Genomic DNA, 92,911 nt, shown 5'->3' with positions numbered 1-92,911 from the left:
TACGGCCAAGAGCAAGAAATCAACATCAGCGCAAAAGCGGGTGACGATATCGAAGAGCTTGCGACTTACATTAACGGTCAAACTGACCTAGTGAAAGCGTCAGTAGACCAAGACGGTAAACTGCAAATCTTCGCTGGCAACAACAAAGTTGAGGGCGAGGTCGAGTTTTCAGGCGGTCTATCTGGTGAACTAGGTTTGGGCGAAGGCAAAAAAGTAACGGTAGATACTATCGACGTAACCTCAGTTGGTGGCGCACAAGAATCTGTTGCTATCATCGATGCGGCACTGAAATACGTAGATAGCCACCGCGCAGAGCTGGGTGCTTTCCAGAACCGTTTCAACCACGCAATCAGCAACTTGGACAACATTAACGAGAACGTGAATGCGTCGAAGAGCCGTATCAAAGATACAGATTTCGCGAAAGAAACGACGGCAATGACCAAATCACAAATTCTATCGCAAGCGTCAAGCTCAATCCTTGCGCAAGCGAAACAAGCGCCTAACTCAGCGCTAAGTCTGCTAGGTTAATCAATTTAACAAAGCAAGAAACCAAAGCCAGGCTCATCCCTGGCTTTTTGCTTATTGGCTATAACGATTCAGATGTGTCCTGACAGTATGTTCGATAAGGCATTCATATCGATTAGATGATCTCTTTAAATTCCAATGTTTCTGCGATGGTGGCGCAGAGACACCTGAGTCAAGCAGCTGCGCAAAATGTTGAGTCACAACGCAACCTAACTTCGGGATTTCGAATCAACTCGGCGAGCGATGATGCGGCAGGTTTACAGATATCGAATACTCTCCATGTACAAACGAGAGGGCTTGATGTCGCCTTAAGAAATGCGCACGACGCTTTTTCTGTTGCTCAAACAGCGGAGGGAGCATTGCACGAAAGCAGTGACATATTGCAACGCTTAGGCTCTCTGGGGCTTCAAGCAGCAAACGGCAGTTATGACTCAAGTGATCGGCAAAGTATTCAATATGAGGTCGTAGCGCTGCAAGATGAGCTTGATCGTGTCGCGATCACGACAACATTTGCGGATAAAAACCTGTTTGATGGATCTTACGGTTCACAAAGTTTCCATATTGGCGCGAACGCTAATTCAATCTCTTTGACGTTACGTAACATGCGTAGCCATATCCCAGAGATGGGAGGGCAGCATTATGTTGGTGATGCGGTCGATAAAGATTGGCGAGTCACTGGAGATAACCAAACTCTCAAAGTCGAATACCAAGACAGTAAAGGGCAAACCCAAACGGAATCCATTGGACTCAAATTGGGTGACCGTATAGAACAGGTCGCCACTTACATCAATGCTCAACAATCGATAGTGAATGCTTCAGTAACGGAAAACAACGAACTGCAATTCTTCGCTTCTACGATGGAGGCGCCAGAGGGTGTGGTTCTCGAAGGGAGTTTAGCGGATGAGCTTGATGTGAGCGCTGGTCAATTAGTCACAATGGATGACATCGATATGTCGACGGCAGGTAAGGCTCAGCTTTCAGTTGGGGTGATTGATGCAGCAATTAAGTACGTTGATTCGCACCGAAGTGAAATTGGCAGCTTTCAGAACCGTGTAAACGGCTCGATGGATAACTTAAATACTGTGAATCGGAGTGTTACAGAATCCAAGAGTCGAATAAGAGATACAGACTTCGCAAGAGAATCTACGGAAATGGTGCGTTCTCAAGTGCTCCAAGATGCGACAACAGCGTTATTGGCTCAGGCAAAGCAAAGGCCGAGTTCGGCACTTGGATTACTTAGCTGAGCGGGTTTCATTGATGTAAGTCGATCAGAAATAAAATTTCAGGTAATAAAAAACGCTGCCAATGGCAGCGTTTTTTCGTGCTCGATTAAGTAAAAATTACTTAGTTACACGTAAAACTGGAGTTTCACCAACAGTTACAGAACCAGAAAGCTTGTTTAGCTCTTTGATTTCGTCCATGTTAGAGATAACAACTGGAGTTAGCGTTGACTTCGCTTTCTCTTCTAGAAGAGCTAGATCGAATTCAATTACAGTGTCGCCAGCTTTGACAGTTTGACCTTCTTCAGCGATACGTGTGAAGCCTTCGCCTTTTAGTTCAACTGTGTCGATACCGAAGTGAACGAAAAGCTCAACACCGTCGTCAGACTCGATAGAGAACGCATGGTTAGTTTCGAAGATCTTACCGATAGTACCGTTTACAGGAGCTACCATTTTGTTGCCTGCTGGCTTGATAGCAATACCGTCACCAACGATTTTCTCAGCGAAAACAACATCTGGCACGTCTTCGATGTTTACAATCTCACCAGAAAGTGGCGCGATGATTTCGATAGCACCAGCGTCAGCGCTGTCATCAGATACAAGCTTCTTAAGTTTGTCAAACAGACCCATTGTGTCATGCTCCTAAGGTTTGGTTTTATTCTGTCGAATTATAGTATACCAATATAGCTCATTAGACGACTTTTTTCGCCGTCTAATGGCCATTAAGTATTGAATTACTTGGTACTACCGATTACTGAGCTTTCTCAGCAATAAACTTTTCTACCACGGCTTCGATTTCTTCTGCTGTCGGTAGAGAAAGGGCTTCTTCAGCCATTGCTTTCACTTCTGCGAAGTTAGAGTTACGAACTACTTTCTTCACTTTAGGGATTGAAATGCCGCTCATTGAGAACTCGTCCAGACCCATACCTAGAAGTAGAAGTGTTGCACGCTCGTCACCTGCAAGTTCACCACACATACCAGTCCATTTACCTTCTGCGTGAGAAGCGTCGATAACTTGCTTGATCACAGTAAGTACAGCTGGTGATAATGGGTTGTATAGGTGAGAAATCATCTCGTTACCACGGTCAACCGCTAGCGTGTACTGAGTTAGGTCGTTTGTACCGATAGAGAAGAAAGACACTTCCTTCGCTAAGTGGTGTGCGATCGCAGCAGCAGCAGGAGTTTCAACCATAACACCGATTTCGATGTTTTCGTCGAACGCGTGGCCTTCAGCGCGTAGCTCTTCTTTGTACTCTTCGATCGCTTTCTTAAGCTCACGGATTTCTTCGACAGAGATGATCATTGGGAACATGATACGCAGTTTGCCGTGTGCAGAAGCACGTAGGATGCCACGTAGCTGATCACGAAGGATTTCACGACGATCTAGACTGATACGTACAGCGCGCCAGCCTAGGAATGGGTTCATCTCTTTTGGAAGATCCATGTATGGGAGATCTTTATCGCCGCCGATATCCATAGTACGGATGATCACAGCTTGACCGTTCATTGCTTCCGCAACTTCTTTGTACGCTTGGTACTGTTCTTCTTCAGTTGGTAGCGCAGTACGGTCCATAAATAGGAATTCAGTACGGTACAGACCAACACCTTCACCGCCGTTACGAAGGATACCGTCACAGTCTTTCACTGTACCGATGTTACCGCAAACTTCTACACGGTGACCGTCAGTCGTTTCTGCGTGTAGGTCTTTCAGTTTCGCTAGCTCTTCTTTTTCAGCTAGGAATGCTGCTTTAACCGCTTTCGCTTCTTCTAGCTCAGCTTCTGATGGGTTAACAACAATCTTGTTGTTCATTGCGTCAAGAATCAGCATGTCGCCATTCTTAACTTTCTTCGTGATGTCGTTAGTACCAACGATAGCTGGAAGCTCAAGTGAGCGAGCCATGATTGAAGTGTGAGATGTACGACCGCCGATATCACAAGCAAAACCAAGCACGTAGTCTAGGTTGATTTGTGCAGTTTCAGATGGCGTTAGGTCGTAAGCAACAAGAATTACTTCTTCGTTGATATCGCTAAGCGAAACAATGTTGATGCCTAGTGCGTTCTTAACAAAACGAGAACCGATATCGCGGATGTCAGTTGCACGCTCTTTTAAGTATTCGTCGTCTAGAGACTCAAGAGCACATGCTTGCTCTTCGATCACTGAGTGGATAGCGTGATCAGCAGTCATCTTGTCGTTTTTGATAAGTGCTAGGATTTCCTCTTCTAGCTCTTCGTCTTCAAGAAGCATGATGTGACCTTCAAAGATCGCTTCTTTTTCTTCGCCAAACGTTTCAAGCGCTTTTTGCTTGATAGTTTCTAGCTGAGCTGCAGATTTGTTACGAGCGTCAAAGAAACGCTGAACTTCAGCTTCTACTTGATCGTCAGAAATAGTGTTTGTGTTTAGGACAATTTCATCTTCTTGAAGTAGTAGTGCTTTACCGATTGCAATACCAGGAGATGCTAGGATGCCTGAAATCATAGCCTTACCTTAAGTTTGGTCAACTTTATAAAACGGGAGAATAATGGGTGCGCTAACGAATAGTTTTAGCTTAGTTTTGAGCCTATTTCCAACGAAGCCATTTTGCTTTCACAAAATGGCTTCTGGAGTAGGAGACCGGATTAGTGTAGTTGGTCCATTAGAGCAACTAGGTGGTCAACTGCTTGCTGAGCTTGTGGGCCTTCAGCAGAAATAGTAACTTGAGTACCTTTTACTAGGCCTAGTGTTTGTAGTTTGAACAGGCTCTTAGCGCTAGCGCTTTTACCGTTAGAAGTCACAGTGATGTCTGCGTCGAATGCTTTCGCTTCTTTAACAAACTGTGCAGCTGGACGAGTGTGAAGGCCGTTTTCTGCTGTGATTTCTACTTGCTTCTCGTACATGTGATATACCCCAATAAATGTATTTTTTTGTTAGTTTGTGACCAGATTTTAGCTTAACTGCTTTACATCTTGTGCGCTAGCACGGGAAGAGTTCAAAGCGCGTCAGTTCTGATACTAGTCAAAAGTTTGGTAACTACGCAACTGTTTGCGTGCGTAATCACTTTGAAACCTTTTTGTGTTCTGCTTCTTTATTTTGAAGCTAGAAATAAAACACCCTGATATTACCAAAGGTAGGGCAGGGATCAACAAAAAAGCCCCTAAACGGGGCTTTTTTAAACTAAAAATTGATTTGAACACATATTATTGTTGGTTCTCTTTTTCGGTAAAGATACCTGCAAAGAGTGCTGTACTTAGGTAACGCTCACCGGAACTTGGCAAGACAGTTACAATTGTTTTTCCTTCAAATTCAGGTAGTTCCGCAAGTCGGTTCGCTGCAACAACCGCTGCGCCTGATGAGATACCAGCTAGGATACCTTCCTCTTCCATTAGGCGACGAGCCATCTCAATCGCTTCTTCTGAGGTAACTTGCTCAACACGGTCAATAATGTCTAAATCGAGGTTACCTGGGATAAAACCAGCACCGATACCTTGGATTTTGTGCGGAGCAGGTTGGATTTCTTCGCCAGCAAGTGCTTGTGCAATAACTGGAGACTCTGCTGGCTCAACTGCGACAGAAGTGATGGCTTTGCCTTTTTCACCTTTGATGTAACGGCTTGTACCTGTGATAGTACCGCCCGTACCGACACCAGCAACGAATACGTCGATTTCACCGTCTGTCGCTTCCCAAATCTCAGGGCCCGTAGTCTTTTCGTGGATCTCTGGGTTCGCAGGGTTGTCAAATTGTTGAAGAAGTAGGTATTTCTCAGGGTTGCTTGCTACGATTTCTTCTGCTTTAGCAATCGCCCCTTTCATGCCTTTCGCCGCTTCAGTCAGCTCAAGGTTGGCGCCCAGTGCTTTAAGTAGCTTACGGCGTTCTAGGCTCATTGATTCAGGCATGGTCAATGTTAGCTTGTAACCGCGAGCGGCCGCTACGAATGCTAGAGCAACACCTGTGTTACCACTGGTAGGTTCTACAAGCTCTACACCTGGCTTAAGAAGCCCCGCTTTCTCTGCTTCCCAAATCATGTTTGCACCGATACGGCACTTAACACTGAAGCTAGGGTTACGCGCTTCAATTTTCGCAAGAACTTTGCCGTTGCTTACTTTGTTTAGACGAACGAGAGGTGTATTACCAATAGTAAGAGAGTTATCTTCGTAGATTTTGCTCATAGTGATGTTCCTTCATTACACGTTGTGTGAATATGGATAGAAGAATATGCGGTATGAAAAAAAGGGAAAAGGATTAAAAAGTTATATCTTATTAGGTTGGCCCAGAACTTGATAAAAGAAAAGGGAAAAGCTGGCGCTGATCCCTTTCCTTAATCTCTAGTCGACTATCGTTGGTGCTTAAACTCCGCGACCCACATAGCGGTTGCACCACATATTGCTACAGGCATGACAATGAGGTTCAAAATTGGGATCGTCGTAAACACAGACACCAATACCCCAAAGCCATAGGCCTTACCTTGCTTTTGTTTCAATTTGTAACGCATGTCGTTAAATGGGATTTTGTGATTATCAAACGGGTAGTCACAATATTGAATCGCGAGCATCCAGGCGGTAAAGATAAACCATAAAAATGGTCCTACTGTTTGTCCAAGGGCAGGGATGAGCAATAACAGGAATAGGCCTATTGCTTTAGGTAAGATGTAAAGGAGCTTTCTCCACTCACGAGCTAAAACGCGAGGAACATCTTTCAGGACGGCAGTGAAACCATCATCATTTACTTTTTGTCCCGTTAAGTACTCTTCCACTTTTTCAGCTAAGAGGCCATTGAATGGCGCGGCGATAAAGTTCGCGAGTGTGCTGAAAAAATAGGAGAAGGTAGCGAGTATTGTCAGAGCGAGTAAAGGCCAAAGAATGTAAGTTAACCAGGATAAAAACTCAGGCAGCTGCCCAATCCAGTCTTCGATCCATATATTAAGGTTTGAAAATAGATAGAAGATGGCACCACCCACAAGCAAGATATTTGCAAGTAGAGGTAAGATGACAAAGCGTCTGATTTTAGGGGCAAGTGCCAATTGTATCCCGTATAGAAAATAACCGAACCCGGTTCTCTGCTGATTGTTTTGCTTCATGTCTATTTTGGCTTCGTGTAAATGAAAACTCATTGTACCTGTGAGGACTTTTCTTTCAATGCCCTGACAAATGACGTCTTGTTAAGTGGAATCGTGGCAAGAATCACAACAAAAAACGGAACTTCTTGCATTAAGTTGTTCTAAATCTACATATAGTTTTGGTAAAGTAAACGTATCATTCAGATTTATTGCACTTGGGTTGCTGCTCAAGGAACTGCGAGTAGTAAAAACAAGTATATTGAGAGTAAATAATGCAGGAATTGCGATTCGTACTCATTGTTGTTGGCGCATTAGCCATCGCGGCATTACTGTTTCATGGTTTATGGAGCAGTAAAAAAGAAGGCAAAGCAAAGTTTGGTAACAAGCCACTTGGTAAGCTGGATGTTGACCAAGAAGACAAAAATGATCTTGTTGAGAAAGAGCGAGACTTCGCTCCCGCTCCTGAAGATGACTTTGAGATCATTCGCAAAGATCGCAAAGAACCAGATTTTGGGATGGCGAGCTCTTTCGACAACAAGTTTGAATCTGACCCGTTATTCGGTGGTCCATCTGAAGTCAAACAGACGCAGCAGGAGCCGGATGACATCCCTTCATTTGTTGCAGAAAAAGATAAAGAAGAGGACGTTGAGCCTGTTGTTCAAGCAACAGTAGCTGAAGAGCCATTCCAGCCTGCTGTGGAAGAAGACGTTATTCCCGCCGCGTTTGATATTACGGAGAAAGAACAGCAAGTCGAAACGGTTAGTGAGCCTGTCGTTGCAGAGCCTAAGGAAGAGCCAGAACCTGAAATGCAAGTGATTGTATTGAATGTGCACTGTGCTGGTGAAGAGCCATTTGTTGGTACTGCTTTATTTGAAAGTATGCAACAAAACGGTCTAATTTATGGCGAGATGGATATTTTCCATCGTCATGTTGACTTGTCCGGTAACGGCAAAGTGCTGTTTAGCGTCGCTAATATGATGCACCCTGGTACGTTTGAGCATGCTGATCCTGCTGAGTTTACAACGAAGGGTATTTCATTCTTCATGACATTGCCTTGTTATGGCGAGGCTGAACAGAACTTCAACTTAATGCTCCGAACTGCGCAGCAAATTGCTGATGACTTAGGTGGTAACGTACTTGATGACCAGCGCAACTTAATGACGCCAGATCGTTTAGCATCTTATCGACGTCAAATAGTTGAGTTTAATGCCGCTAACGCATAATCTTAACAGCAAATAATAATAGGGCTCCGGATGGAGCCCTTTTTCTTGGATTTCCCAACCTCACCGATTGAAAATACACGGGGCTTTACTATGTCTGAATCAGTACTTCAGCGACTAGAAGAACTAAAAGAGTCGTTGCATTACCACGCTGTGCGTTACTACGTGGAAGATAACCCAGAGATCCCTGATGCCGAGTACGACCGTTTAATGCGAGAGTTACTGGATATTGAAGCTGAGAACCCTGACTTAATAACCGTAGACTCGCCAAGCCAACGTGTCGGTGGACAACCTCTCTCTGCGTTTAGCCAAGTGACACATGAAGTACCGATGCTTTCGCTTGATAACGCGTTTGATGATAGTGAACTTGATAGTTTCCACAAGCGCGCACAAGAGCGCGTGGGCAGCCAGAGTGTGAAAGAATACTGTTGTGAGCCTAAATTGGATGGACTCGCCGTAAGTTTGTTATATGAGAATGGCGTATTAGTTCAGGCGGCCACTCGAGGCGATGGTACTACGGGTGAAAACATCACAGAGAATGTGCGTACGATTAAAGCCATTCCTTTAAAACTCAGAGGTAATGACTGGCCAAATCGTCTTGAAGTTCGTGGTGAAGTCTTTATGCCGAAAGCTGGGTTTGAAAAGCTCAATGAATTAGCAAGGAAGAAAGGCGAGAAAATCTTTGTTAATCCACGTAACGCTGCGGCAGGTAGCTTACGACAATTGGATTCACGTATTACGGCTTCTCGTCCGCTTAGCTTCTATGCATACAGTGTAGGCGTGGTGCAAGGCGCAGAATTGGCAGCAAGTCATTACGAACGCTTTTTGCAAATCAAATCTTGGGGACTGCCAATGTGTCCGGAAACTAAGCGAGTTGAAAGCTTGGCGGATGTAAAAGCTTACTACCAAGATATATTGCAGCGTCGTGATGCCCTCCCTTATGAGATCGATGGTGTCGTTATTAAAATTGACGATATTGCCGTGCAAGAGCGTCTGGGGTTTGTTGCTCGCGCTCCACGTTGGGCGATTGCCTACAAGTTCCCAGCACAGGAAGAAATGACGACACTGAATGAAGTGGAGTTCCAAGTCGGTCGCACTGGTGCGATTACACCTGTTGCTAAACTAGAGCCTGTATTTGTTGGCGGGGTAACGGTAAGTAATGCGACGCTTCATAACGCAGATGAGATAGAACGTCTGCAGGTCAAGATTGGTGATCACGTTGTGATCCGCCGTGCTGGCGATGTTATTCCGCAAGTCGTATCTGTCATCAAAGAGCGTCGACCAGAAACAGCTCGAGATATTGTTTTCCCAACTCAGTGTCCTGTTTGTGGTTCGCATGTTGAGCGGATCGAAGGAGAAGCGGTAACACGTTGTATGGGGGGCTTAGTTTGCCAAGCCCAACGCAAACAAGCGCTAAAACACTTTGTTTCTCGTAAAGCGTTAGACGTTGACGGTTTAGGCGATAAAGTGATCGAGCAGCTTGTTGATCGTGAGATGGTGAAAACTCCTGCTGACTTATTTAAGTTATCAGCGGGGATTTTAACCGTACTAGATCGCATGGGGCCAAAGTCTGCGCAGAATATTGTGAATGCGTTAGAAAAATCCAAAGAAACAACTTTACCTCGGTTTTTGTATTCACTGGGGATCCGTGAAGTTGGCGAGGCAACCGCAGCAAACTTAGCAATGCACTTTAAAACGTTGGGAGCGATCCAAAATGCTACCGAAGAGCAGTTGATTGAAGTGCAAGACATCGGTGCTGTGGTTGCTCAACATATTACGACTTTCTTTAGTGAAGAACAGAACCAAGCGGTGGTTAAAGATTTGCTTGAACAAGGAATTCATTGGCCAGAGATTAATACTACTGAGCAGGTGGGGGAATTACCATTAGAAGGTAAAACAGTAGTATTAACGGGAACACTTTCTCAACTGGGGCGTACAGAAGCCAAAGAAGCCCTCCAAGCACTGGGGGCTAAAGTGACGGGTAGTGTTTCTAAGAAAACCGATATTTTGTTTGCTGGTGAAAATGCAGGTTCGAAGCTCGCAAAGGCACAAGAACTGGGTATCGAAATTAAAACAGAACAAGACTTACTCGAACTGATGAATTAAGTCTTCTCAAAAAAGCTAAAAAATAACTAAAAGCCCCGTATGGTAAGCATGCGGGGCTTTTTATTGTTCATAATTAAGTGTTTTTTTATTGAGTAATTGATGCCTTTGTTCTTTTCAGTGATCAAGATCGAACCTTGGGTTATTGGTTTTTTTGGCTTTTTTAGTCTGCGAGTGACTTCAAGTTGATACTTTTAAGTTCAATTTAAGTATTTTTATTGTGTTGTGTTGTGTTGTGTTGTGTTGATGTTGTTAAAAATAAGATCTGGATCAATAAGTTATATGGAACTTTGGAGTGGCTCATATTTTTTTAGAAAAAAAATAAGTTCCATTTGGATGTTTTTAGCTGCGAAGTTAGTCTTAATCACGTGGATACACGGTGTGTATGCAGGAACTAAAAAAAGCCAAATTAGAAATAATGAGGTTTGATCAGGAATTTACTTCTCTCCTTCGGCGGCCAACTAAAGGTGAGATAGAAAAATACAGCTATATCCATTTTTAGGAGTTTTTCCATGGACAAATTTTTTAAGGTTTCAGCGTTAACCGCAGCAATGTTTGGTGTTGTTGCTGTCGCTCCAGCTACAGCGTCTACTGAAAGTGCAGCAGGTGGCGAGTACGTAGAGAAAGTGAACGAATTTATGCAAGACTCAAGTCTGAATGCATTATTCATAGTTGATACTCGTTCACGAACTCGTACAACAGGTAAGCCCGGCGGTGAAAATGGTGACCGTTGGAGTCGTCTAAACTACTCTTCTTACAACGCAATTTTAGACTTCACTTCTGGCTACCACGATGGTTGGGTGGGCGCAGATGTTGCGGCTTACTACTCTGGCGATCTTTACAACGATAGTCTTTACAATTCAAACGAAGGCTACCTATGTAACGAAATCTCAACTTGTAACAACCTAGACTGGGGTGCAGGTGATGGTCAGCAGCTTAAAGTTTACAAAGCAGCGCTGAAATTCAAAGCAAACGAAAACTTTAATGCTCGTTTCGGTATGTTACAGGCTGGTGGTAACGGTACAATCGGTAACGTTTGGAGCTTTGTACCTGGTACTTACCGTGGTTTCGAACTGAACGCTAAACTTGGTGATTTCAACCTAAGCTACTTTGGCGCAGACCAATTTACAGCACCTTGGCTGCTTCACGAAGATGATTACGCACCAGCGCTTTGGTCTGACACGTCATGGAGCTACCTACACTCTCTAGGTCTAAATGGTAACCTAACTGACAGCCTGTTTATGCAACTTGGCCTAGGCCAAGCAACTGGCGTTCAATATGCAAATGGTGTTGACTGGGGTGCAGGTCAAGTGACTAGCTACCACAACGAAACTGACAACACTTCTTACAAGGCTTACTTGAAGTACACTGTTAGTGACCGTACAACTCTAGCATTTGATTTCTACGGTGTTGACGATGATGTGAAATACGATGGTCTAGGTTTCCACACTGGTCTGTCTTTGAATCAATCTTTCGGCAAGCTAGCTTGGATGTCTGAGTTGCGCTACACAGACACAGATAACCGTGCGGACTTCGTTCCTCGTACTATTCATACATATGGTATGAACAATGGTACTTGGTCTCAGTGGTGGGACGCGCTGTCTGACTGGAACAAAGCGGGTGAGCTAGCATGGTACAACCGTCTATCTTACAACCAAGGTAACGGCTGGAACTATTACCTAGGCTTTGGTTACGGTACTGGCGCTGACTCTGCAGCAAGCGGAGCATCAGGTGACTGGGATTACGAAAGCGAATACGCAGTTAACGCAACAGTATCTTACTCACTACAAAGTGGCGCGCTTAAAGGTTCTACCATTCGTTTACACGGTACAATCCTAGAACGTGATGAGTACGCAGGTGCTGGCGATGCGGATGAAACAGACTTACGTCTACAAGTTCTTATCCCTTACAGCTTCCACTAATACTTAATTAGATAATAAAAGGAGCCGCTAGGCTCCTTTTCTATTTCACTTCTCGGCCGTCGTATATTTTGCAATATAACGGTGGCAACATATGTACATTACCGTTTGGCAACTCACACTTTATCTCTGGGCCTAACGTACGACCACCGGATGCACCATTAGCATGAGTGGTTAACGGAATTATGGCAAAAGATATTACTAATAGACCAGATAAAAATCTCATAATAATCACCTTAATATAAACTTTAAATATCTACGTACTTGTATAAACCGTGACTACGCAGAAAGGCAAGGTTGAATAGGGCTCTTATATCAAACTAAGCTCTTACTTCTTTACTATTCCCATTCCCCACCTCTAAATCGACACATTTCACTTGGAATATTCGTAACGTCGCCACTTGGCATCTTACATTCGACTATAGGTCCCAAATTAGTTGTACCGCCGTTTCCGTTGTTGTAGGCAAAGGAAGAAAAAGAAAAAATACCGCACAACATTAAAAAGAGAAGCTTATTCATAGTACATCCTCTTACTTACCAAATAAAAAGCACTCAACTTAAATGCTCATGCGTTAAGTATGTATCCGAGGATAAAAAGATCAAAAAATAATTCAATAAAGTTTTATTTTTTAAAATAAATTTAGATCGATAATTTACCTAGATATATTTCTATCTTATTGATTGTCGTGTGTTGAATAATTAAATAATAGGAAATGGTAGGTAGGGTATTAATAATATTACTAATACTTATTTTTTTCTCGATTTTAATTAAGGTAATGAAATGAAAGCAGTTGTTTAGATTAAAGTAATGGAGCATGATTTGCCCCATTACTTTGGCATAAATTAATTAGAATCAGGCTCAATGATTAAAATAATACCTTCAACATCGGTGATTCTTACGCGGGTACCGGCTGGAAGTGCTTGATCCGATTGTGCGGACCATGTGGTATCGGCTACCTTGATGCGATTGAGCCCGACGGAAAAGTCTTCTTCAAGGATAAGAGTACGCCCAATTAACTGCTTGTACTTTTGGTTCAGATCTCTTTCTTGGTCTTCTTGCTTGTCTTTAGACCATTGTCGTCGCCACCAAAGCCAGGTGGTGATTAAGCTGAAGCTTGCAAAGCAAAGCCATTGTAATTGCCAGCTCATTGGCAAAACGGTCATGATTGCTCCAACGATAAGTGCAGACACCCCGAGCCAGAGAAAATACCCTGCGGTACCAAGTAGCTCAACTGCTAAAAGAGCAAAGCCAAACGCTAGCCAATGCCAGAAAGAGATACCTTCCAGCAAACTAAAAAAATCCATAAATTATTCTTTACCTTGCTGTTTAAACATTTCTGCTATCCCTGCAACCGAGCCCATTAGTCCGGTTGCTTCTAATGGAAGCATAATGATTTTACCATTTTCGGCTTGACCAATGCTCTTGATCGCTTCGGTATAACCCTGTGCAATGAAGTAATTGACGGCTTGCATGTCACCTTTTGCAATGGCTTCGGAAACCATGTAAGTCGCTTTTGCTTCTGCTTGCGCGGCACGCTCACGTGCTTCTGCATGGAGAATAGCAGACTGCTTTTCACCTTCAGCTTTTAATATCTCTGATTGTTTATGACCTTCGGCCTTTAATATCTCAGCTTGGCGAACTCCTTCTGCTTCAAGAATTTCCGCACGCTTATTACGCTCGGCTTTCATTTGCGCATTCATTGCAGCGGTCAGATCGGCTGGTGGCTGGACATCTTTAATCTCAATTCGTGTGACTTTTACGCCCCAAGGGTTTGTTGCTTGGTCAACAATCGCCAACAGCTTAGAGTTGATCATGTCGCGTTGGCTCAGCATTTCGTCCAGTTCCATTGAACCTAAAACGGTACGAATGTTGGTAAGGGTCAAGTTTCTAATAGCGTGTTCTAAGTCGTTGACTTCATAAGCCGCTTTGGCAGCATCGATCACTTGAACAAATCCGACAGCGTCAATAACCACGTTAGCGTTATCTTTTGAAATGACCTCTTGCGCAGGAATATCGAGAACGCGCTCCATCATATTTACTTTTTGACCAACTTTATCAACGAATGGAATGATCAAGTTTAAACCCGGCTTTAATGTGTGGGTGTAGCGTCCGAAGCGTTCAACTGTCCAGTTGTTTCCTTGCGGAACCGTTTTAATGGCTGAAGATAAGATAACGACAGCAAGAACGACGAAAATACCGATGGTGATCAGTGAATCAATTGGCATAAGTTATTCCCTTAAGTGCATAATATTCGATCCATTTTTACCTATTTATAGACAATAGACAATTGAAGTTCTGAGACCTTTGAGAGGTTATTGGTCTTTTATATGACAAAGGCCGGAAATCCCGGCCTTTGTTGTCTTCTTCCTAGAAGAATGCGACGCTTAGTACAAAATTGAGTAAAGCTGGCGACGATATTTGCTTGCTAATGCGTTACCTTGACCTAGCGCACTGAGAATATCCATAAAAGTCTTCTTCACGTCACCGTCTTGGGCGCCCAAGTCTTTTTTAAGAATATTCCACAGCAGTTCCAACGCTTCTTCATCCCGACCAACTTGGTTGTATTGTACCGCCAATTCACAAGCGAGTTCGAAGTTTGCCATGTCTGCTGCGTATGCTTGTTCTAGTCGCTGTAACTCAGGGCTATCTGCAGCCTGCAAATGCAGCTCGAGCTTGGCTATTAGGCTCTTGTAGTAGTTATCTTGATACTCGAGAGGGATAGCGTTCAGTAGTTCTTGGGCAATATCAAATTGTTTGGTTTCTAGCAAACAATCAGCCATCGCGAGTTTCACATCACCACGCTCTTGCAGCTCTGGCGGCAAAGTGTGGATGATACTCAAAGCCTGAGCATGCTCACCTTGCTGAAGAAGTTCACTGACTTGTTTTAATAGTTGTTCATCTGGGCTTGGCAAATGCTTTTGTAGCATGGTAGCAATGGCATCAATTGGCTGGGGGCCTCCCAGACCATCGACGGCTTGACCATTTATAAACAGCGCGATAGTTGGCAATACTTGCACGCCAAATTGAGACGCTAAAGCTGGCTGATCTTCACAATTTAGTAGAGCAAGCGTAAATGCACCGTTGTACTGTTGAGCAAGAGATTGCAACTCAGGGAGTATCTGTGCGCTTTCTGGCTGAGCGTTGGCCCAAAAGTGGATCAAAACGGGCGTGTTCATTGATCCTTCAAGCGTTTCGCGAAAGTTCTGTTCTGTTATCTCAACGATAAATGGGGATTGCATCAGAGTATCCTTGCCTTGTGTCTTGTCGTTGATATTAGATATGGAGTTGATTTAGGTGAAATTCAAGCGACATTCACCATCAATAATGAATCATTCTATTTTGAGAAAACGTGAGGTAATAGAGTGAGGTTATTGCTGCTCAGGTGTTAGATAAAAAGAAAACGCTGCCGAAGCAGCGCAATTCTAATGCTATTTGTTAGTGCGGTATCAAAATAGGATGAACATGGTCAACACTACACCCACACTAAGCCAGTTAAGCTGATTTAATGTCATTGTTGCCTCGCAGTAGTATAAACATTGCTACAAAACGTAATGGGTGGCGATACCAAATCTAAGCAACTCAATCACTTTGGGCGAAAGAATCCCCGCTGAATTGCGTAGAAATTGATTCGTTTAGTTGAGGTTTTTTTAACCTACATGTTCATAATGACATCACATTGTTACGGTGAAATTACATTTCGACAAAACTTTTTTATGCAGCCTGTCGCAAAATTTTATCAAGTACACGGGTTGGTAATAGTCTTTTCAAGACTGCGAATAATTTAGTCGGTGTAGTAATTCGATAACGAATTTTCGGTGAAACGCTAGTTAATGCATGAAGAACTGGTGCGATGCAAGACTCTGCAGGCAAAACAAATCGATTATTAGACTTGTTGTTGTTGAGTCGCTCTCTTTGTCCTTCATAAGCATGACGATGGGGGCTAGATTCAATATCAACCCACTTCTCAAAGGCTCGTAATGCATTGTTTCTAAATTGAGTTTCGATCGGTCCTGGTTCTATCAATGCCACTTTGATATTCGTATCCGCAAGCTCTAGCCTGAGCGTATCTGTCCAGCCTTCTAAGGCAAATTTTGATGCATTATAGGCACCACGGTATTTCATTGCGGCAAAACCAAGAACAGAGCTGTTTTGTATGATGCGTCCTTCGCCTTGCTGGCGCATATGAGGAAGCACCTCTCTGACCAACTGGTGCCAACCAAAAAAGTTGGTCTGAAATTGATCTTGAAGAGCCTCGGTGGGTAAGTCTTCCAGTGCTCCGGGCTGACCGTAGGCACCATTATTGAACACTGCGTAAAGCTTACCTTCTGCTAACTCTAGCGCTTGCTTCACGCCCGAAGAAATGCTTTCTGGGCTATTTAGGTCTAGATTGATGCAGGTTAGCCCTTCATTAATTAGGCGCTGGACATCTTGTTCTTTCCTACAAGATGCAATGACATTAAATCCCTTGTTTTGTAGGGCGTGAGCGCACACGTAACCGATGCCGGTTGAACAACCCGTAATAAGAATCGACTTTTTCATAATTTAATTTAAGACTCAGAAACATTGATTGGAGCCATCATTCATCAGCTCCGGTCATGAAGCAAGTGCTTGAGTGCTGGCTCTATTCTGGAGTAGCTAAATTTAAAGCCCAGTTCGGTGAGTTTTTTGGGTTTGGCTCTCATGCTATCAAACAACAAGCAGGAAGATTCTCCCATTAGGAGTTCCATCGCCCATTTAGGCGTGAACAAGATATGCGGACGTTTTAGCGTTTTAGCTAGTGTGCCGCTAAATATACGATTAGTCACAGGATGGGGGGCGCACATATTGAATGCACCGTGGGCATGTGGTGTTTCAAGCAAGTACATGATAGCGCGGATCATATCTAGGATGTGAATCCAAGGCATGTACTGATTACCGTTCCCAAGTGGGCCGCCTACGCCAAGCTTGTAAGGTAATAGCATCTTTGCCAACGCACCACCATTAAGGCCGAGTACCACGCCAGTTCTCAGTAGACAAACCCGTGTTTGTTCCGACTCTGCGCGCTTAGCTATTTGCTCCCACTTTGCACAAACCTCGTGAGGAAAGCCGTCGCTATTAACATGTAAGCACTCATCAAACGGATGATCTTGTTGGTCACCATAGTAGCCAACTGCCGAGCCACTAATAAAAACAGAGGGAGGTTCGGTACTTGCGTGGATCAGCTCAACAATTTGTTCGGTAATTTTCCAACGACTTTTGCAGACTTTTTCTTTTTGCTCGCTGGTCCACCTTTTATCCGCAATAGGCTCACCTGCAAGATTAATGACGGCATCAACGTGATTGAGATCGGCGAACGACTCGAGCGAGTCAAGGTATTCGATATTACCCAGATCAGCATGCTGTAGGCGTTGTTTTGCTCGCTCTGGAGAGCGTGTAAGTAGCATAACCTGGTGAGTTGATAGCAGCTTGAGCAACTCCGAGCCAATAAACCCAGTGCCACCTGTGAGTAATATCTTCATGTTATCTCTTTGAATGTACACGTATTAGAACATTATAGTCGTTTTGTTCTTAGCTTGATCATCTCAACACCATTATTTCTGGGATAGTGACAAGCTGGCAGAGATACTATTAACTTCACATATTAGAAAATATGTAACTAAATGTTATAGATGGCGCTAGTGCATTCACGGTAGAAGAGTGAAATCTATGCCAGACTAGAAGTTATCGCTCATTGGAACGAGCGTAATCAGTTTGCACAATCAAGGAGGATAGGCATGGAAGCATTTGTTGCGCTTTTTCGAGCGCTCCTCAATAGTGCTCGTGACTTATTACCCATCATCATTGTTATCACTTTTTTCCAATTAGTCGTTTTGCAAGAGCCGCTGCCCAACCTGGTCTCCATTCTTTTTGGCTTGTTGCTTGTCGTTTTAGGATTAACCTTTTTTATCTTTGGCCTAGAACTTGGTCTTTTTCCTATCGGAGAGAGTATGGCTCAAGCCTTTGCAAAAAAAGGCAGCGTGTTTTGGTTATTAGTCTTTGCGTTTTGTTTGGGGTTTGGCACCACGATAGCTGAACCTGCATTGACCGCGGTAGCGGAAGAAGCCTCAGAAGTTGCTGCAGAGGGCGGAATGATCGCTAACTCAGAGCAGTCCATGCAGGATTACGGAGAAGGACTTCGAGTAACAGTAGCTCTCTCTGTGGGGATAGCCATCGTTATCGGCGTTTTGCGTATCTTAAAAGGGTGGCCGATTCATTACATGATCATTGGTGGCTACGTCGGCGTTGTAATACTGACGTGGTTTGCACCTGAAGCCATTATTGGTGTCGCTTACGATTCCGGAGGTGTAACCACGTCCACCATAACAGTACCTCTGGTCACTGCACTGGGCGTCGGTTTAGCGTCTTCTATTAAAGGGCGTAACCCTATGGTGGATGGCTTTGGTTTAATCGCTTTTGCCTCGCTGTTACCGATGATGTTTGTGATGGTTTACGGAATGGTCGTAACATGATTTCAATTGATCATTTCCTAGACACTTTATTATCGACCGTTCGAGACGTCGTTCCCATCGCCAGCATTATTTTTGGTTTTCAGTTAGCGGTGTTAAGGCGTCCTGTTAGCAACCTTAAGAAAGTTTTGCTTGGGTTCGTTTATGTGATTTTCGGGTTAGCTCTTTTTTTACTTGGATTAGAAATGGCGTTGTTTCCACTTGGGGAGACGATGGCTGTGCAATTAACGGCGCCGGAGTTTTTACAAGAGTTCAAAGTATCGGTAGGGAAAGCCTTAATGTGGGTCGACTATTATTGGGTTTACACCTTCGCCTTTTTTATAGGCTTTAGTACCACGATTGCAGAGCCTTCTTTAATCGCTGTAGCGATAAAAGCAAACCAAGTCTCTGGAGGCAGTATCAGTATTAACGGCTTGCGCGTAGCCGTTGCGTTTGGGGTGGCAATTGGTATTGCATTAGGGAGTTACCGGATTGTCGTGGGCGATCCCATTCATTATTACATCATCGCGGGTTACATCGTCGTTGTGATTCAAACGTTTTACGCTCCTAAGCTTATTGTTCCACTCGCCTACGATTCTGGAGGCGTAACAACTTCTACCGTCACTGTCCCACTTGTAACTGCATTAGGGTTAGGGCTTGCTTCGACCGTCCCTGGAAGAAACCCAATGATTGATGGCTTTGGCTTGATCGCGTTTGCCAGTCTATTTCCTATGATCTCTGTGATGGGCTATGCGCAAATAACCCAGTGGCTGAATAAAAACGTCTCGGAGGAAGAAGAAAATGCGCTTTAAATTGATACTTGCGTTTGTTGAAGACAGCAAAACAGACAAGGTGTTGGACGCTGCACGCGATGCTGGTGCGACCGGTGCAACAGTGATTAACAATGCTCGCGGGCAAGGTTTAAATCAAAAGCGAACGTTTTTTGGTTTAACGCTAGAAGTGCAAAAAGATGTGCTGCTGTTTGTGGTCGAGGAACATCTCTCTCGACACATATTAGAAACCATTAATGAGGTTGGTGAATTTGACAGAGAGTCGGGACAGGGGATTGCTATTCAGATCGATATTGAAGATGCAGTCGGTGTCGCGCATCAAGTAGAAACGTTGACCAAAGTGGTTGAGGATGAGTTATGAGCAGTCAAACGATAATTAGAGTTCGAGATGTAATGGCGGCTACTTATGTCATGGTTGATGGGCTAATGACAGTTTATGAAGGCATAACGTTGGCGAAAAAATACCAAGTCAAAGCGCTGGTGGTGAAAAAGCGAGATGATAATGATGAATATGGCATCGTGTTGATGAATGATATCGCCAAAAAGGTGCTGGCGAATAATCGTTCTCCTCAGCGCACAAATATTTATGAAATCATGACCAAGCCCGCTTTGTGTGTCGAACCAGATATGAACGTAAAATATTGTGCCCGTTTGTTTGAGCGATTTGGCATAAGCAGAGCGCCGGTCATTGAAAGTGGCGAGGTCATTGGGATGGTGAGTTATAACAATATTGTCATCAATGGTATGGTGCGAGAAGAAGTGTAATAGGTTGATATAAATGAAAAATCAACGATTTTTTCTCAAGTCAGCGACTGTTACAAAGAACTAAAATATTTAATATATGTTAGGTTGCATATGTGTTGATTCACCATTATTCTTTGCGCCCTAAGCCTAATGTCGAGGAATCTGTATCATGCCTTTAGTCTCTTGCCCCGTGTGTGAGAAACAAATCTCAAAACGCGCTCATGCATGTCCAGGATGCGGAGAGCCCGATCCGCTGCACCATCTAGCCAAATCAAAATTTATGTCGATGGTGTTTTGGATACTGGTGTTGGTTGGAACAGCGTATGCAGCATGGTTCTATGTTTTGCCTATGGTCATTGAATCATTGCGCTATCAGTAGTATTCAAACCGTCGTAGGTTGAGCTGCTAAAAAAATGCCGTAGAATGACCTCATACTTTTTGAGGAGACGATGTCGTGAAACTATTTTTTGCCTCAGACCTGCATGGCTCTTTGCCAGCAACTAAAGAAACCATTGATCTATTTTTGGCTTCTGGTGCGCACCACCTGATTTTGCTAGGAGATACGCTAAACCATGGGCCGCGAAACCCTATTCCGGAAGGCTACAACCCTCCACAGGTAGCAGACTTATTGAACCAATACAGTGATCAAATTATTTCTGTACGTGGCAACTGTGATAGTGAAGTAGACCAAATGCTATTGAAGTTTCCAATGATGATGGATTACTCATGGGTGCTACTTGAATCTGGCAAGAGAATCTTTTTGACTCATGGTCACTTGTACAACTCTGAAAAACGGCCGCCACTGCGCGAAGGTGATATCATCGCCCACGGTCATACACATGTTCCCGTCGCAGAGATGCAAGATGGAGCCATTATATTCAACCCAGGCTCGATGACATTCCCACGTAATGGCTTACCGAGAAGCTTTGGTACTCTAGAAGGCAATAAGCTAACGGTAAAAACGCCAGAAGGCGAAGTATTAGCACAAACCATGATTTAACGGTTTTACTAAGTAAAAAAATAGGGAGCGAATTGCTCCCTATTTTGTGTCTGAATGTCCTAAATCGCGTTCTGGGTCGATAATGTCTCTAACGCGCTGTTTTAGCACCTTGGCTTCAGGAAAGCCGCTGTCTTTTTTCCGTTCCCAAATTTGCTGGCCATTACAGAAAATTTCGAAGCGACCACCTGTGTCCGGGTGTAAGCTGATTGTTTCTATTTCTTCGCTAAAAGTATGCAGTAATTCTTGCGATAGCCAAGTTGAACGCAACATCCAGTTGCACTGGCGGCAGTAATAAATATCAATGATTGCTTTATCCATGAAACTTTCCTTTTAATCTTTTTAAACCAGCAACTTGATGCCCACCGCAAACGTGAGAATTTCGAATGCAACTTTAATCACTCTGTTACTGTATCGAGTCGCGGCCCATGCGCCTAAACTGCCGCCTAGAAAAGAGCTAAACAATAAAACAGGTAACCAAGCCCAGTGAATAGGCGCCCCTGCCTGTACGACGGCAATGCCTCCAATGCCATTCCAAAACAGGCCGACACAAATCATGGTGTAAGCAACGGCTTGTTTGTAGTCGTAACCAAACCAGCGCACCAAAAATAGTGTCACGAGCAAACCAGAACCTGCGGTAAGAGATCCGTTAATGATGCCGATAAACAGTAAGCCAATTCCACCAATAACCCAACCGATAGGATGACGGTTACGTATTACTTCAGCTTGGCCTAGCGATGTCTTAAATCGCGAGTAGATACCTAGCGCTAGGATCATCGTGCCGAGCATCTTTTCCGCGATACCATCAGGGATCTGTACAATTAAGTTAGCCCCTAAAATCACGCCAATACTACCGGACAAGATAAGGTAGAGCGCGACTTTCCATTTAATAGTGCCTGATCTTAAATGCGTGCTTGCTGCGCCTAAGCCTAAAGCAACCGAAGCCACCTTATGTGTGCCTAGCGCAACGGAGAACGGTAAGCCGAGAAAGATGAGTAAAGGGAATTGAAGCAAGCCTGCTCCGCCACCAGAAAGTGAAGCCAGCGTGTTGGCGATTAGTGAACCGAAAAAAAGGGTAAGGGTATCTAGCCAATCCATAAGCAAAACAAAGGGGGCGTCTTGCCCCCTTATCATCCAATCAAAATTAGTTTTTAAACAGTACCGAAGAACCGTGGTTCAAGCTAGTGAGCAATAGTGTTTTTTCGTTCACGACGTCAATACGACGACTTTGCTCCGCATCTAGCTTAAAAATTTGAGTAATCAAACGTAGCTGTGCTTCGGAAAAGTCTTTTGATTGAGAAGATGAAATATCTTTAAACTCCGAAGGCGAGACCAACAAATAGTTGTCACTTACTTCCCAGCGGCCTTTTTCCGAGATATTTATCGTTGATTCTGCGGTTGAACCTTGAGCGAATAGTTTTATATTTGCTACGCGAATATAGTCACCATTAGGGAGATATTTCACGTTTGATTCAACATTAACTCGGCGTAGTGGGCCGACAGTATCGTCAGGCAAGCTGTCTGTAATGACTGTCACCATGGTCGACTGCCATTCGTTTGCTGTGAGGAGCTGTTCCACTTTTAGGTCACTTCCCCAATACAACCAACTACTGAAAAGAACGGATACGGCCAAAACCGCAGATGCTAATTTAATCTTCATATTGGCCTCCTTTATTTGCAGATGTCTGTTGGATCGTTTTGACCTGCGAAAATACGCAGTGTTACGTTCTCGTAAGAGTGGTTACTGTCATGAATGTAGTTCAGAATCAGCTGGTTATTTTGTCCGCCAGTGGCAATCACTTCCACTGGCAACGAGTCTTCTGCATGGTGCTTCACGTAGCGCTCAATGCATTGCTCTATTGAGGGCAACCAGTTGTTGATTTGAGGGTGATTTACAGGTGTCATCACCGGCACATTTTGATACTCACCAATCTGACGGAATTGGGATTCCGCTGGGTTCGTGAATAACAATACGCAAACAGGAAGCAGCAGAGATAAAAAGATAATGACACGCGGTAGCCAGTTAATCGTGTTAGATGCTGGCTTCGGCTGAGTTTTAGTCGGCTCTACTTGAGGCTCAAGATCAGCAGTAGTATCGGTCACTATCTCTGTTGGTGGTGTATCGCTCGCTTCTAACTCCACTGCTGGCGCTTCGTGTTCAGAAGCGCTTTCTTCAACGTCAGTGTTAGAGTCAGTAGAAAATGGGCTCAAGCGTTCCACTGAACAAATGAGTTGGTAGCCACGTTTAGGTACCGTTTTAACAAACTCTGGAGATTTTGTTGAATCCTTCAACATCTTACGCAGAGTAGAAATCGCTTGAGTCAGGCTTGAGTCATCCACCTCAAAACCTTGCTCACGCCAAACAAACTCGTGAAGCTCGTTACGGGTTAAAACTTCGTTTGGTCTCTCTGCCAACATCAGAAGTATACGGCTTTCGTTGCTTCCTAATCGTACAACGTCGTTGCCGTTTTGTTGGTCAGCGAGCGAATTACTATTTGGATCAAAGGTGAACCTTTGAGCAAGTAGAAATTTGGTGCCAATGTTAGTCATTTAGTTCTTCTTAGATGGATGATGTTGTAATTATGGTGATTTATGTCACAAAATTACCGGGGCGCTTGGAGTGCGCACGACATTTTAGATGCTTTTAGACGGGTAGGATAATTAAAATTTTCTAAAAAAACACCGTTTTTAGCAATATTGACCTTGAATTTACATTTGTCAGCCACATGTTAAATGACATCTCGGTAAGGTGATTTCAAGGGGAAAGTCACAAACTTGTCCCTATGAAAAAGCCAATTAGTTTAGATGTTATGGAGCACACATGAGCGAAACCGTATCTCAAAATAAAGAAACTCGTGGTTTTCAATCAGAAGTAAAACAACTACTGCATTTAATGATCCATTCTCTTTATTCAAATAAAGAGATCTTTTTGCGCGAGCTGATCTCTAACGCATCAGATGCATCAGACAAACTGCGCTTTCAGGCGTTATCTAACCCAGATCTATACGAAGGTAATGCAGATCTTTGCGTGAAACTGTCGTTTGATGAAAGCGCAAATACCTTAACCATTTCTGATAACGGTATCGGTATGAGCCGTGATGATGTGATTGAGCACTTAGGAACAATCGCAAAATCTGGAACAGCCGAGTTTTTCTCAAAGCTATCTGAAGAGCAGAGCAAAGACTCTCAGCTTATTGGTCAGTTTGGTGTTGGTTTCTACTCGGCATTTATCGTTGCTGACGCCGTTACCGTGCGCACTCGCGCTGCGGGTCTAGCCGCTGATGAAGCGGTACAATGGCACTCAGCGGGTGAAGGTGAGTACACCATCGAAAACATTACCAAAGAGTCACGTGGTACCGACATCATTCTTCATATGCGTGAAGAGGGTAAAGAGTTTTTGAATGAGTGGCGTCTACGTGACGTTATCAGTAAGTACTCTGATCACATCGGCATTCCTGTTTCAATCCAAACTGTCGTTCGTGATGACGAAGGCAAGGAAACAGATGAGAAAAAGTGGGAGCAAATCAACAAAGCCCAAGCACTGTGGACGCGTAACAAATCTGATATTTCAGAAGAAGAGTATCAAGAGTTCTACAAGCACGTATCACATGACTTTGCCGATCCCTTGGTCTGGAGTCATAACCGTGTAGAAGGTAAAAACGACTACACGAGCTTACTATACATCCCATCGAAAGCACCTTGGGATATGATGAACCGCGACCACAAATCAGGCTTGAAACTGTACGTACAGCGCGTATTCATTATGGACGATGCAGAGCAATTTATGCCGTCATACTTACGCTTCGTACGTGGTTTAATAGACTCAAACGATTTACCGCTAAACGTATCGCGTGAGATCTTACAAGACAATAAAGTGACTCAGTCTCTACGTAATGCTTGTACTAAGCGCGTGCTAACGATGCTCGAGCGTATGGCCAAGAATGACGAAGAGAAATACCAATCATTCTGGAAAGAGTTTGGTCTTGTGATGAAAGAGGGCCCTGCGGAGGACTTTGCAAACAAAGAGAAAGTTGCAGGTTTATTGCGCTTTGCTTCAACTGAAGTGGACTCTTCTGAGCAAACTGTGGGCTTGGCGTCTTACGTTGAGCGCATGAAAGAAGGTCAAGATAAGATCTACTACTTGACGGCAGACAGCTATGCAGCTGCGAAAAACAGCCCTCACTTAGAACAGTTCAAAGCGAAAGGCATTGAAGTTATCTTGATGTACGACCGCATTGATGAGTGGCTGATGAACTACTTAACTGAGTTTGATGGTAAACAGTTCCAGTCAATCACTAAAGCTGGGCTTGATCTAAGTCAGTTTGAAGATGAAGCAGAAAAAGAGAAGCAAAAAGAAACCGAAGAAGAGTTCAAGTCGGTTGTAGAGCGCACGAAGTCTTACCTAGGCGATCGTGTGAAAGAAGTTCGTACGACCTTCAAACTCGTATCTACGCCTGCTGTTGTGGTAACGGACGATTACGAAATGGGCACTCAAATGGCGAAGCTTCTTGCGGCAGCTGGTCAAGCTGTGCCGGAAGTGAAATACATCTTTGAGCTAAACCCTGAGCACAAATTGGTTAAGCGTATGGCTGACGAAGCCGATGAAGAAGCGTTTGGTCGCTGGGTTGAAGTTCTGCTTGGTCAGGCAATGCTAGCGGAGCGAGGCTCTATTGAGGATCCAACAGAGTTCTTAGGAGCCGTTAATCAACTTTTGACTAAGGTGTAATAACCTCTGCAAATCAAAAAGCTCGCATTTCGCGAGCTTTTTGTTTGTTGTCGCAAAATTTTGCATCTCAAGTGCTGAGTTAATAATCAATAGGGCGTGAAAGAGGGTACTGTTAACATTCTTTAGTCTTAATACACTCTTTGCTCAGAGAACCTGTGATAGAATCTGCGACTTGAATGTGAGTAATAAGGCGTGTATTTTTGCTCGCCTATATACGTTATACCGAAACTTATCGTTGCAGGTGCTTCTCAGGTTTGATGTCTAAGAGGTCAGCTATTGTGAGCTTCGGTATAAATCTTAAATATTAAAGAGGATAAATCATGCGCATCATTCTTCTAGGTGCTCCAGGTGCAGGTAAAGGCACACAAGCAAACTTCATCATGGAAAAATACGGTATTCCACAAATCTCTACTGGTGATATGCTTCGTGCTGCTATCAAAGCAGGTACAGAGCTTGGTAAACAAGCTAAAGCTGTTATTGACGCTGGTCAGCTAGTTTCTGATGAAATCATCCTTGGTCTTATCAAAGAGCGTATCGCTCAAGAAGACTGTGCAAACGGTTTCCTACTAGATGGTTTCCCACGTACTATCCCTCAAGCTGACGGCCTAAAAGAAATGGGCGTAGACGTAGACTACGTTATCGAATTTGACGTTGCAGACGATGTGATTGTTGAGCGTATGGCTGGTCGTCGTGCTCACCTTCCTTCTGGTCGTACTTACCACGTGGTTTACAACCCGCCTAAAGTGGAAGGTAAAGATGATGTAACTGGTGAAGATCTTGTTGTTCGTGATGACGACAAAGAAGAAACAGTACGTGCTCGTCTAGGTGTTTACCACGAGCAAACTGCACCGCTAATCAACTACTACGGCAAAGAAGCTGAAGCAGGCAAGACTAAGTACCTTAAGTTTGATGGTACTAAGCAAGTAGCTGAAGTTAGTGCGGATATCGAGAAAGCACTATCTTAATTTGCTGAAGTCAAAAATTTAATATTTTGATATATTGAAAGCGGCCCAAGTGGTCGCTTTTTTAGTTTACTCGTAAACATATATCTAATTAACCTCAGCTCGGCTATTCGTTACTTCGAGGTTACTTAAATATATGAACCAAGCCGTTTACCATGAATAGGATGTTATGAAAGAGAATAATAAACAGGGTGTACTCCTAGTTAACCTGGGAACTCCTGACGCACCAACCGCTCCTGCCGTAAAGCGCTTTTTAAGTCAGTTTCTTCATGATCACCGAGTGGTAGACATGACTCGATGGCTTTGGTGTCCACTATTGCACGGCGTTATCCTTCCTATCCGAGCTCCTAAAGTTGCCAAACTCTATCAATCAGTATGGATGGAAGAGGGCTCGCCGTTGATGGTGTACTCTAAACGCCAAACGGAAAAGTTGGCACAAAAGCTTGATATACCTGTAGAGCTTGGTATGACGTATGGTAACCCAGGTTTACAATCAGGCTTTGAAGCCCTATTGGCGCAAGGCGTTGATGAAGTCATTGTTTTACCTTTGTATCCGCAATACTCGGGCACAACAACGGCAGCGGTTTCTGACGGAATCACTAAAGCATTTAAAAACCTGCCTGTGATGCCAAGCTTTAGCTTTATTCGTGATTATTACAATCACCCGAAATATATTGAAGCGTTAGCGCATTCAGTTCGTGAACATTGGCAAAAGAATGGTCAGGGAGATTACCTGCTGTGTTCTTATCATGGTATTCCAAAACGCTATGCTGACAATGGTGATGTTTACCCACAGCATTGTGAAGAGACGACTCGCTTGCTTGGGGAAGCGTTAGGTTTAAGCGAACAACAAATTGGCATGACGTATCAGTCCCGATTTGGGAGAGAAGAGTGGCTTCAACCTTATACCGATAAGACCCTAGAGGCACTTCCTGCAAAGGGTGTGAAAAATATTAATGTTGTGACCCCCGCATTTTCGTCAGATTGTTTAGAGACGTTGGAAGAGATCTCGGAAGAGTGTAAAGAGATTTTCCTTGAAGCTGGTGGCGAAAACTTTACCTACATCCCTTGTTTGAACGATAGTGAACTTCATATCGAGATGATGGTTGAGTTAGTTCAATCTAAACTTTAGATACAAAAAAGGGTCGCAATAGCGACCCTTTCTACGTTTAGTTGAGCGATCAAGCAACTTGTACTTGCTGCTCTTCTGCTTGCTCTGCCGTGCTGTGCGTATTTTCAGCGCCATGCATCCAGCGAACGAGTGTATTAGAGAATAGGAGCAAAATTACGCCACTTACGGTTGCGCTGACCGCAATACCACTAAAGATAGCCATAGCGCCTAACTCGCCTACGTGAGAGCCCACATAGCCCGCAACATAGTTAGCAATCGCATTACAGCCAAACCATGCACCCATCATAAGTGAAGCTAAGCGAAGCGGTGCTAATTTAGTCACCAATGAAAGACCAATTGGTGATAAACACAGCTCGCCTAATGTGTGGAAGAAGAAAGCGCCGACCAACCATAACATCGATGTTTTTACTGTTGTATCTCCACCTTGTTCTAGCACTGCGCCAACCATACAAAGGAAACCAATCGCCAAGAAAAATAGTGCCATCGCAAATTTCACTGGCGAAGTAGGTTCACGTTTACCCAATTTTACCCAAAGGACAGCCAGAACTGGCGCTAGAGTAATAATGAAAAATGGGTTTAGTGATTGGAACCACGCAGCAGGAACTTCGAAACCACCAATCATGCGATCAGTATATTGTTGAGTGTAGATGTTCATCAGACCACCAGCTTGTTCAAAGCCTGCCCAGAAGACAATAGTGAATAAGCTCATGACCAGAATTACTTTTAGTCGATTCACTTCTTCTTTGGTGAGTGGCTGCTTCGTGGTGGCGTTTTTGTTGTTTAGATCTCGTTTCGCCGCTGGTTCGCGACCAATATCACCAAGCCATGATTGAGCCAGTACCATTTGCATCACTAGGCTAACCAGCATACCCACACCAGCGGCAACAAAGCCAGCTTTCCAACCGTAAGAGGTTGTCACAGAGCCAGAAACGACGCCGGCAAGTAATGCACCTAAGTTGATACCCATATAAAAGATAGTGAATGCGCCGTCACGACGGTTGTCACCTTCTTGATAAAGGTCGCCAACCATGGTTGAGATATTTGGCTTAAAGAGACCGTTACCAGTGATAAGTAGGCCAAGACCTAAATAGAAACTGTGTAGCGAACCAATACCTAAAGCATCAGCAGGAAGTGCAAGAGTAAACTGGCCGATGGCCATTAACGCGCCACCAAGCAAAATTGAGCGACGTTGACCTAAATAGTTATCTGCTAGGTAACCACCGATAAGAGGCGTGATATACACAAGCCCTGTGTATATGCCGTATAGGTCTAATGCGTCTTTGGTTGACCAGCCAAGGCCGCCATTCATTGTTGTATCAGTAAGGTAAAGCACGAGAATGGCACGCATTGCGTAGTAAGAAAAGCGTTCCCACAGTTCTGTACCGAACAATAAGAGCAGGCCACGTGGATGACCAAAATATTGATGTTGGTTTGACATAAGCTCTTCTAATAATAGTTATTACATTTTTTAACGACTTCTACGTATACAATGCAATTCAACGAGTGACAAATAATAAAATTTTGCCATTCAACTATTTTTGTTTGTTAAGTGGCTGTTTTTGATTGGATTTGCAGATTATATGATGGTGTATTGGTTGTGTTACAAACTTAATTTCCATTTTTGCCTATGGACTTCTTTATCGTAAGTTGCTGAAAAATGTCGTTAATGCGAGCGATGTATAATCATACTTTTATAGATAAACTGAATATCAATGACTCAACTTTGGCTTAATGCTAGGATAAAAACAAAATAGAATTGGCTAGTAAAAAGATGAAACGTTGGTATCTACTTTATTGTAAACGTGGGGAGCAGGTTAGGGCGAAACAACACCTTGAAAATCAAGGTGTAGAGTGCTTTTATCCAACTGTAGAAGTTGAGAAGATTTTGCGCGGTAAAAGACAAAAAGTCGAGGAACCGCTGTTTCCTTGTTACGTATTCGCTTACTTTGATTATGAGCAAGGGCCAAACTTCACCTCAGTCCGCTCTACTCGAGGTGTTGTTGACTTTGTGCGTTTTGGTGCTCAACCGAAAGAAGTTCAAGGTGACTTGGTCTTCGAATTGATGCAGCTAGAAAAGTGTTGTAATGACAATACCGTTTCTGAATGTATGCCAAAACCAGGCGATCAAATTAGAGTTAAAAGCGGTCAATTTGCGGGCATAGATGCCATCTTCCAAGAACAAGATGGTGAGAAACGCTCAATTATGCTAGTTCAGATGATCACCAAGCGTGTGCCTGTCAGCATAGACAATAGTGATTTAGATTTAAAATAGTCTAATTCCATCAAACATAAAAAGAGGTGCAAAAGCACCTCTTTTTGATCGTATCTAATTTTCTGTCTGTTTTAAAAGGATTGGACGAACCGACCCTTATCTTTATCGTAGAGAATTAGTATGAGTCGTTGTGAACGGTCTGTACTGCACGACCTGATGGGTCAACACAGTTTTGGAACGATTCATCCCATTCAATCGCCTTCGCTGAAGAACACGCTACTGAAGGGCCTCCTGGTACACACTCTGCTGCTGATGGAAGTGGGAATAACTCTTCAAAGATTTCACGGTACGCGTAGCCTTCTTTTGTCGTTGGCGTGTTGTATGGGAATCGATATTGAGCTGTTTCCATCTGCTGGTCTGTCACTTTCTGTTCTGCTACTTCTTTCAGCGTATCGATCCAACTGTAGCCAACGCCATCAGAGAACTGCTCTTTTTGACGCCATGCGATCGATTCTGGCAGGTAGTGCTCGAAGCACTCACGAAGGATGTGTTTCTCCATTTTACCGTTGCCACACATCTTGTCTGCTGGGTTCAAGCGCATTGCTACATCAATGAACTCTTTATCTAGGAAAGGTACGCGTCCTTCAACTCCCCATGCTGCCAGCGACTTGTTAGCACGAGCACAGTCGAACATGTTCAGAGCAAGCAGTTTACGCACTGTCTCCTCGTGGAACTCTTTCGCGTTTGGCGCTTTGTGGAAGTAAAGGTAGCCACCAAAGATTTCGTCAGCGCCCTCACCAGACAATACCATCTTGATACCCATCGCTTTGATCTTACGACCCATTAAGAACATAGGTGTTGATGCGCGGATAGTCGTCACGTCATACGTTTCAATGTGGTAAATCACGTCACGAATCGCGTCCAAACCTTCTTGAATCGTGTACGTCATTTCGTGGTGAACGGTACCAATTTGGTCGGCAACTTCGCGAGCTGCTTTCAGGTCAGGCGCGCCTTCTAGGCCAACAGCAAAAGAGTGCAGTTGAGGCCACCAAGCTTCAGACTTTTCATCATCTTCAATACGCATCGCTGCAAAGCGTTTTGCTACCGCAGATGTAATAGAAGAATCTAGACCGCCTGAAAGAAGTACACCGTAAGGCACGTCAGTCATTAGTTGGCGTTTAACAGCCGCTTCTAGCGCTTCAGTCAATTCTTCTTTGCTAGTGCTGTTACCTTGTACTGCTGCGTACTCGTTCCAGTCACGAACATAGTAACGTGTTGGCTCAGTATCTTTAGAGCTGTAGTAGCTACCAGGAGGGAATTCACTTACTGTTTTACATACTGGAACAAGAGCCTTCATCTCTGATGCCACATAGTAGTTACCATGCTCATCGTGACCTTGATAAAGAGGGATAATACCAATATGGTCACGGCCGACTAAATACTCATCTTTTTCTTCGTCGTAGAGCACAAAAGCGAAAATACCGTTTAGTTCTTCAAGGAGATCTGCACCCATATCTTGGTAAAGTGCAAGAATGACTTCACAGTCTGAATCGGTTTGAAATTCGTACTTTCCTTCGTAACGAGCACGAATTTCTTTATGGTTGTAGATTTCACCATTGACGGCAAGGATGAGCTTCTTATCAGGGCTGTATAGCGGCTGTGCACCACTATTTAGACCAACAATCGCCAAGCGCTCGTGCGCTAAAATAGCACGCTCTGAAGAGTAAATCCCAGACCAGTCTGGGCCACGGTGACGAAGTTTTTTCGACATCTCTAATGCGATAGGGCGCAATGCGGCTGCATCGCTTTTAATGTCTAAAATGCCAAATACTGAACACATACTACATCCTTACTAAACTAAACAATTTCTAATCGGTATGGTTTAAATTTGCCATTACTAATAAAAAAAGCAACGTTTTGTGATTAAAAAAATGATAAAAGGCCTTGTTGTGTGGAAAATATTTAACTCAACCGTTGTTTTGGTGAATGAGATCAAGGTTTGGTATAAAAAATATACAAAAAAGGCTTTCTATCAATAGAAAGCCTTCCGAAAAATATCAGTGCTGTTGCTTATTTAATTGGTGTGAATTTAGGTTGAAGTTGTTTACAGACGTGTCGAGCAAAACCGCTACCAGCTTCACTATATATATTGAATGCTGCGTCAACGCCATTTTCAAGTAAGCCTTCCAATTGATCTGGGTATTCGGCGATAGCGGCAATTTGCCCCTTATATTTTCTGCGTTTAAGCTGCTCAAGTGCTGTTTGGTTACCTTGATGATGTGGCATTGCAAGCAGAACCAGTTTTACATGACCTGTATCTAAAATTCGCTCCCAGAAATCCGGGTCGGTGGCATCACCAGAAATCACATTTCTTCCTTCTGAACGATGATGATGTGCAGCGTCTTCACGAATTTCTATACCCAATGAAATTTTGCCATAGCGTGAGCGTAGCTCATCATAAGCGCCCGTTCCAATACGCCCCATACCTAAGATCAATACTTGGGCATGACCTGGGTTGATGAGTTGGTCGCGTTGATTGAGCTTTTCTACCGCTGTCTCTTGCAGCCACTTACCTGAATGTTGATAAATTTTATGGCTAAGGCGGTTAAGTGGCGCGGAAATTACAAAGGATACCGACACCGCAACCGCAATCGCAGCAAGCATATCACTTGGCATCCAGCCCATTTTATAGGCCAACCCAGCAACAATAAGACCAAACTCACTGTAGTTAAATAGTGATAAAGAGGCGAGCAAAGAGGTACGTACTCGAAACTTAAAATGATTAATAGTGACGAAGTACAAGAGTCCTTTGATTGGTAGCAGTAAGATAAATAGCAGGGCGAGAACGACGCCATTCACGCTCAATGAGGCGGATAAACCAATGTTTAAAAAGAAGCAGACTAAAAAGAGCTCCTTCATATTGAATAATGACTTGGATAGTTCTGAGGCTTTTGGGTGACCTGCGAGTAGCATGCCTAAAATTAGCGCGCCCAAGTCTGGTTTCATCCCGACCAACTCGAATAGCCCAGCACCGACAACAAGCGCGAAGAAAATACCGAATAGCACCAGCATTTCGCCGTGGCCAACTTTATCGAGCAGCTTATAGAATAGGGGACGAAGGAAAGGCAGTGCGAACAAACCGATGGCATACCATTCTGGGACTTTTCCGGTTGAAGCAGTCAGGAATACTACGGCAAAAATATCTTGCATAACCAAAATACCGATCGCGAGTGTGCCGTAGGTCGCGTTCATTTCGCCTTTTTCTTGCAATGCTTTTACGGCAAAAACGGTACTAGAGAACGATAGTGCAAAAGCTAAAAGCAGGATTTGGCTGCCGTCCATACTGGCTAGCGAAGTCAAGCCCAGTAGTTTTAAGCCGGATAACGCTAGGGCAAAAAAAGCGGTAGAGAGTATGTTGTGGGCGGTTGCCCCTCCCCATATTTCTTTGGACAGCAGGGTTTTTACATCGAGTTTGAGTCCAATAGTAAACAGAAGAAGAGTAACACCAAGATCTGCGAGAGTGACGATAACGTCATTGCTTTGGTAACCAAATGCATGCAAGCCAAATCCAGCTAGTAGAAAACCAACGAGGGGAGGGAGGCTGCATTTAAGCGCAATAAAACCAGCTAAAAAAGCGGCTGTAATTAGAATAATTTCCATACTGTTGAGCTGTATTCCTGATATACAAAAACGGGCTGTGAAAACACAGCCCGAGATTGTAACTCAATTGGTTGTATAAACTTAGTCTTCCAGTAACTTTTGTAACAAAACTCCGTTTAGCATAGCGCGTTTAATCATCGCAAATGCGCCCATCGTTGGCTGCTTATCAATGTGAGAAGCCACGATAGGGAGGTCGTTATGGAAAGTTTTAAGAGATTGATTCTCTACGTTGCGTTGAATTGCAGGGAAAACAATATCTTGTGCTGCAGTAATATCGCCAGCAATTACAATTTTCTGTGGATTAAATAAGTTAACCGTAATCGCAATCGCTTTACCTAGCTGGTTGCCCACTCGCACTAAACTCTGTTTCGCAAGTTCATCACCATTCATTGCGTGCTGACATACCGCTTCAATTGTGATGTTTTCAAGGTCGGTTAAGCTTGATTCGTATCCTTGAGTAATCAGTTGCTTCACTCGTTGAATAATCGCTGGGTTTGCAGCTACGGTTTCTAAACAGCCAAAGTTTCCACATTGGCATTGCTCGCCAAGCGGGTCAATTTGGATATGACCAATTTCACCGACGTTGCGGTTAAAACCAAGAAAAACCTGGCCGTTAACGATAATACCTGCGCCAGTACCGCGGTGGACGCTAACCAAAATAGAATCCTGGCAGTCTTGGCTTGCTCCAAAGTAGTGCTCAGCCAACGCCATGCCACGTACGTCGTTGCCAACAAAGCATGCTGTATTAAACTTCTCTCCAACAATTTCACCGAGAGCAAGATTATCGATATCGGTATTAGGCATGTATTCGACCACGCCAGTTGTTGGGTTAACAAGGCCCGGTAAAGTGATGCCGATAGCGATGAGTTGATCAATTTTGTCTTCGCAACGGCTTACGAAATCTTTTAATAAATCGATAAGTCCTGCGATTAAGTCTGCTTGGTTAGTGTAGTGCAGTTCATGCTGATCTTCTGCCAGCGCGGTACCACCTAAATCGTATAAACTGAACTGTACGTAATCTCGACCTAAGCGAACGGCAATCGAATGAAAAGGTTTGACTTCAGTAGTCAAAGAGATCGCACGACGACCACCAGTTGAAGCTTGTTGGGCGACCTCCTTAATAAGGCCGCGCTCTAAAAGTTGGCGGGTTATTTTGGTAACACTAGCAGGCGCGAGCTGACTCACGTCCGCGACTTGAATACGGGAGATAGGACCTTGCTGATCAATCAGCCTATATACCGCAGCGCTGTTAAGCTGTTTTACTAAATCTACATTACCAATCTGTCCGCCATTCATGCTTAATTTTGCTCGTATTGTCCGTTAACAACCGTCGCTTTTACTTTAAAGTCACGATCGAAAATAGTCAGGTTTGCAACCATCCCTTTTCGAACTCGGCCAAGGCGATCCTCAACACCAATTGCTGTTGCTGGGTATAACGTGGCCATTCGTAGAGCTTCGTCTAAAGCGATCCCCGCGTGCTCAACTGAATTCTGAACTGCTTCAATCATTGTCAAAGCTGAGCCGCCTAGCGTGCCATTTTCATCAACACACTTACCATCTCGGTAATATACTTTCTTACCGACAAAAATAAAGTGATCAATGTTAGCACCTGCTGGAGCTGTGGCATCCGTCACCAAAACAAGCTTTTCACCTTTGATTTTATGAGCAATTCGGATGTTTGCGTAGTCGACGTGAAAACCATCAGCAATAATGCCAGCGTATACGTCAGGAGTATCGTAAATTGCACCAACAACTCCTGGTTCACGACCAACCATTGGTGTCATTGCATTAAAGAGGTGTGTAGCAAAAGTAATGCCTGCTTCAAAGCTTTTACGTGCTTCGGCGTAGGTTGCATTTGTGTGGCCAATTGAAACCACGATGCCAGCAGCCTTTAATCGCGCAATATGCTCTGGGTCGTTATGCTCAGGTGCTAGTGTTACTTTCGCTACGATATCGGCGTTTGCGCAGATAAGGTCGATCATGCTTTCGTCTGATGGGCGAATAAAATCGACGTTATGGATGCCTTTTTTCGCGACGTTAAGGTAAGGACCTTCGAGGTGTAAACCAAGCGATTGATTTTGATACTTGTTGTGGTACTCACGAGCTGCGGCAATTGCAGTTCGCATATCTTCATCAGATGACGTAATGAGTGTTGGCAGGAAGCTAGTACAGCCAGATTTGAGGTTTGCCTGGTGCATGATTTGCATGGTTTCAGGGGTAATTGCATCGTTTAGCATTACACCGCCACAACCGTTCAACTGCAGATCGATAAAGCCTGGACTTAGATTAGCGCCTGCAAGGTCTTTTACTTCGATGCTTTGAGGTAGCTCAGAAACCGGCACAATAGATTGAATAAGATCATTTTCGATGATGACCGCATGATCGGTAAGAACATCACTACCGGTATAAATTTTACAGTTACTTAGCGCGTACATAGTCAGCTAGTCCTTATAGATGAGAATTCAATTTCTATATCGTTATCTAAGTAGAGACTGCTTCAGTCATATGGGTACTTAGTTTGTATCACTGAATTAGATAACGAGTCACATACAGCAAGTCGCGTTTTATCGATGTTATTGTCATAGTAACTAACTGAAAAGTAATAATTGTATGGTTTTTTTATGATTCTTTTTCAGAGCAAAGTTACAGTGATTTACCCGCCTAGATACCAAAATAACACTGATTCTGCCTTGCATAAAGTGCGAGAATATTATCTTTAAAACGCCATTTTTTCGTATAATAAAATAAGTTTTATGATCTCGCTAGCAAAAACCTTCCGAAAGGGCAAATTGTGGTGATTATGATCACAAACGGTGAGCTTTTAATTTGCGGAGCAAAATTAATATCATAAACTTAGGATGACTAAATTGGACGGCTGAAATAAGTCATTCAACATAACATCTAATCCTATAGGGGGAACTTAAGGTGAACATTCTCGGATACTTCCAGAAGGTGGGTAAGGCGCTTATGGTGCCGGTTGCCACACTTCCTGCAGCAGCAATACTCATGGGTATTGGCTACTGGATCGACCCAAATGGCTGGGGCGCAAACAGTGCACTTGCTGCATTTCTTATTAAAGCTGGTGCAGCGATCATTGACAATATGTCAGTATTGTTCGCTGTTGGTGTTGCTTACGGAATGTCTAAAGACAAAGATGGCGCCGCTGCACTTTCAGGTTTCGTGGGCTTCTTAGTTGTCACAACGCTTTTGGCCCCTGGTGCAGTATCACAAATTCAAGGCATTGACCCAAGTGAAGTACCTGCTGCATTTGGTAAAATCAATAACCAGTTCGTCGGTATCTTGGTTGGTATTGTTTCTGCTGAGTTGTACAACCGTTTTTCTCACGTAGAGCTGCACAAAGCACTGGCGTTTTTCTCTGGCAAGCGTCTTGTACCGATCCTAACGTCTTTTGCTGGTATCGTTATTGCGTTCATCCTGATGTACGTTTGGCCATCAGTTTACGGCGGTCTGGTAAGTTTTGGTGAAAGCATTCAAGGTATGGGTGAAGCAGGTGCAGGTGTTTACGCATTCTTCAACCGTCTTCTAATTCCTGTTGGTCTGCACCATGCACTAAACTCAGTGTTCTGGTTTGATGTTGCTGGTATTAATGACATTCCAAACTTCCTTGGCGGTGCGAAATCATTAGCTGAAGGCACGGCAACGGTAGGTGTTACGGGGATGTACCAAGCGGGCTTCTTCCCAATCATGATGTTTGGTTTACCAGGCGCTGCTCTAGCGATGTACCATACTGCGAAATCAAAGAATAAAGAGAAAGTGGCATCTATCATGATTGCAGCTGCGTTTGCTTCATTCTTTACAGGTGTAACAGAACCACTTGAATTTGCATTCATGTTCCTTGCTCCAGGACTGTACGTTCTTCACGCAGCGCTGACTGGTCTATCAGTTTATATCGCGGCATCAATGCAGTGGATTGCAGGTTTCGGTTTCTCTGCTGGTTTAGTCGACTTAGTATTGTCGACTCGTAACCCGCTAGCGGTAAACTGGTACATGCTCATTGTACAAGGTCTTGGTTTCTTTGCGGTTTACTACTTCGTGTTCCGTACCGTGATTGTTAAGTTTGGCCTTAAAACACCGGGACGTGAAGATGATGAAGAAGCTTCATCTAACGTGGCTGGATCAAGCAATTCTTCAGAGCTTGCTCGTCAGTACTTGAAAGCACTTGGCGGTCATGACAACCTAAGTTCTATCGATGCCTGTATTACTCGTTTGCGCCTTTCTGTGAAAGATATGAGCGTTATCAATGAGAAAACTCTGAAAGATCTTGGAGCTATGGGAGTTGTGAAGCTAGGTACAAACAACCTACAAGTTATCCTTGGTCCACTAGCAGAGATTGTTGCTGGTGAGATGAAGAATGTATCTAAAGATGAAGACTTAAGTGGTGTTCAGCTACCAGCTTAACTGTTTAATAGTGGTGTGATTGTTTGTTATTGGTATTGCAAACAATTGATACTACAACATCGCAAAAGGCCTCCGCAGGAGGCCTTTTTTCGTTTAGGCCCTTTGAATCTGCTTTGCTTTCACGCCAACTCGATAAATATTGTCGTTTTAGAGCGAGTTCTTGTTGTCTAATTGCTTAGAATTGTGGATCATTAGGAACAATGTACTCTGTGAAACCATACTTGGATACAGGGTTCCGTTTTCTCTGACAATACTAATATTTTTGAGGTGCTATAGATGAGTGAAGCTGATGCTCGTCCATCAAACTTTATTCGCCAGATCATTGATAAAGATCTAGCGGATGGTAAACACACTAGCGTGCATACTCGATTCCCGCCGGAGCCAAATGGCTACCTGCATATCGGTCATGCTAAGTCTATCTGTTTGAACTTCGGTATTGCTCAGGACTACCAGGGTCAATGTAATCTGCGTTTCGACGATACAAACCCTGAAAAAGAAGACATCGAATACGTTGAGTCTATCAAGAAAGATGTAAACTGGTTGGGCTTTGAGTGGAGTGGTGAAGTATGTTACTCATCAAACTACTTCGATAAGCTTTACGAATATGCAATTGAATTGATTAACAAAGGCTTAGCGTACGTAGATGAGCTAAGTCCAGAGCAAATTCGTGAATACCGCGGCACACTAAAGGCGCCAGGTAAACCAAGTCCATACCGTGACCGTTCTGTTGAAGAGAACTTGGCGTTGTTTGAAAAAATGCGCGCTGGTGAATTTGAAGAAGGTAAAGCGTGTCTTCGTGCTAAAATCGACATGGGTTCTTCATTCATGGTCATGCGCGATCCAGTTTTATACCGTGTGCGTTTTGCTACGCACCACCAAACTGGTGATAAGTGGTGCATTTACCCAATGTACGACTTTACGCACTGTATTTCTGATGCATTAGAAGGCATTACGCACTCTATTTGTACGCTTGAATTCATGGATAACCGTCGTCTGTACGATTGGGTTCTAGACAACATCACGATCGAAAGCCGTCCACATCAATACGAGTTCAGTCGTTTAAACCTTGAATACACAGTGATGTCTAAGCGTAAGCTTAACCAGCTAGTTACTGAAAAACTGGTTAATGGTTGGGATGATCCACGTATGCCGACTGTCTCAGGTCTGCGTCGTCGTGGCTTCACACCTGCATCTATTCGTGAGTTTTGTAAGCGTATTGGTGTAACGAAGCAAGAAAATATGATCGAGTTTAGTTCATTAGAATCTTGTATTCGTGATGACCTAAACGAGAACGCTCCGCGTGCAATGGCTGTACTGGATCCTGTTAAAGTTGTTATCGAAAACTTTGAAGCAGGCGCAGTAGAAAACTTGACAGTTGCCAACCACCCAAATAAACCTGAAATGGGCGTGCGTGAAGTGCCATTCACGCGTGAATTGTGGATTGAGCGTGAAGACTTCCGTGAAGAAGCGAACAAAAAGTACAAGCGTTTAGTGCTAGGTAAAGAAGTTCGTTTACGTGGTGCTTACGTGATCAAAGCTGAGCGCGTTGAAAAAGATGCCGAAGGCAACATCACAACGATCTTCTGTTCTTACGATGCAGATACGCTAGGTAAAAACCCAGCAGATGGTCGTAAAGTGAAAGGCGTTATTCATTGGGTGTCAGCTGATAAAGCTCTTCCAGCGGAAATTCGTCTGTACGATCGTTTATTTACGGTGCCAAACCCAGGCGCAGCGGAAGATTTTGCTTCTACTATCAATCCTGAATCATTAGTTGTGATCAATGGCTTCGTCGAGCCTAGCCTAGCTTCTGCAGAAGCAGAAAAAGGTTACCAGTTTGAACGTATGGGTTACTTCTGTGCAGACTCGAAAGACTCTTCAGCAGATAATCTAGTATTCAACCGCACGGTTGGTCTACGTGATACCTGGGCAAAAATTGAGAATCAATAATCTCACTTAATGCTGAGAAAGATGAAAAAATGCCAGCAAACGCTGGCATTTTTTATACCTAATCCCACAGAGTGCTATATAGATGTGCAAAACTGTGGAGAAAAAAGATGGGTGTTTAGTAGCTTTTGTTCTGTAACCAAAGTACTGACGTCTAAGGTACTGACTTCTAGAAACAAAAAACGCCAGCATGTGCTGACGTTTACTTTTTAAATTAACAAACCCTTATTTTTTCGGTTTGTGTGCATCTGGATTGTCTTTACAACCACCATCGCTACACTTGCCGTACAAGTATAAGCTGTGGTTTGTTAGTGTGACATTGTACTTAGCTGCAATCTCTTTTTGACGTTCTTCAATAAGATCGTCAGAAAATTCAATTACCTCACCACAGTCTAGGCACACTAGGTGGTCGTGGTGATGTTGAGTCGATAATTCGAAGACTGACTTTCCACCTTCAAAGTGGTGACGAGTTACAATACCAGCATCGTCGAACTGGTTTAGAACTCGGTAAACAGTTGCTAGGCCAATTTCTTCACCTAGATCAATCAACTTTTTGTACAAATCTTCAGCACTGATGTGCTGGCAGTCTGGCTGCTGAAGTACTTCTAGAATTTTTAGCCTCGGAAGGGTTACTTTTAAACCCGCATCCTTCAGCGCCTGATTATTATCTGACATATACTTTCCCGTTGGATCATCTGCAGCGATTTAACAGAATTCAATCTTCCTACCATTATAGGATAAGCGTTCGGAACATTAAACCACGAACTTCAAAGGGTTAATAGAATCTTTTTGTAAATTAGAAACAGGTCCATTATATTACAGCTCTGACCAGTTACAATTGTGTAACATTAAGCTTGGAGAGGGCAGGGATAGCGATGAATAGGCGACTAGCGAAGATATACAAACCAGGAATTGTAAAGTTCGCACTCAATATTTGGCCTCCTTTTTGGGGGGCGGGTATTAAAATCTTACATATTTCTCAAGACTTCCGTACTGTAAAGGTACGTTTAAAGCTTCGCTGGTGGAATAAAAATGCCAATCGCACCCAATATGGCGGCAGTATTTTCTCTTTAACTGATCCTATTTACTCGTTGATGCTGATGGGGATTCTACGAGAGGAATATTATGTGTGGGATAAAGAGGCAAGCATTAACTTTATTAAGCCGGGGCAAAGTGATTTGTTTGCAGAATTTGAGGTCACTGAAGGGATGCTGGAAAACATTTATCAAATGACACGGAATGGAGAAAAGTGTTTTCCTGAGTTTATTACTCATGTAAAAGATAAACAGGGGAATGTGGTTTCAGAGGTTCAACGCAAGCTTTATGTAAGAAAGAAACCTCAGTATCGCGAAGAGGAAGTACTTACCGATGCTGTGTGACAATACATACAAAAAGACCTCCAAGTGGAGGTCTTTGTATCATTCAATTTGATTAGCCTTCTAGCTCAGCTAAACACATCTCTTCATAGATCTGTTTAACCCAGCTTTCAACACGCTCGTCAGTCAATTCTGGTTGGCGGTCTTCATCAATACATAGACCTACGAATTGGCTTTCGTCACCTTCAACAAGTGCTTTAGACGCTTCAAATTCGTAGCCTTCTGTCGAGGTATGGCCAAGAATTGTGCCGCCTTTAGATTCAACGATATCACGGACTGTGCCCATCGCGTCACAGAAGTATTCTGCGTAGTCTTCTTGGTCGCCACAGCCAAAGATAGCCACTAGCTTAGTAGAGAAGTCGATTTGCTCAAGCTCAGGGAAGAAGTCATCCCAATCACATTGTGCTTCGCCGTAGTACCAAGTTGGGATACCTAGAAGAAGAAGATCGAAGTTATCAATGTCTTCTTTGCTGCTTTTCGCGATGTCTTGAACGTGAACTAGATGTTTACCTAGTTGCTTTTGAATCATCTTTGCAACGGCTTCAGTATTACCTGTGTCGCTACCGAAGAAGATACCTACACTTGCCATAGAGTCTATACCTTTACATTGTTTGTTATTGGCGATGCTACTAAGGGTTTAACCTAACCCTGAGCCTTCCCAAGTTAGCTGAATTACACCTTTTGCAATAAAGCCAGCACAGCCTAGGAAAAGGACTAACCACACAATACGACGACCAAAAACAGGTACATTGCCTTGCTTTAGCACATCTTTTATCGCCATCCCGATGAAAAAAAAGATAGCAGCAAAAAGAAGATCGAGCCCAATAGACTCGAGCATATCCATATAGTCGTAAAGCATTTTAGCCCTTCATGCCGAAAAATCTTGGGCGCACTATACCACTGTTAAACGGTAAAGTTAATGCACTACAAGAAAGGTTATTTCAATAATCTAGTGTTGCTTTTCGAATTTGTTAACTCGAAATGTATTTTCGAATGACTCTCATTACTTCTGTCGGTTTCTCGGCGTGTAACCAGTGACCAGTGCCAGCGATAATGTGTGCTTTAGCATGGTTAAATTGTCGCTTCACTGCCGGCTGATGTTCTGGCATTAAGTAGTCAGAGTCGCCGCCTTTGATAAATAAAGTTGGGATATCTGTTGGTGTGATTTCTTGCCAGCCAATAATTTGGTCATAATTCTCAAAAAGGCTCGGTACGTTAAACCGCCAATCCATCTTATCGCCATTTTTGTACAGTGATTTAGAGAGAAATTGTCTTACACCATCGAGTTCAATATGTTGAGCTAGGATATCCATGGCTTGCTGTCGATTTGCTGGTTTTTCATTAATAACAGCATGTAAGCCGTTAAAAACATTATCGTGACGGTTCGTAGTGTAGGCTACAGGCGCCATGTCGAGAACGACTAACTGCTTGACTACATTTGGAGCAATGTCCACAAGAGCCATCGCGACTTTTCCGCCCATGGAGTGACCAATAACAATAGATGGCTCAACGTTTAAGTGCTGAAGGAGCTGAGCCACATCTTTTGCCATATCGGTATAGTTATGGACTTCGGAGTGGAAAGAGAGGCCGTGATTTCTCAGATCAATACTGATCACCGTGTGATCTTTAATAAGATCGCGGGCGAGTAGACCCAGATTACTTAAACTACCAAACAATCCGTGAATCAAAACAACTGTTTGGCCTTGGCCTTCCTGCTTATAGTTGAGTAATGCTGACATTTTATCTTATTCGTGATGGGTTTAACGTGGAGTATCCGCGTGGATCTCGTTATAATCCCCCAGAGTTTAAACATTGAGAATGTGAAAAGCGAATGAAAACAATTGAGGTTGATGAGGATCTATACCGTTATATAGCTAGTCAAACTAAGCATATCGGTGAAAGCGCCTCGGATATTTTGCGACGCCTTTTAAACCTTGATGGTCAGTTGCAGGAAGCTAAAGCCGCGCCTGTAGTAGAGAAGCCACAAGGGATTGTAGTAAGTAAAGATGCGGGTAAAACGGAATCTGTTGATGTAGTGAAAGAAATGCGTTCGCTGCTTATTTCTGATGAGTTTGCCGGTCTAAAAAAAGCGATTGATCGCTTTATGTTAGTATTATCGACCTTACATAAATTGAATCCAGAAGGTTTCGCCCAGGCTACGAATGTAAAAGGACGCAAACGCGTGTACTTTGCAGATAATGAAGAAACCTTGCTAGCAAACGGTAATACGACCAAGCCAAAAGCCATTCCTGGCACACCGTTTTGGGTTATCACGAATAACAATACAAGTCGTAAAAGACAGATGGTTGAACAAGTGATGGCACACATGGGGTTCCAACCTGACTTAATAGAAAAAGTAACAGGTTCAATCTAAGAAACCTGATAGAAGCCTCATAATGCGTCGCAGTGAGCGGATATTATGAGGCTTTTTTAATTTTTATTTGTATTGAAAGAAAGGATGTCAAACATGGCTATGCACCCTCGTGCTGGGCAAAAAGCGCAGCAGGAAGATCTTCACAATATCCCAGCACTCGTTGCTAACTACTTCTTACTTCAACCAGACGCGGCAAACGCAGAACACAAAGTTCAATTTGGTACTTCTGGCCACCGCGGTACTGCAGACAAGCACACTTTTAACGAAAACCACATTTTAGCGATCGCTCAAGCGGTAGCAGAAGTTCGTGCTGAGCAAGGCACAACTGGCCCGTTGTTTGTGGGTAAAGACACGCATGCGCTATCTGAGCCTGCTTTCTCAAGTGTGATTGAAGTACTGATTGCAAACGGTGTGAAAGTGATTGTCCAACAAGACAACGGTTACACGCCAACACCGGGTATTTCACACGCGATTCTGACTTACAACATCAAACACGATGAAAAAGCAGACGGTATCGTTATTACCCCATCACATAACCCACCACAAGACGGCGGTATCAAATACAATCCGACACATGGTGGTCCTGCAGAAGCTGAGTTGACTCAAGCTATCGAAGATCGTGCGAACGAATTGATTGCTGGAGGTTTACAAGGTGTTAAACGCCTACCACTAGCAGAAGCAAAAGCATCGGATCTGTTTGTAGAGATGGACTTGGTGAAGCCATACATCGATGACCTGGTGAACGTTATTGATATGGAAGCAATCCAAAAAGCGAACCTGAAGATTGGTGTAGATCCATTGGGTGGCAGCGGTATCGATTACTGGCGTCAAATTGGTCAGGCATACAACCTAGACCTAACGCTAGTAAGTGAATCGATCGATCCTTCTTTCCAATTCATGTCGCTAGATAAAGACGGCGTTGTGCGTATGGACTGTTCTTCTCCTTACGCAATGGCGGGTCTATTGGCACTGAAAGACGAATACGATTTAGCATTTGGTAACGATCCTGACTACGACCGTCACGGTATCGTTACGCCAAAAGGTTTGATGAACCCGAACCACTTCTTAGCCGTTTGTATTGACTACTTGTACCGTCATCGTGACGCGTGGGGTAAAGATGTCGCTGTTGGTAAAACACTAGTTTCAAGTGCGCTGATTGACCGTGTTGTTGCGGATCTAGGTCGTGAGCTATGTGAAGTGCCTGTTGGTTTCAAATGGTTTGTAGACGGTCTGTACACTGGTAAGTTTGGTTTCGGCGGCGAAGAAAGTGCTGGTGCGTCTTTCCTTCGTAAAGATGGCACGCCTTGGTCAACAGACAAAGATGGCATCTTGCTATGCCTTCTAGCAGCAGAGATCACTGCGGTAACGGGTAAGAACCCACAAGATTACTATGAAGAGCTAGCGGCGAAGCACGGTGAGTCGAAGTACAACCGTATTCAAGCTGTAGCAAATGGCCCACAAAAAGACGTATTGAAGAAGTTGTCACCAGAAATGGTTGCGGCTGAAACTCTAGCAGGTGATGAGATCACTGCTCGTCTAACGCATGCACCAGGCAATGGTGCTGCGATTGGTGGCCTTAAAGTAACGACAGCTAACGGTTGGTTCGCTGCTCGTCCATCAGGCACAGAGGACATCTACAAGATTTACTGTGAAAGCTTCAAAGGTGAAGAGCACCTAAAACAAATCGAAGCAGAAGCACAAGAGATCGTTAATCAAGTGTTTGCAGCCGCTGGTTTGTAAAACATCCAATGGTCAATGTATCTAGCAAAGGGTTGATGTGAAAACATCAACCCTTTCATGTTTAAGTGCCCCGAACAGCTTTATCTCCGGGCCATGAATCTGGTACCACAAACCAGAATTGACCGTCTTCCGTTTGTGCGTGTATGAATCGATCTAAAGGCTTTTCAATAGGTTGAGAGAAATCGTCTGTACCGGTCGCCCAGCATGGTTTATGTAAATGATAAAGGGGTTTACTAATTAAATCCCATTGACTTTGATAGCACCAGTAACCACTAATCTGACTTGGATTTAATTCATAACCCAAGCACTCCTTAGGAGTTGGCTCTGGAGTAAACGGATTAATATAGAGTCGTCCTTGCATCATTAGGCGCTCTTCTGGAGAGTCGTTTAAAGGAATTATTTTTTGAAATTCCGGGCGATCGCTCATTTTCAGTTGATGCGTGAGCATTCTATCCAATTTCGCATGTAACTGGTCGTGAGCATTCGGGCCATACCAAATGCCGTTGTAAAGAAGATAAAACTTAATCGCCACTTCCCAATGTTCTATCTGATTTGATTCTGTATTCCTCAACACCAAATCGACAGCACCAATGGTCTTACCTTCAGCGTCGTTTAACTGAATTTCTTCGGCAATAATCTGATATCGTTCTGAATTAGAAAGAGCCGCAGTGCATAGGTGCTGATATAAAAAACCCAGTCTCGGATTACCATTGTATTGTTCTGAGCTATTCAAAGGTTTGACCGAGACATCTTCTAAGGTTGCAAACGGAGGGCGTAACTTGAAAAGCGGAGGTGAAGTGGCGATCCATTGGTAAAAGCGTTGCAGTTGGTTCATCCGTATCCCTAAATGTATGGTGAGGCGACAAGCTTTGTTATTGTAACTAAATTTGCTTTTGAGGGTAGGGTGGCTAGCATCGATATTAGGGTTCGAGATACACTTTAAATACCTAAATGATATCAAGGTGCCAGATGTCAAAACGTTGTTGTATCAACTAGGTTGCACACTCTCGGTCTGATTTCATCGAGAGGTTATTTAGGTTTACATGCGCTAGAAATTGGAAGTAATAATGAATAACTTAAAGCTAGAACAGATTCTTAATGACAAACTGTCACCGCAGTTAATTAAAGATTACGCACCAAACGGGTTACAGGTAGAAGGGACGCCAGCCGTAAAGCGTATTATCACTGGCGTAACCGCCTCTCAAGCCTTAATCGATAAAGCGATTGAGCTTAATGCAGACGCATTGCTTGTTCATCATGGCTATTTTTGGAAAGGTGAGCCTGAGCCAATTCGTGGCATGAAAGGTAAACGAATTCGTAGCCTGATCAAAAATGATATCAACTTATATGGTTATCACCTTCCTCTAGATATTCATCCAGAGCTAGGCAACAACGCTGAATTAGCTCGCTTACTTGAAATCGAAGTAGAAGGTGGGCTTGAAGGGCACCCTCAGTCAGTTGCTATGTTTGGGCGCTTGAAAAAGCCGATGTCTGGTGTTGAATTTGCGAGTAAGATCAACCAAGTTCTTGAAAGAGAGCCTCTGCATATCGCTCCAGAGAATACTGATAAGATGATTGAGACAGTCGGCTGGTGTACTGGTGGAGGGCAGGATTTCATTGAACTTGCTGTACAGCACGGGCTGGATGCATTTATCTCTGGAGAAATTTCAGAGCGCACCACTTATACTGCTCGTGAAATGGACATTCATTACTTTGCTGCAGGTCATCATGCTACTGAGCGTTATGGTGTTCAGGCCTTAGGCAAATGGCTAGCGGATGAATATGGCCTACATGTGGAGTTTATCGATATTGATAATCCGGTTTAGCGTTCTCCATTAATAACGTTAAACGCAAAAAAGAAAAAAGGGTTGAGACGAAAATCTCAACCCTTTTGTTTGTCTATCTTCGTACTAAAAGATCATTCACGTTCGTGAAGTGGAGAAAACTCACGTTGTGTTTCGCCAGTGTATAGCTGACGAGGACGACCGATGCGGTTCAGTGGATCGCTGTGCATTTCGTTCCAGTGAGCAATCCAGCCGATGGTACGAGAAATCGCGAAGATAACCGTAAACATAGAAACTGGAATACCAATCGCTTTAAGAATGATACCTGAGTAGAAGTCTACGTTCGGGTACAGCTTCTTAGACACGAAGTACTCATCAGAAAGTGCAATGCGCTCAAGTTCCATTGCAACGTCTAGCAGAGGGTCTTGAATGTTTAGCTCTTTGAGAACTTCATGACACGTTTCGCGCATTACTGTCGCACGTGGGTCGTAGTTCTTGTAAACGCGGTGACCAAAGCCCATTAAGCGGAATGGGTCATCTTTGTCTTTCGCGCGGTCTACATATTCAGGGATGTTATCGACGCTGCCAATCTCTTCTAGCATTCTCAAGCAGGCTTCGTTTGCACCACCGTGAGCGGGTCCCCAAAGGGATGCAATACCAGCGGCAATACATGCAAATGGGTTCGCACCAGAAGAGCCAGCTAGGCGTACAGTTGATGTCGACGCATTCTGTTCGTGATCCGCGTGTAGAGTGAAAATCTTATCCATCGCACGGGCAACCACAGGATTTACTTCATACTCTTCGCAAGGGTTTGCGAACATCATATGCAAGAAGTTCTCAGCGTAGCTAAGGTCGTTACGAGGGTAAATAAATGGCTGACCGATAGAGTATTTGTAACACATCGCCGCCAGTGTTGGCATTTTTGACAGCAGACGGTACGCTGCAATTTCGCGGTGTTCGTCGTTGTTAATGTCAAGAGAGTCGTGATAGAAGGCTGCAAGTGCTCCAACTACACCACACATTACCGCCATTGGGTGAGCATCGCGTCGGAAGCCATGGAAAAAGCTTGCGATTTGCTCGTGTACCATTGTGTGACGAGTAACGGTCGTTTTGAATTGCTCGTATTGTTCTCGGGTAGGGGCTTCACCATAAAGAAGGATGTAACATACTTCTAAGTAATCTGCGTTATTGGCTAATTGATCAATCGGGAAACCGCGGTGCAAAAGAATACCTTTGCCGCCATCGATGTACGTGATTGATGATTCACAAGATGCAGTGGCAAGAAAACCTGGGTCAAAAGTAAAGTAACCATTGGCTCCCAGCTTACGAACGTCAATTACAGGTGTACCTAGCGTACCGTCCATAATTGGCAGTTCGATTGGCGCTTGACCTTCAACATGAAGGGTCGCTTTCTTATCCGCCATAACAATCTCCTTTGTTTATTATTTAATCCGTCCAGGATGTTTATGTGCCATTTTTGTACTGTTGTTAAAGCTTAAAGTCAATTTTTCTCCATCTTTGTGTGCACTTGTTATGATTTTTCTCATGAAAATCGTTAAAAATCTGTTCTATGTAGCATAATTTGTTACACCAATTGTATTAGAATGTTGCTCGCCGTATATTGGCAAAGAAAATTTTAGTTAAATCCTTATAAATTCGGGGCTAGAAACAAAGAGTGAGGTTTGTTGCTGGATTCCGTTTGTTAACAAATTGTTTACAATTATCTGAGTGGTTACTCGCGATATTTGTTAAATAGATGTTAACTTTTGTACGTTTGGAAGCTGAAATTGGTTATAACAATAAATGCTCAATGGAGCTGAGTGAGCAAGCCCGTGAAAGAAAGAAAGTCAAGACCTGTTAATTTAGATTTACAGACCATCCACTTTCCTATCACAGCAATCGCATCCATCCTACACCGTGTGTCTGGGGTAATTACGTTTGTTGCGGTGGGTATATTACTGTGGTTACTATCCATTTCTCTGTCATCCCCAATGGGTTTTATGGAAGCCGCTGACATCGTCGATAGCTTCTTCGTAAAATTCATCCTGTGGGGAATTCTTACTGCACTTGCCTACCACATCGCAGGTGGTATCCGTCACTTATTGATGGATCTAGGTCACTTTGAAGAACTAGATTCAGGCACGATGAGCGCTAAAGTCGCGTTTGGTGCAACAGCAGTATTATCATTATTGGCGGGGATCTTGGTATGGTAAAACACGTATCTTCATTTGGTCGTAATGGTGTACACGATTTCCTACTAATTCGTGCAACTGCAATCATTATGACGCTATACACGATTTATCTGATTAGCTTCTGTGCGTTTTCAGATATCTCTTACGCATCTTGGACCCAATTCTTTGGTGGTACCTTCACTAAAGTATTCACCATGTTGGCACTTGTCTCGATCCTGATTCACGCATGGGTTGGTTTGTGGCAGGTATTAACTGATTACATTAAGTGCGCGAAACTACGTGGCGCACTACAACTTGGTGTTATTGCCGTGCTATTCGGCTATGTCTTCTCTGGTCTATTTATTCTGTGGGGTGCGTAAGTGTCTATTCCAGTTCGTGAGTTTGATGCCGTAGTAATCGGCGCTGGTGGTGCAGGTATGCGCGCTGCACTACAAATTTCAGAGCAAGGCCTATCATGTGCTTTGTTGTCAAAAGTATTTCCAACACGTTCTCATACTGTGTCTGCACAGGGCGGCATTACCGTTGCTCTGGGTAACTCGCACAAAGACGATTGGCAATGGCACATGTACGATACCGTTAAAGGTTCCGACTACATCGGTGACCAGAACGCGATTGAATACATGTGTAAAAATGGTCCTGAGTCAGTTATCGAGCTTGAAAAAATGGGTCTTCCATTCTCTCGTTTTGATAACGGTACCATATACCAACGTCCATTCGGTGGCCAATCTAAAGAGTTTGGTGGTGAGCAGGCTGCTCGTACAGCCGCTGCTGCAGACCGTACTGGTCACGCACTTCTTCACACGCTTTACCAGCAAAACGTAAAACACAAAACAACCATCTTCTCGGAGTGGTACGCTTTGGATCTTGTGAAAAACCAAGACGGCGCAATCATGGGTTGTACTGCGATTTGTATGGAAACGGGTGAAATCTGTTACTTCAAATCGAAAGCAACCATTCTAGCTACAGGTGGAGCAGGTCGTATTTACGCATCGACCACTAACGCGCACATCAACACGGGTGATGGCGTTGGTATGGCACTTCGCGCAGGCGTTCCAATGCAAGACATGGAAATGTGGCAGTTCCACCCAACAGGTATTGCTGGCGCGGGTGTTCTAGTGACGGAAGGTTGTCGTGGTGAAGGTGGTTACCTTCTAAATAAAGATGGTGAACGCTTCATGGAGCGCTACGCACCAAACGCGAAAGACCTTGCTGGTCGTGACGTGGTTGCTCGTTCAATGATGATTGAAATTCGTGAAGGCCGCGGCTGTGATGGTCCTTGGGGTCCACATATCAAGTTGAAACTTGATCACCTTGGTAAAGAAGTACTTGAATCACGTCTACCAGGTATCTGTGAACTGTCTCGTACATTTGCACACGTTGACCCAGTGAAAGAGCCAATTCCAGTAATTCCAACTTGTCACTACATGATGGGTGGTGTACCTACTCAAGTCTCTGGCCAAGCAATTAAGCAGAAGGCCGACGGTAGCGAGATGGAAGTACAAGGCCTTTACGCATGTGGTGAGATTGCTTCTGTATCGGTACACGGTGCTAACCGTCTGGGCGGCAACTCATTACTAGACTTGGTCGTATTTGGTCGTGCTACTGGCTTGCACCTTGGCGAAACGCTAGCAGCGCAAGCAGAAGCTCGTCCTGCAACAGAATCTGATATTGAAGCGTCTCTAGCGCGTACTATGCGTTGGGAAAACAGCACTGGTGGTGAAGATCCAGTTCAGATTCGTAAAGACCTACAAGCATGCATGCAAAACAGCTTCTCGGTATTCCGTGAAGGCGATGCGATGGCAACCGGTCTAGAAGAGTTGAAAGTGATTCGCGAACGTTTGAAAGATGCGCATCTAGCGGACAAGTCTTCAGAGTTCAACACGCAGCGTATTGAGTGTCTAGAACTTGATAACCTGATGGAAACCGCGTTTTCAACTGCCGTTGCAGCAAACTACCGTACAGAGAGTCGTGGCGCACATGCTCGTTTCGATTTCCCTGAGCGTGATGATGAGAACTGGCTATGCCACTCTATCTACAATCCGGAAACAGAAGCGATGACTAAGCGTGATGTGAACATGACGCCAACGCATCGTGAAGCTTTCCCGCCGAAAGTACGTACATACTAAAGGGAGGATACGACTATGAAATTAAACTTCTCTTTATACCGTTACAATCCGGATGTGGATACCAAGCCTTACATGAAAGAGTATACCCTTGAGGTAGACGAAGGCTCAGACATGATGGTGCTTGATGCATTGATTCTGCTAAAAGAGCAAGATCCAAGCATCGCGTTCCGTCGCTCATGCCGTGAAGGGGTATGTGGTTCTGATGGTTTGAATATGAATGGTAAAAACGGCCTAGCGTGTATCACACCGTTATCTGCTCTACAAGGCGATAAGATAGTTATTCGTCCACTACCAGGGTTACCTGTCGTGCGCGATCTTATCGTTGACATGACGCAGTTCTATGATAACTATGCGAAAGTTAAACCATTCTTGATTGATGATGGTGCATTACCACCATCACGTGAGAACCTACAATCGCCTGATGATCGTGCGCATTTAGATGGATTGTACGAATGTATCATGTGTGCATGTTGTACAACGTCTTGCCCATCATTCTGGTGGAACCCTGATAAATTCATCGGCCCAGCTGGTCTTCTCGCAGCGTACCGTTGGCTAATTGATAGCCGCGATACGGCAACAGATGAACGTTTGTCTGATCTTGATGATGCATTTAGCGTTTTTCGTTGCCATGGCATCATGAATTGTGTAAGTGTTTGTCCTAAGGGATTAAATCCGACGAAAGCCATCGGTCACATTAAGTCGATGTTGGTTAATCGTTCGGTTTAATTTACTCGCTCTTAGGAATGTCGCAGTGTTGCGGATCACCCGATATGACCGCTTCACTGCTTCAGTAATATTCGAGTAAAGAATACAAAAATTGCCGACCGTATTTTTAGTCGGCTCTTATAGCTCGGCAAAGACCGAAGCAAACGTGAAAACTACTGGTTAAGGGAAAATATGCACAACGGCGTGATGAAGGCATGGCTCGAGTCTTCACACTTGGCTGGCGCCAATGCAACGTATGTAGAGGACCTCTACGAACTGTATCTAAGTGATCCCGATCTGGTAAGTGAGGAGTGGAAACGTGTTTTTGAAGGCTTGCCTAAGCCATCAGAAGAAGTGGCAGAACAACCACATTCACGTGTCCGTGACTACTTCCGACGACTCGCTAGAGAAACAAAGCATTACAATGTCCAAGTTAGTGACCCAGATGTCGATGCAAAACAAGTAAAAGTTCTACAGCTAATCAACGCATACCGTTTCCGCGGGCATGAAGCTGCAGAATTAGACCCACTAGGTCTATGGCAACGCCCAACAGTGGCGGAGTTAGACCCTGCTTTTCATAATCTTACCGAAGATGACTTCGAAGAAACTTTCAACGTAGGTTCTTTTGCTGTTGGGCAAGAAACCATGAAGTTGAAAGATATCTATGAAGCCCTCAACAAAACTTATTGCGGTTCCATCGGTGCTGAATACATGCACATGACTGACACAGAGCAAAAGCGTTGGATTCAGCAACGCCTTGAGTCTGTCGTAGGCCAGCCATCATTCAACAAAGATGAGAAGCGCACATTCCTAGAAGAGCTAACAGCCGCTGAAGGTTTGGAGCGTTACCTCGGGGCGAAATTCCCAGGTGCAAAACGTTTCTCTTTAGAAGGTGGTGATGCGCTGATTCCGATGACGAAAGAGTTGATCCGTCATGCGGGTACAAGTGGAATGCGTGAAGTGGTTATCGGTATGGCTCACCGCGGTCGTTTGAACATGCTGGTGAACGTACTTGGTAAGAAACCTCAAGACCTGTTTGATGAGTTCGCCGGTAAACACGACGAAACTTGGGGTACGGGTGATGTGAAATATCACCAAGGTTTCTCTGCTGATTTTGCGACTCCTGGCGGTGATGTTCACTTAGCACTTGCATTTAACCCGTCGCACCTAGAAATCGTAAACCCAGTAGTCATGGGCTCAGTTCGAGCACGTCAAGATCGCTTGGGTGATAATCAAGGTAGCAAAGTGCTTCCTATCACCATCCACGGTGATTCTGCAATCGCTGGTCAGGGTGTGGTTGCCGAAACGTTCAACATGTCTCTTGCTCGTGGGTTCCAAGTCGGTGGTACGGTACGTATCGTCATCAACAACCAAGTAGGCTTTACGACGTCTAATCCTCGTGACACGCGTTCTACGATGTACTGTACCGATATCGCGAAGATGGTGCAGGCGCCAATTTTCCATGTAAATGCAGATGACCCAGAAGCAGTTGCTTTTGTTACTCGCATTGCATTGGATTACCGTAACGAGTTCAAGCGCGATGTCGTGATCGATCTTGTATGTTACCGTCGCCACGGCCACAATGAGGCGGATGAGCCAAATGCGACTCAGCCTTTGATGTACCAGAAAATCAAAAAGCATCCTACACCACGCAAATTGTATGCAGATGTTCTGATCGATAAAAATGAATCAGATATCGAGACAGCGACTCAGTTAGTCAATGAGTATCGCGATGCATTAGATCGCGGTGAAGTGGTTGTTAAAGAATGGCGTCCAATGGCGTTGCACTCTGTAGACTGGTCCCCTTACTTAGGGCACGAATGGGATATGGAGTGGGATTCAAAATACGACAAGACACGCCTTATTGAGCTAGGCAATCGTCTGTGTCAGTACCCAGAAAGCCATAAACTGCAAAGCCGTGTTAATAAGCTATACAACGATCGTCTAGCAATGATGACCGGTGAAAAAGCCATTGACTGGGGTATGGCTGAAACATTGGCGTATGCTACATTGGTTGACGATGGCAAGCGTATTCGTCTTTCTGGTCAGGACTCGGGTCGTGGTACTTTCTTCCACCGTCACTCGGTTCTTCATAACCAAACCGATGCAAGCACTTACATTCCATTAGCGAATATTCATGACAACCAAGGGCCATTCCAAGTCTTTGACTCAGTATTGTCAGAAGAAGCTGTGTTGGCGTTTGAATACGGTTACGCAACAGCCGAACCAGGTGGTTTAACTATCTGGGAAGCACAGTTTGGTGATTTTGCCAACGGTGCACAAGTTGTTATCGACCAGTTTATCTCGTCAGGCGAGCAAAAGTGGGCGCGTTTGTGCGGTCTTACTATGCTTCTACCTCATGGTTATGAAGGTCAAGGCCCTGAGCACTCATCTGCACGTTTAGAGCGTTACCTTCAGCTTTGTGCTGAGCAAAATATGCAGGTTGTGGTTCCTTCAACACCGGCTCAGGTGTACCACATGATTCGTCGTCAGGTTGTACGCCCAATGCGTCGACCTCTCATTGTTATGTCGCCGAAATCTTTGCTGCGCCACCCTCTATGTACTTCAACGATTGAAGACTTGGCGGATGGTACATTCCAATCTGCAATTCCAGAAGTAGATGATTTAGAACCAAGCAAAGTGAAACGTGTCGTGTTCTGTGCTGGTAAGGTTTACTTTGACCTACTAGAGCAGCGCCGTAACAACGAGCAAGACGATGTTGCTATCGTGCGTATTGAACAGCTTTACCCATTCCCAATGGAAGAAGTACAAGCAGCAATTGCTCAATACACTAACGTTGAAGACTTCGTGTGGTGTCAGGAAGAACCTCAGAACCAAGGTGCTTGGTACTGTAGCCAACATAACTTCCGTGCCGCTATTCCTGCAGGTGCAAATCTTAAATACGCAGGTCGCCCAGCTTCTGCTTCGCCAGCAGTTGGCTACATGTCGGTGCACTTGAAACAACAAAAAGCGTTGGTTGAAGACGCTCTGAACGTGAACTCAAAAACTTCGAATTAAGAATTAGAAGTTAAAGGAAGAAACAGATATGACAATTGAAATTCTGGTTCCAGATTTACCTGAATCAGTTGCTGACGCAACCGTAGCGACATGGCACAAACAACCAGGCGACGCAGTAGAGCGTGACGAGGTTTTGGTTGACATCGAAACAGACAAAGTTGTGCTAGAAGTTCCAGCTCCGGAAGCTGGCGTTTTAGAAGCTATTGTTGAAGCAGAAGGTGCGACAGTACTTTCTAAACAAATCATTGCTAAATTGAAGCCAGGCGCAGTTGCAGGTGAACCAACTGCAGACAAAACAGAAGGTACTGAAGCATCTCCTGATAAGCGTCACAAAGCTGCGCTTAGCGAAGAAAGTAATGACGCATTAAGCCCAGCAGTGCGCCGTTTGTTGGCTGAACATGGCTTAGAAGCAAGCCAAGTGAAAGGCACTGGTGTTGGTGGTCGTATTACGCGTGAAGATATTGAAGCGCATCTTGCGAACGCTAAATCTGCGTCAAAAGAAGACTCGCCAGCAGTGGTTGACGTGCCGGCAGCGGCTCGCAGTCAGAAGCGTGTTCCAATGACTCGCCTTCGTAAGACAGTCGCTAACCGTCTGCTAGAAGCGAAGAACAACACGGCAATGCTAACGACGTTTAACGAAGTGAACATGAAACCAATCATGGACCTTCGTAAGCAGTACAAAGATCAGTTCGAAGAGCGTCACGGTATTCGTTTGGGCTTCATGTCTTTCTACGTGAAAGCAGTAACAGAAGCGCTTAAGCGTTACCCAGAAGTAAATGCTTCGATTGATGGCGATGACATTGTTTACCACAACTACTTCGACATTAGCATGGCGGTATCAACTCCACGTGGTCTAGTTACACCTGTCCTAAAAGACTGTGACAAGCTTGGTTTCGCTGATGTTGAAAAAGGCATCAAAGAGCTGGCTATTAAAGGTCGTGATGGCAAGCTAACGGTAGACGAGCTAATGGGCGGTAACTTCACTATCACAAACGGTGGTGTGTTCGGTTCACTAATGTCTACACCAATCATCAACCCACCTCAATCAGCGATTCTTGGTATGCATAAGATCCAAGAGCGTCCGATGGCAGTGGATGGCAAAGTTGAAATCTTGCCGATGATGTACCTAGCGTTATCTTACGATCACCGCCTAATTGATGGTCGTGAATCAGTTGGCTTCCTAGTAACGATTAAAGAGTTACTAGAGGACCCAGCACGTCTCCTATTAGACGTTTAATATCGCTAAAACGTCTAGTTATCGTAGGTAGCTAGACGTTAAAAATTTCAATGGCTAGACTAGCTCAACGTTTGGCCTTCATTTGAATCCTTCAGTATGAGAACTCATGATGAAGGATTGATTTGAGAAGACCCTACAGACGTACAAGCAGCCAAGACTGCAGCGTTATGGAAATAATAAATCCCTTAAGGGAAAAACAAACGGAATATCGAAATGAATTTGCATGAATACCAAGCCAAACAGCTGTTTGCAGAATTCGGTTTGCCTGTGCCAGAAGGCTACGCGTGTGATACACCACAAGAAGCTTTTGAAGCCGCAGGCCGTATTAGTACAGCCAAGAAAGTAGTTAAATGTCAGGTTCACGCTGGTGGCCGTGGTAAAGCGGGTGGCGTAGAGCTACACGATACAAAAGAAGGCGTTAAAGAGTTTGCACAGAAGTGGTTAGGTAAAAACCTAGTGACTTACCAAACTGACGCTAACGGTCAGCCAGTAACAAAAATCCTTGTTGAAGAAGCTTCAAATATTGCGAACGAACTATACCTAGGTGCGGTAGTTGACCGTGCTAGCCGTAAGATCGTTTTCATGGCTTCTACCGAAGGTGGTGTGGAAATTGAAAAAGTTGCGGAAGAAACGCCGGAACTCATCCACAAAGCAGCAATTGACCCACTAGTAGGTCCACAAGCTTACCAAGGTCGTGAGCTAGCGTTCAAACTTGGTCTTGAAGGCGACCAAATCAAACAATTCGTTAAGATCTTTATGGGTCTTGGCACTATGTTTTCTCAGTACGATCTTGCTCTGCTAGAGATCAACCCACTTGTGATTACTGGTGAAGGCAACTTGCTATGTCTTGACGGTAAGATCAACATCGACTCAAACGCACTGTATCGTCAGCCTAAGCTTCGTGAAATGCACGATCCTTCACAAGAAGATGAGCGTGAAGCACACGCAGCTCAGTGGGAGCTGAACTACGTAGCACTAGACGGTAACGTTGGCTGTATGGTTAACGGTGCAGGCCTAGCAATGGGTACGATGGATATCGTAAACCTACACGGCGGCAAACCAGCTAACTTCTTAGATGTAGGTGGCGGCGCGACGAAAGAGCGTGTTGCTGAAGCATTCAAGATCATCCTATCTGATGACAATGTGAAAGCGGTACTTGTTAACATCTTCGGTGGTATTGTACGTTGTGACATGATCGCAGAAGGTATTATCGGCGCGGTTAAAGAGGTAGGCGTAAGCGTACCTGTTGTTGTTCGTCTTGAAGGCACTAACGCTGACCTAGGTCGCGAAGTTCTTGCTAATTCTGATGTTGATATCATTGCTGCTGAGTCGCTAACTGATGCTGCTCAGAAAGTTGTTGCTGCTGCGGAGGCTAAATAATGTCTGTATTAATTAACAAAGACACTAAAGTAATCTGTCAGGGGTTCACTGGTGGTCAAGGTACTTTCCACTCAGAGCAAGCTATCGCATACGGTACGCAAATGGTTGGCGGTGTGTCTCCAGGTAAAGGTGGCCAAACTCACCTAGGTCTTCCTGTATTCAACACAGTTCGTGAAGCAGTAGAAGCGACTGGCGCAACAGCGACAGTCATCTACGTACCAGCACCTTTCTGTAAAGATGCAATCCTAGAAGCGATTGACGCGGGTATCGAGCTAATCGTAACGATTACTGAAGGTATCCCTACTACAGATATGATCGACGTAAAAGTGAAGCTAGAAGAAACTGGCGTTCGCATGATTGGTCCTAACTGTCCGGGTGTTATCACTCCTGATGAGTGTAAGATCGGTATCATGCCTGGTCACATCCACAAGAAAGGCAAAGTAGGTATTGTATCTCGTAGCGGTACTCTAACTTACGAAGCAGTTAAACAAACCACTGACGAAGGTTTCGGCCAGTCTACTTGTGTTGGTATCGGTGGTGACCCAATCCCGGGTTCAAACTTCATTGATATCCTAAAACTGTTCCAAGAAGACCCTGAGACAGAAGCGATCGTTATGATCGGTGAGATCGGTGGTACTGCAGAAGAAGAAGCAGCAGCATACATTAAAGAAAATGTAACGAAGCCAGTGGTTTCTTACATTGCTGGTGTAACTGCGCCTCCTGGTAAGCGTATGGGCCATGCTGGTGCGATTATCTCTGGTGGTAAAGGTACTGCTGAAGACAAATTTGCTGCACTAGAAGCGGCTGGCGTTAAAACTGTGAAATCTCTAGCAGAGATTGGCCAAGGTCTACGTGAAGTGACGGGTTGGTAATCGACCACACTACTTAATAAGTATTAAAAAGCCTGCGATTTCGCAGGCTTTTCTTTTTCCGTTTCCGTGGATTTATGTTTGTTGTTAGCAAGGTCTTTCGCGTTTAATGCTCAATGCGATTATGCTTTGCTTTTAATCAGCTGGCTCAGCATAAATAAGGATGTTGCGCTGATCACTACGGAAGGGCCGGCCGGTGTATCGAAGTGCCATGATAGGCTAAGCCCCATCAGTACTGCCACTGAGCCAATAATGGATGCGAACAATGCCATTTGCTCTGGTGATGAAGAGACTTTACGTGCTGTTGCTGCTGGGATAATTAGGAGCGAAGTCATGATCAACGCGCCAACGAACTTCATACCTACTGCGATTACTACACCCACCATTAGCATTAACACCAATCTAACTAAGTCTGTATTCACGCCCTCAACAGCGGCAAGTTCTTCACTAACAGTACTAGAAAGCAGTGGGCGCCAGAAGACGTACAAACACGCACTTACCGCAACAACACCTGCGTAAATAAACATCAGATCTTGTGGAGAGACGGCAAGTAAGTCCCCAAATAGGTAGCTCATTAAATCGACGCGCACGTTTTCCAAAAAGCTAACCGATACTAAACCGATAGAGAGTGCACTGTGTGCCAAGATACCTAACAACGTGTCTGTAGCCACAAGTTGTTGCTTTTGCAGAGTGACAAGCAAAACGGCCAGAGCTAAACAGCAGACGAGTAGGGCAAGGTAGAGATTTACATTGAGCAAAAAACCCAGCGCTAGGCCCATTAATGATGCATGAGCTAGGGTATCTCCGAAGTAAGCCATTTTACGCCAAACGACAAATGACCCAAGCGGACCGGCAATGATCGCGATACCAATACCAGCAAGAATAGAAGGTAGGAGAAACTCAATCATGATGGTGATGTCCGTGTTTATGGTGGGAGCATGATATCGCATCACCGCTTACTGGCGTTCCGGATAAATCGTGATGATGATGCTCATGGTCGTGATGATAAAACGCGAGAGACTCTCTCGCAGCATTGCCAAATAGTGCGATGTAAGAAGGGTGCTGAGTAATAGTGGCAGGTGAACCTGAGCAGCAAACATGGTGATGCAGACAAATAACATCGTCCGTTTTCGCCATCACTAAATGTAAGTCATGCGACACCATAAATACGCCACAATCAAAGCGGTGACGAATGCTCTCAATTAAGTCATAGAGATCGATTTGACCTTGGATATCCACACCCTGAGCTGGTTCGTCTAATACCAACAGCTGAGGACGCTGAAGCAGAGCGCGCGCCAGTAACACTCGTTGGTTTTCACCACCGGATAAGCGATGCATATTACTATTAAGTAAATGTTCAGCGCCAACAAGCCTTAATGCATCAATGCACTCCTGCTTACTGTATTTTCCTGCTAAATTTAGGAAGCGGGTTACATTCAATGGAAGGGAGTCATTGAGCTTCAACTTTTGAGGAACGTAACCAATTTTCAGTTTTCTTTGTCGGTTCAACTTGCCGCTAGTTGGCTTTTGAAGACCTAAGATAACTTTGACTAACGTTGATTTTCCCGCTCCATTGGGACCAATTAGGGTAGTTATTTTGCCCTTTTCTAATTCCATACTAATGTTATCGAGAACTCTGCGGCCATCGAACTCGACGCATAACTGCTCAAGATGGACTAAGGAAGACATGAATGAAACTCATTTGCAAATCAATAATGTTATAATGTAACATTATCTCACTTTCCACGCCATATCCCAAGTAAAACTATGAAAAGAGCATTAATTCTTGCTGCCTCAGCAATGTTAACACTTCCAGCACAGGCAGTAACGGTACTGACGAGTATCAAACCTATTCAGTTGTTAGTAACAGAGCTTACTCAAGGAGTAACTTCACCAGACGTGCTATTGCAGTCTAACACATCACCCCATGACTATGCTTTGCGTCCATCGGATGTTAAAAAGGTCGCTTCGGCTGATTTGGTTATTTGGTACGGACATGATCTTGAACCGTTTCTAGAGAAAGTTGTTTCGGATAGATCGAATACTTTGACTATTAGTCAAATTCCAAATCTAGAATTGCGTGAATTTGATAGTGAGCACAACCATGACCATGATGGGCACGATCATGGCTCACATGATCCGCACTTTTGGCTAGGTGTAAGCCAAGCACAACAAGTGGCCAAGGCTGTTGTGAATCAACTTGTATCACTTGATCCGGAAAATGCAGCTCAATATCAAGCGAACCTCAAAAAGTTTGAACTCGAGCTAAAAGACACTGACCAACAGATAAAGCAGAAGCTGGCACCAGTAAAAAACAAAGGTTACTTTGTATTCCATGATGCTTACGGTTATTTCGAAGATCGTTATGAACTAAATCAAAAGGGGCATTTTACTGTGAGCCCAGAACGAAAGCCAGGAGCGAAGACCTTAATTCAAATTCGTCAAAAGCTAAGTGGTGGAGATGTGGCTTGTGTATTTTCTGAACCTCAGTTTACCCCGGCTGTCGTTCAGAGCGTAATGAGAGGCAGTGACGTCGCTAAAGGCGAGCTTGACCCGTTAGGGAGTACAATTGAAGCAAAACCTGGCAGTTACTTTACTTTTCTCAACAATATGGCGAATAGTTTTGAGCAATGCTTGAACAAAAAGTCAGATTAAGTGCTGTCGTAATGTAGGAGTAGTCTTTTTAACGTGATCCAGTAGTAAGAATTACAACCTTTGGTAAGGCGAGCCTTTTCTCAGAAAGTAATTGAGATATCATTACCAATAATTATCAGCTCAAAATAACCGTATCAATCCATGCTTTACAAACGATGAACGGTCACTTTCCGAGCACAAATTGATACAAAAGGTTTTCGTCTTGCTACGCCAATTAGCCCTTGCTCTGTTGGGCTTTGTCTTATCCTACCAAGCATTTGCGCTTCATAATGCAAATGCAATCTTTTACCCTTTGCCAACTCAGGCAAAGGGTACTTTTATCGCGGCTAAAAAGTTGTTCTTGGGTGAAAAGGGCGGTTTGTGGATTCATGACGTACACGGACGAGTCCTGTTTTACGATGGTCAAACTATATTACCTAAATCAGGTAGCTTCCTACAAACGTCGGCTAAGCAGTTGGCTTATCATAAAGGTGCTTTTTGGACCTTTATTGAAAATGAGGTCTATCGAACCTATCCAAATCAGGAACGACGTTTAGTCTTTAGTTTAAATCCAGGCTCACAAATAAGAAAAATAGGGTCTTCAAAGAACTATATTTGGGTGAGTGATGGCGCGCATTTCTATACCTACAATATCGACACTAGCGAATTAAACTCTTTCTCTCTATTGCAGCTCTATCAACATAGTAATAATAGCTACGTTTACATTAATGATGCGGTGCTAGTTGAAACGAAGTGGGCACTAGCAACGACTTCCGGCTTCTATCTTTCTGAAGGTGATAAGTTTGACCATGTCGCTGCCTCAGGTCAAAACTACATTGAGAAAGTCTATTATTCACACACGCGAAGAGAAATTTTGATAGGTACATTGCGTGGCGCTTTAATTTTCAACATTTACCAGCCTGATAAAGAAGTGATTAGAATTGGCGGCTCACATGTTTTGACATTCGCAGAGACAAATCAAGAGTATTGGGTGGGGACAGAGCATGGCCTTTATTTGTACTCATTTTTTTCAGGTGAGGTCACCGAAGTCGCGCCTGCAAGTTTTCTTGAGTTAGAGTTAGACAACACGAAGATTTATTCGTTGTTGAGCGACAATATAGGAGGGATGTGGATTGCGACTAACCAAGGTATTCGTTATTACTCGCTATTTAGTAAAAAATTTGAACGAGTGACCTTTAGTAGTTATGACTCACACACCCTATCAGGACGAATTCGGCAAACTATTGAAGGTCCTGATGGTGCGCTTTGGTTTGCTGATGACCGAAAGATTTATCGTTCAGGAAAGAGTGGGATTAACCAAGTCTTAGAGTTGGAGTCGCAGATCAATGAATTTGCGTTTCAAAACGGCATGCTTTGGCTTGCAACCTCAAAAGGGCTGGAAATATTTGAGCTAAATGGTCTCAACAAGATTACATTTCCTTATTTACAGGTTATAGCCGGACATGCCGTAGAGCATGTGACCGTTGATGGTGATGACCGTCTTTGGGTATCAAGCGGATACCACCTTTACAATGTTGATACTGCTGCACAAAGCGTACGAAACTTTGGAAGTGAGTGGCTAGTAAGTCAGTATTTGCCTGCTAAGGTTACGCGCCTATATGATACTGAAGACGCCCTATTAATAGGCACCGATCATGGCGTATACCAATACAGCAATGACAACATCCAGTTTATCCGTTTTTCAGAAAAGTTTGGTGAATCATTAGACATGACCACGGCGGTTGATGGCAGCCAGTGGTTTGCTTCATCTTATGGTGTGTTTAAAACTGATACACGAAGCGATGAAAAACGTGTTGTTGAAATGAGTGAGCCCAACGCCAGACCTGCTTGCTTGATCAGAGACAGGCAAGGTGTATGGTTAGCTTCCTCTGTCGGTTTAAGCTATTACCACCTTTCGGGTGAGTTAGTGAAACATTACTCATCGTCATCAGGCTTAATGAACAATGAGTTCCTCCCTGGTATTTGTAGCGTTATACAGCAGACAGAAATTGGTGAGCGAGAGCTTGTTCTGGGGTCGAAGTACGGACTCGTAAAAGCAGAAGCATCCAAGCTGCTTGTATCTAACCCCCCAGAGTCTAAGTTTATTGTTAGCCAAGTTGTGCTTGAAAATGAAGTTCTGCAAGTTGGTAGTGCCGATCTGAATGGGCTCACACTGCCATATGGATCTTCGCTGAGTTTTTTATTCGGTGTGATGCCAAAACCAGACAGTCAAAACTTGTACTATCGATTGAACAACGATGACCCATGGCAAACGTTAGAGGGGGGCCAACTGACACTCGAGCACCTTAGTTCCGGTGAATATCACTTGCAGGTCAGTAATGAGTCTCAAGTTGCCGCTGGAGTCGTTGGTTTAGAATCTCACTTTATCGTCCTTCATCCTTGGTATCTATCGCGATTTGCTATTTTAGGCTTTGTCGTAGCTAGTATTGCGGTCGTCGCATTACTTGTTTTCTGGCGCTCTCGCTACGTTGTACAGGCTAACCGTGATCTAGCAGCTCAAGTGACTCTCAAAACGAATCAGTTAAGACATCAAAGTAGAGTGTTGCTTACGAGCAACCAGCAATTACGTAAACAGATTCAAGTTAGAAACCTACTCGTAGACCATGTAGCTCTATCCATAAAATCAAGCGTCGACTTTATTGTGGCGAAACTACCTATGCCTCTCGATACTGCGACGGAGGATCATTTGGCTAAAACGAATTGGCAGTTAAATGAACTCAAAAGTGTTCCAAGTGATGTAAGTGGTGGGAGTCAGAACTACAACTTGAGTCAGATAACTCAGTCAGTGGTTGATGTATGGCAAGATGACTTTGCAAAAGCGGGTATTTTGGTAGAGCTAGAAGATGAGAGCAAGCAGAGCCGGGTTGCTCTGGAAAGTTTTAATCTTGATGTTATTTTCAATAGCATTTTTGCCAATATCATCAAGCGCTCTTTCCGAGGTCAAACGGTTAGAATTATGCTAGAAGAGGGACATGATATTGTGTCATTGAGCTTTCTTGATTACGGGACGCAATTACCTAATAAAGTCGCGACTGGGCTTCCATCTAACTTAAATCACTCTGAGTTGAGTATTGACCACCTTGCCCAACTAGTGACAACGAGTGGTGGTTATTTGGCTGTCTTCTCTTCTGATGCTCAAAACAAAGTCGAGATTACATGGCCATCTGCGAAGGAAAGGAGTTATCTGGATGAACCGCAGCAAGAACTCAATCCTGTAACTATTGCAGAAGATCAAGTCACACCAGAGAAAGAGTGGTTGCAAAAAGTCTATCAATTAGTGGCAGAGCATTACCATGATCCTGAATTTGGCACTGCGTCAGCCGCTAAAATGCTGTATATGTCTGAACGCTCTTTGCAGAGACGTTTTAAATCTGCCTCGTCAAGAACGTTAAAAGACTATGTCACAGAGGTTCGTTTGGAAACGGCGTGTGAAAAGTTATTGGCGGGTGAGAAAATCAGTGAAGTCGCCTTTAACTGTGGCTTTAATGATCCATCTTACTTTAGCCAAAAGTTTAAGCTGCATTTTGGTTTGCCCCCTTCCAAGTTTGCTTTGACTCAAGAAAGCCAAGAAATTAACTAGAAAACCTTCATTATACGCTCCCTAGTTAATAGTTAAGATGCTGGGGAGCTGCATACAGTGCTCTATTATTGCTGCAGTTGCTAACGCAGTAAGTTTCATTGTTTCTTCATCACATCTAGCCTACAAATCCATTCTCAACACGTAAGCACGATCACGTTCTATCTGTTAGTCGCGATGTTCATAGCAATAAGCATAAATGGCTTCAAGAGAATGATTTACTGATAGTTGCAACAAATAAATGACAGTTGTATTGCTGTATCAAAAGAGCGTTGTTCATTTGGGTGAATGATGGCATGCGACATTCGTGAAAACGAAAACTGTGTTGAAAAGATGGATAAGGTAAAGAAGTTTTGAAAGAGGTGAAAAAAAATATCGTGGTATAGCCGGGGGGACTATACCACGGGTGTCAAGGACACCTTCGCTTGCTGCCGGAGTGACATGTTGCCATGCCACTTCTGGAATTTATTAGAGAGGTTGCCCTCTCGATGGAGTAACTATACGAGAGGTTACTTATTTTTCTTATAAAAATAACGCCATGTTTATATGAGAAAAGCGACAACGTTTTGTTTTTTAATTAACCCACTGTTTTAATTTGCATTTTTTGTTTTCTATCTTGGTTTGTGACATTTTTGTTTCGTTAGGTGTCATTTTTAATTGTTAATTTTGACGTAAATAACGAGAGGAAATTTACGAAGTTAACGTTTGAAAGCGTGAAAACATTTACGGAATCTTTGATTTCACACAAGGATTGAAGGGGTATAGGGGAGTAATATTGGCAACCTAAACTTATTAAATAATAATATTTCTCATTAGCAATACTCTTAAGGGCCACTATGAAGTTATCAGAGATTAATCCTGGCGATACGGTGACGATTCGGTTGTTAGATGGTCTTTCATCAGATATCAGAAAGAAACTCATGGTAATGGGGCTGCTTCCCAATACAGAAGTCAAAGTGATTCGACGTGCGCCAATGGGCGATCCTTTACAAGTCGAAGTCCGTGGTGTGTCTGTCGCATTGCGAGAAACAATTGCTCAGAAAATTGAAGTGGAGCGAGTGTAATGCAATATCAAGTGCTAACCGTAGGTAACCCTAATAGTGGTAAAACGACGCTATTTAATGGTTTAACTGGCGCAAAACAGCAAGTTGGTAACTGGGCAGGCGTCACGGTTGAAAAGAAAACGGGACAATTCAAGCATGCTGGGGATGAGTTTTTGCTCACTGACCTTCCGGGTATTTACTCATTAGACAGTGGTAATGATAGTAATAGTATTGATGAATCCATCGCATCGCGTGCGGTTCTAACTCATCCTGCTGATCTCATTATTAACGTGGTGGATGCTACAAGTTTAGAGCGCAGCTTATATATGACGCTGCAACTTCGCGAACTTGGTCGCCCTATGATTGTTGTCCTCAACAAGATGGATGCGCTAAAGCGTGAACGTCAGATGATTAACGTTGCAGAGCTTGAGAAAACGTTAGGTTGTCCGGTTGTCAGTTTATCTGCAACCAATAAAACTCAAGTGGCAGAGTTTAAAGAAAAGCTTCATAAATCCATCGTTCAAGGAGTGCCACTTAAAGAATTGTCTTTGCATTACGGTGAGAAGATGGAGTCGGCAATTCAAACGGTTTCCGCACTTTTTAACGACCAAAACGTCGCTCATCGTGCACTAGCGATTCGTGCGCTTGAAAAAGACACAATGGTGCTCAATAGTCTTTCTGATATTGATAGAAGCAAAGTCTTGGAAGTCATTACGACGTTAGATTTGGATATCGATTTGCATGTCGCGGATACTAAGTACACGCGTCTGCATGAACAGTGTAAAAAAGTTCGCCGAAGCGAAGGCAAGTTAAGTCGTAGTGTGACTGAAAGACTCGACCAGTTTATTTTGAACAAGTGGATTGGAATTCCTTTCTTCTTTGTTGTTATGTACCTGATGTTTATGTTTTCGATTAACATCGGTAGTGCATTTATCGACTTTTTTGACATTGGTGTGGGCGCATTGTTGGTTGATGGTGGGCATCACTTGTTAGACGGTCATTTGCCTGTGTGGTTAGTGACGGTTCTTGCTGATGGTATCGGTGGTGGTATCCAGACGGTTGCAACCTTCATTCCGGTTATCGCGTGTTTGTACCTCTTCCTAGCGGTACTTGAGAGCTCAGGTTACATGGCTCGTGCAGCATTCGTACTAGATAAAGTGATGCAGAAGATCGGCCTACCGGGCAAAGCATTTGTACCGTTGGTTCTTGGTTTTGGCTGTAACGTACCGTCAATCATGGCAACTCGTACTCTAGACCAAGAACGTGAGCGTAAACTGGCTGCCTCTATGGCACCATTTATGTCATGTGGTGCTCGTCTGCCTGTATACGCGCTATTCGCTGCGGCATTTTTCCCAGGCTCAGGTCAAAACATTGTATTCGCACTTTACCTACTTGGTATTGTGGCAGCGATCTTTACGGGTCTCTTCCTTAAGCATACGCTTTACCCAGGTAGCAGTGATAGCCTAGTAATGGAAATGCCAGACTATGAGCTTCCGACGCTACAAAACGTGGTGATCAAAACTTGGCAAAAGCTAAAGCGCTTTGTACTTGGTGCAGGTAAAACCATCGTTATCGTTGTTGCTATTCTGAGTTTCTTCAACTCATTGGGTACTGATGGCAGTTTTGGTAATGAAGACAGCGAAAACTCGGTGCTTTCTAAAGCTGCGCAAGTTGTAACTCCAGTATTCGCGCCAATCGGTGTTCAAGAAGATAACTGGCCAGCGACGGTTGGTATCATTACCGGCATCTTCGCAAAAGAGGCGGTAGTTGGTACGCTTAACAGTCTATACACCACGCCAAGTGACGGTGAAGACGCAGAATTTGATCTAATGGGCAGCCTAGAAGAGGCAGTAATGAGTATCCCTGAAAACTTAGCCGGTTTGAGCTACTCAGATCCACTAGGCATTGAAGTGGGTGACTTAACTGACTCAAATGCCGTTGCCGAAGAACAAGAAGTCGATGCTTCTATCTTCGGTAACATTAAATCGCAGTTTGCTTCTGGTAATGCCGCATTTGCTTACCTAATCTTTATCCTACTGTACACACCTTGTGTGGCGGCGATGGGGGCTTACGTACGTGAGTTTGGTCATAAGTTCGCACGCTTTATCGCGGTTTGGACAATGGGCTTGGCTTACCTATGTGCGACGTTCTACAACCAATTGACGCATTTCGCAGATAGCCCAGTGACAAGTGGCATTTGGATGGCAGTGATCGTAGCTATCTTCTTTGGCACATACCGTGTGTTCAAACGAGTTGGTAAGAAACAAAACGGTGTATTAGAGGCGCAAGTAGCATGATTTTAAAAGAGCTTTATCAATACATTGCAGATAAAGGAACCGTTTCCCAGTCAGATCTGGCTAAGCAGTTTGGGATGAGTGAAGATGGTGCTGACGCGATGTTAAGTGTGTGGATTAAGAAGGGCAAAATTAGCCGCCTAGTTGACACCAATAAAGCTCATGACGTGACTCGAGTTCGCTACTCAGTGACTAAACAAGATGGTTTGTCTCTGACAGTCACCATGTAGCGAATATCAAAATTAGTCACCTAAAAATTATCACGTAAAAACGACAAAGCCGCATCAGCAATGATGCGGCTTTTATTTTGCTGGTTATTGTTTGTGAATACAGCGAAATTAATGCTCTTCAGAGTGTTTAGTCGCGCCTAACCCTAGGAACTTCAAACCAAGACTTAAAACTAAAATCGAAATAGGTAATGTTAAGATCGTCCAATCTAAGCTGTAGAAGTTAATCAGCACGAGCTCTAAGAACTTCACAAACAAGATCACGATGATGACTTCAGCCAAAATGTTTTTTAGATGGCCGATGTTTGGGGTTCTGATCCAATGCAAAACCGACTGCTCTTGTGTTTTCGCTTTAGCTTTGTTGGAAATAAATAGTGTGTAGATGCCGTGAGCAAAGATGAACAAAACTAGTGCGACAAGAAACGTATCCAGTGACTTGATCAAATAAGCGATCGCGATGTCTGCTTTATCTAAATGTGCGAGTGCTTCTGGAGGTGTTTGATTAAGAATGAAGACCGCAAATGCTGAATAGGTTTTTGCTGCACCCATAAGAAAAAGCAAGAATGAAGCAGCCATAGAACAGATGATGGCGATCCAGCTGACGTATCGGAATGTGTTGAAGACTTGTTTCATGATGACCCTCTCTAACTGAGCTGGTAGTCTAAACAAGTTTTATTTTAGTGATAATCCCAGAAAAATGAGAAAGATTGTTACAAATACGTATTAATCTTTCTCTGTCTGTTTCAGCCGTATTCAAAGGCGAATTATTTTCGCTTGCAGTGCTTATGCTTTTTGGAAAATAGAGCTCAGTGATAACACGTTCTTAATACGACCAAGCAATTCGTTTTGCTCTTCTTCTGTACGGAATTCACCTTTGGTGTTACCCCAAACCGGTCCCGGCCATGCTACGTCATCTTTGAAGCGAGCAATATGGTGAATGTGCAGCTGTGGCACCATATTACCTAGCGCACCAAGGTTTAGCTTGTCTGGACGGAATGTTGCTTCCAGTGCTTGGCTTACCGCTTGAGACTCTAGCAAAAACTGTTGCTGTTCTTGCATTGGCAAGTGGTGAAGCTCTTTTAGGTTTGCACGTTTAGGGACCAAGATAACCCATGGCACGGCGTTATCTTTATGCAGAAGCGCCACACACAGTGGGAAGTGGCCGATAACGGTGGTGTCTTTTGCCAGTTGAGGGTGCAGTTCAAAACTCATTATGTTGTCCGATTTGAATTGAATGACATCAGTATACGCCAGATAAAACAAAAGGTTGACGCTTTCACGTCAACCTTTGTCATCATTTAGCTTGTGCTACTTAAGCTACCTACGTAAAAGCGGATTACATACGCTCTAGAGTATCAATACCTAGTAGAGACAGACCTTGCTTGATGGTCTTCGCTGTTAGCGCAGCTAGTTTCAGACGGCTTTGTTTCACAGCTTCGTCTTCAGCAACTAGGATAGGGCACGCTTCGTAGAAACTAGAGAACTGACCTGCTAGTTCGAATAGGTAGCTACACATGATGTGCGGTTGGCCTTCGCGAGCGACAGATTGAACCGCTTCTTCGAACTGCATAAGTTTAGCAATAAGTGCTTTCTCTTTCTCATCAGTGATTTTGATGTCGCCTTGGAGAGCGTCCATAGCAACACCAGCTTTAGCGAAAATAGAAGCTACGCGAGTGTATGCATATTGCATGTATGGTGCTGTGTTACCTTCAAACGCTAACATGTTGTCCCAATCGAACACGTAGTCAGTCGTACGGTGTTTAGATAAGTCAGAGTATTTAACCGCTGCCATTGCAACTGTTTTAGAGATCTTCTCTTTTTCTTCCGCATCTAGCTCAGGGTTTTTAGATTCGATCAGTTGTGCTGCACGAACTTCTGCTTCATCTAGAAGGTCGGCAAGGCGAACGGTACCACCCGCACGAGTCTTGAATGGCTTACCATCTTTACCAAGCATCATGCCGAACGCGTGGTGCTCAAGAGATACTGACTCAGGTACGTAGCCTGCTTTACGAACAATTGTCCAAGCTTGCATTAGGTGCTGGTGTTGACGTGAGTCGATGAAGTAAAGCACACGGTCTGCGCTTAGCTCTTCATAACGATATTTTGCACATGCGATGTCTGTTGTTGTGTATAGGAAACCGCCATCGCGTTTTTGAACGATAACGCCCATTGGTTCGCCATCTTTGTTCTTGTATTCATCTAGGAATACAACTTGCGCGCCATCATCTTCAACGGCAAGACCTTGTTCTTTTAGGTCTGCAACGATCTTAGGAAGCATGTCGTTGTACATGCTCTCGCCCATCACGTCGTCACGAGTCAGTGACACGTTTAGACGGTCGTAGTTGCGCTGGTTTTGGATCATGGTTACATCAACGAGTTTTTTCCACATTTCTGCACAGTACTCGTCACCGCTTTGCAGTTTTACCACGTAGTTTCGCGCCTTTACTGCGAACTCTTCATCTTCATCGTACAGCTTTTTCGATTCGCGGTAGAAGCCTTCAAGGTCCGCAAGTTCCATAGAAACTTCGCCAGACTCTTGTTGTACACGCTCAAGGTTTGCGATAAGCATACCGAACTGAGTACCCCAGTCGCCGATGTGGTTCGCACGGATCACTTTGTGACCTAAGAACTCAAGAGTACGTACTACCGCATCACCGATGATGGTTGAACGTAGGTGACCAACGTGCATTTCTTTAGCAACGTTTGGTGCAGAGTAGTCGGCAACGATAGTTTGAGCTTCGTCTGCTGCAACGCCAAGACGTGAGTCAGCCAGTGCTGCTTCCGCTTGTTTTGCTAGGAACTCTTCGCTTAGGAAAATGTTGATGAAACCAGGACCAGCGATTTCTGTCTTGCTTGCAATACCATCTAGGTCTAGAACATCCAGTACTTTCTGTGCAAATTCTCGTGGGTTAGTACCCAGTTTTTTAGCAACGCCCATTACGCCGTTTGCTTGGTAGTCACCAAATTGTGGCTTTGCTGATTGGCGTACTGCCGCAGGACTGCCTGCAGGTGCGCCAGCGGCTTCTAGAGCCTGAGATACTTTGTCATTAATAAGTGCTTGGATATTCACACGCGTTTCCTTCAATTCAAGGACGAAGAACTCGGCGAAGTAAGTGCCGAGTTCTGTTGGAGTTCACAAAAATGGGGCTAATGATAACAACTTTATTGCTTTTCATACAGAGAGGAATTGGGGAAATTTATACTTTTTCGATTGAATGGAAATGTGGTTTGGTTTGAGTTTACTATTGCGCTCAGAGTAATGAGATAAATCGCCCCAAAAGAGAGCCACAATGACGACTCAACTAGTTGAAAAACGCCTAGCGCCTAAATTGATGATCCAAGATCTGGATGCATTTATGGCGAAGATTGAAGAGCTTGCATCCCTGTTAAAACTGGATCTGAGCTTTGCTCAAGCTGACCATATTGCGCTGCGAATTAATGATACTGAAACAGCAAAAGCCGCGCATGAAGCATGGAATCAATACGGTAAGGTGATTTCACAAGCGAAAATCAACGGTCGCCCAATCATCGTTATCGAATTCGATAAAGCGTTGGAAAGTCGTGGCTGGAAGATTGAGTGTCTGGAACTGCCATACCCTGCGGAAGGCAAAATCTACCCAATTGAAAGCTGGGAACATGTGGAGTTTGTGATTCCGTCTCATGCCGAAACCGCAGATGAGTTTCTTGCTGATTTGAAACACACTTACCCAGCGTTTGGGGCGCGTTTTAATGAGTTGGAAGAGCTGGGTGTGAAGATCAAACTGTCGAGCCCGAAAGGGGATGGCGAACGCTTGAACAACCCAACGGTGGCGTTTAAGTACCAAGACATTTGTATCAAACTGCACCCGCATTCACTTAAGCGTATTGTGGAGTCTGAGCAGGCTGAATAAGCAAGTTTTGAACGACTAGAAAGAAGAAAGGTTTGCAAATGAGCAACCCTTTCTTTCATTCAAAAGCGATGAACTTAAAGGATCACTGTCTTATTCCCATAAACAAAGACGTGGTCATTGATCACTTTATTCAAAGCCTTACTCAATACGTTCTTCTCTACATCGCGTCCCGCTTGCGCCATATCTTGGGCATTGAATGTATGGTCGACAGGAATTACGTCTTGCTTGATGATCGGCCCTTCATCTAAATCATTAGTCACGAAGTGTGCTGTTGCACCGATGATTTTCACACCGCGATCGTAAGCTTGTTGATATGGCTTCGCGCCAATAAAAGCAGGTAAGAAGCTGTGATGAATATTAATGATTTTGTGGTGATATTTCTCAACAAACGTCGGCGTTAATACGCGCATGTATTTAGCTAGCACCAAAAAGTCAGCATCGTATTGATCGATCACTTCTAGCATCTTCTGCTCGTGTTCTTCACGGCTAAGGTTTTCATGGGTCACATGGTGGTAAGGAATGTCGAAGCGTTCAGTGAGAGTTTGCAGTTTGTCGTAATTCCCCACCACAGCGGCGATCTCAACATCTAGGCTTCCATCGTAGGTTTTCATCAGAATATCGCCTAAACAATGCGCTTCTTTTGTGACGAGAATGACGATGCGCTTACGGCGAGAGCCAACCAATTTACGCTTAGCACCTTGCGGGAGAGCTTGGTCCAAGTCGGCAAGAAACGTTTGATCGTTGAAGTATCCCTCTAGCTCCGTTCTCATGAAAAAGTGGCCACTGGTATTATCAACAAATTCGTTATTGTGAACGATGTTGAGTTGGTGCTTGTAACAGATATTAGTAATTTTCGAGATGAGACCCGGGGCGTCAGAACAGTGGGTCAACAGTGTTTTCTTTTCCATAAATCAGGTACTTCCATGCATTAATATTTTAGCGTACGAATTTGTTATTATTCCCTGGCGGGTGTAACTGTACTGCCATGTTTCACCATAAATAATCTATTCTTACGTTGGTTTCAACAAAATATCCTTGTGTCGCCGCAAGCTGGTCAGATTGTGGGCTGATGTCACTCCTATTCCTCTGATATACTCTCGATAATTTTTCAAACTCAATACCAAGCATGATCGCAAAAACTTTTTCCTCTGATGGCGCGTTAGGTAAGGCCATTCCTGGCTTTCAAGCTCGTCAGCCACAAATCGATATGGCGGAAGCCGTCAGCAGTGCGATCAAAGATCAAACCCAGTTGGTGGTGGAGGCAGGAACCGGAACCGGTAAGACCTTCGCATACCTAGTCCCTGCGCTGTTGAGCGGTAAAAAAGTGATTATCAGTACAGGCTCGAAAAACTTGCAAGAGCAGTTGTACCATCGGGACTTACCGCTCATGGTCAATGCGCTTGGTTTTTATGGTCAAGTGGCATTATTAAAAGGGCGTTCTAATTATCTGTGTTTGGATCGTTTGAGCCGCCAAATGGTCGAAAGCCACACTAATGAATCTGACCCGACGTTATTAACTCAACTGGTTAAAGTGCGTGCTTGGTCATCAGAAACCAAAACAGGTGACCTTGGTGATTGTGATGATCTGCCAGAAGACAGCATGATCATTCCGACCATCACCTCAACCAATGATAACTGTTTAGGTAAAGAGTGTCCGAGCTACACCGATTGCTTTGTATTGAAAGCGCGTAAGCGAGCCATGGATTCCGACATTGTTGTAGTGAACCATCACTTGTTTCTTGCTGATTTAGCGATCAAAGAAACAGGATTCGGTGAACTGATTCCAGAAGCCGATGTGTTTGTTTTTGATGAAGCTCATCAGTTGCCAGATATTGCGAGCGAATATTTCGGCCAGTCAGTTTCAAGCCGCCAAATTCACGATCTTGCCAAAGACATTGAAATAGCCTACCGCACCGAAGCCAAAGATATGCGTCAATTGCAAAAAGTGGGCGACAAACTCATGCAAAGCGCAATGGACATGCGGATTGTATTAGGTGAGCCAGGCTTTCGTGGCAACTGGCGTGAGGCGTTGCAATCAGGTTCTATTAAGCGAGAATTATTGCGCTTAACTGACAGCCTCGAATTGGCGATTGATGTACTCAAAATAGCTTTAGGGCGCAGTCAATTACTGGATACCGCTTTTGAACGAGCCAATTTGATCAAAGGCCGCATCGACCGCGTCTGTGATGTCGATATTACCGGTTACTCATACTGGTACGATACCTCGCCTCGTCATTTCGCTCTGCACATTACGCCTCTTTCTGTCGCGGACAAGTTCCATGAGCAAATAGAGATTAAACAAGGCGCGTGGATTTTCACGTCAGCAACCCTAGCTGTATCGGGCGACTTCAAGCACTTTACTGAGCGCCTTGGCCTCAAGCCTACAAAGCAATTTTCTCTGCCGTCCCCCTTTGATTATCAAAAACAAGCGCGCCTTTGTGTGCCAAGGTATTTGCCAGAGCCAAACAGTAACGGCTTAGCGGATAAGTTAGTCCGAATGCTTGCTCCGGTGATTGAAGAAAATGATGGTCGCTGCTTCTTTTTATGTACCTCGCACAGCATGATGCGTGAACTAGGTGAGAAGTTCCGAGAAGTACTTGAGCTGCCTGTGTTAATGCAAGGGGAGATGAGTAAGCAGAAAACCTTGGCGGAGTTTATGGAACTGGGTAACGCTTTACTCGTGGCGACGGGCGCTTTCTGGGAAGGGATTGATGTTAGAGGTGATGCGCTGAGCTGTGTTATTATCGACAAATTACCGTTTACCGCCCCTGACGATCCGTTACTCAAAGCCCGTATCGAGGATTGTCGATTACGTGGCGGTGAACCATTTGCTGAAGTACAAATCCCGGATGCAGTGATTACGTTAAAGCAGGGAGTCGGGCGATTAATTCGAGATCAGAAGGATCACGGTGCGTTGATCATTTGTGATAATCGCCTTGTCACGCGAGACTATGGTGGTATTTTCCTCGGAAGTCTACCACCTATCCCAAGGACGCGAGACTTAGATGGAATCAAAGCATTCCTGAAAGCAGAACAATCTGTCACAGACGCAAGTGCTGAGGCATAACCCAATAAATGAGAGTTGTAGAGAGTTAAATGAGCGCAAAAATTCTTGCTATCGATACAGCGACTGAAAACTGTTCAGTTGCGTTGTTGGCTAATGATCAAGTGATTTCACGTAGCGCGGTTGCACCACGCGATCACACCAAAAAAGTACTGCCAATGGTTGATGAAGTACTCAAAGAAGCTGGCCTGACTCTACAAGAGCTGGATGCGTTAGCGTTTGGACGTGGTCCAGGTAGCTTTACTGGCGTTCGTATCGGTATTGGTATCGCACAAGGTTTGGCGTTCGGTGCTGACTTACCTATGATCGGCGTTTCAACGCTGGCTGCAATGGCTCAAGGTAGCTATCGCTTACATGGTGTGACCGATGTCGCTGTGGCCATTGATGCACGTATGGGTGAAGTTTACTGGGCACGTTACACTCGCCAAGCAAACGGTGAGTGGGCAGGGGTGGATGCAGAGTGCGTAATTCCACCAGCACGTCTCGTTGAAGAAGCACAAGCAGACGACAAAACGTGGACGACAGCAGGTACTGGTTGGGATGCTTACCAAGAAGTATTAGCAGGCCTACCGTTTAATTTGACGCATGGTGACGTTCTGTACCCTGATTCACAAGACATCGTGATTCTTGCTGAACAAGAATTTAAAAAGGGTAATACCGTGCCGGTCGAAGATTCGAGCCCTGTTTATTTACGTGATAATGTGACATGGAAAAAACTTCCTGGTCGCGAATAGTCCGTTTTTCATTAACCTGACAAAAAGCAGGGCGTTTGCCCTGTATTTTTATGGAGTGCTATGGCGTCGATTAATGGCTTGCCTCCTTCTTTGATTCCCGGTGCAAATCGCACTCATAAAGCCAGTCAAAAGAAGCAGGTAAATAAATCACAAACAAAGCAGCCTGTAGGTCAGCCTTCAAAGGTTGCTAACGCCGTGGCGCACTCCATAAAACACGTGGATGAGTCCCAAATTCACCGAGCTCAAGTGCAATATGACCTTCCTGAAGGGGGCGCACGTAAAGCAATGGAGCAGTACATGGATGTCATGAATCGAGCTAAAAAAGAGGAACTGGCTCAATTACTTGGTGTCGATATTTACGTGTGAGATCTCCCCAGCTTGGGGTTACTAATATTGAAAGGTGGTTTATGAAGGTTTTTGGACGGTTTTTTCTCGCATTATTTGCTACGGTTGGTTTGTCTGCGTGTAGCTCGTTGCCTGAGGAGCTAAATGCAAGCACAGAATTGGTCGTTACAGACTATAAAGCTTTTGCTGAGTCTCAGGGGCAAGTGAGTGAAGATGTTCGCCTTGGTGGAATCATCGCTAAAGTGGATAACTTTAAAGATAAAACGCGTCTAGAGATTGTAAACCTTCCTATCAGTAAGTCTGGTAAACCTGATATCGATGAAGAGCCTACGGGACGTTTTGTCGCCTATTTTGATGGCTATTTAGAGCCTGTCGCCTTTAGTGAAGGCCGTTTGGTGACGGTTGTAGGCAAAGGAGCAGGGGAAGAAGAAGGAAAGATCGGTGAGCACGGTTACATCTTCCCGGTAATAAAGGGGGAAGGGTACCGTTTATGGAAAATTGAAGAACGTGTACGCATGTATGACTCGCCAACCTACTTTTACCCATGTTACTCGATTAACTGCCGCATGTGGCGTAATGATTTCCCACAAGACGGTAAAGTGATAAAACAGGTCAAATAATCTGCGATGCATGAGCGTCAATTCGAGCTTCCTGCCGGCAAAATGGCAGCCCTTGAGATAGGGAACGAGAAAACGGCTGACTTGTCAGTCGTTTTTCTTCATGGGTGGTTAGATAATGCGGGCAGCTTTAAAGCGCTCATGGAGCAGTTGAATCAACTTAATCCTCACTTACACCTCCTCGCCATCGATCATTTTGGTCACGGTTTATCGAGTCATAAATCTCACGATAATTATTACCCCTTTCACGACTATATTGCCGATTTGTATCAGTTTTTGGACGAATTATCACCAAACAGACTGATATTAGTAGGGCATTCACTTGGTGCTTTAATCGCAAGTTGCTATAGTGCTGCGTTTCCAGAGCAGGTCGAAGGTCTTGTGCAAATTGAGGGAGCAGGACCTCTTACTGAAGAGCCTATTAACAGTTTGCCTCGTCTTCGCGATGGCGTTTTAAGTCGAATAAGACAGCAAAACAAGCCAGAGCGAGCCATTGCCTCCTTCGATCTGGCGTTAAAATTACGCATGCAAGCCAACCAATTAACCGCTGAGCAGCTTCTACCGATAGTCGAGCGTGGAACAGAGCAGCGAGGAGATAAATGGTATTGGCGGCATGACGCCAAGTTAAAATGTGCGTCGCTTTACCGAATGGCGCAAGCGCATGCTAACTCGATTACCAGCCAAATACGTTGTCCTCATTTGATTGTATTAGGCGATCAAGGATTTCAGAATTTACCATCTAACCAAGCTGATTGGGGAGAGAGCCCACCGCAAGTGGTTTCTGTCAAGGGTGGTCATCACTGTCATTTAGAGCAAATACTCGAGGTCGCAACGCGAATTCTTGGTGTAGTTAACAAAATTTAAACAAGTGTTTGAGAGTTGCGTGCTCAAGCACGTTCGCTGTGCTGTAATAGCTTTCAAAATAAAAAGGACGCTATTTTTTAGCCAGTTATAAACGAGGAGTAACATCGTGGATAAACCATGGCTTTCACGTTATCCAAGTGACGTACCTGAAACCATTAATCCAGAGCAATATGAGTCTTTGGTAGAAATGTTTGAACAGTCTGTACAAAAATATGCAGACCAACCAGCATTCATGAACATGGGCTCGGTTATGACCTTCCGTAAATTGGAAGAGCGTAGTCGCGCATTCGCAGCGTATCTGCAAAACGAGTTAAAACTGCAAAAGGGTGACCGCGTTGCTCTGATGATGCCAAACTTACTGCAATACCCAGTAGCATTATTTGGTATTTTGCGTGCAGGTTGTATCGCCGTAAACGTTAACCCACTTTACACTCCTCGTGAACTTGAACACCAATTGAATGACTCAGGTGCGACGACGATTGTGATTGTGTCTAACTTTGCGAACACGCTAGAACAAATTGTCGATAAAACACCAGTCAAACACGTAGTGTTAACCAGTCTTGGTCAAATGCTGCCACGAGCGAAAGGTACGATTGTCGATTTTGTCGTGAAGTACGTTAAGGGCATGGTGCCTAAGTACGATTTACCTGGTGCAATCTCAATGCGTCAGGCTCTACGTAAAGGTCGTCGTCTACAATACGTTAAACCGTTTATGTCTGGGGATGACATTGCATTCCTGCAATATACGGGGGGGACGACAGGTGTCGCGAAAGGCGCGATTCTGACTCACCGCAACATGATTGCGAACGTTCTACAGGCAAAAGGCGCGTACGGACCGGTTTTATCTCCGGGGCGTGAATTAGTCGTGACAGCGTTACCGCTGTATCACGTATTTGCTCTTACCGTAAACTGTCTGCTGTTTGTTGAAATGGGTGGTCGTAACTTACTTATTACCAACCCAAGAGATATTCCAGGGTTCGTGAAAGAGCTACAAAAGCATCCGTTTACTGCGATTACGGGCGTGAATACCTTATTTAATGCATTGGTCAATAATGAAGATTTCCACGAGTTGGATTTCAGTAATCTACGTTTAGCCGTTGGCGGCGGCATGGCAGTGCAGCGCTCAGTGGCAGAAAGATGGCAAAAGACCACGGGTTGCTATTTGCTCGAAGGTTACGGTCTAACAGAGTGTTCTCCGTTGGTGGCGGCATATCCGCATGATCTTGTTGAATACAATGGCTCTATTGGTCTGCCGGTACCATCAACAGAAGTTCGTATCGTGGATGAAGAAGGCAACGCTCTTGCGAATACTGAAACTGGTGAACTTCAAGTTCGTGGTCCTCAGGTTATGCAAGGTTACTGGCAACGACCTGAAGCAACGAAAGATACGATTAACGAAGACGGCTGGCTATCAACTGGCGACATCGTTAAGTTCGATGACGAAGGCTTCCTGCATATCGTTGACCGTAAGAAAGACATGATCTTAGTATCAGGCTTTAATGTTTACCCGAACGAAATCGAAGACGTTGTAGCACTTCACGGCAAAGTACTTGAAGTTGCTGCTATTGGTCAGCCGCATGAAGTGTCTGGTGAATTAGTGAAGATTTATGTCGTGAAACGCGATCCGAGCTTGACCAAAGACGAAGTGATCGCGCATTGTCGAGAACACCTAACTGGCTACAAAGTTCCGAAGTTGGTTGAGTTCCGCGAAGACTTACCTAAAACCAATGTCGGTAAGATCTTGCGTCGTGTTTTACGCGAAGAGAATGACGCTGAACTTGCGAAGAAAAGCGCATAAGCCGATTTCGTCGAGTCGAGAGATTTAAAAAATGATAGAATGCCAGCGTTTTGCTGGCATTTTTTATAGCGAGAAGTATGTGAACTATCAAATTATTACTAAAAACAAAGACCTAGAAGAGGTTTGCACTCATGCCCGAGAGGCAGACGTAGTGATGCTGGATACCGAATTCGTTCGTATTCGCACTTTCTACCCGCAGTTAGGTCTGATTCAGCTTTTCGATGGTAATCGCCTCTCGCTGATTGATCCGACTGAATTAACGGATATGACGCCGTTTGTAGCGCTATTAAAAGATACTTCTGTGCTAAAAGTGCTGCACGCATGTGGTGAAGATTTAGAAGTTTTCCAAAACGCTTTTGGTTGTACACCATTCCCTATGGTGGATACGCAGCTGATGGCCGCTTTTCTCGGTCACGGCCTATCGACAGGCTTCGCATCGCTGGTGGAAGAATATTTAGGCGTAGAGCTCGACAAAAGTGAATCACGTACCGACTGGATGGCTCGTCCACTGACACAAAAGCAATTAGATTATGCTGCCGCAGATGTTCATTACTTGTTACCGTTATACGAAAAGCTGTTCGATAAGGTGACGCAAGCAGGTTGGTGGGAAGCTGTACAGCAAGAAAGTGATTTACTCGTTTCGAAACGTATTCGCGTAACCAATGAAGAGAATGCCTACCTTGATATTAAGGGCGCTTGGCAATTAAAACCTTCTGAGCTGGCTATTTTAAAGCCATTGGCGACGTGGCGTTATCGTGAAGCAATCAAACGAGATTTAGCGCTGAACTTTATCTTCAAAGAAGGTGATCTATTAACGGTCGCTCGTCTTGGTTTAACGAACTTTAAGAAGATGGAAGCAGAAGATATTGATATCCGAGCGATTAACCGCCATGGCGCGAAGATTGCCGCGATTGTTAAGCAAGCGAAGCAAACACCTTCTGAAGAGTATCCTGCGAAAATTGAGCGTTTAATGGACTATCCGGGTTACAAGCAGGTCTTCAAAAATATGAAAGACTTGGTGAAATCGGCTTCGCAGAAGTCAGGTTTAGCCACGGAGTTCCTTGCCTCTAAAAAGCAGATCAATCAGTTGATCAGTTGGGTTTGGAAAAAAGATCGTGACCCAGAAGTATTGCCTGATTTGATGCAAGGGTGGCGTTTGGATTTACTCGGCGACAAGATGAATAAAGCATTAAAGTAATGAAAGATGAAAAAGGTTGGCCTCGATGCCAACCTTTTTCGTTCTAATTAGAGCATTCGTCTGGCGAGAGAAACTGATTACTTTTCTTCGTCTGGTAGCTTCACATTCAGCTCAAGAACTGAGATATCGTCGTCTTTGTGCTCAAATGTTAAGTCAACCATATTTGGATCAATTGCCACGTACTTGCTGATCACCTTCAAGATGTCTTCTTTTAATTGAGGCAAGTAAGACGGCGCAGGATCATTTTGGCTGCGGCGCTCTGCGACAATGATTTGCAAACGCTCTTTAGCTAGATTCGCAGAAGTTTTCTTCTGTGGACGGAAAAATTCTAATAATGACATGTCTAGCCTCCAAAGAGTCGTTTAAAGAGTCCTTTCTTCTCCTCAGTAAGGAAACGAAATTCAACCTGATTGCCTAATAAGCGATCAACGGTGTCAGAATAAGCCATACCCGCATCGGTGTTATCGTCAAAAGTGACTGGCACACCTTTGTTTGACGCGTTAAGCACGGCTTGGCTTTCTGGAATCACGCCCAGTAGTGGAATATGTAAGATCTCCTCTACGTCTTCAACGCTTAGCATTTCGCCTTGAGTGACGCGAGATGGGTTGTAGCGAGTCAGTAACAGGTGCTGTTTTACTGGCTCTAGCCCTTGCTCTGCACGCAGTGACTTAGAATCTAAAATACCGAGAATGCGGTCAGAGTCACGTACAGAAGAGACTTCTGGGTTCGTTGTGACAATGGCTTCATCGGCATAGTACAAGGCCATTAACGCGCCTTGCTCGATACCTGCTGGTGAATCACAAATAATGAAATCAAAGCCCATTTCATCAAGTTCGCCGAATACGCGCTGAACACCATCTTTTGTCAGTGCGTCTTTATCACGAGTTTGAGAAGCAGGAAGAATAAATAGGTTGTCCGTGCGCTTATCTTTGATCAGCGCTTGGTTTAATGTCGCTTCGCCGTTAATGACGTTCACAAAGTCATACACGACGCGGCGCTCACAGCCCATGATTAGATCGAGGTTACGCAAACCGATGTCAAAATCGATCACCGCGGTCTTTTTTCCCTTAAGAGCTAGACCAGAGGCGATGGCTGCGCTTGAAGTGGTTTTACCAACGCCACCTTTACCAGACGTTACTACAATAATGCGTGCCATTTTTTTTCCTTTTTAGATTAAATCGCGAGAACTTCTAAATGTAATGATTCATCGGCTTTACTGATCATTACTTTCTTTTGCCAGTACTCGCTTTCAATTTGATCGCTTAACCAGTAGTCACCCGCAATGGATACCAGTTCTGCTTGTAAATCGTGGCAAATAATACGCGCTTCCTGCTGACCACTTGCTCCTGCAATCGCACGACCTCGAAGTGTGCCATGGATATGAATAGAGCCGTCAGCAATGACTTCAGCACCTGCACTTACGTGCGCTAGCACCACCAAATCACCATCTTTTGCGTAGATCTGTTGTCCTGAGCGGACAGGCGTACGAACTACTTTCGTTGGTGCCATTTTGGCAGGTGCTTGGCTTGGCGATTTGCTCGCCGACATAATGGCGAAGCCAGCTTCGGAAGCAAGGTTTTGTACACGCTTGTCTTTACAGCCCGTTACACCGACCGGAATAAAACCGGCATCTGAGATGCCTTGTTTAAGCTTAGGGAAATCAATGTCGCCTTGTACTTTTGCTATATTGATTACCAAAGGCGCGGATGCAAAAAAAGAAGGTGCTTGAGAAACTTTTTCTTGCAAAAATTCGACAGTCTTTGCGATCTCATTGTCAGAAAGGTGTAAAACTGACAATGTAAAACTGCTACCTTTAAGGTCTGGTGAATGGGTCATCGTGGACTTCTTGCCTTTATTGAAAGAGCGTTGCCTTAAACTAGGTATGTCATGTTATATTTCATCCTTTGACGCAGCAAGTTCTCTCGTGGGCAAATAGGTGAATTAATCTCAAATTTGCTATTAAGTTTGCGAGAATTTGACGTTTTCAACCTAATCCGCACTCAACGCGGCTAAATCAGCATAAAAGGCGTGTCATGCTTTGTTCTATTTATAAAAGCTCGAAAAAAGAAGGTACTTATCTCTATATTCCGAAAAAGGATGATTTTTCACAGGTTCCTGACACCTTAATGCAGATGTTCGGTAAGCCTATCGCTGTCATGACGATTAAACTTGATGGCCGTAAATTGGCACAAGTTGATATCGAAAAAGTGAAGGCTTCATTACAAAATGATGGCTTCTTTCTTCAGGTTCCACCGCCGCCGGAGAACCTATTAGAAAAGTACAAAGAACAAAAAGCCCAGCAGAAAGGCGAATAACGTCATCGTTTTTCATCTGGGATTTCTGCCTTGCTCAAGGAGGGCAATATGAAAAAGATACTGGCTACCATGCTTAGCGTTGGTATGTGTACCTCGGCTTTTGCAAGTAGCGAGGGTTTTGATGAATACTTGAATAAGCTGCGTGCTGAAGCTCGTGATAAAGGTATCTCAGAGCAGGTCATTAGTGCTGCTTTTGCTAATGTTGAGTACAAGCCGCGAGCAGTAAAAGCGGACCGAAACCAACCAGAAAAGAAACTGACATTGGATGAGTACATTCCTCGCGCGGTGCCTGAATGGAAGGTGAAGCAAGCCAGACAACTCTACAAAGAGCATTACACTGAGCTAAAGCGTATAGGCGATGAGTACGGTGTCCACCCGCGCTTTATTGTGGCACTTTGGGGAGTTGAAAGTAACTTTGGTAAGTTTACCGGCAACTTTAAAGTGATTGATGCACTATCCACAATGGCATTTGAAGGCCGTCGTGAAGAGTTTTTCCGTAAAGAGACCATGTCGGCACTGCAGATCCTCGATCAAGGCCATATTGAGCTAGAGAACTTTAAAGGCTCATGGGCTGGTGCGATGGGTCAATGCCAGTTTATGCCAAGCTCTTTCCTTCGTTTTGCTGCTGACGGCAACGGTGATGGTAAAAAAGACATATGGCAATCTGAAGCGGACGTGTTTGCATCAACCGCTAACTATTTGAGCAAGTCTGGTTGGGATGATAAATATACTTGGGGTCGCCAAGTTAAGGTTCCTAAAAATATTGATCGCAGCCTGGAAGGGCGCACGGCTGAAAAAGGCAAATACCTTCAAGAGTGGAGCCAATTAGGTATCACAAAATATGACGGTAGCCCGTTGCCAAAACTGGATGAAGACATCAAAGCATGGTTGATCATGCCGGACGACGAGAATGGTCGTACGTATCTGGTTTACAATAACTACAACGTATTGATGAAGTGGAACCGCTCTTACTACTTCGCACTTGCTGTGAGCCACTTGGCTGACCGTATTAAATACTGATCTGCCACAAACAATTCGGCATCCAGTCTTCAATACAAGGGCTCTTCGGAGCCCTTTGTTTTTTCTATAACCAAATCGAGGTAAAGCGTGTTATCTGAACGTGCCGCACAAATGGTGATTTTCTCCGCTCTTCTTAAACACAAAAGCTTCACAGCTGCTGCAAAGAGCTTAGGCGTGTCGGTGTCTCATGTGAGTAAACAGTTGAGTCAGTTAGAAGCGTCTCTTGGTATCAAGCTTGTTCAACGCACTACGCGAAGCTTTACGCCGACAGAGGCAGGGAAAACCTTTTTTCATCACTGTGAGCAAGTGGTACAAGCGGTGAGCAGCGCCACATTAGAGATGGAAACCCAGCGGGATGAAGTAGCAGGTTTGGTACGTCTTGGGTTGTCGCAATCATTTGGTACCTTACACATTATTCCAGCGATTCAAGAGTTACGCGAACTGTATCCTCAACTTCAAGTGGAAGTACATCTGTTTGACTATAAGGTCGATATGTTAGCCGAAGGGCTCGATTTATGGGTAACCAACAACGAGCATTTGCCTGAAGGTTACATTGCGCAGCGTTTGACGGATTGCCAGTTTGTTGTTGCGGCATCGCCAGATTACTTATTGAAACATGACACGCCAACAGAACCGGATGACCTATCTGCTCACAACTGCCTCATATACAGAAGCTGGGAGCGTGACTATACGGGGTGGGCGTTTACCAAAGATCAGCAAGAATTGAACGTAAAAGTCTCGGGTAACTATTCAGTAGATCTGGCAGAAGCCGTTCGGGATGCGGCTATTGCAGGTTGGGGTATTGCCTACCTTGCCACTTACTTGCTGGGGGATGAGTTTAGAACGGGTAAGTTAATACAGCTGTTACCTGACTGGAAAGCCAGCCAGTCGATGCCGTTTTATGCGGTATACCCAAGCCGCCAGCATATGCCAAAAAAAATATCCGCAGTGATTAACTTTATCAAACAGAAGATCGGCAACCCTTGTCATTGGGACCAACGTTTGGCACCTTACATCTCTATTCCTAAATAACAGGATCAATGACGTTGTAGAACGACACATAAGGTGATTCACTTCACAAAAATTTTTCCTGAACCAGAAACATATTTTCTATATGGAAATAATTAAAATAAGCAAACGTTTATCTTCAATAAATTCAATTGGTTATTTTGTTGGTCAGTTATTGGTCGCTTAAACTTTTCACACTGTTAACATCCTCAACTTGCAGCATTTTGAGTCCGCTATACAATCCGGTGCCTTCCATATCCCCCTTCTGTCGGATTCATTTTATGAACTCAATTATTGGTATCGTAGCCATACTATTCCTAGCATGGCTACTTTCTACAAATAGAAAAAATATAAAGCTGAGAACGGTGTCGTTTGCGTTTGCTTTGCAGGTACTGTTTGCGTTGTTGGTTTTATATGTACCAGCAGGAAGAGATGCGCTGAATTCAGTGAGCAGTGTTGTGTCGAATTTGATCAACTATGGTCAAGAGGGCATTGCGTTTTTATTCGGTAATTTGGCGACAGGGGGCTTCACCTTTGCGATCAATGTTCTGGGTATCATCGTTTTCTTCTCCTCTCTTATCTCAGGTCTTTATCACATTGGTGTGATGCCAAAAATCATTAACTTTATCGGTGGTGGTATTCAAAAGCTGCTGGGTATCGGTCGTGCTGAGTCTTTGTCTGCTACGGCGAATATCTTTGTTGGCACCATTGAAGCACCATTAATGGTAAAGCCTTACCTAAAACACATGACTGACTCGCAGTTCTTTGCAGTTATGACAGGTGGTTTAGCGTCAGTTGCTGGCGGAACGTTGGTTGGTTACGCATCACTGGGTGTCGACCTCAACTATCTTATTGCTGCTGCATTTATGTCAGCACCTGCCGGCTTGTTGATGGCAAAAATTTTAATGCCAGAAGATACGGATAAAGCAGCAGATATCGACATTAGCCAAGTTGAAATTCCACGTGCAACCAACGTAGTAGAAGCATTAGCCGATGGTGCCATGGCGGGTGTACGCATTGCTGTATCGGTCGGTGGTACGTTACTGGCGTTTATTAGTGTCATTGCAATGCTAAACGGCATGTTAGGCTGGATAGGTGATCTTATTGGGACACCATTAAGTTTTGAGCTCATCCTAGGTTTTGTGTTTGCGCCAGTCGCTTGGTTGTTGGGTATACCATGGCAAGAAGCAACCACAGCAGGCTCGCTGATTGGTAACAAGATTGTGGTGAATGAGTTCGTCGCTTTCATCCAGCTTGCAGAAGTGAAGTCTCAACTTAGTGAACACTCACAAGCAATCGTGACGTTTGCTTTGTGTGGCTTTGCAAACATCTCAAGCATGGCGATGCTGATTGGTGGGTTGGGCTCATTGGTACCAGAAAAGCGTGCATTTGTTTCTAAGCATGGTTTCCGTGCGATTATCGCTGGTGTCATGGCGAACTTAATGAGCGCTTCGATTGCGGGCGTGATTTTAAGTCTGTAATTGAAATAGATATCAACAATTAGCAAAAAGGCTCCTTGCGGAGCCTTTTTCGTATCTGAAGTTTTACGTTATTTGTCTGTGTGGAACTGTTCGCAAGCGAGCATCGTGTTCTCAATTAAACTTGCGACGGTCATTGGGCCAACGCCACCAGGAACAGGAGTAATAAAGCTCGCACTTTCACGTGCTTTGTCGTATTCCACGTCGCCAACTAGTTTGCCTGAATCAAGACGGTTAATACCGACATCGACCACCACTGCGCCTTTTTTAATCCACTCACCAGGGATGAAGTTAGGCTTACCAACCGCCACCACGACAACGTCAGCTTGACGCACATGACTCTCTAGGTCTTTGGTAAAACGGTGACATGTTGTTGTTGTGCAGCCCGCAAGCAGCAGCTCAAGTGTCATTGGACGACCAACAATGTTTGATGCACCAACCACAACCGCATGTTTACCACGTAGCTCAATGTTGTAACGGTCGAGTAGGGTAATTATGCCCTTTGGCGTGCAAGAGCGAAGCTTTGGAATACGCTGCGCAAGACGACCAACGTTGTAAGGATGGAAGCCATCCACGTCCTTCTCTGGGTGAATGCGCTCTAAAACATGTGTTGTGTCTATGCCCGCAGGAAGGGGTAATTGCACTAGAATGCCGTCAATTTCATCATCGTTGTTTAATTCATCAATCAGAGCTAGTAACTCTTCTTCTGAGCTAGACGCAGGAAGGTCAAAAGACTTAGAAACAAACCCAACTTCTTCACATGCGCGGCGTTTGCTACCGACATAAACCTGAGAAGCAGGATCTTCACCAACTAGAACCACTGCTAAACCAGGAGCACGTAGCCCAGCTTCAACACGTGCTTTAACACGTGCAGCCACTTCGGATCGAACAGTTTGGGAAATGAGAGTTCCGTCTATATTTTGAGCAGTCATGACTTTCCTTATAAATTAAGAAGGCAGATTATCTGCGGCGCATTGTCGCAGAATTTCTTATCAACATCCATACGCAAACGTTTGCTTTGTGGTGTTTTTGAACATTAAGCGTTTTAATGGACTTTTTTTAGGCATTCAGATCAGAATGTTATGAAAACCCGTTGATTTACCCGTTTGAACTCGTATAATCCTGTCCCTGTAGCGCGCCCTTAGCTCAGCTGGATAGAGCACGTCCCTTCTAAGGATGTGGTCATTGGTTCGAATCCAATAGGGCGTGCCATTTATTCAAAAGCCTCGATAACTCTTTGAGTTGTCGGGGCTTTGTCGTTTTTAGGTTTTTGGCTGTAATTGCCACTCTATCTACAACTTTTGAATGGCATTCTAGCCATTGCAATTTCTAGCAATCTGGATAGCCACCAACAAAAAAGCGCTGGTTAACCAGCGCTTTTGCATTTACTAAGGGCATTACACCTTTTTAAAGATGATGGAGGTGTTGATGCCGCCAAAGGCGAAGTTGTTACTCATCAAATATTTCACGTCCAGTTCTCGGCCTTGTCCGGCGATGTAGTCTAAATCGCCACATTGCTCGTCGAGGTTTTCTAGGTTGAGCGTTGGGTTGAACCAGCCTGTGTGCATCATTTCTAAACCTAGCCACGCTTCAATTGCGCCACACGCGCCTAGTGTGTGGCCAAAGTAGCTCTTGAGTGAACTGATTGGCACTTTGCCCAGAGCATTCGCTGTTGCGTTGCTTTCTGCAATATCACCGCGGTCGGTGGCAGTGCCGTGAGCAGATACATAGTCGATCTTCTCCGCAGGAATGCCCGCGTTTTGCAAAGCCATTTCCATACAGATTTGCATGGTTTCCATCTGTGGTTGAGTGACGTGTGCGGCATCACAGTTGCTGGCAAAACCGATGATTTCTGCATAGATTTTCGCGCCACGAGCGACGGCGTGTTCGTACTCTTCCAGAACCAGCGTTCCCGCACCTTCACCAATCACCAAACCATCGCGATCGGAGTCATAAGGTCTTGGTGTGCTTTTCGGGTCTTCATTCTTCAGACTGGTGGCAAAAAGGGTATCGAAGACAGCGGATTCCGTTGGACACAATTCTTCAGCGCCACCAGCAACCATGACCGTTTGGTAGCCGTGTTTGATCGCTTCGTAGGCGTAGCCGATTGCTTGGCTGCCGGAGGTACATGCACTACTGGTTGGGATCACTCGGCCTTTCAAACCGAAAAATAGACCAACGTTCACCGCCGTGGTATGTGGCATCATCTGCACGTAAGTCGTTGCGGTGATCGCTTTAGTGGTTTTCTCATTCAGCATGACACCAAATGCGCCGATTGCGTCAGTACTGCCTGTTGATGAGCCGTATGCGATACCCGTTTGACCATTGGTGAGTACGTCGTTACCAATCAAACCTGCTTGGCTTAGTGCGTTTTCTGTTGCGACGGTCGCTAATTTGGAAACACGGCCCATGCCGCGTACTTGCTTGCGCTTGTAGTGCTTTGGCAGATCAAAATCTAAAATGGGTGCCGCGAGCTTGGTGTTCAAACCTTCATACTGTTCGTAAGAAGGCATGTATTGCGTCGCGTTCTGGCAGTCACGCAGTTTTGGTTCGACAGATTGCCAATCGTTACCAAACGCAGTCACGCCCGACATTCCGGTTACAACAACTCGACGGCTCATACTAGGCCTCCGTTTACCGAAATGACTTGGCGAGTTACATAGCCTGCGATGTCAGACATAAGGTAACTGACTAAACCAGCAACTTCTTCTGGCTCTCCCATGCGGCGCAGAGGAATTTGCGGCATCGCGTGTTCTTTCACGTGTTCGTCTACCATGCCTGTGTCGATAAGCCCTGGAGCAACGCAGTTGACGGTGATTTTGCGTTTTGCCAGTTCAAGCGCGAGTGATTTTGTTGCACCAATTACGCCCGCTTTTGCTGCGCTGTAGTTAGTTTGACCACGATTCCCCATTAGGCCAGATACTGATGCAAGGGTAACAATTCGACCACCTTTACGCTTTTGCACCATTGGCATAACACAAGGGTGAAGAACGTTGTAGAAGCTATCTAGGTTGGTATGAATCACGCCATCCCATTCTTCTTCGGTCATCGCAGGGAAAGCGGTATCTTTTGTGATGCCAGCGTTGTTCACGACGCCATAGTAAGCGCCGTGTTCGGCGATATCGGCTTCTAGTTTCTCTCGGCAATCTGCGCGGTCACTGATGTCGAATTGGATAAGACGACCGTTACCCCCATGCTGTTCGATGGTGTCTAGGGTATCTTGCGCGCCTTGTTGATAGCCCATGTAATGGACAATGATTTGGAAACCATCTTTGGCTAATTGAACGGCAATGGCTTTACCGATGCCTTTGCTGGCACCTGTAACGAGGACTTGTCGGGTCATTGTTGACTCCTGATTTTCATTTCTTGTAATTTTTCTTCTGATGGAACGTAAACGTTCAATTGGCAAGTCGCTACAACAGTTCCTTGTAGCTCAATACGGGCAGAAAATACCGCCATACCGTTATCTTCCATGACTTTTTCGGCATACACATCGAGCATTTGTCCGCGAGAAAACGCATCGCATTCAGACGTGTATCGACGGCTACCAAGCAAAAAGCCAATTGGTGGCGCTTGTTCTTTCATTAATGCGTGGTAACCAGACCACGCCGCGACCGATTGCGCCATAAACTCAATGCCAACGTAAGCTGGCACGGTGTGTGATGCCGAGTCGAAGAACGGGTTGTGTTCTGCGATATCAACCTGGCAGTGAATCGTATCTTGTTGAACATCTATAGCACGATCAACCAAAATCATTGGTTTGTCGTGTGGCAAAAGTTGTTCGATGGGAGGAAGTTTAGTCATGAGCGTAACCAAAAATAAGACTAATATTGTTGCCACCAAAAGCAAAAGAGTTACTGAGAATCGCTTTGTTGCCAAGTTTGGTTGGCGTCTCAACTAACGATATATGGATATCGTCTGCTTTGGTTTCGCAGTGTTGTATTGGCAAATCAAGGTTGTACTTGAGAATATGCCAAGCAATCGCGGCTTCCGTAGCACTTGCTGCGCCTAATGTGTGTCCGGTAAGTGGCTTTGTCGAGCTTACGGGAACGGAGTCTCCAAAGCAGCGATGAATGGCTTTGCTTTCCATCGCATCGTTTAACGGCGTTGCTGTGCCATGTGCGTTGATGTAACCAATGTCTTGCGCTGTAAGTCCTGCATTGGCCAACGCTTTTTTCATCGCTTCTTCTGCGCCTAACCCTTCTGGATGTGGTGCGGAAATATGGTGTGCGTCTGAGCTGTCGCCAGCTCCGAGAAGAGCAACGGGCGCAGGTGTTTTGCTTAGCAACATTAATGCTGCTGCTTCACCGATATTGATGCCGTTGCGATGTTGGTCAAACGGCTTACAAAGGGTATCGGATAGAGCTTCTAAACCGTTAAAGCCGTTTAGTGTTAGGCGACAAATGGTATCCACACCACCCACAATGACCGCATCAACAATGCCAGAGCGAATCAGGCGTTGCGCGGTTAAAAAAACACGACCACTAGAAGAGCAGGCGGTTGAAACTGAGTAATGTGGGCCGCTCAAATCAAAGTAGGCGGCAATAAAATCGCTGCAGTTGCCAAGCTCTTGTTTGGTGTAATGGTAGTCGGCAGGAAAATTACCCTTTGCCAGCTTTTCGCCAAATGCGATTTCGCCATCTGAAATGCCAGATGTGCTGGTGCCGATCACGACTGCGATACGGTCACGACCATATTTAGCAATGGCGTCACGCACGTCGCCTTCGATTTGCAGCAAAGCCGAAAGTGCGAGGCGGTTGTTTCTCGTATCAAACTGGCTGAGTGCGGTCGGTAATTGCGGTAACGTCTGTGCAATTCGACCGATTACTGTTTGGCGGCCTGAATTTAAAATATCTTGGTCAACCACCATGTTGGATGGCTTCGCTCCTGATAAACACTGGTGGATGAGCGCATCATCTTGTCCCATGGCAGAGTGAAAGCCACAGGCCTGAATATACAAAGGTTGAGAAGAGCGAATAGGCATATTGTTATTCTAAATTGTTCTTAATTAATCTGATGTTGCAGTGTTTGAATAGAAATTGAAAACTGATGTTTGAGGTGATGAAAATCAATCTTACCCTCTAACTTGTTAGAAGAGCTGTATTGAATCTTAATGATCTTTTCACCGTCGCTATCAAAGATGGCGCGAGAATTATTTTTATCAATAATTCGCCACCTTACCTCATTTAACGACCCTTCCCAAGCGGAACTCGGCCAGAGCGTGATCATCAGGTTAAATAATACCTGTTCTGGCTGCGGTAGCGAACCTTGTAAACCGTTGAGCACTTCGGTTTGAATTTGTTCTCCATCGTAAGACAGTGAGAGTACTCTCGTCCCCCAGGATGAGAAGCCTGCCAGCACCACTTCGTTGTTGATCACTTGCAGTTGCACCGGAAGTTGCTCAGATTTGGTTTTACCATCTATTGCCCAAGAAGCCGTAATTAACTGACTGGCAGACAACTGATAGCCCAAGCTTGCGGGAGTGGGCAAGCTAACTTGGGTGTGCTCGGCAATGTCGACCTGAGGCGTCGATTGGTGAGGGACCAAGCTGCATGCACTTAAAAACAGGCTCAGTGCGAATAACGTCGCGCAGCGAAAGGCGTGATTGAAAATCATGACGTCGTTTCCTCTGTTTTAATTGCAATCGGAGAGAGCAGCCAAGCGACAAAAATACCACTTAACACCGTAATGCCAAAACTGTGAATCGCGTGAGTTTGGCTGAGTGACAGCAATCCAAATGACAACACAGTGGTGATTGCCGAAAGGGTGATCGCCAATAGTGTGCTCACGCTGCGCGCTTTCTCGGCAAAGAACAGAGTGTAATCGATCCCTATACCAAGAATGAGCACCAAGCCAAGCAAGTTGAACAGGTTTAATGTTGTTCCCATCGCGACAGCCGTTGCCAGACCGCAGG

General features: G+C 44.4%; 87 protein-coding genes and 1 tRNA gene (1 of these 88 running past the window's edge). 47 read left to right on the top strand and 41 right to left on the bottom strand.

Annotated features, from left to right (window positions below; translation table 11 throughout):
- Positions 1-528, top strand: a 528-nt coding sequence (locus tag R7Z50_RS18460) for a flagellin (RefSeq protein WP_206946719.1), incomplete at its 5' end; no start/stop codon positions are given.
- Between the two features lie 116 nt (positions 529-644).
- Positions 645-1,769, top strand: a complete 1,125-nt coding sequence (locus R7Z50_RS18455) for a flagellin (RefSeq protein WP_213961853.1) — start codon at positions 645-647, stop codon at positions 1,767-1,769.
- Positions 1,770-1,865: 96 nt separating this feature from the next.
- On the opposite strand, the gene crr is transcribed toward R7Z50_RS18455, so the two are convergent.
- The 5 genes from crr to cysZ all read right to left on the bottom strand — a co-directional run bounded on the left by crr (position 1,866) and on the right by cysZ (position 6,796).
- Complete coding sequence (crr, locus tag R7Z50_RS18450; RefSeq protein WP_005382041.1) at positions 1,866-2,375, bottom strand: PTS glucose transporter subunit IIA; 510 nt, start codon at positions 2,373-2,375, stop codon at positions 1,866-1,868.
- A 121-nt stretch (positions 2,376-2,496) separates the two neighbouring features.
- Positions 2,497-4,221 carry a phosphoenolpyruvate-protein phosphotransferase PtsI gene (gene ptsI, locus R7Z50_RS18445; protein WP_005389298.1) on the bottom strand — a complete coding sequence of 575 codons (1,725 nt, stop codon included), beginning with the start codon at positions 4,219-4,221 and terminating at the stop codon, positions 2,497-2,499.
- A gap of 140 nt (positions 4,222-4,361) precedes the next feature.
- A complete protein-coding gene (locus tag R7Z50_RS18440; RefSeq protein WP_005382043.1) occupies positions 4,362-4,619 on the bottom strand; it encodes an HPr family phosphocarrier protein in 258 nt (85 codons plus the stop codon).
- A gap of 300 nt (positions 4,620-4,919) precedes the next feature.
- Positions 4,920-5,888 (bottom strand): cysteine synthase A, encoded by a 969-nt coding sequence (gene cysK, locus R7Z50_RS18435; protein ID WP_047009545.1) that lies wholly within the window; start codon positions 5,886-5,888, stop codon positions 4,920-4,922.
- Positions 5,889-6,052: 164 nt separating this feature from the next.
- Positions 6,053-6,796 carry a sulfate transporter CysZ gene (cysZ, locus tag R7Z50_RS18430; protein WP_031780324.1) on the bottom strand — a complete coding sequence of 248 codons (744 nt, stop codon included), beginning with the start codon at positions 6,794-6,796 and terminating at the stop codon, positions 6,053-6,055.
- A gap of 251 nt (positions 6,797-7,047) precedes the next feature.
- Here cysZ and zipA point away from each other — a divergent pair, with 251 nt between their 5' ends.
- The 3 genes from zipA to R7Z50_RS18415 all read left to right on the top strand — a co-directional run bounded on the left by zipA (position 7,048) and on the right by R7Z50_RS18415 (position 12,020).
- Positions 7,048-7,998: a cell division protein ZipA gene (zipA, locus tag R7Z50_RS18425; RefSeq protein WP_085569971.1), complete on the top strand. Its 951-nt coding sequence runs from the start codon at positions 7,048-7,050 to the stop codon at positions 7,996-7,998.
- Positions 7,999-8,088: 90 nt separating this feature from the next.
- On the top strand, positions 8,089-10,101 hold the full coding sequence (ligA, locus tag R7Z50_RS18420; protein WP_017819968.1) for an NAD-dependent DNA ligase LigA: 2,013 nt from the start codon (positions 8,089-8,091) through the stop codon (positions 10,099-10,101).
- Between the two features lie 509 nt (positions 10,102-10,610).
- Positions 10,611-12,020: a hypothetical protein gene (locus R7Z50_RS18415; protein ID WP_005382055.1), complete on the top strand. Its 1,410-nt coding sequence runs from the start codon at positions 10,611-10,613 to the stop codon at positions 12,018-12,020.
- Positions 12,021-12,860: 840 nt separating this feature from the next.
- Here the strand turns inward: R7Z50_RS18415 and R7Z50_RS18410 are convergent.
- The 5 genes from R7Z50_RS18410 to R7Z50_RS18390 all read right to left on the bottom strand — a co-directional run bounded on the left by R7Z50_RS18410 (position 12,861) and on the right by R7Z50_RS18390 (position 17,516).
- A complete protein-coding gene (locus tag R7Z50_RS18410; RefSeq protein WP_047102904.1) occupies positions 12,861-13,322 on the bottom strand; it encodes an NfeD family protein in 462 nt (153 codons plus the stop codon).
- Positions 13,323-13,325: 3 nt separating this feature from the next.
- On the bottom strand, positions 13,326-14,243 hold the full coding sequence (locus tag R7Z50_RS18405) for an SPFH domain-containing protein (protein WP_047102903.1): 918 nt from the start codon (positions 14,241-14,243) through the stop codon (positions 13,326-13,328).
- Positions 14,244-14,402: 159 nt separating this feature from the next.
- Positions 14,403-15,257 (bottom strand): co-chaperone YbbN, encoded by an 855-nt coding sequence (locus tag R7Z50_RS18400; protein WP_005388628.1) that lies wholly within the window; start codon positions 15,255-15,257, stop codon positions 14,403-14,405.
- A gap of 472 nt (positions 15,258-15,729) precedes the next feature.
- Positions 15,730-16,557 carry an SDR family oxidoreductase gene (locus tag R7Z50_RS18395; protein ID WP_171344859.1) on the bottom strand — a complete coding sequence of 276 codons (828 nt, stop codon included), beginning with the start codon at positions 16,555-16,557 and terminating at the stop codon, positions 15,730-15,732.
- A 44-nt stretch (positions 16,558-16,601) separates the two neighbouring features.
- Complete coding sequence (locus R7Z50_RS18390) at positions 16,602-17,516, bottom strand: TIGR01777 family oxidoreductase (RefSeq protein WP_169628603.1); 915 nt, start codon at positions 17,514-17,516, stop codon at positions 16,602-16,604.
- A gap of 255 nt (positions 17,517-17,771) precedes the next feature.
- Here R7Z50_RS18390 and R7Z50_RS18385 point away from each other — a divergent pair, with 255 nt between their 5' ends.
- The 6 genes from R7Z50_RS18385 to yfcE all read left to right on the top strand — a co-directional run bounded on the left by R7Z50_RS18385 (position 17,772) and on the right by yfcE (position 21,017).
- Complete coding sequence (locus tag R7Z50_RS18385; protein ID WP_005382077.1) at positions 17,772-18,506, top strand: DUF1538 domain-containing protein; 735 nt, start codon at positions 17,772-17,774, stop codon at positions 18,504-18,506.
- Entirely contained in the window at positions 18,503-19,294 is a 792-nt protein-coding gene (locus tag R7Z50_RS18380) for a DUF1538 domain-containing protein (protein ID WP_005382078.1), read from the top strand. Before R7Z50_RS18385 ends, R7Z50_RS18380 begins: the two co-directional genes overlap by 4 nt.
- Entirely contained in the window at positions 19,284-19,634 is a 351-nt protein-coding gene (locus R7Z50_RS18375) for a P-II family nitrogen regulator (RefSeq protein WP_005382084.1), read from the top strand. Before R7Z50_RS18380 ends, R7Z50_RS18375 begins: the two co-directional genes overlap by 11 nt.
- Positions 19,631-20,038 carry a CBS domain-containing protein gene (locus tag R7Z50_RS18370; protein ID WP_031781352.1) on the top strand — a complete coding sequence of 136 codons (408 nt, stop codon included), beginning with the start codon at positions 19,631-19,633 and terminating at the stop codon, positions 20,036-20,038. Before R7Z50_RS18375 ends, R7Z50_RS18370 begins: the two co-directional genes overlap by 4 nt.
- Before the next feature lie 148 nt (positions 20,039-20,186).
- Positions 20,187-20,396 carry a hypothetical protein gene (locus R7Z50_RS18365; protein ID WP_005382086.1) on the top strand — a complete coding sequence of 70 codons (210 nt, stop codon included), beginning with the start codon at positions 20,187-20,189 and terminating at the stop codon, positions 20,394-20,396.
- Between the two features lie 75 nt (positions 20,397-20,471).
- Positions 20,472-21,017 (top strand): phosphodiesterase, encoded by a 546-nt coding sequence (gene yfcE / locus R7Z50_RS18360; RefSeq protein WP_047102892.1) that lies wholly within the window; start codon positions 20,472-20,474, stop codon positions 21,015-21,017.
- Positions 21,018-21,056: 39 nt separating this feature from the next.
- On the opposite strand, the gene R7Z50_RS18355 is transcribed toward yfcE, so the two are convergent.
- Genes R7Z50_RS18355 through R7Z50_RS18340 form a run of 4 tightly spaced genes read right to left on the bottom strand, consistent with a single transcriptional unit; the run spans position 21,057 to position 23,564 of the window.
- A complete protein-coding gene (locus tag R7Z50_RS18355; protein ID WP_005382088.1) occupies positions 21,057-21,335 on the bottom strand; it encodes a SelT/SelW/SelH family protein in 279 nt (92 codons plus the stop codon).
- 21 nt (positions 21,336-21,356) lie between these two features.
- On the bottom strand, positions 21,357-22,112 hold the full coding sequence (locus R7Z50_RS18350) for a sulfite exporter TauE/SafE family protein (protein ID WP_176310838.1): 756 nt from the start codon (positions 22,110-22,112) through the stop codon (positions 21,357-21,359).
- Positions 22,113-22,158: 46 nt separating this feature from the next.
- A complete protein-coding gene (gene toxS / locus R7Z50_RS18345; protein ID WP_005382091.1) occupies positions 22,159-22,674 on the bottom strand; it encodes a transmembrane regulator ToxS in 516 nt (171 codons plus the stop codon).
- Between the two features lie 11 nt (positions 22,675-22,685).
- On the bottom strand, positions 22,686-23,564 hold the full coding sequence (locus R7Z50_RS18340) for a transcriptional regulator (protein WP_017634819.1): 879 nt from the start codon (positions 23,562-23,564) through the stop codon (positions 22,686-22,688).
- Positions 23,565-23,835: 271 nt separating this feature from the next.
- Between R7Z50_RS18340 and htpG the strand changes: the two genes are divergently transcribed.
- The 3 genes from htpG to hemH all read left to right on the top strand — a co-directional run bounded on the left by htpG (position 23,836) and on the right by hemH (position 27,834).
- Positions 23,836-25,740 carry a molecular chaperone HtpG gene (htpG, locus tag R7Z50_RS18335; RefSeq protein ID WP_213961846.1) on the top strand — a complete coding sequence of 635 codons (1,905 nt, stop codon included), beginning with the start codon at positions 23,836-23,838 and terminating at the stop codon, positions 25,738-25,740.
- A 320-nt stretch (positions 25,741-26,060) separates the two neighbouring features.
- Positions 26,061-26,705 carry an adenylate kinase gene (gene adk, locus R7Z50_RS18330; RefSeq protein ID WP_005382094.1) on the top strand — a complete coding sequence of 215 codons (645 nt, stop codon included), beginning with the start codon at positions 26,061-26,063 and terminating at the stop codon, positions 26,703-26,705.
- 166 nt (positions 26,706-26,871) lie between these two features.
- A complete protein-coding gene (gene hemH, locus R7Z50_RS18325; RefSeq protein ID WP_054575221.1) occupies positions 26,872-27,834 on the top strand; it encodes a ferrochelatase in 963 nt (320 codons plus the stop codon).
- A gap of 49 nt (positions 27,835-27,883) precedes the next feature.
- On the opposite strand, the gene R7Z50_RS18320 is transcribed toward hemH, so the two are convergent.
- Positions 27,884-29,272, bottom strand: a complete 1,389-nt coding sequence (locus R7Z50_RS18320; RefSeq protein ID WP_318149193.1) for a peptide MFS transporter — start codon at positions 29,270-29,272, stop codon at positions 27,884-27,886.
- Between the two features lie 333 nt (positions 29,273-29,605).
- On the opposite strand from R7Z50_RS18320, the gene rfaH reads away from it, so the two are divergent.
- Positions 29,606-30,106 (top strand): transcription/translation regulatory transformer protein RfaH, encoded by a 501-nt coding sequence (gene rfaH, locus R7Z50_RS18315; RefSeq protein ID WP_005382098.1) that lies wholly within the window; start codon positions 29,606-29,608, stop codon positions 30,104-30,106.
- Positions 30,107-30,221: 115 nt separating this feature from the next.
- Here rfaH and asnB read toward each other — a convergent pair whose 3' ends face one another.
- The 4 genes from asnB to nagA all read right to left on the bottom strand — a co-directional run bounded on the left by asnB (position 30,222) and on the right by nagA (position 36,141).
- Positions 30,222-31,886, bottom strand: coding sequence for an asparagine synthase B (gene asnB, locus R7Z50_RS18310; protein ID WP_171343130.1), 1,665 nt, complete (start codon positions 31,884-31,886; stop codon positions 30,222-30,224).
- Between the two features lie 230 nt (positions 31,887-32,116).
- Complete coding sequence (locus R7Z50_RS18305) at positions 32,117-33,706, bottom strand: cation:proton antiporter family protein (RefSeq protein WP_005384981.1); 1,590 nt, start codon at positions 33,704-33,706, stop codon at positions 32,117-32,119.
- Between the two features lie 81 nt (positions 33,707-33,787).
- Positions 33,788-35,002: a DNA-binding transcriptional regulator NagC gene (gene nagC, locus R7Z50_RS18300; protein WP_005382105.1), complete on the bottom strand. Its 1,215-nt coding sequence runs from the start codon at positions 35,000-35,002 to the stop codon at positions 33,788-33,790.
- Between the two features lie 2 nt (positions 35,003-35,004).
- The gene (nagA, locus tag R7Z50_RS18295; RefSeq protein ID WP_005384983.1) at positions 35,005-36,141 is read right to left on the bottom strand and encodes an N-acetylglucosamine-6-phosphate deacetylase; all 1,137 of its coding nucleotides are present in this window, start codon (positions 36,139-36,141) and stop codon (positions 35,005-35,007) included.
- Between the two features lie 490 nt (positions 36,142-36,631).
- Here nagA and nagE point away from each other — a divergent pair, with 490 nt between their 5' ends.
- Positions 36,632-38,125 (top strand): N-acetylglucosamine-specific PTS transporter subunit IIBC, encoded by a 1,494-nt coding sequence (nagE, locus tag R7Z50_RS18290; protein WP_005384985.1) that lies wholly within the window; start codon positions 36,632-36,634, stop codon positions 38,123-38,125.
- Between the two features lie 276 nt (positions 38,126-38,401).
- Positions 38,402-40,072, top strand: coding sequence for a glutamine--tRNA ligase (glnS, locus tag R7Z50_RS18285; protein WP_005382124.1), 1,671 nt, complete (start codon positions 38,402-38,404; stop codon positions 40,070-40,072).
- A 222-nt stretch (positions 40,073-40,294) separates the two neighbouring features.
- Here the strand turns inward: glnS and fcrX are convergent, their stop codons facing one another.
- A complete protein-coding gene (gene fcrX / locus R7Z50_RS18280; protein ID WP_005382141.1) occupies positions 40,295-40,744 on the bottom strand; it encodes a ferric iron uptake transcriptional regulator FcrX in 450 nt (149 codons plus the stop codon).
- Between the two features lie 200 nt (positions 40,745-40,944).
- On the opposite strand from fcrX, the gene R7Z50_RS18275 reads away from it, so the two are divergent.
- On the top strand, positions 40,945-41,448 hold the full coding sequence (locus R7Z50_RS18275; RefSeq protein WP_005382144.1) for a DUF4442 domain-containing protein: 504 nt from the start codon (positions 40,945-40,947) through the stop codon (positions 41,446-41,448).
- 52 nt (positions 41,449-41,500) lie between these two features.
- Here the strand turns inward: R7Z50_RS18275 and fldA are convergent, their stop codons facing one another.
- The 3 genes from fldA to R7Z50_RS18260 all read right to left on the bottom strand — a co-directional run bounded on the left by fldA (position 41,501) and on the right by R7Z50_RS18260 (position 43,184).
- Positions 41,501-42,034, bottom strand: a complete 534-nt coding sequence (fldA, locus tag R7Z50_RS18270) for a flavodoxin FldA (RefSeq protein WP_005382146.1) — start codon at positions 42,032-42,034, stop codon at positions 41,501-41,503.
- 48 nt (positions 42,035-42,082) lie between these two features.
- Positions 42,083-42,304 carry a DUF2788 domain-containing protein gene (locus R7Z50_RS18265; RefSeq protein WP_005393038.1) on the bottom strand — a complete coding sequence of 74 codons (222 nt, stop codon included), beginning with the start codon at positions 42,302-42,304 and terminating at the stop codon, positions 42,083-42,085.
- Between the two features lie 112 nt (positions 42,305-42,416).
- On the bottom strand, positions 42,417-43,184 hold the full coding sequence (locus tag R7Z50_RS18260) for an alpha/beta fold hydrolase (RefSeq protein ID WP_017819953.1): 768 nt from the start codon (positions 43,182-43,184) through the stop codon (positions 42,417-42,419).
- 92 nt (positions 43,185-43,276) lie between these two features.
- On the opposite strand from R7Z50_RS18260, the gene seqA reads away from it, so the two are divergent.
- Both seqA and pgm read left to right on the top strand, forming a co-directional pair.
- On the top strand, positions 43,277-43,819 hold the full coding sequence (gene seqA, locus R7Z50_RS18255; RefSeq protein WP_005382149.1) for a replication initiation negative regulator SeqA: 543 nt from the start codon (positions 43,277-43,279) through the stop codon (positions 43,817-43,819).
- Between the two features lie 93 nt (positions 43,820-43,912).
- Complete coding sequence (gene pgm, locus R7Z50_RS18250) at positions 43,913-45,559, top strand: phosphoglucomutase (alpha-D-glucose-1,6-bisphosphate-dependent) (RefSeq protein ID WP_065274259.1); 1,647 nt, start codon at positions 43,913-43,915, stop codon at positions 45,557-45,559.
- A gap of 61 nt (positions 45,560-45,620) precedes the next feature.
- On the opposite strand, the gene R7Z50_RS18245 is transcribed toward pgm, so the two are convergent.
- Entirely contained in the window at positions 45,621-46,394 is a 774-nt protein-coding gene (locus R7Z50_RS18245) for a DUF1853 family protein (RefSeq protein WP_213915115.1), read from the bottom strand.
- Between the two features lie 232 nt (positions 46,395-46,626).
- On the opposite strand from R7Z50_RS18245, the gene R7Z50_RS18240 reads away from it, so the two are divergent.
- The gene (locus tag R7Z50_RS18240; RefSeq protein WP_025766984.1) at positions 46,627-47,385 is read left to right on the top strand and encodes a Nif3-like dinuclear metal center hexameric protein; all 759 of its coding nucleotides are present in this window, start codon (positions 46,627-46,629) and stop codon (positions 47,383-47,385) included.
- A 92-nt stretch (positions 47,386-47,477) separates the two neighbouring features.
- Here R7Z50_RS18240 and R7Z50_RS18235 read toward each other — a convergent pair whose 3' ends face one another.
- Complete coding sequence (locus R7Z50_RS18235; protein WP_005382163.1) at positions 47,478-48,767, bottom strand: citrate synthase; 1,290 nt, start codon at positions 48,765-48,767, stop codon at positions 47,478-47,480.
- A 396-nt stretch (positions 48,768-49,163) separates the two neighbouring features.
- On the opposite strand from R7Z50_RS18235, the gene sdhC reads away from it, so the two are divergent.
- The 8 genes from sdhC to sucD all read left to right on the top strand — a co-directional run bounded on the left by sdhC (position 49,164) and on the right by sucD (position 58,873).
- Complete coding sequence (gene sdhC / locus R7Z50_RS18230) at positions 49,164-49,556, top strand: succinate dehydrogenase cytochrome b556 subunit (RefSeq protein WP_017634811.1); 393 nt, start codon at positions 49,164-49,166, stop codon at positions 49,554-49,556.
- Positions 49,550-49,894: a succinate dehydrogenase, hydrophobic membrane anchor protein gene (sdhD, locus tag R7Z50_RS18225; RefSeq protein ID WP_005382169.1), complete on the top strand. Its 345-nt coding sequence runs from the start codon at positions 49,550-49,552 to the stop codon at positions 49,892-49,894. The genes sdhC and sdhD overlap by 7 nt, the downstream gene beginning before the upstream one ends.
- The gene (gene sdhA / locus R7Z50_RS18220) at positions 49,895-51,661 is read left to right on the top strand and encodes a succinate dehydrogenase flavoprotein subunit (RefSeq protein ID WP_005382172.1); all 1,767 of its coding nucleotides are present in this window, start codon (positions 49,895-49,897) and stop codon (positions 51,659-51,661) included.
- Positions 51,662-51,676: 15 nt separating this feature from the next.
- Positions 51,677-52,387, top strand: a complete 711-nt coding sequence (locus R7Z50_RS18215) for a succinate dehydrogenase iron-sulfur subunit (protein ID WP_005382174.1) — start codon at positions 51,677-51,679, stop codon at positions 52,385-52,387.
- Between the two features lie 171 nt (positions 52,388-52,558).
- Complete coding sequence (gene sucA, locus R7Z50_RS18210) at positions 52,559-55,384, top strand: 2-oxoglutarate dehydrogenase E1 component (protein ID WP_005382176.1); 2,826 nt, start codon at positions 52,559-52,561, stop codon at positions 55,382-55,384.
- 28 nt (positions 55,385-55,412) lie between these two features.
- Complete coding sequence (odhB, locus tag R7Z50_RS18205; protein WP_005382177.1) at positions 55,413-56,621, top strand: 2-oxoglutarate dehydrogenase complex dihydrolipoyllysine-residue succinyltransferase; 1,209 nt, start codon at positions 55,413-55,415, stop codon at positions 56,619-56,621.
- A gap of 213 nt (positions 56,622-56,834) precedes the next feature.
- Complete coding sequence (gene sucC, locus R7Z50_RS18200) at positions 56,835-58,001, top strand: ADP-forming succinate--CoA ligase subunit beta (RefSeq protein ID WP_005382179.1); 1,167 nt, start codon at positions 56,835-56,837, stop codon at positions 57,999-58,001.
- Positions 58,001-58,873, top strand: a complete 873-nt coding sequence (sucD, locus tag R7Z50_RS18195; protein WP_005382181.1) for a succinate--CoA ligase subunit alpha — start codon at positions 58,001-58,003, stop codon at positions 58,871-58,873. The genes sucC and sucD overlap by 1 nt, the downstream gene beginning before the upstream one ends.
- 119 nt (positions 58,874-58,992) lie before the next feature.
- Here the strand turns inward: sucD and znuB are convergent, their stop codons facing one another.
- Entirely contained in the window at positions 58,993-59,778 is a 786-nt protein-coding gene (gene znuB, locus R7Z50_RS18190) for a zinc ABC transporter permease subunit ZnuB (protein ID WP_005382183.1), read from the bottom strand.
- Positions 59,771-60,559 carry a zinc ABC transporter ATP-binding protein ZnuC gene (gene znuC / locus R7Z50_RS18185; protein WP_017634809.1) on the bottom strand — a complete coding sequence of 263 codons (789 nt, stop codon included), beginning with the start codon at positions 60,557-60,559 and terminating at the stop codon, positions 59,771-59,773. Before znuC ends, znuB begins: the two co-directional genes overlap by 8 nt.
- Before the next feature lie 78 nt (positions 60,560-60,637).
- Between znuC and znuA the strand changes: the two genes are divergently transcribed.
- The 5 genes from znuA (at position 60,638) to R7Z50_RS18160 (ending at position 68,669) form a co-directional block, all read left to right on the top strand.
- Positions 60,638-61,525 (top strand): zinc ABC transporter substrate-binding protein ZnuA, encoded by an 888-nt coding sequence (gene znuA / locus R7Z50_RS18180; protein ID WP_318149192.1) that lies wholly within the window; start codon positions 60,638-60,640, stop codon positions 61,523-61,525.
- A gap of 202 nt (positions 61,526-61,727) precedes the next feature.
- Entirely contained in the window at positions 61,728-65,105 is a 3,378-nt protein-coding gene (locus R7Z50_RS18175; protein ID WP_318149191.1) for a helix-turn-helix domain-containing protein, read from the top strand.
- A gap of 833 nt (positions 65,106-65,938) precedes the next feature.
- Positions 65,939-66,166, top strand: a complete 228-nt coding sequence (locus tag R7Z50_RS18170) for a FeoA family protein (RefSeq protein ID WP_005382190.1) — start codon at positions 65,939-65,941, stop codon at positions 66,164-66,166.
- Positions 66,166-68,442, top strand: coding sequence for a Fe(2+) transporter permease subunit FeoB (gene feoB / locus R7Z50_RS18165; protein ID WP_318149190.1), 2,277 nt, complete (start codon positions 66,166-66,168; stop codon positions 68,440-68,442). The genes R7Z50_RS18170 and feoB overlap by 1 nt, the downstream gene beginning before the upstream one ends.
- Positions 68,439-68,669, top strand: coding sequence for a FeoC-like transcriptional regulator (locus R7Z50_RS18160; RefSeq protein ID WP_005426709.1), 231 nt, complete (start codon positions 68,439-68,441; stop codon positions 68,667-68,669). The genes feoB and R7Z50_RS18160 overlap by 4 nt, the downstream gene beginning before the upstream one ends.
- Positions 68,670-68,777: 108 nt before the next feature.
- Here R7Z50_RS18160 and R7Z50_RS18155 read toward each other — a convergent pair whose 3' ends face one another.
- The 3 genes from R7Z50_RS18155 to argS all read right to left on the bottom strand — a co-directional run bounded on the left by R7Z50_RS18155 (position 68,778) and on the right by argS (position 71,736).
- A complete protein-coding gene (locus tag R7Z50_RS18155) occupies positions 68,778-69,299 on the bottom strand; it encodes a YqhA family protein (RefSeq protein ID WP_047102885.1) in 522 nt (173 codons plus the stop codon).
- 150 nt (positions 69,300-69,449) lie between these two features.
- A complete protein-coding gene (locus R7Z50_RS18150; RefSeq protein ID WP_005382194.1) occupies positions 69,450-69,878 on the bottom strand; it encodes an HIT family protein in 429 nt (142 codons plus the stop codon).
- A gap of 124 nt (positions 69,879-70,002) precedes the next feature.
- The gene (argS, locus tag R7Z50_RS18145) at positions 70,003-71,736 is read right to left on the bottom strand and encodes an arginine--tRNA ligase (protein WP_025517318.1); all 1,734 of its coding nucleotides are present in this window, start codon (positions 71,734-71,736) and stop codon (positions 70,003-70,005) included.
- Between the two features lie 220 nt (positions 71,737-71,956).
- On the opposite strand from argS, the gene R7Z50_RS18140 reads away from it, so the two are divergent.
- On the top strand, positions 71,957-72,556 hold the full coding sequence (locus R7Z50_RS18140) for a VOC family protein (protein ID WP_318149189.1): 600 nt from the start codon (positions 71,957-71,959) through the stop codon (positions 72,554-72,556).
- A gap of 74 nt (positions 72,557-72,630) precedes the next feature.
- On the opposite strand, the gene purU is transcribed toward R7Z50_RS18140, so the two are convergent.
- Positions 72,631-73,464 (bottom strand): formyltetrahydrofolate deformylase, encoded by an 834-nt coding sequence (gene purU / locus R7Z50_RS18135; RefSeq protein WP_005382206.1) that lies wholly within the window; start codon positions 73,462-73,464, stop codon positions 72,631-72,633.
- Between the two features lie 218 nt (positions 73,465-73,682).
- Between purU and R7Z50_RS18130 the strand changes: the two genes are divergently transcribed.
- From R7Z50_RS18130 to rnd, 7 genes are all read left to right on the top strand, one after another.
- Entirely contained in the window at positions 73,683-75,623 is a 1,941-nt protein-coding gene (locus R7Z50_RS18130; RefSeq protein ID WP_053303287.1) for an ATP-dependent DNA helicase, read from the top strand.
- 29 nt (positions 75,624-75,652) lie between these two features.
- Complete coding sequence (gene tsaB / locus R7Z50_RS18125) at positions 75,653-76,354, top strand: tRNA (adenosine(37)-N6)-threonylcarbamoyltransferase complex dimerization subunit type 1 TsaB (protein ID WP_064376304.1); 702 nt, start codon at positions 75,653-75,655, stop codon at positions 76,352-76,354.
- A gap of 60 nt (positions 76,355-76,414) precedes the next feature.
- Positions 76,415-76,720 carry a hypothetical protein gene (locus R7Z50_RS18120; protein ID WP_017819942.1) on the top strand — a complete coding sequence of 102 codons (306 nt, stop codon included), beginning with the start codon at positions 76,415-76,417 and terminating at the stop codon, positions 76,718-76,720.
- Positions 76,721-76,761: 41 nt separating this feature from the next.
- On the top strand, positions 76,762-77,319 hold the full coding sequence (locus tag R7Z50_RS18115) for a Slp family lipoprotein (protein WP_005382214.1): 558 nt from the start codon (positions 76,762-76,764) through the stop codon (positions 77,317-77,319).
- Between the two features lie 6 nt (positions 77,320-77,325).
- The gene (locus R7Z50_RS18110) at positions 77,326-78,180 is read left to right on the top strand and encodes an alpha/beta fold hydrolase (RefSeq protein WP_064376303.1); all 855 of its coding nucleotides are present in this window, start codon (positions 77,326-77,328) and stop codon (positions 78,178-78,180) included.
- Positions 78,181-78,286: 106 nt separating this feature from the next.
- Positions 78,287-79,978 (top strand): long-chain-fatty-acid--CoA ligase FadD, encoded by a 1,692-nt coding sequence (fadD, locus tag R7Z50_RS18105; protein WP_005382216.1) that lies wholly within the window; start codon positions 78,287-78,289, stop codon positions 79,976-79,978.
- Positions 79,979-80,057: 79 nt separating this feature from the next.
- The gene (rnd, locus tag R7Z50_RS18100) at positions 80,058-81,176 is read left to right on the top strand and encodes a ribonuclease D (protein WP_031777213.1); all 1,119 of its coding nucleotides are present in this window, start codon (positions 80,058-80,060) and stop codon (positions 81,174-81,176) included.
- Positions 81,177-81,253: 77 nt separating this feature from the next.
- Here rnd and minE read toward each other — a convergent pair whose 3' ends face one another.
- Genes minE through minC form a run of 3 tightly spaced genes read right to left on the bottom strand, consistent with a single transcriptional unit; the run spans position 81,254 to position 83,012 of the window.
- Positions 81,254-81,517 (bottom strand): cell division topological specificity factor MinE, encoded by a 264-nt coding sequence (gene minE / locus R7Z50_RS18095; protein WP_005388332.1) that lies wholly within the window; start codon positions 81,515-81,517, stop codon positions 81,254-81,256.
- 2 nt (positions 81,518-81,519) lie between these two features.
- A complete protein-coding gene (gene minD, locus R7Z50_RS18090) occupies positions 81,520-82,332 on the bottom strand; it encodes a septum site-determining protein MinD (protein ID WP_005388331.1) in 813 nt (270 codons plus the stop codon).
- Positions 82,333-82,349: 17 nt separating this feature from the next.
- The gene (gene minC / locus R7Z50_RS18085; RefSeq protein WP_005382304.1) at positions 82,350-83,012 is read right to left on the bottom strand and encodes a septum site-determining protein MinC; all 663 of its coding nucleotides are present in this window, start codon (positions 83,010-83,012) and stop codon (positions 82,350-82,352) included.
- Positions 83,013-83,209: 197 nt separating this feature from the next.
- Between minC and R7Z50_RS18080 the strand changes: the two genes are divergently transcribed.
- The 4 genes from R7Z50_RS18080 (at position 83,210) to R7Z50_RS18065 (ending at position 87,000) form a co-directional block, all read left to right on the top strand.
- The gene (locus R7Z50_RS18080; RefSeq protein WP_005382303.1) at positions 83,210-83,491 is read left to right on the top strand and encodes a YcgL domain-containing protein; all 282 of its coding nucleotides are present in this window, start codon (positions 83,210-83,212) and stop codon (positions 83,489-83,491) included.
- Between the two features lie 48 nt (positions 83,492-83,539).
- Positions 83,540-84,511, top strand: a complete 972-nt coding sequence (locus tag R7Z50_RS18075; protein ID WP_005388330.1) for a lytic transglycosylase domain-containing protein — start codon at positions 83,540-83,542, stop codon at positions 84,509-84,511.
- An 87-nt stretch (positions 84,512-84,598) separates the two neighbouring features.
- The gene (locus R7Z50_RS18070) at positions 84,599-85,543 is read left to right on the top strand and encodes a LysR family transcriptional regulator (RefSeq protein WP_017634801.1); all 945 of its coding nucleotides are present in this window, start codon (positions 84,599-84,601) and stop codon (positions 85,541-85,543) included.
- 257 nt (positions 85,544-85,800) lie between these two features.
- Positions 85,801-87,000 (top strand): NupC/NupG family nucleoside CNT transporter, encoded by a 1,200-nt coding sequence (locus R7Z50_RS18065; protein WP_005382298.1) that lies wholly within the window; start codon positions 85,801-85,803, stop codon positions 86,998-87,000.
- Positions 87,001-87,068: 68 nt separating this feature from the next.
- Here the strand turns inward: R7Z50_RS18065 and folD are convergent, their stop codons facing one another.
- Positions 87,069-87,929 (bottom strand): bifunctional methylenetetrahydrofolate dehydrogenase/methenyltetrahydrofolate cyclohydrolase FolD, encoded by an 861-nt coding sequence (folD, locus tag R7Z50_RS18060; RefSeq protein ID WP_005382297.1) that lies wholly within the window; start codon positions 87,927-87,929, stop codon positions 87,069-87,071.
- A 203-nt stretch (positions 87,930-88,132) separates the two neighbouring features.
- On the opposite strand from folD, the gene R7Z50_RS18055 reads away from it, so the two are divergent.
- Positions 88,133-88,209: transfer RNA gene (locus R7Z50_RS18055), tRNA-Arg, on the top strand.
- Positions 88,210-88,394: 185 nt separating this feature from the next.
- On the opposite strand, the gene R7Z50_RS18050 is transcribed toward R7Z50_RS18055, so the two are convergent.
- The 6 genes in view from R7Z50_RS18050 to R7Z50_RS18025 are tightly spaced (at most 20 nt apart) and all read right to left on the bottom strand, a layout consistent with a single transcriptional unit that may run on beyond the window.
- The gene (locus R7Z50_RS18050) at positions 88,395-89,618 is read right to left on the bottom strand and encodes a beta-ketoacyl-ACP synthase (RefSeq protein WP_054865730.1); all 1,224 of its coding nucleotides are present in this window, start codon (positions 89,616-89,618) and stop codon (positions 88,395-88,397) included.
- Complete coding sequence (fabG, locus tag R7Z50_RS18045; protein WP_225491776.1) at positions 89,615-90,340, bottom strand: 3-oxoacyl-ACP reductase FabG; 726 nt, start codon at positions 90,338-90,340, stop codon at positions 89,615-89,617. The genes R7Z50_RS18050 and fabG overlap by 4 nt, the downstream gene beginning before the upstream one ends.
- Complete coding sequence (locus R7Z50_RS18040; protein WP_015296415.1) at positions 90,337-90,801, bottom strand: hotdog family protein; 465 nt, start codon at positions 90,799-90,801, stop codon at positions 90,337-90,339. The genes fabG and R7Z50_RS18040 overlap by 4 nt, the downstream gene beginning before the upstream one ends.
- Entirely contained in the window at positions 90,794-91,981 is a 1,188-nt protein-coding gene (locus R7Z50_RS18035) for a beta-ketoacyl-[acyl-carrier-protein] synthase family protein (protein ID WP_149191956.1), read from the bottom strand. The genes R7Z50_RS18040 and R7Z50_RS18035 overlap by 8 nt, the downstream gene beginning before the upstream one ends.
- Before the next feature lie 20 nt (positions 91,982-92,001).
- Positions 92,002-92,613 carry a DUF3261 domain-containing protein gene (locus R7Z50_RS18030; protein WP_017634797.1) on the bottom strand — a complete coding sequence of 204 codons (612 nt, stop codon included), beginning with the start codon at positions 92,611-92,613 and terminating at the stop codon, positions 92,002-92,004.
- A protein-coding gene (locus R7Z50_RS18025; RefSeq protein ID WP_225491777.1) for an MMPL family transporter crosses the window boundary here: on the bottom strand, positions 92,610-92,911 show its final stretch. It continues 2,041 nt past the right edge of the window; the window shows 302 of its 2,343 coding nt (coding positions 2,042-2,343); its start codon lies beyond the right edge, outside the window; it ends in the stop codon at positions 92,610-92,612. The genes R7Z50_RS18030 and R7Z50_RS18025 overlap by 4 nt, the downstream gene beginning before the upstream one ends.

Source organism: Vibrio sp. 1249-1 (assembly GCF_033340495.1).
This window is presented reverse-complemented; position numbering and strand designations above follow the sequence as displayed.

Bases quoted from the DNA above. Each gene is read 5' to 3' on its own strand.
- R7Z50_RS18455 (WP_213961853.1), top strand. From the start codon at position 645: ATGATCTCTTTAAATTCCAATGTTTCTGCGATGGTGGCGCAGAGACAC.
- crr (WP_005382041.1), bottom strand. From the start codon at position 2,375: ATGGGTCTGTTTGACAAACTTAAGAAGCTTGTATCTGATGACAGCGCT.
- ptsI (WP_005389298.1), bottom strand. From the start codon at position 4,221: ATGATTTCAGGCATCCTAGCATCTCCTGGTATTGCAATCGGTAAAGCA.
- R7Z50_RS18440 (WP_005382043.1), bottom strand. From the start codon at position 4,619: ATGTACGAGAAGCAAGTAGAAATCACAGCAGAAAACGGCCTTCACACT.
- cysK (WP_047009545.1), bottom strand. From the start codon at position 5,888: ATGAGCAAAATCTACGAAGATAACTCTCTTACTATTGGTAATACACCT.
- cysZ (WP_031780324.1), bottom strand. From the start codon at position 6,796: ATGAAGCAAAACAATCAGCAGAGAACCGGGTTCGGTTATTTTCTATAC.
- zipA (WP_085569971.1), top strand. From the start codon at position 7,048: ATGCAGGAATTGCGATTCGTACTCATTGTTGTTGGCGCATTAGCCATC.
- ligA (WP_017819968.1), top strand. From the start codon at position 8,089: ATGTCTGAATCAGTACTTCAGCGACTAGAAGAACTAAAAGAGTCGTTG.
- R7Z50_RS18415 (WP_005382055.1), top strand. From the start codon at position 10,611: ATGGACAAATTTTTTAAGGTTTCAGCGTTAACCGCAGCAATGTTTGGT.
- R7Z50_RS18410 (WP_047102904.1), bottom strand. From the start codon at position 13,322: ATGGATTTTTTTAGTTTGCTGGAAGGTATCTCTTTCTGGCATTGGCTA.
- R7Z50_RS18405 (WP_047102903.1), bottom strand. From the start codon at position 14,243: ATGCCAATTGATTCACTGATCACCATCGGTATTTTCGTCGTTCTTGCT.
- R7Z50_RS18400 (WP_005388628.1), bottom strand. From the start codon at position 15,257: ATGCAATCCCCATTTATCGTTGAGATAACAGAACAGAACTTTCGCGAA.
- R7Z50_RS18395 (WP_171344859.1), bottom strand. From the start codon at position 16,557: ATGAAAAAGTCGATTCTTATTACGGGTTGTTCAACCGGCATCGGTTAC.
- R7Z50_RS18390 (WP_169628603.1), bottom strand. From the start codon at position 17,516: ATGAAGATATTACTCACAGGTGGCACTGGGTTTATTGGCTCGGAGTTG.
- R7Z50_RS18385 (WP_005382077.1), top strand. From the start codon at position 17,772: ATGGAAGCATTTGTTGCGCTTTTTCGAGCGCTCCTCAATAGTGCTCGT.
- R7Z50_RS18380 (WP_005382078.1), top strand. From the start codon at position 18,503: ATGATTTCAATTGATCATTTCCTAGACACTTTATTATCGACCGTTCGA.
- R7Z50_RS18375 (WP_005382084.1), top strand. From the start codon at position 19,284: ATGCGCTTTAAATTGATACTTGCGTTTGTTGAAGACAGCAAAACAGAC.
- R7Z50_RS18370 (WP_031781352.1), top strand. From the start codon at position 19,631: ATGAGCAGTCAAACGATAATTAGAGTTCGAGATGTAATGGCGGCTACT.
- R7Z50_RS18365 (WP_005382086.1), top strand. From the start codon at position 20,187: ATGCCTTTAGTCTCTTGCCCCGTGTGTGAGAAACAAATCTCAAAACGC.
- R7Z50_RS18355 (WP_005382088.1), bottom strand. From the start codon at position 21,335: ATGGATAAAGCAATCATTGATATTTATTACTGCCGCCAGTGCAACTGG.
- R7Z50_RS18350 (WP_176310838.1), bottom strand. From the start codon at position 22,112: ATGGATTGGCTAGATACCCTTACCCTTTTTTTCGGTTCACTAATCGCC.
- toxS (WP_005382091.1), bottom strand. From the start codon at position 22,674: ATGAAGATTAAATTAGCATCTGCGGTTTTGGCCGTATCCGTTCTTTTC.
- R7Z50_RS18340 (WP_017634819.1), bottom strand. From the start codon at position 23,564: ATGACTAACATTGGCACCAAATTTCTACTTGCTCAAAGGTTCACCTTT.
- htpG (WP_213961846.1), top strand. From the start codon at position 23,836: ATGAGCGAAACCGTATCTCAAAATAAAGAAACTCGTGGTTTTCAATCA.
- adk (WP_005382094.1), top strand. From the start codon at position 26,061: ATGCGCATCATTCTTCTAGGTGCTCCAGGTGCAGGTAAAGGCACACAA.
- hemH (WP_054575221.1), top strand. From the start codon at position 26,872: ATGAAAGAGAATAATAAACAGGGTGTACTCCTAGTTAACCTGGGAACT.
- R7Z50_RS18320 (WP_318149193.1), bottom strand. From the start codon at position 29,272: ATGTCAAACCAACATCAATATTTTGGTCATCCACGTGGCCTGCTCTTA.
- rfaH (WP_005382098.1), top strand. From the start codon at position 29,606: ATGAAACGTTGGTATCTACTTTATTGTAAACGTGGGGAGCAGGTTAGG.
- asnB (WP_171343130.1), bottom strand. From the start codon at position 31,886: ATGTGTTCAGTATTTGGCATTTTAGACATTAAAAGCGATGCAGCCGCA.
- R7Z50_RS18305 (WP_005384981.1), bottom strand. From the start codon at position 33,706: ATGGAAATTATTCTAATTACAGCCGCTTTTTTAGCTGGTTTTATTGCG.
- nagC (WP_005382105.1), bottom strand. From the start codon at position 35,002: ATGAATGGCGGACAGATTGGTAATGTAGATTTAGTAAAACAGCTTAAC.
- nagA (WP_005384983.1), bottom strand. From the start codon at position 36,141: ATGTACGCGCTAAGTAACTGTAAAATTTATACCGGTAGTGATGTTCTT.
- glnS (WP_005382124.1), top strand. From the start codon at position 38,402: ATGAGTGAAGCTGATGCTCGTCCATCAAACTTTATTCGCCAGATCATT.
- fcrX (WP_005382141.1), bottom strand. From the start codon at position 40,744: ATGTCAGATAATAATCAGGCGCTGAAGGATGCGGGTTTAAAAGTAACC.
- R7Z50_RS18275 (WP_005382144.1), top strand. From the start codon at position 40,945: ATGAATAGGCGACTAGCGAAGATATACAAACCAGGAATTGTAAAGTTC.
- fldA (WP_005382146.1), bottom strand. From the start codon at position 42,034: ATGGCAAGTGTAGGTATCTTCTTCGGTAGCGACACAGGTAATACTGAA.
- R7Z50_RS18265 (WP_005393038.1), bottom strand. From the start codon at position 42,304: ATGCTTTACGACTATATGGATATGCTCGAGTCTATTGGGCTCGATCTT.
- R7Z50_RS18260 (WP_017819953.1), bottom strand. From the start codon at position 43,184: ATGTCAGCATTACTCAACTATAAGCAGGAAGGCCAAGGCCAAACAGTT.
- seqA (WP_005382149.1), top strand. From the start codon at position 43,277: ATGAAAACAATTGAGGTTGATGAGGATCTATACCGTTATATAGCTAGT.
- pgm (WP_065274259.1), top strand. From the start codon at position 43,913: ATGGCTATGCACCCTCGTGCTGGGCAAAAAGCGCAGCAGGAAGATCTT.
- R7Z50_RS18245 (WP_213915115.1), bottom strand. From the start codon at position 46,394: ATGAACCAACTGCAACGCTTTTACCAATGGATCGCCACTTCACCTCCG.
- R7Z50_RS18240 (WP_025766984.1), top strand. From the start codon at position 46,627: ATGAATAACTTAAAGCTAGAACAGATTCTTAATGACAAACTGTCACCG.
- R7Z50_RS18235 (WP_005382163.1), bottom strand. From the start codon at position 48,767: ATGGCGGATAAGAAAGCGACCCTTCATGTTGAAGGTCAAGCGCCAATC.
- sdhD (WP_005382169.1), top strand. From the start codon at position 49,550: ATGGTAAAACACGTATCTTCATTTGGTCGTAATGGTGTACACGATTTC.
- R7Z50_RS18215 (WP_005382174.1), top strand. From the start codon at position 51,677: ATGAAATTAAACTTCTCTTTATACCGTTACAATCCGGATGTGGATACC.
- sucA (WP_005382176.1), top strand. From the start codon at position 52,559: ATGCACAACGGCGTGATGAAGGCATGGCTCGAGTCTTCACACTTGGCT.
- odhB (WP_005382177.1), top strand. From the start codon at position 55,413: ATGACAATTGAAATTCTGGTTCCAGATTTACCTGAATCAGTTGCTGAC.
- sucC (WP_005382179.1), top strand. From the start codon at position 56,835: ATGAATTTGCATGAATACCAAGCCAAACAGCTGTTTGCAGAATTCGGT.
- sucD (WP_005382181.1), top strand. From the start codon at position 58,001: ATGTCTGTATTAATTAACAAAGACACTAAAGTAATCTGTCAGGGGTTC.
- znuB (WP_005382183.1), bottom strand. From the start codon at position 59,778: ATGATTGAGTTTCTCCTACCTTCTATTCTTGCTGGTATTGGTATCGCG.
- znuC (WP_017634809.1), bottom strand. From the start codon at position 60,559: ATGTCTTCCTTAGTCCATCTTGAGCAGTTATGCGTCGAGTTCGATGGC.
- znuA (WP_318149192.1), top strand. From the start codon at position 60,638: ATGAAAAGAGCATTAATTCTTGCTGCCTCAGCAATGTTAACACTTCCA.
- R7Z50_RS18170 (WP_005382190.1), top strand. From the start codon at position 65,939: ATGAAGTTATCAGAGATTAATCCTGGCGATACGGTGACGATTCGGTTG.
- feoB (WP_318149190.1), top strand. From the start codon at position 66,166: ATGCAATATCAAGTGCTAACCGTAGGTAACCCTAATAGTGGTAAAACG.
- R7Z50_RS18160 (WP_005426709.1), top strand. From the start codon at position 68,439: ATGATTTTAAAAGAGCTTTATCAATACATTGCAGATAAAGGAACCGTT.
- R7Z50_RS18155 (WP_047102885.1), bottom strand. From the start codon at position 69,299: ATGAAACAAGTCTTCAACACATTCCGATACGTCAGCTGGATCGCCATC.
- R7Z50_RS18150 (WP_005382194.1), bottom strand. From the start codon at position 69,878: ATGAGTTTTGAACTGCACCCTCAACTGGCAAAAGACACCACCGTTATC.
- R7Z50_RS18140 (WP_318149189.1), top strand. From the start codon at position 71,957: ATGACGACTCAACTAGTTGAAAAACGCCTAGCGCCTAAATTGATGATC.
- purU (WP_005382206.1), bottom strand. From the start codon at position 73,464: ATGGAAAAGAAAACACTGTTGACCCACTGTTCTGACGCCCCGGGTCTC.
- R7Z50_RS18130 (WP_053303287.1), top strand. From the start codon at position 73,683: ATGATCGCAAAAACTTTTTCCTCTGATGGCGCGTTAGGTAAGGCCATT.
- tsaB (WP_064376304.1), top strand. From the start codon at position 75,653: ATGAGCGCAAAAATTCTTGCTATCGATACAGCGACTGAAAACTGTTCA.
- R7Z50_RS18120 (WP_017819942.1), top strand. From the start codon at position 76,415: ATGGCGTCGATTAATGGCTTGCCTCCTTCTTTGATTCCCGGTGCAAAT.
- R7Z50_RS18115 (WP_005382214.1), top strand. From the start codon at position 76,762: ATGAAGGTTTTTGGACGGTTTTTTCTCGCATTATTTGCTACGGTTGGT.
- R7Z50_RS18110 (WP_064376303.1), top strand. From the start codon at position 77,326: ATGCATGAGCGTCAATTCGAGCTTCCTGCCGGCAAAATGGCAGCCCTT.
- minE (WP_005388332.1), bottom strand. From the start codon at position 81,517: ATGTCATTATTAGAATTTTTCCGTCCACAGAAGAAAACTTCTGCGAAT.
- minD (WP_005388331.1), bottom strand. From the start codon at position 82,332: ATGGCACGCATTATTGTAGTAACGTCTGGTAAAGGTGGCGTTGGTAAA.
- minC (WP_005382304.1), bottom strand. From the start codon at position 83,012: ATGACCCATTCACCAGACCTTAAAGGTAGCAGTTTTACATTGTCAGTT.
- R7Z50_RS18080 (WP_005382303.1), top strand. From the start codon at position 83,210: ATGCTTTGTTCTATTTATAAAAGCTCGAAAAAAGAAGGTACTTATCTC.
- R7Z50_RS18075 (WP_005388330.1), top strand. From the start codon at position 83,540: ATGAAAAAGATACTGGCTACCATGCTTAGCGTTGGTATGTGTACCTCG.
- R7Z50_RS18065 (WP_005382298.1), top strand. From the start codon at position 85,801: ATGAACTCAATTATTGGTATCGTAGCCATACTATTCCTAGCATGGCTA.
- folD (WP_005382297.1), bottom strand. From the start codon at position 87,929: ATGACTGCTCAAAATATAGACGGAACTCTCATTTCCCAAACTGTTCGA.
- R7Z50_RS18050 (WP_054865730.1), bottom strand. From the start codon at position 89,618: ATGAGCCGTCGAGTTGTTGTAACCGGAATGTCGGGCGTGACTGCGTTT.
- fabG (WP_225491776.1), bottom strand. From the start codon at position 90,340: ATGACCCGACAAGTCCTCGTTACAGGTGCCAGCAAAGGCATCGGTAAA.
- R7Z50_RS18040 (WP_015296415.1), bottom strand. From the start codon at position 90,801: ATGACTAAACTTCCTCCCATCGAACAACTTTTGCCACACGACAAACCA.
- R7Z50_RS18035 (WP_149191956.1), bottom strand. From the start codon at position 91,981: ATGCCTATTCGCTCTTCTCAACCTTTGTATATTCAGGCCTGTGGCTTT.
- R7Z50_RS18030 (WP_017634797.1), bottom strand. From the start codon at position 92,613: ATGATTTTCAATCACGCCTTTCGCTGCGCGACGTTATTCGCACTGAGC.